Origin of the sequence: Streptomyces sp. NPDC018029, assembly GCF_044327655.1 — a bacterium.
Classification (GTDB): domain Bacteria; phylum Actinomycetota; class Actinomycetes; order Streptomycetales; family Streptomycetaceae; genus Streptomyces.
On record NZ_JBIRFV010000002.1, the window covers coordinates 854,079 to 968,479 of the forward strand.

The following is a 114,401-nucleotide window of genomic DNA, read 5'->3' on the forward strand; positions in this document are numbered from 1 at the left end:
GTGGTGGATCTCCGGCGCCCAGATGTGCGCGCCCATGTCACCGCTCGCGTGCTTGCGCCAGACGACGGCCTCCTCGGCGGTCGCGATGCCGCGCAGGGTGCGGGACCGGCGCAGGATGATGCGGTCGTACTCGGGCGAGGTGGCGGTGAAGTAGTAGCGGCCGTCGGTGTGGCGGTGGATGTGCGGGTCGGCGCGCTGCCGGACGAGGGGGTTGGTGAAGGAGGGGGCCGCGTGGGGGGCGCGGGCCGCGGGGTCCGGCGTCGCGGCGCCGGCCACGGCCGGGGCGGCGGCGAGGGTGCCAGCGGCGAGGGCCGCGCCCTTCAACACGAGTCTGCGGTGCGGGTGCGGGTGCGGGTGCGGGTGCGGGTGCGGGTGCGGGTGCGGGTGCGGGTGTCGGCCGTGGTTCGTGGTGGGTTCGCTGGGGTTCATACGCTGGCGCGCCTTTCCGGAGCGAGGGGACGTCCGTGATGACGCCCGTGGTTACGTCCGTGATTTCGAACAACATCTGTGATGTCGAACGCCGAAACGGTAAAGGCGTGTTCGGAGCAGGTCAACGGGTAGGACGGGACGAGGTCGACATGAGGGAGAAGCGGGGATGACGAGCGGCACGTGGACCAACTGGGCGGGAAACATCACCTTTTCCACCGGCGAGCTGCACCGTCCCCGCTCGCTCGACGAGTTGCGGGACCTGATCGCGGGCAGCCGCCAGGTGCGGGTCCTCGGCACCGGGCACTCGTTCAACAGGATCGCCGACGTCGATCCGGGGTCCGGCGGGGCGCTGGTCTCCCTGGCCGGGCTCGAACCGTCCGTCGACGTCGACACGGCGGCCCGGACGGTCCGCGTCGCGGGCGGCGTGCGCTACGCCGAACTCGCCCGCCACCTCCACGCGCAGGGCCTCGCCCTGCCCAACATGGCCTCCCTGCCGCACATCTCGGTGGCCGGCTCGGTCGCCACCGGCACGCACGGCTCCGGCAACGGCAACCAGCCCCTGTCCTCGGCGGTCCGGGCCGTCGAGCTGATCACGGCGGACGGGTCACGGCTCACGCTGCGCCGGGGCGACGAGGGCTTCGACGGCGCCGTGGTCGCGCTGGGCGCCCTCGGCGTCGTCACCGCCCTCACCCTCGACGTGGAGCCCGCCTTCGAGGTGTGCCAGCACGTGTACGTCGAACTCCCCTTGGCCGGGCTCGACTTCGAAGCGGTGAGCGCGGCGGCGTACAGCGTCAGTCTCTTCACGGACTGGCGCGGACCCCGCTTCACGCAGGTGTGGCTCAAGCGGCGCGCCGACGGGCCGCCGGCCGACTTCCCGTGGGCTCGCCCCGCCACCGCGCCCGCACACCCCGTGCCGGGCATGCCGGCGGTCAACTGCACGCGCCAGCAGGGCATACCAGGCCCGTGGCACGAGCGGCTGCCGCACTTCCGTCCGGCGTTCACCCCGAGCAGCGGCGCCGAACTCCAGTCGGAGTACCTCCTCCCCCGGCGGGACGCGCTCGCCGCCCTGCACGCGCTCGACTCCCTGCGCGCGTCGATCGCCCCCGTCCTCCAGGTCTGCGAGGTCCGCACGGTGGCCGCCGACGCGCAGTGGCTGAGCCCCGCGTACGGCCGCGACACGGTGGCCTTCCACTTCACCTGGGTCCCGGACCCGGCGGCGGTGCTCCCGGTGGTCGCCCTGGTCGAGGACCACCTCGCACCGTTCGACCCACGCCCCCACTGGGGCAAGGTCTTCACCCTGCCACCCACCGAACTCCACGCCCGCTACCCGCGCCACGCCGACTTCACGGCACTCGCGGAGAAGCTGGACCCGACGGGCAAGTTCCACAACGCCTTCGTACGGGACGTTCTTTGGGCGGGCCAGGCGGGCTAGGCGGGCCGGCCGGGCTCGGCGGGTTCGGCGGGTTCGGCGCTCCTGGACGGTGGAGGGCTGCCGGGCGGCGGTACCCGGCGAACGCCCACGAGCCCCAGCACCGGCACGACCGCGAGGACGATCCAAGGCATCGCCCCGCCCCGTTCCAGCAAGGCGCCCACCGGGGCGCCGGCCGCGAGGACCACGGCGCCGGAGGCCGAGGACAGCGCCCCCGTGAAGAAGCCGAGCCTGCGGTCCTCGACCAGATCGGGGAGCCAGGCCCGGGCCGCCGGGACCACCAGCATCTGGCCGAGCGTCAGCAGCACCACGAACGCCAGCGACGGCACGACACCGCCCACCGGAAGGAGCACCCCCGTCGCCGCGAACGACCCGGCGACGAGGACGAGGCCGCAACGCAGTGCCGCCGGAGGCGAGAGCCGCGCCGCGACCCAGCGGGAGAGGGGCAGTTGGCCCGCGACGACCAGGACCGAGGAGAGCGCGAAGAGCCAGCCGAGAGCGGCCTGCGAGCCGAGGGAGCGGTCCAGCTCCGCCGGCAGCGCGAGGTAGAGCTGGTTGTACGCGAGGAGGTAGCCGCTGTAGGCGAGGCACAGGCCGAGGAAGGCGCGGTGGCGCAGCAGCTGCCGTACACCGCCCCGCAGCGACGGGCGCTCCGTGGCCGCGCCGCCCACGCCCACGCCGCCCGCGCGCGTGTCCGGCATCAGCCGGCCGTGCGCGGCGAGGATTACCAGGAACACCGCCGTCCCCGCGAGACAGGCCACCCGGAACCCGCCCGCCAGCAGGGCCGCGCCCAGGACCGGCCCCACCAGGGCGCCCGCCTGGCCGCCCGCCGAGAAGAGGCCGAGGACCCGGGTCCGCTCGACGCCGGTCGTCTCCTCGTGACGCACCGCCTGCCGGGCGATCTCCGTCTCGACGGCCGGTGAGAACAGCGCCGCCGCGAACCCGACGAGCAGCACCGAGCCGATGACGGACCAGGTCGCGTCGGCGAAGCCGAGCCAGCCGAACCCGGCGGCCCGCAGCGCGCACCCGGTGAGCACGACGGGCCGGGGCCCGTACCGGTCGGTGAGCGTGCCGCCGACGACGAACAGCCCCTGCTGGCTGAAGGTGCGCAGCCCCAGCACGAGCCCGACCAGCCAGCCGCCGAGGCCGAGGGCGCCGCCTAGGTGGTCGGCGAGGAAGGGCAGCACGGCGAAGAAGCCGATGTTGAAGGCGCACTGGGTGACGATCAGCAGCCGGGGCAGGGCGGGCAGCGTGCGCCAGAGGTGCGTACGGGTGGCGGGGGCGACGGCAGACATGGCGGGCGTGGGGCTCGTATCGCTCGTATGGGATGGGTGCGCGGAGTCGGAGGGGTGCGGGAAGTCGGATCGGTCCGGGAAGCGGGGCGGGGTCAGTGGCCGGTGAGGAATTGGCGGGTGTACGGGTCCCGGGGTGCGTCGAAGAGTTCGTGCGTGGGTCCCGTCTCCACGATCCGCCCGGCCGACATGACGGCGACGCGGTGGGCGAGGTGGCGGACGAGGGCCAGGTCGTGGCAGATGAAGAGGTAGCCGAGTCCGAGGCGGTCCTGGAGGTCGGTGAGGAGGTTGACGATGCCGGAGCGGACGGAGGGGTCGAGCGCGGAGACCGGCTCGTCGAGGACGAGGAGCCGGGGGCCGAGGGCGAGCGCCCTGGCGATTCCGGCGCGCTGGCACTGGCCGCCGGAGAGCTCGTGCGGCAGCCGGCCCGCGTACGCGGGATCGAGGCCGACCAGCTCCATCAGCTCGGCCGCCCGTCCCGCGACGGGCCTGCCGTGCACGCGCAGCGGCTCGGTGATGGTGGTGCCGATGGGGGTGCGGGGGGACAGGGAGGCGTAGGGGTCCTGGAAGACGGGCTGGAACTGCGGCCGCAGCGCGCGCAGTTCGCGGCCGCGCAGCGTCGTCAGCTCCTGCCCGGCGAACCGGACGCTGCTGCCCCGCTCGGGCCTGCGCAGCGCGAGCACGGCGGTCGCCGTGGACGTCTTCCCGCAGCCGGACGCGCCCGTCAGCGCGAGCGTCTCGCCCGCTTCGATGCGGAACGACACGCGGTCCACGGCGGTGTGCTCGCCGTACCGCACGACGAGATCGGTCACTTCGAGCAGCGGAGTCACGCGGCGGCCTCCTCGGTGAAGAGCCCGGTGAGGGGTGCGGGCAGCTCCTGCGACCGATGACACGCGACGGCGTGCCCGCCCCCACCGTCGACCAGCGCGGGCTCCGCCACCCGGCACCCGTCGACGGCTGCCGGACAGCGGTCCGCGAAGGCGCACCCGGCGGGGAGCGCGAGCGCGGACGGCGGGCTCCCCGCGACCACCGGCAACGGCCCGCGCGCCGCACGCCGTGGCTCCGTCGCTCTCGGCAGCGAGGCGAGGAGGCCCGCCGTGTACGGGGACTTCGGACGGGTGAGCACCTGGGACGTCGGGCCCGACTCCACGGCCTTGCCCGCGTACAGGACCACCGTGTGGTCGGCGTGGGCGGCTGCCAGGGGCAGGTCGTGGGTGATGAGCAGCAGCGCCGGGGACTTGTCGTCACCCTCGCGGGGTGTGGTCGTCAGGGCGTGCAGGATCTCCTCCCGGAGGCGGGGGTCGAGCGCCGTGGTCGGCTCGTCGGCGACGATCAGGTCCGGGGAGTTCACCAGCGCCATCGCGATCACCGCGCGCTGGCGCATGCCGCCGGAGAACTCGTGCGGGAGGCAGCGGGCGCGGCGTGCCGCGTCCGCGATGCCGACGCGGTCCAGCGCCGCGACCGCCCTGCGCCGGGCCTCCGCGCGCGGGACGCGGGCCACCGACCGTACGGCGGCGGCGACTTGGGCGCCGACCGTGTGCACGGGGCTGAGGACGGCCAGCGCGTCCTGCGGGACGTATGCGAGGCGCCGCCCCCAGAGGCGGCCGTAGACGTCCGTCCCCGCCCCTGCGATCTCCTCGCCGTCGAGACGTACGCTGCCGGCCACCCGGGCGCCGCGCGGCACGAGCCCGAGGACCGCTCTGGCGGTCAGCGACTTGCCCGCCCCGGACTCGCCGACCAGAGCGGTGACGCGGCCGGCGTGGACGTCGAAGGACACACCACGCACCGCGGTCACCGCACCGACGCTCACCCGCAGATCCCGCACGGCGAGCAAAGGGTTGCTGATGCTCATGCCTTGACCTCCGCAGGCATCGTGGACTGTGCCGTTCGCGCTGGGCGCGGTGTACGCGGTGTACGCGGTGTACGCGCCGAACTCGCCGTACGCGGCCGTACCGCCGCCAGCGTCACCGCCAGACCCGCCAGCAGCGCGAGCGCGGCGGCCGGTGCGAGGGCCGCGACCGGTGCCCTCTCGACGTACAGCCGTGACTCGTCGAGCAGGAGCCCCCACTCGGGGGACGGCGGCCGCGCGCCGAGGCCGAGGAAGCCGAGGGCCGCCAGGGCGAGCGCGGTGCCGGGCAGGCGCAGGACCGCGTGCCGGGCGACGGGGCCCGCGACGGCGGGCAGCACGTGCCGGGTGAGGATCCACGCGGGGCTCGCCCCGATGGCGCGCTGGGCCGCCAGGTGGGCCCCGGCGCGCGTCTCCTGGACGAGCGCCGCGGCGTGCGCGGCCAGCGGCGGCCAGGAGATGAGCGCGACCGCGAGGGACGCGCCGAAGGTGCTGGGTCCGGTGAGGGCGGCGGCGAGGACGCCGACCACGACGGGCGGCAGCGCGTTGGCGATGTCGGACGCGCCGGCGGCCACGTTCGGCAGGAAGCCGAGGACGAGCGCGACGAGCAGCGAGACCGCGCACACGGCGAGCGCAACGCCGACGGTGCTCGCGGCCCCGTGCCCGAGCCTGGCCAGCACGTCCCGGCCGAGCGCGTCCGTGCCGAGCGGATGTGCCGCGGAGGGCGCGGCGAGCCGCAGCGTGGTGTCGACGGCGTACGGGTCGCGCAGCAGTCCCCACCCGATGACGGCCGCGAGGGCCGCCCCGAGCAGGGCCGGCACCCTCGCCGGTACGTGCCCCGGCGGCGGCGCGGGCAGCGCGAGCGCCGAGCCCTTGAGCGCGGCGCCGAACAGCGCCTTCCGTACGAGGGCCGCGCAGCCGCCCGCCGCCAGGGCGAGCAGGAGCAGTGCGAGGACCGAGCCCTGGAGCAGCGGCAGGTCCTGGGACTTGGCGGCGCCGAGGGCGGTGCGGCCGAGGCCGGGCACCGCGAAGACGGTCTCGACGGCGACCGCGCCGCCGGTCAGCCCGACCGCGACCAGGCCGACCTGCGGCACGAGTGCAGGCAGGGCGCGCCGCAGTGCCGCCCCGGTCAGCCGGACGGGGCTCGTCCCGCTCGCCCGCCACACGTCCGTCCAGCGCTCACGGAACACCGCGGGCAGCGCGTCGGCCACGAGCCGGCCGAGCAGCCCGCCCGCGGGGACGCCCATGGCGAGGGCGGGCAGCACGAGGTGGCGTGGCCCCTGCCAGCCGGAGACGGGGAGGAGCCCGCCCCACACGCCGAGCACGATCAACAGCACGGTGGCGAGCAGGAATTCGGGTACGGCTGCGAGCATCGCCCCGCCGGCCCCTCCCCCGCCGCGCAGGGTGCCGCGCGCGCCGCCCACCAGCGTGGGCAGGCACAGGGCGGTCACGACGAGCAGCGCCACGGCGAGCGAAGCGCCCATGAGGGTGAGCGAGACACCGAGTCCGGAGAGCACGGAGGGGAGCACGTCGGCTCCGGAGACCCAGGAGGTGCCCAGGTCGCCGCGGATCAGGCCGGAGGCCCAGCCGGTGAGCAGGCCGAGGGGCCCGGCGTCCAGGCCGAGGTCGGCGCGGATCGCCGACAGCGCTTCGGCGGTGGGCTCCTGCTCGGCGGAGCGTGCACGAAGCACGGTGAGGGCCGGATCCCGCCCGGAGAGCCAGGGCAACAGCCCGACGACGGCGAGAACCACGGCAAGCGCACAAACCCGCACAACCCCGACCCGCAACCCACCCGACAGCCACATGCCTCGCAACCCACCCGACAGTCGCATGTCTCGCAACCCGCCCAACTGCCGCACGCCCCACACCCCCGCCAACCACACAACCCGCTGTACCCCGCCCACCGACCGCCCGGCTCTCACCCCGACCGCCGGTCCCGCAACCCGCGCCTCGGCCGTCGGCCGCACGCCCCGCACCCCGCCCGCAGACCGCACGGCACACCCCTCACCCGCAGCCCGCGCCTCGGCCGTCGGCCGCAGAGGCCGCACCCCGCCCGACGACCGCACGACCCGCACTCCTGCCGCCCGCACCGGCCACGCCGACCCCACAGCCTCCACCACCCCCACAGCCCCACGCGCCGCCCGGCGCGTCACGAGCCGGGTCCGGCGTGCCGCGTGGCGTATCTCCGGCATCACTTGACGTACGTGTCGAGGGTGATCAGCTCACGCTCGCGTGGGTCCTTCGCGGAGCCCACGACGTTCGTGGCGTCGCCCTGGATGACCCGTTCGTGGAGCATGGGGACGGCCGCGTCGGTGTTGAGGACCGCGGTCTCGGCGTCGAGGACCGCGGCGCGGCGGGCGGCGCCGGACGTGGCCTCCTCCGCCTTGCGGACGGCCCTGTCGACGTTCGGGTCGGCGAGCTGGGAGAGGTTGAAGGAGCCGTCGCCCGCGAAGTCGCTGCGCAGGTACGCGGCCGGGTCGCCGGAGTCGATGACGGTGGCGCGGGAGAGGACGAACGCGTCGAACTTCCCGGCCAGCGCGTCCGCCTCGATGGCGGCGTACTCCCGCACCTCCAGCTTCACCTTGAACCCGGCCTTCTTCAGCTGCTGCTGCAGCGTGGCCGCCACCTCGGGCAGTTCGGCCCGGTCGGTGAAGGTGCCGATGGTGATGGTCTCGCCGGACGGCTTCGCCGGCTCGGCGGCGCGGGTGCGTCCGGCGCGCTCCGCCGCCCAGGGCAGGGCGGGCCCGAGCAAGCCTTCCGCCGTGTCGGCGCGCCCTTCGTAGATGTCGTCGACGAGGGCGTCGGCGTCGATCGCCTCGCGGGCGGCGGCCCGCTGCCCCGCGTACTTGAAGACGCCCTCAGCCGTGTTCAGGTAGAGGGTGTTGGTGCGCGGCATGGGCACCTCGGTGATCTGGTCCTTCTCCAGGAGCGAGGCCTGGGAGACCGGGATCGCCTCGACGATGTCGGCGTCGCCGCTGCGCAGGGCGGCGGCCCGCGCGGCGCCGTCGGGGACGAACGTCACGTCGATCCCGGCGGCCCTGGCGCGTCCGCCCCAGTACTTCTCGTTGCGGTCGAGGGTCGCCGACGAGGTGCCGTCGGCCTTCTTCAGGACGAAGGCGCCGGTGCCCGCCCCGACCGGATCGACCGTCCCGCCCCGGTACGCCTTGGCGGCCAGGACGGACAGCTGCGGCGAGGAGAGCCGCTGCGGGACGAGCGGGTCGGGCTCGCCCGTGGTCACGACGACGGTGTCGCCCTTGGCCTCGGCCGTGAAGTCGACGCCGTCGAGGATGCGCGGCTTGGGGGAGGCGGTGGCCGCCGCGGTGAGGGACCGCTCGACGGCCCGCGCGGTCAGCGGCGTGCCGTCGTGGAACGTCACGCCCTTGCGGAGGGTGAAGGTCCAGGTGCGCTCGTCCGTCCGCTTCCACCTGGTCGCGAGCGCCGGCTCGGCGTCGCCGTCCTTGTCCAGGTTGACCAGGGTCTCCGCGGTGGACCAGCGCGACAGCTTGAAGGCGTCGTCGCTGAGCGGGGAGAGGCCGGAGCGGGGCGGGTTCATCATCGCCACGCGTATCCGCTCGCCGTCCGACGCCTCTCCGGAGCCGGCCGTGCTCGCGGCGAAGCACCCGGTGAGAGCGAGCGCGGAGGACAGGGCCAGGGCGGCGGGAGGCAGCAGCTTGCGAGGGCGCACGGGACTTCTTCCTGGAACGGGACACGTCGACTTTGCGGCTGCTTGACCATAGCAGCATGACAATCGTTTTCAATAACGGGTCGACGTGCCCCGTCGCGGGGGCCGGTCAGCGGGCGACCGGCCACCCCGAGCTCCAGTCGAGCAGGTTGACCCCGAGCTTCGGGGTGCCGTTGTCCTGCCCGTCGTAGTAGTGGTAGACGAGCAGGTCACCGTCCACGTCCTTCAGGACGGACTGGCCACCCGGGCCGATGTAGCGGCCGTGCGACTCCAGGACGGTGGTTCCTCCGTTCTTCGTCAGCGCGACGCCGTTCCTGTCGTAGTACGGGCCGGTCGGCGAGGTCGCGCGGCCGACCTTGATCTTGTACGTCGAGGCGGTGCCCGCGCAGCACGTGTCGTACGACGCGAAGAGGTAGTAGAAGCCGTTCCTCTTGACGACGTACGGCGCCTCGACCGCCTTCGTCCCGGTCGGCCGGGAGGCGAGCGAGTGGCGGGTCGTGTCGCCCGCGTACGGCTTGCCCGTCGCGGGGTCGACGCGGATCATCTTGATCCCCGTCCACCAACTGCCGAAGGACAGCCACCACTTGCCGTCGTCGTCGACGAAGAGGTTCGGGTCGATGGCGTTGTGGTCGCTGTCGGGGCCGGAGGTGACGACCGTTCCGTGGTCGGTCCAGGTGCCCGGCTCGCCCGTGGTGGAGCCCGCGAGTCCGATCGCGGAGGTGTTCGAGCCGAAGCTGGAGACGGAGTAGTACATCAGGTACTTCCCGCCGTGGTACGAGATGTCCGGAGCCCAGGCCTCCGGCACGGACGAGTACCGCGACCACCAGCCCGGCCGGCTGCCGAAGGCGTCCGCGCCGGCGCGGAAGGCGATCCGGTCGGTGGAGGACCGGTGGCCGATGCCGCCCCCGGTGGCGTACAGGAGGTACTTGCCGGACGCGGTGCGGACCATCGTCGGGTCGTGGACGACGGTGCTGCCGGTGACGGTGCCGGGATTGGGGTACGCCGACGCGGTGCCCGGCACGAGGGCGAGCAGCACGGCGGCGGGCAGGACGAGGAGCGCTCTGCGGCTACGGCTTCGGCTACGGCTACGGCTCACACGGTTCTCCTTGCTCTTGAGGGCGTCGCTCTCGAAGGCGTCACTCTTCGCGGCGTCAGAGTTTTCCGGCGCCCGCGCCCTGCGTGACGGACGCGACGACGGACGAGGCGGGCTCGGCGGTGTAGCTGTAGGGCGGGTTCGTGAAGGAGCCCACCTGTGAGATCTCCGTGGCGGCGCCCCCGAGGTCGTTGCCCCGCAGCACCGCGTAGCCGTCGACGTCGCTGCTGCGGCTGGTGGTCACGGCGATCTTGGTGGAGCGGAAGACGTTGTTCTCGACCAGCAGTTGTGCGCCCATGCGGGAGTGGGCCGCCGTGTCGGCGCCCTGGACGTAGTTGTCGTAGAAGTGGCCGGTGCCGAAGCGGAGGCTGGGGATGCGCGAGTAGACGTTGCTGAAGTGGTTGTGGTGGTAGGTCACCTTCAAGTGGCCCTTGTCCTCAGCACCGTTGTTGTCGCTGTGGCCGACGAGGGAGCCCTTGAAGTGGTCCTTGAAGGTGTTCCACGACACGGTGACGTGGTCCGAGCCGTGGTTGATGTCGAGAAGGCCGTCGTAGTGGTCCTTATCGTGCTCGCGGTCCGCCGAGAAGGAGTTGTGGTCGATCCACACCTTCGTCGACTTCTGCACGGTGATGCCGTCGGCGGGCGCCACCGGCTTGCTGATGTTCAGGTTGCGCACGACGACGTTGGTGGCCTCCTTCACGCGCAGGCCGCCCCCGGTGAAGCCCGAGGCCGAACCGGCCCCGAGCACCGTGGTGTTGGAGCCGATGTCGACCTGGCCGCTGAGCGGGATCAGGCCGCTGACCTTGACGACCTTGGCGGTGTTCCCCGCGACGGCGGACTTGAAGGCGGCGAGCGTGGTGACGGTGACGGGGGCGGCGTTGCCGCCGCCTGTCGTGCCCGCGCCGAAGCCGATCGGCGCGTTCTCGGCCTGCGCGGACCGGGCCTCCACGGCTCGCGCGGGCTCCGCCGTCCCCGCGGGTTCCGCCGCTGCGAGGTGCGGCAGCGCGGCGCCGAGCGCGAGCGCGGCGGCGCCGGCTCCGGTGAACAGGATCAGGTGGCGGCGGCGGTGGTGGCCCCTGCGGTGCGTGCTCATACGGACGTCCCTTCAGAGCGGCTCATTGGGGGGTACGCCGGGTAGTCGCCGCCACCCGTCACCGGGTTGCCGGTCGGGCCGGGAAAGCCCGGGTCACCTGAGCCGGATCACGTTCCAGGAGAGCGGCTCCAGCGTGGCGGTCAGCGTGCCGTCCCTCAGCTCCGTGCCCGTGACCTCGTGCGGGGCGACCCGCTCCGGCTCGGCCAGGGTGTTGCGGGCCTCCGGATCGGCGTCCGCAAGCGCGCTGTGTTCGACGACGGACGTCATGTCGAGTCCGCTCAGGGCCACTTCGAGGGGCAGCGGTTCGGACAGGTGGCGGTTGACGGCGAAGACGGTGACGGTGCCGTCGTCGGCGCGCACCGCCGTCGCGTGCAGCAGCGGCACCTCGCCGAACTTCGCCGTCTCGTACGTCGGTGAGTCCACCCGCACGTCGAGGACCCGCCCGCGTCCGTACCGCGACGCCTGCGCGAACGGGAAGAACGTGGTCTGCCGCCACGCGGGGCCGCCCGGCTCCGTCAGGATCGGCGCGATCACGTTCACGAGCTGGGCGAGGCAGGCGACGGCCACCCGGTCAGCGTGCCGGAGCAGCGCGATGAGCAGGGAGCCGAAGACGACGGCGTCCGTGACGGAGTAGTTGTCCTCCAGGAGACGGGGGGCCTCGGGCCAGTCCTGCGTCCCGTCGAGGCGGGCGGCCGCCGCCTCCTCCTGGCTTCTGCTCAGGTACCAGACGTTCCATTCGTCGAAGGAGAGGTTGATCTTCTTCTTCGACTTGAGGCGCGCCCCCACGTGGTCGCAGGTCGCGACGACGTTCTCGATGAAGGACTCCATGTCGACGGCGGAGGCGAGGAACGAGTCGCGGTCGCCGTCGGTCTCTTCGTAGTAGGCGTGCAGGGATATGTGGTCGACGAGTTCGTACGTCTCGGCGAGGACGGTGGCCTCCCACGCGCCGAACGTGTCCATGGCCTGGCTGGACGAGCCGCAGGCGACGAGTTCCAGGGAGGGGTCGATCTGCCGCATCGCGCGGGCGGTCTCGGCGGCGAGCCGCCCGTACTCCTCGGCCGTCTTGTGGCCGGTCTGCCAGGGGCCGTCCATCTCGTTGCCGAGGCACCAGAGCCGGATGCCGAAGGGGTCCTTGTCGCCGTGTGCGACGCGCAGGTCCGACAGGGCGGTCCCGGCGGGGTGGTTGGCGTACTCCTGGAGCTCCAGCGCCTCGGCGACTCCCCTGGTGCCGAGGTTGACCGCCATCATCGGCTCGGCCTGCGGGCCGATCCTCTTGAGGAAGGCGATGTACTCGGAGAGGCCGAAGCGGTTGGACTCCGTGGAGCGCCAGGCCAGGTCGAGGCGGCGGGGCCGCTCATCGACCGGGCCGACGGAGTCCTCCCACTTGTAGCCGGAGACGAAGTTGCCACCGGGGTAGCGGACGGTGGTCACCCCGAGTTCGCGGATCAGGTCGAGGACGTCCCCGCGCAGGCCCGTCTCGTCGGCCGTCGGGTGGCCGGGCTCGTGGATGCCGGTGTAGACGCACCGGCCGAGGTGTTCGACGAAGGAGCCGAAGAGGCGGGGGTCGACATCGCCGACGGCGAAGTCCGGGTGCAGGGTGAAGCGGGCGGAACGGGTCATGACTCCCTCAACCTGATCTGGGATTGCGGCTGTCGAGCAGCCGTCCGTGCGGACGGCTCCGGGCTACTCGGTCCTGATCCGCAGGAACGTCACCGAGTTCGCGGGGAAGGTGTACGAGAACCTGTCGTCCACCCCGTCGAAGGTGGACGTCCGGGGGGCGACGGGCCGGGCGTCCTTGGTGTTCTCGGCGGCCGGGTCCGCGGTCAGGGTGGTCACCCGGGCCTTCGGTGCCACCTTCGCGCCGTCGCCGAGGTCGACCCGCGTGCGGGCCGGTGTGCCCTGGGCGTTGACGACCTTGACGATCAGTTCGCCGGTGGCCTTGTCGCGGGTGACGACCTGGCGGAAGGGCTCGGCGGGCTTGTCGTCGGTGAAGGAGCCCCATTTCTTTCCGTCGAGGTAGAGCGTCACCTGGCGGCCGCGGACCTCGACGCGCAGGTCGTAGCTGCGGCCCGTCTCGACGGTCGTGTCGTCCTGGACCATCGTCTGCTTGGCGCCGTCGGTGGTCTTCTCCACGGCCGACTGGGTGTTGTTCCAGCCGCCGACGTTCCACCAGTAGTGGTTGCCGGTGTCCTTGACGCCGAAGGCGACCATGAAGCCTTCCTTGCCCGCCTTCTTGGTGGCCTTCACGTTCAGGTCGTAGTTCTGCCAGCCCTTGTCGCCGGCCGTGACCAGGGTGTTCTCGGCGGCCTCGTCGGACTGGACGTACGCGCCGTCCCGGACGGCCCAACTGCCCTTCTCCGACGCCTTCTTCCACTGGCTGTCACCGGCCGAGAAGTCGTCGGTCAGCAGGGTCCTGCCGTCGGCGGCCGTGACCTTCACGTCGTCGTACGCGGCGCTCGTCGCCCAGGTGGAGAGGCCGACGGCGCCGGTGATCGGGCCCGAGGTGGCCGGGGTGCCGGAGGCGGTGGAGGGCACGACCTCGTCGCCGACGTTGCGCATGAAGAGCTTCTGCGTCTCGTAGTTGGCCGAGCCCCAGGACTGGTCGTTGTCGAACCAGATCATGTTCGGCTTCCACTGCACGTAGTCCTCATTGGCGAGCAGCGGCGCGTACGAGGCGAGCTTCACGATGTCGGCGTTGCGCTCCAGGCCGGTCATGAACGCGGCTTCGGCGAGGGCGTTGGAGAACTTGTTGCCCTGGGAGGCGTACTCGCCGAGGAAGACCTTCGGGCCCTTGCGGTCGTAGGAGTCGTAGCGGTCGTTGTTCTCCAGGAACCACTGGGGGCTGTTGTAGTAGTGCTCGTCGACCATGTCGACGTTCGCTTCGCGGTTGAGCTTCCAGGCGGTGTCGAATATCGCGCCGCTGTCGTCGGGCCCGGAGTTGGAGACGACGGTGACGTCCGGGTACTCGGCCTCGATGGCCGCGCGGAACTGCTTGAAGCGGGCGAAGTACTCGTGGGGCAGGTTCTCCTCGTTGCCGACCGCCAGGTGCGTGAGGCGGAAGGGCTTGGGGTGGCCCATCCGGGCGCGCTTCTTGCCCCACTCGCTCGTCACGGGCCCGTTGGCGAACTCGATGAGGTCCAGGGTGTCCTGGATGTGCCGCTTCAGGAGCGCGTCGTCGTCGGTGGCCTTGTTCTGGCCGCAGCCGGTGACCAGGGCGGGCACGACGGGCAGCGGCATGGCGCCGGTGTCCTCGGCGAACTGGAAGTACTCGTAGTAGCCGAGTCCGTAACTCTGGTTGTAGCCCCAGAAGTTGCTGTTGGTGGCGCGCTGCTCGACCGGGCCGATGGTGTCCTTCCACTGGTAGGAGCGCTTGCGCTGCCAGCCCGACTTCTCGTCGTACGCCTCGTGGCTCCCGGTGTTGACCAGGCAGCCGCCGGGGAAGCGCAGGAATCCGGGGTGCAGGTCGGCGATCTTCTCGGCGAGGTCCTTGCGCAGGCCGTTCTCGCGGCCCTTGTACGTGTCGCGCGGGAAGAGGGAGATCTCGTCGAGGGCGACGGGCGCGTCCGCGGTGACGGTGAGCCGTCCGGTCGCGGAGGTGCGGGTGGCGGTGAAGGAGACCTCGTACTTGGCCCAGCCGCCGCGCGCGGTGACGCGGCGGGCGGCGGCCAGTTCGCCGGCGGAGTCCCGGAGGCCGATGGTCAGCGGCGCGCGTGCCGCCCCGTCGGCGCGGGCCCAGACCGAGAAGTCGTACCGCTTGCCCTTGGCGACCGCGATGCCGGTGTTGTAGCCGGAGTTCGTGACGGCCGAACCGGCGTCCAGCGCGAGGTAGTTGCGGTTGCGGGCGTTCAGGCGGCCGTCGTCGTTGCGGACGCGGGCGGTGCCCGACGTGTCCCATGAAGTGAGCGGCGTGTAGGCCTTGTTGTCGTCGGTGCTGTACTCGAAGGACCTGTTCTGCACGAGCTCCGCGTAGAGCCCGCCGTCGGCCGCACGGTTGATGTCCTCGTAGAAGACGCCGTACATCGAGTCGTCGATCTTCGCTCCGGTGCGGGCCGTGTCGACGTCGAGCGTGTAGTCGGCCGGCTCGTCCGGTGCGGCGGGACCTGCCGCCGCGCCGGGGCTCGCGGCGAGCGTCCCCGCGAGCAGGGACCCCAACGCCCCGACGGTGAGCCCGAGTTGCCATCTCCTGCGCGCCATGTCCACCTCTGCCGTTCTCGATACTCGTGTTCGGTATCTCGCGTTCGATATCTCGGACGCTGATCAGGATTACGAACGGCAACTTAGGCAGCGGAGCTGAGCACGTCAACGCATCGCGCAGAACGGCCCGCATTTCACGGGGACTTCGTCCGAACCGTTGACGCGCACGATGTTGGACTTTACGGTCCGTTCGAAGTTGCGATCACCATTCGATATACCGAACAAACGCAATCGAGAATCGCAAGAAAGAAGAGAGGCGTCATGTCACCCTCCTTCCCGAGCCGCCGCGGTGTGCTCGGCGGGCTCGGAGCACTCGCCGTCGCGGGCAGCTTCGGGCTGGCCGCCGCGAACCGGAGCGCCTCCGCGCTGACCTCCGGCGCGGACGCGCGGCTGCGCTACTGGAACCTGTTCAGCGGCGGCGACGGCGTGAACATGATCGCGATGCTGGACGCCTTCCGGCGGGCGAACCCGGGCGTCGACGTGCTGGACTCGACGCTGCTCTGGGGCAATCCGTACTACACGAAACTCGCCATGGCCGCCTCCGGGAACCGCGCCCCCGAGCTCGGTGTGCTGCACCTGGGACGGCTCACCGGCTTCGCCCCCGACCGGCTGCTCGACCCCTTCGACGTGGAGCTCCTCGCCCGGTACGGGGTACGGCAGGAGGACTTCAACCCCGCCCTGTGGAAACGGTCCGTCGTCGACGGCAAGCTCTACGCCGTCCCCCTCGACATCCACCCGCAGCTCACCTTCTACCGCAAGGACGTCTGCGAGAAGGCCGGGCTTCTCGGGGACGACGGGAACCTCGTCCCGTTCACCTCCGCCGACGAGTGGTTCGACGGACTCAAGGCCGCCAGGAAGGCGATGAGACCGGGCGTGCAGACCCTCGGCCTGCACGCCTCCAACCAGAACCACACCTGGTGGTTCTTCATGTCGTTCTACGCACAGGCCGGCGGCACCTACTACGCCCCGGGGCTCACCGACGTCACGTTCGACGAGGACAAGGCCGTGGAGGTCCTGGAGTTCCTGCGCCGCCACATCGTCGACGGCTACGCCACCACGGGCGCCCCCGACGCCGAGCACTTCATCAACGGCGGCGCCTTCGTCTGGGAGGGCGGCTGGTCCGTGCCGGTCTACTCGGGGGCGAAACTGAAGTACGGGGCCACCCCGATGCCGGCGCTCTTCGGCAGGCCCGCCACCCAGGCCGAGTCGCACTGCTTCGTGCTGCCCCGCCAGGCCGACCGCGGCGGCCCCGCCAACGACGCCGCGCACCGCCTGGCCGCGTACATCGTGCGGCACGGCGCGGACTGGGCGCGCGGCGGCCACATCCCCGCCCACCTGCCGACCCTGAAGACCGCCGCGTACCGGAAACTGCGCCCGCAGTCCGAGTACGTCTCGGTGATGGACCAGCTGGCCCTCGAACCGGAGGCCTGGTTCGCGGGCTCCACCGGAACGCTCGCGCAACGCGTCGGCCCGGTCGTCGTCTCCTCCAACCTCGGCTCGGCCCGGCCCGCGGCGGCGGCGCGCCGGATGCGCGGCGTCCTGGAGAAGCTCCTGGAGATGAAGAACCCCATGGAAGGCAGAACCGCGGCCGAAGGAGGCTCGGCATGACCACCACCAGCGCCGAGGCCACCGCCCCGGCCACCACCGGGCCACCGGCCGTCCGCCCCGTCGCCGAACGCGGCGGGCGGGCCCGCGCCGGCGGCGGCTTCCAGCACGGCGGCTGGTTCGTGGCGCCGTTCCTGCTGCTCTTCCTGCTCTTCGTGATCGTGCCCGTGCTGCGCGGCGTGTGGCTGAGCCTCACCGACGCCAACATCTCCGGCGACGGCGCCCGCTTCGTGGGCCTCGACAACTACTCCGAGGCTCTCCGGGACCCCCTGGTCTGGGACTCGCTGGGCCACAGCGCCTACTTCACGCTCCTCGTGGTCCCCTGCATCGTGCTCGTCGCCCTCCTCCTCGCGCTGCTCGCACACCACATCGAGCACGCCAAGTGGCTGTGGCGACTCTGCTTCTTCGCGCCCTTCCTGCTGCCCTCGACCGTCGTCGGCAACATGTGGCGCTGGATGTTCAACCCGGACACCGGCCTCCTCGACCACGTCTTCGGCATGGATTCGGCCTGGCTCACCCAGAAGGACACGGCGATGACGGCCGTCGTCGTCGCCACCCTCTGGTGGACCGTCGGCTTCAGCTTCCTGCTCTACCTCGCCGCGCTGCAGAACATCCCGCGGCATCTGTACGAGGCCGCCGCGCTGGACGGCGCGAACGCCTGGCACAAGACCGTGCACATCACCCTGCCCATGCTGCGCTCCATCACGGGCCTGGTCGTGGCACTGCAGATCCTCGCCTCGCTCCAGGTCTTCGACCAGGTCGTGGTGATGTACGAGTTCAGCCCCGGACCGGAGGAATCGACCCGGACCATGGTCCAGTACACCCTCGAACAGGGCTTCACCAGCTACCGCGTGGGCTATGCCTCCGCGATCTCGATCCTGTTCTTCCTGATGATCGCGGTCATCGCGCTGGGCCGCATGTGGCTGCTGCGCAAGCGTGAGGAGGGCGTCCAGTGAGCACCGCCACGAAAGCCGTCACGAGCCCGCGCCGCCGGTGGCGGCCGAGCCAGCTCGTCCTGACCGCCCTCGGCCTGCTGGTCTCCGCGGTGATGACCGCGCCGCTCTTCTGGACCCTGTTCACCTCGTTCAAGTCGGAGGCCGAGGCCGTCGCCGTACCGGTGAGGTGGCTGCCCGAGGAGTGGACCACCCAGGCCTGGCGGAGCATCTTCGAGACCGGCAACATCACGAACTGGTTCGTGAACTCGGTCGTCGTGTCGGTCTGCGTCACCTTCGTCGTCGTGCTGACGGGCGCCCTCGCGGGCTACGGCTTCGCGCGCACCGAGTTCCGCGGCAAGGGCGCGCTGATGGGTCTCGTCATGGCGGGCCTGATGATCTCCCCCGCGGTCCTCGGCGTCCCGCTGTTCACCACGGTCCAGTCCCTGGGGATGGTCGACACGTACTGGGGCATGATCCTGCCGCAGTGCGCGCCCGCCGCGATGGTCTACATCCTCTACAAGTTCTTCCAGGGCATCCCGAAGGAGCTGGAGGAGGCCGCGTTCTGCGACGGCGCGGGGCGGTGGCGGATCTTCTTCACCATCGTGCTCCCGCTGGCCCGCCCCTCGCTCTCGGCGGTCGGCATCTTCACCTTCATCGGCTCCTGGAACAACTTCCTGTGGCCGTACATGGTGACCAACAACCCCGAGCTGATGACCATGCCGAACGGCATCGCGACCGTCATGAACTCCTACGGCATCCAGTGGGCGCAGCTGATGGCGGGCGGCCTGATGGCCGGCCTGCCGCTGATCGTCGTGTTCGTCTTCTTCCAGCGGCAGATCGTGGCGGGGGTGGCGCACACCGGCCTCGCCGGGCAGTAACAGGGAGCGCGCGCGGAAGAGCGCCTCCCTTCGCAGGGAGGCGCTCACCTGGTACTTACTGGTAGCTGATGTCCGAGGCCGTGAACTTGCAGTACGTGCCGTCGGGGCCCGACCCGGTCTTGGTGGGCTCCGCACCGGTGTTGTTGCCGGTGAACCGGTCGCACGTGGAGATCTTCTTGTTGCTGTCTCCATGGATGCGGACGTTGCGCAGCGCGGCCGTGTCGCCGTAGTTGGTGTTGATGCCGACGATCGACTTGCCGGGCGCGGTGACGTCCACGTCGTTGATGATGATCGACCGCTTGTACTGCTTGGAGCAGTTGCCGCAGGAGCGCACCAGCTTGCCGAAGTCGGAGACCTGGAACTTGGTCACGACGAGTTTGCCGGTGCCGTTGAACTGGAGGACCTTGTCGTCGGCCTTCCGCGCGCCACCGCCGTGGACGGTGTACGTCGAGCTCGCCGAGGTCCCCTTGAAGGTGGCGGCGTCCTCGCCGACGTCCTCCCACCACACGTTCTGCAGGGTGCAGCTGCCCTGGCAGTGGATGCCGTCCGCGGCGGGCGAGCCGATGATGACGTTCTTGAGGACCGCGCCGTCCTTCAGCTTGAAGATCGGGTCCTGGCCCTCGTTCTGGCCGTCGCCGCCCAGGTCGCCGGTGCCGTAGTAGCGCTTGAGGCCGCCGTCGCGGGTGCCGGAGACCTCGATGGTCTTGGCCGTGGGGGCCTGGCCCCTGGCCTCCGGCCAGGCCGCGGCCGTGGTGGCCGCGCCCGCGGGCGACAGCATGCTGTTCGTCGCGACCCCGGCCCCGGTGAGGGCGAGTGCGGCGGTGGCCGCGCCGATGGCCCGGCGCTTGGTCAGGCGCCGCTTGCGGCCCTTGCGCAGTTCAGCTCGTGGTGTCATGTGTCCCATTCCTCGTGCGTGGGGGGAGAGCTTCTTCGCTGTGTGGTCTCCGCCGACCGGGAATGGGTTGCCGCCGTGCCGGAAATTTTTTCGACTACAGGCTCCGGGCTCAGGCGAAGTCGCCGCGCCAGACGGTCCGTTCGTCCGCTGTGCCCGCATGGACCGCATATGTGTCGCCGCCCGCGTCCCGCTTGCCCGCCGGGTGGTTGAACTGCCCGGCGAAGACGTGTTCGCCGACGGGCACGGTCTTCCCGGGCTTGAGCGTCCAGCGGTAGACGAGGAAGCCGTCCCGCTCCGCGACCGAGACGGCGAAGTCGTCCTCGGGCAGGGAGCGCCAGTTGCCGGTGTCGGCGACCTCGCCGCTTCCGGCGACGCGCACCTCGACGGTGAGCGCGGTCAGCGGCTTCTCCGCCTTGACGGTGATGTCGCTCTGCGACCAGTACGTGCTGGAGCCGGGGTCGATCGAGCCGTCGGCCCACAGGAGGCGGTCCGCGGGCACGTCCTTCGGCACGTCCGGTGCCTTGGAGGACTTGGGTGGCTTCGGTGCTTTCGGCGACTTCGGGGGCGTCTCCGGTGTGCCGCTGGGGCGGCGGGTCGGGGCATCGGGGGTGCGGTCCCGGTCCGGGCCCGGTGTCGGCGTCGGCGTCGGCGTCGGGGGCGTGGTGCTCGTCGCCACGGACTGCGGGGCCGGTTCGTCGTCCCGCAGGGCGGCGGCCACTCCGTACCCGACGACCGCGCAGACGCCCGCCACGGCGGCGGTCGCGCTCACCACGCGCAGCCAGGACGCGCCGACCGCCCGGCGGGTGGCCTGCGAGCGGCGCTCCGGCCGCTTTCCCTCGGCCATGCCGCGCTCGATGCGGGCCCGCATCCGCTCCCGGTCGGGCCGGTGTGCCTGCGCCGCGCCGCGCAGCTTCCTGCGGACGCCGTCGTCGTCGTGTCCGTCGTCCCTCATGGGCTTCCCCCCGTGTCCGCCGTGACCGCGCGCACCCGTGCGAGGGCGGGGTGCGGGCCGAGGCGTCGTTGCAGCTCAGCCATTCCCTTCGACGTCTGGCTCTTCACCGTACCCACCGAGACCCCGAGGGCCAGTGCGGTGTCCTTCTCCGACAGGTCGAAGGCGTGCCGCAGGACCACGCAGGCCCGCTTGCGGAAGGGCAGCGCGCGCAGCGCGTCCCGCACGTCGACGACGGCCGGTATGTCGGGGTCCGCGACGTCCTCGTCGCGGCCCGACCAGAAGAGCGTGATGCGGCGCCGCTCGCGCACGGCGCTGCGGATGCGGCTGCGCGCCATGTTCGCGACGACGCCCCTGGCGTACGCGGCCGGGTGGTCCGCGGCCCGCACCCGGTCCCAGCGGTGCCAGAGGGCGAGCAGTGCGTCGGCCGCCAGGTCGTCCGCGCCGTCGGCCTCGCCCGTCAGCAGGTGGGCGAGGCGCGCGAGTTCGGCGTAGTGCCGCTCGAAGAAGGCGTGGAACTCGGCGGCCGCGTCGTCCGCGGCCGGCGTCATGGGTGGCCTCTCTTCCGCCTGCGCCGCGCGATCTTCCGTCGTCGCGGTGGAGGCGGGAACTCTAGCCGGTCTCTCCGTCCGTGCGGGCATCGGGCAGGACCACCTCCCCCACTCCCTCCGCCGTCGCGCGTCCGTCGGCCGTCCGCACCCGGAAGGGCCGCCGGGTGCCGGACGCGAGGACGCGGACCCCGGTGCCGTGCCGCGTCGCGCGGAAGATGGCCGCGGGCCGCCCTTCGTGGTCGGGGACGGTGATCTCGGTCCGGGGCGCCGCTCCGGGGGCGACCAGCAGGGTCAGGCCGTCGAGCCAGTCGCCGTCGGGCCGCCGGTCGTCGGCGCCGAGCGGCAGCAGGGCGCCGGGCCGCACGTACAGCGGCAGGCTGTCGAATCCGTGGGTCTCGCGCCGCCAGCCGGGGCCTTGCACGGTCTCGCCGGTCAGGAGGTGCGTCCAGGTGCCTTCCGGGATGTAGAACTCGACGTCGCCCGCCGCGCTGAAGACGGGGGCGACCAGCAGGTCGGGGCCGAGCATGTACTGCCGGTCGAGCGTGCGGCAGGCCGGGTCGTCCGGGAACTCCAGGAGCATCGGGCGCATCACCGGCACGCCGTCGTGGTGGGCCTCGGCGGCCGCGCCGTACAGGTAGGGCATCAGACGGTGCTTGAGGCGGGTGAACTTCCGTGCCACGTCGACGGCTTCCTGGCCGAACGCCCACGGCACGCGGTAGGAGACGTTGCCGTGCAGGCGGCTGTGCGAGGAGAGCAGGCCGAAGGCGAGCCAGCGTTTGAAGACCGCCGGGTCCGGGGTGCCCTCGAAGCCGCCGATGTCGTGGCTCCAGAACCCGAAGCCGCTCAGCGAGAGGGAGAGGCCGCCGCGCAGCGACTCGGCCATGGCGCCGAGCGACGCGAAGCAGTCGCCGCCCCAGTGCACGGGGAACTGCTGGCCGCCCGCGGTCGCGGAGCGCGCGAAGAGGACCGCTTCGCCCGTGCCGCGCTCCTTCTCCAGGAGCTCGAAGACGGTGCTGTTGTAGAGCTGCGCGTAGTAGTTGTGCATGCGGTGCGGGTCCGAGCCGTCGTGCCAGACCACGTCCGTGGGCACGCGCTCGCCGAAGTCGGTCTTGAAGCAGTCGACGCCCTGGTCGAGCAGGGTGCGCAGCTTGGCCGCGTACCAGGCGCGGGCACCGGGGTGGGTGAAGTCGACGAGCGCCATGCCGGGCTGCCACAGGTCCCACTGCCAGATGTCGCCGTTCGGCCGCCGCACGAGGAAGCCCTCGGCCGCGGCCTCGGCGAACAGCGGGGACTTCTGGGCGATGTAGGGGTTGATCCAGATGCTGACCTTGAGTCCGCGTTCGCGGAGTCTGCGCAGCATGCCCTCCGGGTCGGGGAAGACGTCCGGGTCCCACTGGAAGTCGGTCCACTGGTGCTCGCGCATCCAGAAGCAGTCGAAGTGGAAGACGCTGAGCGGGATGTCGCGCTCCGCCATGCCGTCGACGAACCCGGCGACGGTCTCCTCGTCGTAGGGCGTGCAGAAGGAGGTGGTGAGCCAGAGGCCGAAGGACCAGGCGGGCGGCAGCGCGGGCCGGCCGGTGAGCGCGGTGTAGCGGCGCAGGACGTCCTTGGGGGTAGGGCCCGCGATGACGTAGTACTCCAGTGACTGGTCCTCGACGCTGAACTGGAGCTGGCCGACGGACTCGGAGCCGATCTCGTACGAGACCTTGCCGGGGTGGTTGACGAAGACGCCGTAGCCGCGTGAGGAGAGGTGGAAGGGGATGTTCTTGTAGGCCTGCTCGCTGCTGGTGCCGCCGTCGGCCTGCCAGATGTCGACGCTCTGGCCGTTCTTGACGTACGGGGTGAAGCGCTCGCCGAGTCCGTAGATGTACTCGCCGACCCCCAGGGCGAGTTGGGCGATCATGTGGTGGGTGCCGTCGGGGGTGGTGGCGAAGGCGGTGCCGCGCCGCTCGACGGCGGTGAGGGGCTGCCCTTCGCCGTCCAGGAACTCCAGGCCCCAGGGCGCCGCGCTGTCCAGGCGGAGGGTGAGGGGGCCGCTGGTGAGTTCGGTGACGGTGCCGCCCCGGCGGATGTGGGGCACCTCCTCCGAGGCGGCCGCTCCCTCGCTGGCGAAGAGGGTGAAGTCAGGGCCGTGGTGGGCCTTCCCGGCATGGTGGGTCGTCCGGACACCGATCACTCCTTCGGCGGGTGAGAAGCACTCGACCGTGAGCAGCGGCGAGTTGAGCGTGTCGCCCCGCTCGCGCACCGGTTTGACGGCGGCGTACGCGGTGAAGCCGCCGCTGCTCTCCCGCACTTCGCGCACGTCGGTCGCGTACGAGGCGTGCACCCCGTCCCGCATCAGCCAGAAGCCGTCGGTGAACCTCATGCCGTGCCCTCGCCCTCTTCGCCGGCCGTGAAGGTGATCCGCGCGAGCCGGACGGCGCCGCGCAGGCGGACGCGCAGGTCACGCACCCCGGAGGCGGCGAAGACCGCGCCGTGGCGGGCGTAGTCGTACCTCCCGCCCGTCGGCGGGACCGTCACGGTGGTCGCGGTGCTGCCCGCGATGAGGTCGACGGCGCCCTCGCCCGCGGCCTCGACGGAGACGCCGGTCACGCCGGCCTCGAAGTCGCATGCGCAGAAGAGCAGTTCACCGCTGCCGTCGCGCACCGCACGCACCGCGTCACCCGTCGTCCTCGTGCGGTCGACGATCTCGGTTCCGGACTGCGTGTCGTAGCCGGTCGCCGCCAGGCCGTCCCTCCGCGTCGGCCTGACGGCGATCGGAGCGCCGCCGAGACCGATGGGCGCGGTGAGGCGGATGTCGTGGCTGGAGGCCCCGGCGAGCAGGTCGTACGTGCCGGGCGCCAGGGCCCAGCGGTCGTGCCGCACGTCCCAGAACTCCAGTTTGCTTAGCGGCAGTTCGAACTCCAGGCGGCACGATTCCCTGGTGGCGAGGTGCACGCGGCGGTGGGCGACCAGTTGCCTGTCCGGCAGGGTGAGGCCCGCCGCGGCGTTCCGGGGTGGGCGTACGTAGAGCTGCGCCACCTCGTCCGCGGCGGAGGACCCGGTGTTGGTGACGGTGAACGCGGCTCGCAGCACGTCACCCTCGCGTGCGGCCGTGAGGTCTTCGTACGCGAAGGAGGAGTAGCTCAGCCCGTGCCCGAAGGGGTACAGCGGGCGGCGGTCCGCCGCGTGCGGGTCCGCGTACAGGTACGTCTGGCGCGAGCCGATGATGTCGTAGTCGAGCAGGTCCGGCAGGTCGGCGTCGGCGGCGTACCAGGTCTGCGGGAGGCGTCCGGCCGGGGAGACGTCGCCGGCGAGGACGCGGGCGAGCGCGGTGCCTGCGGCCTGTCCGCCGTGCGCGGTCCACAGCAGCGCGGGCAGCTCCGCGTGGGCGTCGGCGACCGCGTAGGGGTAGGAGGAGGTGAGCACCAGCGCGGTGCGCGGGTTGGCGGCGCGGGCCGCGCGCCACAGCCGCTCCTGGTGGGGCGGCAGGGCGAGGGTCGTGCGGTCCTCGGTCTCGCGGCCGTTGATGTGCGGGTCGTTCCCGGCGACGACCACCACGGCGTCCGCGTCGGCGGCGGCCCGGGCCACGGCGTCCTCGCCGCGCTCGAGGACCTCGACGGTGAAGAGTTCCTTCTCCGCGGCAACCTTCACGGCACCGGCGGCGACAGAGACGTATCCACCCGTCCCCGCGTGCTTGATGAGGCAGCCCTTCCCGTGCTCGACAAGACCGAACGTCTCCTGCACGACCCAGCCGCCCGGCCGGTCCGCCGAGGCGCGCACGAAGCCGTCGTCGGCGACCGAGAGGTAGCGCCCGTCCGCCGCCCGCAGGGTCCACGCCCCTTCGCCCCAGTCGACGAGGGCGAACTCGGTGGCGTCGGCCGGGTCTTCGCAGACGGTCAGCGGCGGCAGGTCGGTGCGGCCCGCGAGCAGCGCGGGGTCGAGGGCGCCGACGGCGCCCGGCGCCCGGCCGGCCGGGCCCGAAGGAGCGGGCACCCGCAGCCACCCCGCCGCGCACTTCAGCCGCACCCGGTCCGCGCCCTCGGCGAAGACGACGCGGTCGGCGCCGAAGCGGTCGCGGAGTCCGTCGAGCGGGGTGCTGCGGTGGATCAGGGTGCCGCTGTACCAGTCGGTCTTGCACTCGTCGGCGAGCAGTCCGACGACCGCGATCCGGGTGCCTTCGGCGAGCGGGAGCAGGGCGTCGTCGTTCTTGAGCAGGACGACGGCCTGTTCGGCCGCCTCCAGGGCGAGTTCACGGTGGGCGGGTGCGTCGATGTCGTCCGGGGAGACGGCCCCGTACGGCCCGCCGTCCGGGTCGAACTCGCCGAGCCGCAGCCGCACGGACAGCTGCCTGCGCACGGCGGCGTCGATGTCGGCCTCCGTCAACAGCCCTGCTCGCAAGGCCCGTTGGATACGCCCGACGATGACCGTCGGGTCGGTGCCGTGGTCGGTGAAGCTGTCCACACCCGCGACGAGGGCGGCGGCGACGGCCTCTTCGTGGGAGTCGAAGTACTTCTCGGAGTCGACGAGGTTGCTGGGCGCGCCCGCGTCGGAGCAGACGAGCAGCTCCTCGTCGGTCCAGCGGCGCAACTGCTCGCGCAGGTAGGGCGATACGTGGTTGGGGCGGCCGTTGACCAGGTTGTAGGCGGGCATCACGCCCGCGACCGCGCCCGCCTCGACGGCGGCGCGGAAGGCGCGCAGGTCGTACTCGTGCAGGACGCGCGGGCGCACGGAGGAGTTCGACGTGTCCCGGTGCGTCTCGTTGTTGTGGGCGAGCCAGTGCTTGAGGACGGGGGCGGTGCGCCAGCGCGTGGGGTGGTCGCCGCGCAGGCCGTGCGTGTAGGCGACGGCGAGTGCCGAGGTGAGGTGGGGGTCCTCGGCGTACCCCTCCTCGTTCCTGCCCCACAGCGGGTGGCGCAGGAGGTTGACGGTGGGCGCCCAGAGGTTGAGGCCGACGCGGTCGTCCCGCGCGCGCATGGCCCGCGCCTCGGTGCCGACGGCCTCGCCGACGCGCCGCAGCAGGTCGTCGTGCCAGGTCGCGCCGAGCCCGACGGCCTGCGGGAAGACGGTCGCTGGCCCCATCCAGGCGACGCCGTGCAGGGCTTCCTGCCCGGTGCGGAACGCGGCGATGCCGAGCCGCTCGACCGGGGGCGTGAACTGGTGCAGGAGCGCGACGCGTTCGTCGGTCGTGAGCCGCGCGAGGAGGTCGTCCACCCGCTTGTCCGGCGGCAGGCCGGGGTCGCGGAACGGCGGCGGGTTCTCGGTCACGTAAGGGTCCTCCGGGCGGGCGACGGGCTCCTTCGAAGCGCTTCGATGCTCCGTGCTGGATGGCGTCCATGTCAAGGGAATGACCGGGGCGCCCGGCTCGAAGGGCCCGGCACCCTTGTGACGACTGGGGCTGTCAACTGGTGTGTGCGAGCGACGAATTCGGTACCGAAGCCTTGTCCCTCCCCTCCCCGTCACCTAATCTCGCTCCGAAATCGAAGCGCTTCGACATGGGTTTCGAGTGCGCGCCACGAAGGGTTGACGCAATGACGCCGAACTCCCCCTCCCGCAGGAGCTTCCTCGCCTCCTCCGGGCTCGCCGCGCTCGCCCTGACGGGCGGTGCCCCGCTGCTCGCGGCGTGCGGCGGCAGCGGTTCGAAGAACGAGGGCACCACGACGGGGAAGAAGCTCAAGGACCTGCTGCCCGCGTACGTCGCGTCGGACGTCGCCACGCCGGACATCCCGGCCAAGAACGGCTCGGCCGCGGGTTTCACCAAGGCCCTGCCCGCGGCCGAGCTGAAGGTGTCGGTGCCGGAGCGGCTCGGCAAGGGCGGCCGGTTCACCGTCATGGCCCCCATCTGGGGCAACGTCCCCAAGCAGGGGAACCCCTACTGGACGGCGATGGACAGGGCCGCGGGCGTCCGCGTCACCTGGCAGAACCAGCAGGGCGACACGTACGGCCAGAAGCTGGGAGCGGTCCTCGCCTCCAGCCGCGTGCCGGACGCCGTGGTCGTGCCCGGCTGGGAGCTGACCGGCAAGATACCGAGCGCCATCGCCAACAAGTTCGCCGACCTCGGCCCCTATCTGAGCGGCGACAAGGTCGAGCGGTACCCGAACCTCGCGGCGATCCCGACCGGTGCCTGGCAGCGCTCGGTCTTCGGCGGCAAGCTCCGCGGCCTGCCGATGCCCTCGGCGACCACCCCGAACATCGCCCCGTTCTACCGCACGGACCTCTTCGCGAAGGAGGGGATCAAGGCGCCGACCAGCGCCCAGGAGTTCTACGACCTGTGCAAGCAGCTCAACTCCCCGCGGAGCAGGGTGTGGGCGTGCGGCGACATGACGTGGGCGGCCTGGCACATCTTCGGCGTACTGCCCGAGAAGCCGTACTACTGGAAGCTCGTCGACGGGAAGCTGGTCAACCGCTACGAGACCGACGAGTACCTCGAAGCACTGGAGTGGTCGCGCAAGCTCTACTCGGCGGGCTTCGTGCACCCCGACGCGAAGGCCGAGACCGGCAACGTCGGCGACCTGTGCGCCGCAGGCAAGGTCTGGATGTACTGCCAGGACCTCTCCGACTGGTACGGCAAGGCCGCCGTGCAGCGCGTCGACAACAAGAAGTTCCGGATGGAGGCGTTCGACTACTTCGCCCCCGACGGCGGAGCACCCACCCTCTACCAGCGCCCGCCCGCCGACATCTGGACGTTCATCAGCGAGAAGGCCGACGAGAAGACCGTCCGCGACATCCTCGCCCTCGCCAACTTCACCGCCGCGCCCTACGGAACCAAGGAGCAGCGGCTGCGCATGTACGGCGTCGAGGGCGTCCACCACACGTTCGACGACGGTGTCCTCACCAAGAACGGCAAGGGCAACAACGAGGTCTTCTCGACGTACGAGTATCTGGCGTCGCCCGCGCCCTTCGTCGCCTATCCCGACCTGCCGGACGTCACCGAGGGCATGGTCGGCTGGCAGCAGCGCCAGGGCGCGCACGCGAAGAAGCCGCTCTTCCACGGCATGATGATCATTGAGCCGACCCGGTACACCGAGCTGAACGCCGAGTTCGAGGACCTGGAGAAGGACGTCGTGCGCGGCCGCAAGAAGGTCTCCGACATGCAGCGGGCGGCATCGGACTGGAAGTCGGGCGGCGGCGACAAGCTGCGCGACTGGTACAAGAAGCTGCTCGACGAGTCCGGCGGATCGGCGTCCTGACATGGCGCACGGTACGACCGACGCGCGCGCCGCCACCCCCGCCCCCGCCCCCGGAGAGGCCGCGCCGCCACCCGAGACCTCCAAGGCCCGGCCGGCGAAGGCGCCCCCGGCGCGCGTCCCGCTCCGGCACCGGCTGCGCCGCGACCGCGTCCTGCTCCTGATGGTGCTGCCCGCGCTGCTGCTGCTCCTCGTCTTCAACTACGTCCCGCTGATCGGCAACGTCGTCGCGTTCCAGGACTACGACCCGTACATCGCGGACAACGCGTTCCAGGCGATGTCGCAGAGTCCGTGGATCGGCTTCGAGCACTTCCGGCACATGGTGGACGACCGGCTGTTCTGGCAGGCCGTCAGGAACACCCTCGCCATCTTCGCGATCCAGCTGGCGCTGTTCTTCCCGGTGCCGATCGCGCTCGCGCTGTTCATCAACAGCTTCGTGCGGCCGCGCGTGCGGGCGGTGGCGCAGGCGATCCTGTACCTGCCGCACTTCTTCTCCTGGGTCCTCGTCATCACGGTCTTCCAGCAGATGTTCGGCGGGGCGGGCCTCGTCGCGCAGGTCCTTCGGGACCACGGCCACGACGGCTTCGACCTGATGACCGACCCGGGCCTGTTCAAGTTCCTGCTGACCTTCGAGATGATCTGGAAGGACGCGGGCTGGGGCGTCATCGTCTTCCTCGCCGCGCTCGCCGCCGTCAGCCCCGATCTGTACGAGGCCGCGGCGATGGACGGCGCGAACCGCTGGCGCCGCATGTGGCACATCCAGCTCCCGGCGCTGCGCCCGGTCGTCGCCCTGCTCCTGGTCCTCCAGGTCGGCAACGCGCTCACGGTCGGCTTCGAGCAGATCCTCCTGCAGCGCGCGGCGGTCGGCGCCGCGGCCTCCGAGGTCCTGGACACGTACGTGTGGAACACCGGCCTGGACAACGGCAACTTCGGCTACGGCGCCGCGATCGGCATCGTGAAGGGCGTCTTCGGCCTGCTGCTCGTGCTCGGCGCCAACAAGGCCGCCCACCTCATGGGCGAGCAGGGGGTGTACAAGCGGTGAGCTCTCTCGACGTACTGAACTTCGGCGTCAAGCCGGGCAGCAGGACCGGTCTGCGCCCCGTGTGGGAGGAGCCGCCGACCCGGGCCGGGCTCGCCACCAAGGGCGTGACCCTGGCACTGGTCTGCCTGGCCGTGCTCTTCCCGGTGTGGGTGGTGGTCGTCACCAGCCTCTCCTCGGTGCGGACGATCACCGAGACGGGCGGCCTCGTGGTGATCCCCCGGGGCGTCACGTTCATCCACTACCAGGAGCTGCTCAGCGGCGGTCAGGTGTCACGGGCCGCGCTGGTCAGCGTGGGCGTCACGGTCGTCGGGACGCTGTTCAGCATGGCCGTGTCGGTCCTCTGCGCGTACGGCCTGTCGCGGCCCGGGTCCGTGCTGCACCGCCCGATCCTGCTCGTGATCGTCGCGACCATGTTCTTCGGCGCCGGGCTGATCCCCACCTATCTGGTGGTGCAGGGTCTCGGCCTCACCGACACGTATCTCTCCCTGATCCTGCCGAGCGCCGTGAACGTGTTCAACATCCTCGTACTGCGCGCCTTCTTCATGGGCACGGCGCAGGAGCTGGTCGAGAGCGCCCGCATCGACGGGGCCGGTGACCTGCGCATCCTGTGGCGGATCGTCATGCCCCTCTCGCGCGCGGTGCTCGCGGTGATCACCCTCTTCTACGCGGTGGGCTACTGGAGCGCGTGGTTCAACGCGTCGATCTACCTCAGCGACCCGGACATGATGCCGTTGCAGAACGTCATGCAGCAGCTGGTCCTCAAGCAGCAGAAGCCGACTGGTCTGAGCCAGGCCATCAACACGGGCCACCTGTCGCCGCTCGCCATCCAGATGGCCGTGATGGTGCTCGCGCTGATCCCCGTGGCCGTTCTCTCGCCGTTCGTGCAGCGGCATTTCAAGCAGGGCATGCTCACCGGCGCAGTGAAGGGCTGACCACACCGATGCCTTCCCTCCAGAACGTCACCCGCGGCCGGATCCTCTTCGGCGGCGACTACAACCCCGAGCAGTGGCCCGAGGAGGTCTGGCACGACGACGTCCGGCTGATGAAGGAGGCCGGAGTCACCACCGTCACCCTCGGCGTCTTCTCCTGGGCGAAGCTCGAACCGCGCCCCGGCGCCCGGGAGTTCGGCTGGCTCGACCGACTGATGGACCTCATGCACGAGCACGGCATCGGCGTCGTCCTCGCCACGCCGACCTCCGCTCCCCCGCCCTGGCTCGGCCGGCTGCACCCCGAGACGCTGCCGCGCGACGAGGACGGCAACGTCGAGTGGTGGGGCTCGCGCCAGCACTTCGCGCACTCTAGCGCCGCCTACCGACGCCATGCGGCCGCCATCACCGAGGACCTCGCCGCCCGGTACGCGCATCACCCCGCGCTCACCATGTGGCACATCAACAACGAATACTGCACCTACGACTGGGGCGACGAGACCGCGACCGCCTTCCGCCGCTGGCTCCGGGAGCGGTACGGCACGCTGACCGCGCTCAACACCGCCTGGGGGTCGGCGTTCTGGGGGCAGAGCTACGACGCCTGGGAGGAGATCCTGCCGCCCCGCCGCGCCCACTACATGAAGACCCCGACGCAGGTCCTCGACTTCAAGCGCTTCACCTCCGACGCCCTGCTGGAGTGCTACGCCGCCGAGCGCGACATCGTCCGCGCGCACACCCCGCACCTGCCGGTCACCACCAACTTCATGCCGCTGTGGCAGGGCCAGGACGGCTGGAAGTGGGCGGTGGAGGAGGACGTGGTGTCCGTGGATCTGTACCCCGACCCGAGGGACCCGCTCGGCGGCCAGTACGGGGCGCTGGTCCAGGACCTGACGCGCTCGCAGGCGGGCGGCGGGCCCTGGATGCTGATGGAGCAGGCCGCGGGACCAGTGAACTGGCGCGGCGTGAACCATCCCAAGCCCGCAGGGCTCAACCGGCTCTGGACCTGGCAGGCCGTGGCGCGCGGCGCCGACGCCGTCTGCTACTTCCAGTGGCGGCAGTCCCGGCAGGGCGCGGAGAAGTTCCACTCGGGCATGCTGAGCCACGCGGGCGAGGAGGGCCGCACCTTCCGGGAGGTCTGCCGGATCGGCGCCGAACTGCGCGCGCTCGGACCGGAGGTGGCGGGCACCCGGACGACCGCCGAGGTGGCGGTCCTGCACGACTGGGACGCGTGGTGGGCGGGACAGCAGGACGGCCGCCCCTCTGCCCTGCTCGACCACGCGGAACTCCTCCGCGCCTGGCACCGCGCCCTGTGGGAGGCGAACCTCCCGGCCGACTTCGCCCACCCGGAGCACGACCTGTCGGCGTACCGCCTGGTCGTCGTGCCGCACCTCTACCTCCTCACCGACACCGCGCTCGACGGCCTCGTCACCTACGTCCGCGAGGGAGGCACGCTCGTCTGCGGCTTCTTCACGGGCGTGGCCGACGCGGACGACCGGGTGCGGCCCGGCGGAATGGACGCGCGGCTGCGCGCCCTGCTGGGCGTCCGCACCCTCCACGAGTGGTGGCCGCTGGACGCCGGCGAGAGCGTGGACTGCGGGGAGTTCACCGGCACCCTGTGGTCCGAGGAGCTGACGGCCGACGACGCGGCCGAGACGGTCGCCGCCCACCGGGGCGGCGAGCTCGACGGACTGCCCGCGGTGCTGCGCCACGGCCGCGCCTGGTACGTGTCCACGCTCCCCGCCCCCGATGGCCTGCGCGGCCTGCTGGTCCGCGCCGCCACCGAAGCGGGCGTACGGCCTCCGCTCCCCGGCCTCCCCCACGGAGTCGAGGCCGTACGCCGCGGTGACCTGCTCTTCCTCCTGCACCACGGCCGCGCCGAGGTGACCGTGACCGTGCCGGGCCGCCACCGCGACCTGCTGACCGGCGAACCGGTCGACGGCACGGTCACGCTCGGCCGGCACGGCGTGGCCGTACTGCGCGAGGACGCACGACCCGCGGGCTCGTCCTGAGCCCGCGGAGCCATCCCCCCACCCTGGAGAGAACACCATGGGACGACAGACCCGCCGCACCACCGCGCTCCGTCTGCTCCTCGCGCCCGCCCTGGCCGCGGGCGTGGCCGTCGGGCTCACCTCCGCGCCCGCTCAGGCAGCCGTGTGGAGCAGCTGCGAGCAGTGGGGCAACACGACCCTGAACGGCTACACCCTCTACAACAACATCTGGGGCTCGGGCGCGGGCAGCCAGTGCGTCTCCGCCGACTCCGGCACCAAGTGGAGCGTGCGCGCCGACCACCCGAACACCAGCGGCATCAAGTCCTACCCCAACTCCAAGAAGGTGATCGGCAAGCCGGTCGACTCGCTGTCGTCGCTGAAGAGCTCCTACGACGTCACGGTCCCGTCGGCGGGCCACTACAACTCCTCGTACGACATCTGGGACACCGACTACGACTACGAGATAATGCTGTGGGTCAACCACCACGGCGACGTCGGGCCGCTCGGCACCCCGCAGGGCACCGTCACGCGCGGCGGCCACACCTGGAACGTCTACAAGGGCAGCAACGGCCACAACGAGGTCTTCTCGTTCCTGCGCACCTCCGACTCGTCGGCCGGCACCGTCGACATCCTCCCGATCCTCAGGTGGATCAAGGAAACCAAGGGCTGGATGGGCAACGAGACCATCGGTGACGTGCAGTTCGGCTACGAGATCAGCGGTTCGGCCGGCGGCCTGGACTTCCGGACGAACTCGCTGACCGTCTCGGGCAGCTGATTGTCATGCCCAGGCTAATCATTGCGGTGGCGCTGGCCGCGCTCCTGACGGGCGGTGCGGCCACCACCCCACCCGCCGCCCCGTCCAGTGGTGAAGCCGACGCGCGTGCCGCGAGCCGTGTGGCCGAGCGGCTCGACCGCGGCCTGGTGGCCGTCCCCGCGAGCGGCGGAGTCCTGGTCACCTGGCGGCTGACCGGCGACGACCCCGCGGGCATCTCCTTCCGGCTCTACCGGGGCGGCACCCTGATCGAGGAGACGACGAAGACCAACTTCCTGGACAGCGGCGGCGGCGCCTCGTCCACGTACGAGATCCGAGCCGTCGTCGACGGTACCGAGCGGCCCGGCGAGAAGGCGTCGGTGTGGGCCGCGGGCCGCCACGACATCCCGCTCGACAAGCCCCCGGGCGGCACCACCCGCGACGGCGTCGCCTACACCTACTCCGCCAACGACGCGTCGGCCGCCGACCTGGACGGCGACGGACAGTACGAACTGGTCCTCAAGTGGGCGCCGTCGAACGCCACGGACTCCGCCAACTCCGGTACGTGCACGGGCCCGACGGTCTACGACGCGTACGAGCTGACCGGCAGGCGGCTCTGGCGCGTGAACCTCGGCACGAACGTGCGCAGCGGTTCGCACTACGACTCCTTCCAGGTGTACGACTACGACGGCGACGGCAGGGCCGAGATGGCCGTGCGGACCTCCGACGGCTCGAAGGACTCCGCGGGCACGGTCATCGGCGACGCGAACGCCTCGCACCTGGCCGACAACTGCGGCGTGCTGTCCGGCCCGGAGTTCCTGTCCGTCTTCGACGGGCGGACCGGCAGGGTGCTGGACTCCGTGCCCTTCGAGCCGGCCCGCGGCAGGGTCTCCGACTGGGGCGACACCTGGGGCAACCGGGAGGGCAGACTGCTCTCCGCGACCGCGTACGTCAGCGGCTCCCGGCCCAGCATGATCTTCAGCCGGGGCATCTACGAACGCGTCGCGCTCGCCGCGTACGACTGGAACGGCACCGACCTGACCCGCCGCTGGAAGTTCGACAGCCACAGCTCCACCAACCTCGGCAAGGGCTACGACCAGCAGGGCAACCACAACCTCGCGGTCGCCGACGTGGACGGCGACGGAAAGGACGAGATCATCTACGGCGCGATGGCCGTGGACGACGACGGCAGCGGCCTGTGGACCACGAAGCTCGGCCACGGCGACGCCCTGCACGTCGGCGACCTCGACCCGGCGCGCCCCGGCCTCGAATCCTTCAACGTGCACGAACACAAGGACGCGGCGTACGGCTACGAGATGCACGACGCGCGGACCGGCCGCATCCTGTGGGGCGCCAGGACCGGCACCGACGTGGGCCGCGGCCTCTGCGCCGACCTCACACGCGCGCACGCGGGCGCGGAGTGCTGGTCGAGCGGCGGCGGCCTGTACGCCGCCAACGGCACGAAGATCAGCGACAGTGTGCCGTCCTTCGGCGGCGCAGCCTCGTACAACGCGGCGATCTGGTGGGACGGCGACGCCCACCGTGAACTCCTCGACCACCGCTGGTCGGGCACCGCCGGAACCGGCTACGGCCAGATTCTCAAATACGACGGCGACAGCGAACTCACCCGCATCTGGTCCGACACAGAGGCCCGCTCCAACAACTGGACCAAGGGCAACCCGGTCCTGGCCGCCGACCTGCTCGGCGACTGGCGCGAGGAAATGATCTGGCGCACCGCGGACTCGACGAAGCTACGCCTGTACACCACCCCCCACCCCACCGACCACCGCCTCCAGACCCTGATGCACGACCCGGTGTACCGCCTCGGCGTCGCCTGGCAGAACACCGGATACAACCAGCCGGCGCAGGTGAGTTACTACCTCGGCACGAAGTGAGCGACGGGGCCCGTGCTCGCCCGTACCGTGAGTGCGGGGGCGAGGAGTTCCACGCCGTCCGTGCCGCGGGCCTCCAGTTTGGCGATGGTCCGGTCCACCGCTCTGCGGCCCATCTCCTGTGCGGGGATGGAGACCGAGGTGAGCCGGACGGATGCCCCGACCGCGACCTGGTCGGGGCAGATCGCCACCACCGAGACGTCCTCCGGGACCGCGCGGCCCTGCTGGCGCAGCAGGGCGAGCAGGGGTTCCACGGCCGATTCGTTCTGGACGACGAAGCCCGTGGTGCCGGGGCGTTCGTCGAAGACGCGGGAGAGCGTCGTCGCCATCGCGTCGTAGCCGCCGTCGCTGGGGCGGTGCAGGAGCCGCACGTCCAGCTCGCGGGCGCGGGCGCGGAGTCCGTCGAGGGTGCGCTCGGCGAAGCCGGTGTGGCGTTCGTACACGGCCGGCGCCTCGCCGATGACGGCGATGTCGCGGTGGCCGAGCCCGGCCAGGTGCTCGACGCAGAGCGCGCCCGTCGCCGCGAAGTCGAGGTCCACACAGGTCAGCCCCTCGGGGTCGGCGGGCAGGCCGATGAGGACGGCGGGCCGGTCGCTGGCGCGCAGCAACGGCAGGCGCTCGTCGTCGAGTTCGACGTCCATGAGGATCATGGCGTCGGCGATGCCGCTGCCGGTGACGCGGCGGACGGCGGCCGGGCCCTCGGCGCCGGTGAGGAGCAGGACGTCGTAGCCGTAGGTCCGGGCCGTCGTGGTGACCGCGAGGGCGATCTCCATCATCACCGGCACGTACATGTCGGTGCGCAGCGGCATCATCAGCGCGATGACGTTCGACTTGGCGCTGGCCAGGGCGCGGGCGCCCGCGTTCGGGTGGTAGCCGAGTTGCTCGATGCTGCGCTCCACGCGCTCGCGGGTGCCCCGGGAGATCGAACGCTTGCCGCTGAGCACATAGCTGACCGTGCTGGCCGAGACCCCGGCGTGCTTGGCTACCTCGGCTAGGGTGACCATGGAGCGCTCCTCCCACTGAGCTGCCTGAGCTGCTTGAGCGGCCTGGGCGGTGAACCGCTTCGATGCGGATCGCCCACCGACCCTATGGGGGCGGGCATGACCTGTCCAGAGGCCTGTCGAAGCGCTTCGACAGGGTGGGCCGGAGGGAGTCCGGCCCACCCCTCGGTGGTTCACCTGTGACGGCCGCTCCCTACAGCTTCGGGTGGGCGTTCCTCATGAGCTCCTGGAACTGTGCCGAGAACCAGTGCCCGGAGACCGGCGCGTCGGGCAGCGCACCGGACTTGTTGTAGCCGTTGCGCGCGTTCCCGTCGTACGTGGGGTCACACATCCGGTCGAAGCCCTTGCCCTCGTCGTTCGGGATCTCCTTGCTGGATCCGTCGGACTCGCCCGGCGGCTTCATCCACACGTAGGCGTCGATGCCGGCCGCGGGTGCGGTCCTCGGGCGCTCTCCGAGGCCCGCGCCCGACTGGTTGCACCAGTTGCCGATGTGGATGCGGCGGTCGTAGCGGCCGCCGTTGACGTAGGAGTCCACGTCGGTGGTCGGGCCCGGCTGGATGGGCCGTGCCGCCCCGCCCCAGCCGTTGCGGGAGGTGTCGATCAGCATGCCGATGTCGGACCGGAAGCCGGTGGACACCAGCTGGTTGCGGAAGGCCTGGGCGAAGGAGAGCTCGTCGGTGTAGCGGTTCCAGTCGACCCACTTGGACTCGCGGACCGACCTGCCGTTGACCGAGTCGCCGATCCTGAAGTTCTCCTCCTTCAGCGCGCTGTAGTTGGCGGTGTTGGTGATGAAGCCGTGCACCTTGTCGACCGTGCTGCCCTCGGCGGTGGCCGCCTCGCGGAAGATCTGCGCGGAGGGGGCGAAGTTGTCGTCCCAGCCGATCCAGCCGTGGTGGCCCGCGTCCACGTAGTTGTAGACGTTCGGGACGGCGCCGAGCTTGTTCAGGGCGTAGCCGACGCCCTTCACGTAGTTGCCGTTGGCCTTCATCACGTCGCACTGGGGGGTCGCGGTGGGGCGGCCGCCGGTGTTGGTGACGAGGTTGGGCAGGGAGTCGATCTCGACGGTCGTGACGATGCGGAGGTTCGCGTACTTCGGGTCGGCGAGGATCCGCGCGATCGGGTCGATGTAGGCCGTCTTGTACTTGTCGATCTCGGTGGGGCCGAGCTCGCCGTTGGAGGCGAGTGCGGAGCAGTCCCGGCCCGGCAGGTTGTAGATGACCAGCTGGATGACGCCGGCGCCCTGCCGGAGGGCCGTGTCGAGGTGGGCGCGCAGGCCCATCTTGCCGTCCGCGCCCTCGATCGCGGCGATCCGGTCGAGCCAGACGCCGGTGGGCTGGTTCGAGATCCGGCTGCCGCCCGGCTCGGCGTCGGCCTTCGCCTTCCACTCGGGGTTCACATAGCCCTTGACGCCCGCGTACGGGTTGTCGACGCGTGCGGCTGCGGCGGCCTCGGCGGCGGTGCCGCCGGTGAGCGCGACGGCGGTGCCGCCGGTCACGGCGAGCGTTGTGGCGAGTGCGAGGAGGAGGGTGCGTGATCTGCGGTACGTGCGGTGTGTGCGGCTCATGATGAGTTCGGTGCCTCTCGGGTGTCGGGGGCGGTGCCCCATCGGGTGTCGGGTCAGGGGGCGAGGGCGCGCAAATGGTCGCGCAGCCCGATGCCGAACGGGGTGGGAGTGCCGTCGTAGGAGCTGATCAGGGCCGGACCCGATGAGCAGTCCCAGGCGTTCCAGGTCCAGCCGAGGTACGAGAGCCCGCGGTCGTCGAACCACTTCATGACGCGGTCGATGAACCCGTGGGAGCAGGTGTTCTCGCCGATCTCGCCCGCGACGAGCGGGACGCGGGCGGCGACGGGGGCGAGGGTGCGGTCCCAGCAGCCCTCGTCGGCGCAGGTGTTGAAGTTGTAGACGTGCCAGGCCGCGGCGAGATTGCCGGCCGGGTCGTGGGGCGCGTGCCGCAGCCAGCCGCTCAGGTCGTTGGCGTACGCGATGCCGGCCGCGAGGACGAGGTTCTTGGCGCCCGTGGCGCGGACGGCGTCCAACAGGTCCTGCATTCCCGCGACTTCGTAACCGATGCCGGGGCAGTGGCCGCCGTCGCGCCAGCAGGTCCAGGCCTCGGCGGTGGTGGGGGTCGCGCGGTCGGGGTAGGGCTCGTTGAAGAGGTCGAAGACGACTTCCGGGTCGTTCTTGTACGCGCGGGCGACCGAGGTCCAGAACGCCGGGGTGTACCGGGCGTTCGGCATCGGCTTCTGACAGCTGGCGTGGACGTCGTGGCAGCCGGCCGAGTTGCCGGTGTACTGGCCGTGGGACCAGTGCAGTTCGACGACCGGTGTCATGCCGTGCCGCTGGACGCGCTGGACCAGCTGATCGATGGCAGAACGGTAGTTGGCACCGCCGTACCGGGGGTCGATGTTGTCGGTGCCGAGCCAGCACTCTTCGTTGAGGGGGATGCGGACGGTGTTGGCCTTCCAGTCCGCGATGGCCCGGACGGAGGCGTCGTCGACGGGGCCGTCGAAGACGCCCCAGCCCTGGACGCAGGCGAACTCGCCGCCGGAGCGGTTGACGCCGAGGAGGCGGCGGGTGGCGCCCTGCGCGTCGACGAGCTTGTTGCCCTCGGCGCGCAGGACGGGCGGAGGCGCGGTCGCGGCAGGCTGGGCCGCGGCGGGTTCGGCCGCGCTCGCCGTGGACAGGGCGGACGGCGCGGTGAGGCCACCGGCGGCGAGCAGGGCGCCGGCCAGCGCGACGAGCAGGCGTGACAGACCGGAGAGACGGAACGGGTGTGACAGGCGTGAGGGATGTCGCATGAGCGACTCCTTCGAGGTCAACTCGACGTCGGCACAGCCGATTTCGAGGTCAACTGAACGGAATCGCTCCCACTGTTGAACGCGGAAGCTATCAGTGAGTTGCCGCGGGGGCCAGATGGGTTCGCGCATTCTCCGGAGATTTACTTGTCGAATTCATTCGACAGGCCGGGCGTCGAATGAATTCGACGGCCCAATGCTCGCCCACTCCCTTGACATGTTCTTGTAACACGTTGACTTTGGGAGCGCTCCCACTGGTTCCCCGCTCCCACCTCTTGGAACTCACCCCCCGACGCACCGACAGGAGGGACCAGCGCATGCGCGCCTTCCCCGGATCACCGGAACCCGACGAGTCCAGACCCCCGCTCAGCCGACGCCGCCTGCTCGCGATCGGCGCCGCCGCCGTCGCCGTCCCCGCCACGGCCTCCCTGACGTCCGCAGGTCAGACGGCCCACGCGGGCGAGGCGCGGGCCGCCGCGAACGAGTACGAGCAGCGCTTCCTCGACCTCTACGCGAAGATCACCAACCCGGCGAACGGCTATTTCTCGCCGGAGGGCATTCCCTACCACTCCGTCGAGACACTCATCGTCGAGGCCCCCGACCACGGCCACGAGACGACGTCCGAGGCGTACAGCTATCTGATCTGGCTGCAGGCCATGTACGGCAAGGTCACGGGCGATTGGAGCCGTTTCAACGCGGCGTGGGAAACCATGGAGAAATTCATGATCCCGACCCGCGCGGACCAGCCGACGAACAGTTTCTACAATCCCTCGAAACCGGCCACCTATGCTCCCGAATGGGATCAGCCCTCCCAGTATCCGGCCCGCCTCGATCCGTCGGTCGCCGTCGGCGCCGACCCGCTCGCGGCCGAGCTGAGGAGCGCGTACGGCACCGACGACGTCTACGGCATGCACTGGCTCCAGGACGTCGACAACACGTACGGCCTGGGCGGCTCCGGCACTCCGCCGACGTACATCAACACCTTCCAGCGCGGCTCGCAGGAGTCCGTGTGGGAGACGGTCACGCAGCCCTGCCGCGACGCCTTCACCTACGGCGGCAGGAACGGCTATCTGGACCTCTTCACCGGTGACTCCTCGTACGCGAAGCAGTGGAAGTTCACCAACGCCCCCGACGCCGACGCGCGCGCCGTCCAGGCCGCCTACTGGGCGCACAAGTGGGCCTCCGCGCAGGGCAAGGCCGGCCAGGTGGCGGCGACCGTCGCCAAGGCCGCCAAGATGGGCGACTACCTCCGGTACGCCCTGTTCGACAAGTACTTCAAGAAGGTCGGCGACTGCACGAGCCCGTCCGGCTGCGCCCCGGGCAGCGGCAAGAACAGCTCGCACTACCTGCTGTCCTGGTACTACGCGTGGGGCGGCGCGCTCGACACCTCGGCGGGCTGGGCCTGGCGCATCGGCTGCAGCCACAGCCACGGCGGCTACCAGAACCCCCTGGCCGCCTACGCCCTGAGCTCGTACGCGGCGCTCGCGCCCAGGTCGGCGACCGGCAGGGCGGACTGGCGCCAGAGCCTCACCCGGCAGCTGGAGTTCTACCGCTGGCTGCAGTCCGCCGAGGGCGCCATCGCGGGCGGCGCGACCAACAGCTGGCAGGGCAGGTACGCGCAGCCGCCCGCGGGCACGCCCACCTTCTACGGCATGTACTACGACGAGAAGCCCGTCTACCACGACCCGCCGTCCAACCAGTGGTTCGGCTTCCAGGCCTGGTCGATGGAGCGGGTCGCCGAGTACTACCACCAGACGGGCGCGGCCGACGCCAAGGCCGTCCTCGACAAGTGGGTCACCTGGGCGCTGTCCGAGACGCGGGTCGCCGCCGACGGCACGTACTCGTTCCCCTCCACCCTGCGGTGGAGCGGCGCGCCCGACACCTGGAACCCCGCAAATCCCGGCCGCAACAGCGGGCTCCACGTGTCGGTCGTGGACCGCACCAATGACGTCGGCGTGGCCGGGGCCTATGCGCGCACGCTCGTCTACTACGCCGCCAAGTCCGGGCACGCGGCGGCGAAGAGGACCGCCAAGGCGCTGCTCGACGGCATGTGGACGCACCACCAGGACGCGCGGGGCATCGCGGTGCCGGAGCAGCGGGCCGACTTCAGCCGCTTCAAGGACGCCGTGTACGTGCCGAGCGGCTGGAGCGGCACGATGCCGAACGGCGACCCGATCAACGCGTCGTCGACGTTCCTCTCCATCCGCTCCTTCTACAAGAAGGACCCCGACTGGCCGAAGGTCGAGGCGTATCTGGCGGGCGGCGCGGTGCCCACCTTCACGTACCACCGGTTCTGGGCGCAGGCGGACATCGCGCTTGCGCTCGGGGCGTACGCGGAGCTCCTCGTCTAGCCCTGCCGCTCCGTGTACGGGCCGGCCGGAATCCCCCGCCGGGGGCGCCGGCCGGCCCCTCCCCGTCCTCCTCGTGAAGGGAACCCCCATGTCCCCCGGCCCCCGCGTGTCCCCCGGTGTCCGTGCCCGGCGGGCACGCACGCTCCCCGCCCTCTTCGGCCTGCTGGTCGGCTTCCTCGCCGGCGGCCCCGTGACATCCGCGGACGCGGACGCCTCCGCCGCCACGGCGGCCGCCCCCGCCACCGTGCCGTACGACTGGAAGAACGTGCGCGTCGACGGGGGCGGCTTCGTCCCCGGCATCGTCTTCAACCGCTCCGAGCCCGGCCTCGCCTACGCCCGCACCGACATCGGCGGCGCCTACCGCTGGCAGGAGTCCACCCGGTCCTGGAAGCCGCTGCTCGACTCGGTCGGCTGGGACGACTGGGGGCACACCGGCGTCGCGAGCCTCGCCTCCGACTCCGTCGACCCCGACAAGGTGTACGCGGCCGTCGGCACGTACACGAACGACTGGGACCCCGGCAACGGCGCCGTGCTGCGCTCCACGGACCAGGGCGAGACCTGGCGCAAGGCTGGCCTGCCCTTCAAGCTGGGCGGCAACATGCCGGGACGCGGCATGGGCGAGCGCCTCGCCGTCGACCCGCACGACAACAGGGTGCTGTACCTGGGCGCGCCGAGCGGCAAGGGCCTGTGGCGCTCCACGGACTCGGGCGCCACCTGGCGGCAGGTCACGAGCTTCCCCAACCCGGGCAACTACGCGGAGAACCCGGCCGACACCAGCGGCTACGCCTCCGACAACCAGGGCGTCGTCTGGGTGACCTTCGACGAGTCGACGGGGAAGGGCGGCGGCAGGACGCAGACCATCTACGTCGGGGTCGCCGACAAGCAGAACGCCGTGTACAAGTCCACAGACGGCGGCGGCAGTTGGACGCGGGTCGGCGGGCAGCCGACCGGCTACCTGCCGCACAAGGGTGTCCTCGACGCCGAGAACGGATACCTCTATCTCGCGTACAGCGACAAGGGCGGCCCTTACGACGGAGGGAAGGGCCAGGTGTGGCGGTACGCGACGAAGAGCGGGGAGTGGAAGAACATCAGCCCGGTGGCCGAGGCCGACACGTCCTACGGCTACAGCGGACTGACCGTCGACCGGCAGCGCCCGGGCACGGTCATGGTCACCGGCTACAGCTCTTGGTGGCCGGACACACAGATCTTCCGCACCACGGACAGCGGCGCCAACTGGACGTCGGCGTGGAGCTACTCGTCGTATCCGAACCGCGAGAACCGCTACACGATGGACGTCTCGTCCGTGCCGTGGCTCTCCTGGGGCGCGCACCCCACGCCGCCCGAGCAGACGCCCAAGCTCGGCTGGATGACGGAGGCCCTGGAGATCGACCCGTTCGACTCGGACCGGATGATGTACGGCACCGGGGCCACCGTCTACGGCACGGACGACCTCACCGAATGGGACGACGGCGGCGGCAAGTTCACCATCAGGCCGATGGTGAAGGGCCTGGAGGAGACCGCGGTCAACGACCTCGCCGCTCCCCCGTCCGGCGCGCCGCTGTTCAGCGCGCTCGGCGACATCGGCGGCTTCCGCCACACGGACGTGACCAAGGTGCCGTCCCTGATGTACACCCAGCCGAATCTCTCCACCACGACCAGCCTCGACTACGCCGCGTCGAACCCGAACACGGTGGTGCGGGTCGGCAACGCGGACGCGGCACCGCGCATCGGCTTCTCCACGGACAACGGCGCCAACTGGTTCGCCGGGCAGGAGCCCGCCGGTGTCACGGGCGGCGGCACGGTCGCCACGGCGGCCGACGGCAGCCGCTTCGTGTGGAGCCCGGACGGCGCGGGCGTGCACACGACGGCCGGGTTCGGCTCGTCGTGGACGGCGTCGAAGGGCATCCCGCAGGGAGCCGTCGTCGAGGCGGACCGCTCCGACCCGAAGACGTTCTACGGATTCAAGTCGGGCACCTTCTATGTGAGTTCGGACGGCGGGGCGACCTTCACCGCGAAGGCTTCGGCCGGGCTGCCCGCCGAGGGACCCGTGAAGTTCCAGGCCGTGCCCGGCAAGAAGGGCGACATCTGGCTGGCGGGCGGCAAGGCGGGGGCGACGTACGGCCTGTGGCGCTCCACCGACGGCGGCGCCACGTTCAAGAAGGTCGAGGGGGTCCAGGAGGCCGACACCATCGGCTTCGGCAAGGCGGCACCCGGCGCCTCGTACCAGGCCCTCTACACCAGCGCGAAGATCGGCGGGGTACGCGGCATCTTCCGCTCCACGGACACGGGCACGACCTGGGTGCGGGTCAACGACGACCGCCACCAGTGGGGTTGGACCGGCGCGGCGATCACCGGCGACCCCAAGGTCTTCGGCCGGGTCTACGTGGCGACGAACGGGCGCGGCGTGATCTACGGCGACACGGCGGCGCGACGCTCGCGATAGGTGGCGCGGAGACGGGTGGCCCGCGGATGACGTGGACGGGGCGCCGAGTCCGGCCGACTTCGACTCGGTTACTCTCGGCGCCTCTGACGTTCACTCCGCGATCCGGGGCCGCACCGCGATCGCGTCGGCACCCGGGAGACGCCCCACATGAGTACGCAGCCGCCACCGCCGCCCGGAGGGGGGCGGACCGACGCGTCGGCCGTCCGGATCGGCGCTCTCGTGCCGCTGACCCGGCCCGGCTGGACCGCGGCGGGCCGGCATCTGCTGGCCGGGCTCGAACTGGCCGTCCGCGACGTCAACGACACCGGCGGGATCACCGGCAGGCCACTCGAACTGGTGGTCAGGGACACCGCGGCCGATCCGCGGCGGGCCGAGGCGGCCGTGGCGGAACTGGCCGGCCTGGGCGTCGCCGCACTGGCCGGGGAGTACCACAGCGTCGTCGCCCGCGCCGCCGCCACCGCCGCCGACGCCATAGGCCTGCCGTACCTCTGCTCGTCCGCGGTGCTCGACGCGCTCACCGACCGGCCGACGGAGTGGGTCGCGCGCCTCCCCCCGCCGCAGTCCCGCGGCTGGCAGGTCTACGCGGACTTCCTCCTCGGCGCGGGCCACCGCCGTATCGCCGTGGCGGCCCAGCCGAGCGTCTACTGGGCGGCCGGGACCCGCGTCCTGCGCGACCGCCTCGCGCCGCACGGCGGCTCCGTCGGCGAACTGGACCTGACCACGCTCACCCCCGCCGACGTGTGCGACGCACTCGCCGCCGAGCGGGCGACCGCCCTCCTCCTTCTCCTCGGCCACCCGGAACCGGCGATGTCGGTCGTCCGCGCCGTCCGCCGCGATCCGCGCCTCACCGACCTCACGATCGGCGCTCCGGCCGGGCAGCCGGAGTTCGCCGAATGGGCGACGGCGCTGGGCACCGACGGTGCCGCCGTCCCCTTCCTGCGCTATTTGCCCGAGCGCCTCACACCGCTCGGCGCGCGTGTCGCGGTGGCCCTCCGTGAGCGGCTGGCCGAAGCGCCCTCCTTCGTCGCCTTCGAGGGCTACGACACGGTCGCCGTCCTCGCGGACGTGTTGCGCTCCCACGGCGTGGACCGCGCCCGCACCGCCGCTGCCTGGCCCCGCGTCGCGGTCGAAGGAACCCGCGGGACGATCCGGTTCACCCGCACGCCGGGCAGCCACGTCTGGCAGTGGGACCGCCCGCCGGTCCAGATCGCCGACCGCGACCCGGCCCGACCGGAGCGCTTCCGGGTCCTGCACACCGGTTGAGAGACCCGCGCCAGACCCGGAGCGCTGACGCCCGCTGTGCGGTCACGTACAACGCCTCGGCCTGAGTGCGGAGTTGCGGGTGATCTCCGTACACTGACGCGCATGGCATGCCGCATCAGTGAACTCGTCCTCGACGCCGCCGACCCCGAGCGTCTCGCCGTGTTCTGGAGCGAGGTCCTCGGATACGTCGAACTCGGCCGGGAGGACGACGGAAGCATCGAGATCGGACCGCCCGGCACCGGCTTCGGCGGACCGCAGCCCACCCTCGTCCTCAGCCCCAGCAGCGCCCCGCGAGCCGGGAAGCTGCCGCTGCACATCGACGTCAGCGCCACCGACCGCGACCAGCACGCCGAGTTGGAGCGGCTGCTCGCGCTCGGCGCCAAGCCCGCCGACGTCGGCCAGACCGGTGCCGAGAGCTGGCACGTCCTGACCGACCCGGAGGGCAACGAGTTCTGCCTGCTGCACGCCCGGATCCAGCCCCTCTGACGGGGACAGGGCGTCAGCGGATCCGGCCCGCGCCCGCGTGCCGGCCGACGACGGGCGGCACCTGCCGCGCGTCGTCCACGCCGGTCCGCAGGGTCGGGGTCCAGCCCGCGCCGGACCGCAGGGGTTCTGTCGGGTACTCCGCGTTGTGGGCGGCGATCAGGTCGACGGTCCTGCCGTTGACACGGTTGCCGGTTGCGGTGACCGGTGCCTCCTTCCACTTCTTGAGGACGCGTCCCGCGCCGACCCCGGCGGGCAGCGTGAACGCGTTGGCCTCGGCCACGAGTTGGGACTCCGCTCCGATGCCGAAGCTGTACTGGTAGCCGCTCGCCGGGGCCACGAAGTGGTTGTTGTAGGCGTCGACCTTGCCGAAGCGGACGCGCGGAGCCCGCTCGATGACGTGCCGGAAGAGGTTGTGGTGCAGGGTGACGCGGAGCCTGCCGCGGTCGGTGGCGCCCGCGCTGTCACTGTTGCCGATCATGAGGGTCTTGTCGTGGTCGGCGAAGACGTTCCAGGAGACGGTCACGAGGTCGGCGCCGCGCACGATGTCGAGTTCGCCGTCGTGCCGCTGGTACAGCTCTCCGTAGTAGGACGGCAGCGTGCTGTCGGGGTGGGCGCCGTCGGTGAACGTGTTGTGGTCAAGCCACACGTGTGTCGAGCCGTGCACGACCGCGCTGTCGTACTCGGAGTTCCATGCCCCGGTGGCGCCGTCCGTGGGGTCCCACTGCGGGAAGCAGTCCAGCGGGCTCTCCAGGGTGAGGTTGCGGACGACGACGTTGTCGGCGTCCTTGATCTGGAGGCTGCCGCCGGTGATCCCCGCGTTCCGGCCGACGCCGACGATAGTCGTGTCGGAGGGGATGTACGCCTTGACGGCCGCGGCCTGCCGGGTGGCCGACGCGGCGCGCAGGTCCTCCTGTTCGCCGCTGACCGGCCGGTCCCTGCCCCACACGGCGGGGTCGTAGGCGGCGAGGTACTTCGCGAAGTCGTACCCCTCGGCCTCGAACGCCCCGCAGCCCGCGGCGTCGGCGCGCAGGACGCCCTTGACCTTGATGACTCTGGGGGCGTCGCCGCCCGCGGCCAGCGCCGCGCGGAACTCCTCCCAGGTGGTGACCGTGAAGGTGTGCGCGGCGTCGGCGCCCGCGCCGCCGGTGGTGCCGCCACCGGTGGACGCCCAGCCGTCGTGCGGGGGCAGGACGTGGCGCGCCTGCCCCGGTACGGCCTGAGCCGTGGTGGCGGTGACCTTAGCCTTAGTCGTAGCTGTGGCTGTGGCTGTGGCGCCGAGGACGAGCGCTGTGCAGCCCGCGAGGACCGCGTAGGACATACGCATGGTCAGGCTCCTTGTGGCCAGGTGATCCAGGACTCGGGGATCTCGTCGTCGAGGCGGCGCACGTCGCCGGGGGCGAGCACCCTGCGGTGCAGCAGCTCGGCGGCGACGAGGCGGGCCACGGCGATCGCGCCGGGCGGGTTGAAGTGGGTGTTGTCCTGCTCGGTCGCCGTCCAGTTGAAGTACTTCTTCGTCTCCTCGGCGCCGAGCTTCCGCCACAGCGCCCGCGACAGCTCCTGGATGTCGAGGAGCGCGACGTCCGCCTCCCCGGCGAGGGCGCGCATCGCCGCCGGGTAGTCGCCGTGGGTGGGCAGGGCGTTGCCCGCCGAGTCGAATCTCCGGCGCTCCACCGGGGTGAGGAGCACCGGCCGGGCCCCGCGCGCCCGTGCCCCGTCGACGTACCGCCGCAGGTGGTCCCGGTAGGTCGTCCAGGGCTCGGTGTGGCGGGCCGGGTCGTCCTTCTTCTGGTCGTTGTGCCCGAACTGGACGAGGAGGAAGTCGCCGGGGGTGATCACGTCGAGGATCGCGTCGAGGCGGCCCTCGTCGACGAAGCTCTTCGAACTGCGGCCGTTCATGGCGTGGTTGGCGACCGGCAGCCAGTCGCGCAGGAAGAAGCGCAGGGCCATGCCCCACCCGGTCTCGGGGGCGGCGGACGCGTACTTCTGGGCGGCGGTGGAGTCCCCTGCCACATACAGGGTGCGCACACCCGGACCCGCCGCCGTCACCGGTCCTGCTCCTGCCACTCGGCCTGCGCCTTGTTGAGCTGCTCGGCGAGGCTGTCGAGGAAGTCCTTCGCGGACATCTTGCCGAGCAGCACCTTCTGGAAGTCGGGCTCGTTCTCCGCCTTGCTGATGGTGTTCCAGTCTGGCAGGTGGTACGGCAGTTGCACGATCTTCGTGGAGCCGTCGTTCAGCGCGGCGGCCGCCAGCTTGGTGGGTTCCGCCTTCTTCACCCAACTGTCCTTGGCTGCTTCGGTGTTGGCGGGGATGGCGCCGGCCGACTCGTTCCACTTGCTGTTGGAGGCGTGCGAGGCGGCGAACTCGATGAACTTCCAGGCGGCCTTCTTGTTCTTGCTCGACTTGAAGAGGCCGAGGCCGTCGACCGGGTTGGAGACCTGGACGCGGACGCCCGCGTCGGTCGTCGGGTTGGGCAGGCCGCGGAACTTGTCCTTGCCGAGCGCCTTCACGTGGTCGGCGTAGGAGCCGAGGTTGTGGCTGAGCATGCCGATCTGCCCGTTGTCCCACTGCGCGTTCATCTTGGTGAAGTCGTTGTTGAGGTCGGCGGAGGGCGTGGCCTTCTTGTACAGGGCGGCGTACTTCTTCAACGCGGCGACGTTCTTGGGGTGGTTGACGGTGGTCTCGTCGCCGTCCCAGAAGGAGCCGATGCCCGACTGGCCGTACATCGCGTCGAGCGCCTGCGCGATGGAACCCTCGCCGCCGCGGATGGTGTAGCCGAAGCGGTTGGCCTTCTGGTCGGTGAGTTTCTCCGCCGCCTCGTAGAACTTGGACCAGGTGGTGGGCGCGTCGAGGCCGGCCGCCTCGAACAGGTCGGTGCGGTAGTAGAGGACGCCGTTGCTGGCGGAGGTCGGCACCGTGTACAGCCGGCTGCCGCCGCCGGCCGCGCGCACGCTGTCCACCATGCCCGTGTTCAGCTTGCCGTTCAGCGCGCTGCCGTCGAGGCGCTTGTCCAGCGGCTCCAGGGCGTCCTGTGCGGCGATCCCTGCGAGCATGGCGGCGCCGACGCCGCCGACGTCGGGCAGGCCGCCGCCCTGGATGGCGGTGTCGTACTTGGACTGGACGCTCTCCGCGGGCACCCCGACGTACTTGACGTCGATGTCGGGGTTCGCCTTCTCGAAGTCCTTGATGATCTCCTTCCAGATGTCGTGCCGGACGGCCGTGTTGTTGTCCCAGAAGGTGATCTCGCCCTTGCCGGACCCCTCACCGCCGCTGTCCCCCGCCGCGCCGCTCCCGTCGTCGCCGCAGGCGGTGGCGGTCAGGGCGAGGACGGCGGTCAGGGCGAGGGCGGTCGTGCTCGTTCTCGTGTTCATCTTCGGCTCTCTTCTTCAGTGGGTGATCCGGAAGTGCGTGAACAGGGCCGTGCCGGCGGGCCCCGTGCCGTCGGGCGCCGCCGCGAACAGTCCGAGCAGGGCGCCGACCCAGTTCCAGGGGGTGGCGGCGAATACGGGCCCCGAGGGGCGGAAGCCGTCGCCGGTGTCGGCGTGGAAGCGGCAGCGGGCGCCCTCGGTGACCTCGACGCGGAGCCGGGCCGTGCCGTCCGGCGCCGCTCGCGGGCGCTCGGCGTCGCGCTCCGGGCCGCCCCGCTCGGCGAACCGGTGCACGAGCCGGACCGTGCCGTCGGTGTCCCGCTCCAGGCCGATCCAGGAGTACGCGTCGCCGAGCACCGCGAAGCCGGCCCGCGCGCCCGGCGCCCGTGCGGTGAGGCTCAGCCGGGTCTCCGCGACGCACGGCGCGAGCGGGAGGCGCTGCGTGAGCACGTGCGGCAGGGTGCGCGGGTCGTCCACTTGCGGGGTGCGCACACACGCCAGTTGCAGCCCGTCCCCGGAGTGCGAAGTCGCCCATCCGTCACGGGGGTTGGCGGTCCACTGCCACTGCCGTCCGTGCCGTCCGCCGGGGAAGTCGTCGTCGGTGGCGGGCGCGGACCGGGGCTGTTCCGGGAGCCGGGGCTTTCTGTGTACGTCGACGGGCACGCCGTCGGCGCCGAGCACCGGCCAGCCTTCGGCGTCCCAGCGCATCGGCTGAAGGTGGACGACGCGGCCGTACGCGCCGCGCTGCTGGAAGTGCAGGAACCAGTCCTCGCCGCGCGCGGTGCGCACCCAGCCGCCCTGGTGGGGCCCGTTGACGTCGGTGCCGCCCTGCTGGAGGACGGTCCGTTCCTCGTAGGGGCCGTGGAAGCGGCGGGCGCGGAAGGCGCCCTGCCAGCCGGTCGCGACTCCGCCGGCCGGGGCGAAAATCCAGAACCACCCGTCGCGCCGGTAGATCTTGGGCCCTTCGAGGGTGAACCAGCCGGGGATCCGGTCGCCGTCGATCAACACTCGGCCCTCGTCGAGGAGTTCGCGTCCGTCGGCGCTCATGAGGTGCCCCGTGATGCGGTTCTTCACGCCGGACCGCGACTTGGCCCAGGCGTGCACGAGGTAGGCGGCGCCGGTCTCCTCGTCCCACAGGGGGCAGGCGTCGATGAGGCCCTTGCCGGGTTTGAGGAGGTGCGGGCGGGTCCAGGGGCCGCGGATCTCGGGGGCGCTGACCTGGAAGACACCGTGGTCGGGGTCGCCCCAGAAGATCCAGAACCGTCCGCCGTGGTGCCGCAGGGCCGGCGCCCAGATCCCGCAGTCGTGCCGGGGCACGGCGAAGGCCTCCGCGGGTTCCAGGCGCTCGACGGCGTGCCCGATCAGCGTCCAGTTGACCAGGTCGCGCGAGTGCAGCAGCGGCAGTCCGGGGACCCGGCCGAAGCTGGACGCGGTGAGGTAGAAGTCGTCGCCGACCCGCAGCACGTCGGGGTCGGACCAGTCCGCGGCGAGCACGGGGTTGCGGTAGGTGCCGTCGCCGAGGTCACCGGTGAGCGGGCCCGGTCCTGGCGCGCTCACGCCGTCACCGCCTTGCGCACCAGCGCCGCCGCCTCGTCGCGCTCCAGGGTGCCGTCGGCGACGACGGTCACCACGCGGCGTACGACGGTGTCGCCCGGCGCGACCGGGAGCCGGGCGTCGGCGGCGAGGGAGGAGCCGACGCCGGGGTACTCGGCGGCGCGCACGAACCACGGGTCGTGGCGGGTCGTCGCGGTGGCTCCGGCGAACACCAGGGTCCAGCCGTCGCCGGAGAGGGCGAGCCAGTCCGCGCGGGCGGCGTGGCCCGACGCCTCGCCGTCGGTGTCCGCGGTGAACACGCGCGGAGGCGCGGGCTCCTTCGGGGCGCGCCAGAAGAAGCCGCCGTATCCGGCGCCGGGGCGGCCGTTGGTGGCGGGGCTGCCGAGGGACAGCTCCTCGCCGGTGGCGTTGGTGAGGGAGAACGTGAAGTCCAGCGCCCAGGCCGTGGCGGTCAGTTCGACGGCGGCGACGGTGCGGCGCTCGCTCAGCAGCACCTCTCCCCCGGCCGTCCAGGTCAGGTCCTCCACGAAGCCGTCGGGGTCCTGGAGCTTGAATCCCTGGTGGCGCTGCACCCCGTGGTTGTCGAGGTCGACGGGGCCCCGGTCCCGTACGAAGGTGCGGCCGCCCCAGAAGTTACGGCCCGCCACGTCGGGGACGGCCACGCCGACGCCGAGGTGGTGCGGGTGGTCGGCGGGGCGTAGTTCGCTGACCGGGGTGCCCGCGAGGGTGGTGACGGGGTGCAGGTAGGGGCGCGGGGACAGGTGCGGGTCCAGCTCGGGCCGGTAGGCGTAGCGGCCGACGGGCCGTCCCGCGCAGCGCAGGACGAGGGCGTGGTTCATGACGTACTCACCTCGTTGTGAATGTCGTCGGAGCGGGCCGGGCCCAGTCGGTGCCGAGCTCGGAGTAGAGGCAGAGGGTGTCGGCGGCGACCGTGACGAGGCCGTCGATGCCGTGGACGATGCGGCGGTCCGCGCGCTCGCCCGGGGCCGTGCTCCAGACCGTCGCGGGCAGTTCGACCGGGTCGGGGGCGGTCCTGACGGCCTCGACGACGCGCATGAAGGCGCCCGTCGCGGCGGGCGGGACGAGGAGCCGGGCGCGGCCGGTGAGGTGTTCGACCAGGTTCTCCAGGAGGTCGGTCCTGTCGTACAGGGTGGCGTGCGCCGGGACCGGTCCCGTGCCCTCGCGGCGCACCTCCACGCGGTCCTGCCGGTACCAGAAGGTGATGCGCCCCCGGGTGCCGTGCACGACGACGTACGGTTCCTCGCTTGTCTCCGCGCAGAGCGTCGCCGCCACGGTGATCCGGCCCCCGTCGGCGGTGTGGACGCGTACGCACGAGGTGTCGTCGGACTCGATGGCGTGGGCCCGGAACAGTTCGGTCTCCACCGAGGTGACGTCCTCCGCGGCGCCGGCGTCCGCCAGGGCGAGGGCGGTGGCGACGGCGTGCGCGAGGGGGTTCGTCAGGACGCCGTCGACGACGTCCACCCCGTCGAGGCGGCGGCGCCCCGCCCACGGCGCGCGGCGGAAGTACGCCTCGTCCCGCACCCAGGCCCCCGCCCCGCCGACCCCGATGACCTCACCGACCGCCCCTTCGGCGATCAGCCGGCGGATCGCGGGGATCGCGTGGGAACCGAGCGACTGGAAGCCGATCTGAACCGTGGTGTCCGCAGCGGCCGCGCCGTCGGCCATCCGCCGGAACTCCTCGTAGGAGGGGGCGGGCGGCTTCTCCAGGAGCAGGTGGACGCCGCGGGCCGCGGCGGCGAGGGCCAGGGTGGTGTGGGTGGGGATGGGGGTGCAGACGACGGCGACGGCGGCGCCGGTGGAGTCGAGCAGCCCGGCGAAGTCCTCGGACTGCTCCACCGCTCCGAACCCGGCGAGTTCCGCCCCGTCGAGCGGCCGCAGCTCGCAGACGCCGACGAGGCGTACGAGACCGGCGTGCTGGAGGCGGCGGATGTTCTCCAGATGCCAGGCGCCGTGGCCGCGCGCCCCGGCCAGGACGACGGGCAGCGGAAGCCGAAGGTCCCTCATCCCTTAACCGCCCCGGCGCTGAACCCGGTGACCAGCCACTTCTGGATGAAGGCGAAGACGATGACCACGGGCACGGCGGCGACGACGCCGCCCGCGGCGAGCGCGCCCAGGTCGACGCTGTCGGCGCCCATGAGGGTGGCGAGGCCGACCGGGATCGTCTGCTTGCCCTGGTCGCTGAGGAACATCAGGGCGAACAGGAAGTGGTTCCAGCTGTGCACGAAGGCGAAGGACCCGACGGCGATGAGGCCGGGCCGCAGCATCGGCAGGACGATGGCGCAGAAGGCACGGAAGCGCCCGCAGCCGTCGACCCAGGCGGCCTCTTCCAGGGAGTACGGCACGTTCTTGATGAAGCCGCTGATCAGGATCATGGAGAGCGGGAGCTGGAAGACGGTCTCCGCGATGATCACGCTGCCGAGCGAGTTGATCATCTGGAGCTCGGCGAAGATCTGGAAGAGCGGCACGAGCATCAGGGCGCCGGGGATGAACTGCGAGCACAGCAGCGCCAGCATGAAGCCGCGCTTGATCCGGAAGTCGAAGCGGGCCAGGGCGTAGCCGCCGGCGAGGGCGACGAGCGTGGTCATCGCCATGGAGGCCACGCCGACGAGCAGGCTGTTCTGGAAGAAGGTGGCGAAGCTGCGCTCGGTCCACACCTTGTCGAAGTGCTCGAAGGTGACGGGCCACGGCACGAGGGAGGTGGAGCCGCTGGGCCGCAGGGCGAAGAGGAGGATCCAGTAGAAGGGGATGAGGGTGAAGAGGAGGTAGAGGCCGAGGGGCAGGTAGATCTGCCAGCGGGGCGCCTCGTCCCAGGCGCGCTTCCTGCCCCGCCGGGTGTCCTCGGCCGCGGTGGTGGTGGCGGTGATGGCTGCGGTCACTTGTCCTGCCCCCCGAACTTGCTGAGCCGCAGATAGAGCAGCGAGCAGAAGAGAAGAATCACGAAGGCGATGGCGGTCAGCGCGGAGGCGTAGCCGAAGTCGTGGGAGTCCACGGCGATGGACGCGATGCGCAGCGGGAGGGTCGTGGTCTCGCCCGCGGGGCCGCCGCCGGTGAGGGTGTAGAGCAGGTCGACGTTGTTGAACTCCCAGACCGCGCGGAGCAGCGTGGACAGGATGATCGCGTCCTTCAGGTGCGGCAGCGTGATGTGGAAGAACTGCCGGACGCGGCTCGCGCCGTCCACCTCGGCCGCCTCGTACAGGTCCTTCGAGACGGACTGGAGGTCGGCGAGGATGAGGATCGCGAAGAAGGGGACGCCGCGCCAGAGTTCGGCGACGACGACGGCGGGGAAGACGGTGCCGGTGTCGGAGAGCCAGGAGGTGCCGTAGGAACCGATGCCGGCGTCCGCGAGGTAACGGGTGATCCCGGTCTGGGAGTTGAAGATCAGCAGCCAGATCGTGGAGGTGAGCACGCCGGAGACGGCCCACGGTGAGAAGACGAGGGCGCGGGCCATGGCACGGCCGACGAAGGTCTGGTTGACGAGCAGGGCGAGCGCGAGCCCGAGAAGCAGTTGCAGGACGACCTCGACGGCCACCCACTGGAAGCTGAAGCCGAGGGTGCGCCAGAAGTCCGGGTCGTCGGTGAACGCCGTCACGAAGTTCTCGAAGCCCGCGTAGCCGTTGCGCCACGGCTTGGTGGGGTTGTGGTGGCGCAGGCTGTAGTAGAAGACGCTGATCACCGGATAGGCGATGAAGCCGAGCATCAGCAGGGCGGCGGGGGCGATCAGCAGGTAGGGCAGGCGGCGCGGGGTCGTCCCGGTCCTGCGCCGCTTCTTCTGCGGGGGTGGCGGCGCCCCGGCGGTGCTGGGCGGTGGCTTCGCCACGGCTGCGGCGTGGGCCATGACACTTCTCCGATCGTGGAGGTACGAGTGAAGCGCTTCGCGTACGTCGTTCGAGATGTCGAACAGAAAAAGGGGGGGCGGTCAGCCCGCGTACGGGTCCGGCACCGCGCCCGGCCTGGCCAGGAACGCGAAGTCGCATCCGGTGTCGGCCTGGGTGATCTGCTCGTTGTAGAGCGCGCCGTAGCCGCGCTCGTAGCGCTCGGGCGGCGCGGTCCACTCGGCCCGCCGCTGCGCCATCTCCGCATCTGACACCTCTAGTTGCAGGCTGCGCGCCTCGACATCAAGGGTGATGAGGTCGCCTGTGCGCACCAGGGCGAGCGGTCCGCCGACGTGCGACTCGGGCGCGATGTGCAGGACGCACGTGCCGTACGAGGTGCCGCTCATCCGCGCGTCGGAGATCCGCACCATGTCGCGTACGCCCTGCTTCAGCAGGTGGTCCGGGATGGGCAGCATGCCGTACTCGGGCATGCCGGGGCCGCCCTTGGGGCCGGCGCCGCGCAGGACGAGCACGTGGTCGGGGGTGATGCCGAGCGCCGGGTCGTGGATGGTGCGCTGCATCGTGCGGTAGTCGTCGAACACGACGGCCGGGCCGGTGTGCCGCAGCAGCCGCGGGTCGGCGGCGATGTGCTTGATGACGGCGCCGTCCGGGCAGAGGTTGCCGCGCAGGACGGCGACGCCGCCTTCCCGGGCGACGGGGTTGTCGCGCGGGCGGATCACGTCGTCGTTGTGGACGCGGGCGCCCGCGAGCTGCTCGCGCAGGGTGTCGTGCGCGACGGTGGGGCGGTCCAGGTGCAGCAGGTCCGTGATCCGGGAGAGGAAACCGGGCAGCCCGCCCGCGAAATGGAAGTCCTCCATCAGGTACTTCTCGCCGCCCGGCCTGACGTTGGCGAGGACCGGCACGGTGCGGGCGATCCGGTCGAAGTCGTCGAGAGTGAGCCGCACCCCGGCGCGGCCGGCGAGGGCGATGAGGTGGATGACGGCGTTGGTGGAGCCGCCGAGCCCGAGGACGGTGGTGACGGCGTCCGCGAAGGCGTCCGGGGTCAGGATGTGCGACAGCCGCAGGTCGCGGCGGACGAGTTCGACGATCCGCAGCCCCGAGGCGGCCGCCATCCTGTCGTGCCCGGAGTCGACGGCGGGGATGGACGAGGCGCCGGGCACGGTCACCCCGAGCGCCTCGGCCGCGGCGGTGAGCGTCGATGCGGTGCCCATGGTCATGCAGTGCCCCGGGGAACGGGCGAGCCCGCTCTCCAGTTCGGTCAGCTCGCAGTCGCCGACGAGTCCGGCGCGGTGGTCGTCCCAGTACTTCCACATGTCCGTGCCGGAGCCGAGGGTCTCGCCCCGCCAGTGCCCCGGCAGCATGGGCCCCGCGGGCACGAAGACGGCCGGCAGATCGGCGCTCGCGGCGCCCATGAGCAGCGCGGGCGTCGTCTTGTCGCAGCCGCCGAGCAGCACGGCGCCGTCGACCGGATAGGAGCGGAGCAGCTCCTCGGTCTCCATGGCGAGGAGGTTCCGGTAGAGCATGGGGGTCGGCTTCTGGAAGGTCTCGCTGAGCGTGGCGACCGGGAACTCCAGGGGGAAGCCGCCCGCCTGCCACACGCCCCGCTTGACGGCCTGGGCGCGGTCGCGCAGGTGGGAGTGGCAGGGGTTGATGTCGGACCAGGTGTTGAGCACCGCGATGACGGGCTTGCCCAGGTGTTCCTCGGGGAGATATCCGAGCTGCCGGGTGCGCGCCCGGTGGCTGAAGGACCGCAGCCCGGCGGAGACGCTGTCGCCGTACCACTGGCTGCTGCGCAGCTCCCGGGGCGGCTGCCCGCCCGTGCCGGTCATATGGACCACCCCGCGACGATGGCGGCGACCTCGGCCCGCTCCGCCTCCGGCAGGAGGCTGCTCGGGGCGCGCACGTCCCGGCGGCAGAGACCCAGCCCGGCGAGGGCCTCCTTGACGACGGTGACGTTGTTCGCGGAGCCGTGGGCGGCGCGCAGCTCCTCGAAGCGGCGGATCCGGGCCCAGACCGCCATGGCTGCCGGGTAGTCACCGGATCGAAGCGCTTCGATCATGTGCAGCGAAAGGCTCGGGGCGACGTTCACGAGCCCGGAGGTGAACCCGGTGGCGCCCGCCGAGAAGTACGAGGGGGCGTACGGCTCCGCGAGTCCGGCGACCCACACGAACCGTTCGAGCCCGGCGTCGCGCGCGAACCCGGCGAAGCGGACCGCGTCCGGCACGGCGTACTTGACGCCGATCACGTTGGGGCAGGCGTCGGCGAGTTCCGCGAGGCGGGAGCCGGGCAGGGCGGCGTCGCGCAGATAGGGGACGACGCCGAGCCCTGGCACTGCTTCGGCGATCGCCCGGTGATAGTCGACCCAGCCGCCGTCGGAGACGTAGGGGTGCACGGGCTGATGCACCATCACCATGTGGGCGCCGGCCGCCTCGGCGTGCCGGGCGGCAGCCACCGCGGTGGGCACGTCGTGGCCGACCCCGACGAGGATCGCGGCCCGCCCCGCCGCTTCTTCGACGGTCGACTCGACGACGGCGCGGCGCTCGTCGGGAGTGAGGGCGTAGAACTCGCCCGTGTTGCCGTTCGGCGTGAGGGTCCGCACCCCGGCGTCGAGCTGCCGGCGCAGCAGCTTGCGGTGGGCGCCGTGGTCGATCGTGCCGTCCTCGGCGAAGGGCGTCACCGGGATCGCCACGACGTCGGCGAGCGCGGCACGCCGGTCCGCGAAGGTCCGCGGCGTCACGTGGGTCACTGGAGGTCCCCTTCCGAGGGAAAGGCGCGCTGCACGAACGACGCGATGTGGCGGTGCAGCGCCTCGGCGGCGCCGTCGGCGTCCCCGGCGAGGGCGAGCCGCAGGATCTCCTGGTGCTCAGTGGCCTCGCGGGCCCACGAGGGGTCGGCCGCCCAGGCGACGGCCGAGACGAGGGCGGCCTGGTCCCGCACCTCGTCGAGGAGGCGGCCGAGGAGCGGGTTGCCGCAGGCGGAGTACAGCGTGCGGTGGAACTCCCGGTTGGCCAGGGAGCGTTCGGCCGCGTCCTCGGCGACGTCGGCCCGCGCCAGGGCCTCGCGGGCGGAGTCGAGCGCCGCACCGCGCCGGACGGTGCGGCGCAGCGCCTCGGGTTCCAGGAGCAGCCGCACGTCGTACACCTCGCGCGCCATGGCCGCGTCCACGGTGCGTACGGCGGCGCCCTTGTACTGGCTCATCGCGACGAGCCCGGTGCCCGCCAGCGTCTTGAGGGCCTCGCGGACGGGCGTCTTGGAGACCCCGAACTCACCGGCGAGCTCCGTCTCGACCAGGGGCTGGCCCGGTCTCAACTCGCCGGTGAGGATGCGGTGTTTGATCGCTTCGAGCACGAACTGCGTGCGCGAGGGGATCGGGGTCGGCACGGACGTCATGGGCACCCTCAGATCTCACGTATCGCGTATCACGTCTCATATATGACGTACGAAGTACGACGCGTAGAAGCTAAGAGGGGGCGGGGTCTTCGTCAACGCTTCTGACAAAAGAAGCACGGACGACCTTCCCTGCGGCGTCAGCGGTGCCAACCAGCGTGCTGCCGGGAGTAGTTGGCGGTCGTAGCCGAACAGCGCCTGGTTCTCCCAGGCGTTGCCGGAGGACGGGTCGGCGGGGTCCCAGCCGCTGCCGTCGACCGCCGTCCGGCTGCGCGAGGCAGGCGTCCCCCTCGTGGCCTGCGGAAAGCCGCTCGGGCAGGCCTCCAAGGTGGCGTACGTACCGAGCGCCTCGCCGAACACCGCGAGGTCCTCGCGGAGGCGGGCATCGAGGCCGACGACCGGCTGGGCGTCCACGGCGACTACAGCCGCGCCGGCGGCGAGCGGGGAGCGACCGAACTCCTGGCCCGTGCCCCGGACATCCCGGCCCTGGGACCGGATCAGCACGGAGATGGTCCGCGTCCTGCTCGCCCAGATCGCGGGCGATGACCCGGCGGCGGTGATCCTGCCGACGGAGCTGGTGCGACGGGGCTCCGCTTAGCCCCGGCCCCGACCCCGGGGCTTGCGGCGGACCGGACGCCGCCGGCCGCCCCGCGCATACATCGCCGCCGAATGGGTATCTGACTCTCCCCCGAGGGGTGTCAGGCGCGCAGCGAAGCGCTCGCCCGCGACGGGGAACGTGCGGATGGGACGGGGGACCCAATGTCCGAGCTGCTTGCTGCCGCTGATCAGATCGTGCCCTATGTGGCCTCGGCCGGAGTCGCCGTGATCACGGCCGCTCAGGCCGACTTCGCACAGAACGTGCTCGACCGGGGGAAGAGGCTGGTGCGCGCCCTGTTGCAGCGCGAAGAAGGTGACGTGCCGCCCGGGAATCTGGAGCAGGCCGCGGCGCTGCGGAGCCTCTCCCGGCCGGCCCTGGAAGAGCTCGCCGACGCGATCGACGCCTGGCTCTCCGCAGGGGACCTGAGCGCGGGCTCCCTTCGTCGGCACGTCGCGGCGGTGGCGACGGCACGAGTGGGTGAGCACAACTCGGGGACGGGCCATGGGAGGTACGCCATGGGCATCGGCAAGCTCGAGGGCGACCTGACCATCAACCACGGCTCGCCCGACGGCCCATGAGCCCCGGGCCGGGCAAGGCGGCACCGCGGCAGGCGGAGGACACGGCGCCCAGGCGGTCGAACACCGCGCGGGCAGAGGGCCGTAACTGGGCCGTGGCCGTGGGCCAGGTCGTCGGCGACCTGATCGTCCATCTCGTGATCGGCGGCGAGGGCCAGTGGAAGAACTTCTGGAACTCCCTGCCCTTCTGCCTCTTCGTGGCGGCCGCCGCCACCGCGTGGCTGCGCGCCCCGGAGGGCCCGATCGGCCAGTTCGTGCCGGTCATCGTCCTGTTGGGCCTGTCGTTCATCGCCTCCTTCATGCGCCTCCTCGGACTCGATGTCCGCTGGCCCAAGCGCGACCGGGCACAGAAGCCGCCCGCGACCGCCCTGGCGTTGCGCGCCTGTGTCTTCGCGGTCTTCCTGGTCTGCGCCGTGGCCGGAGCGGTGCGGGCCGATCTCCTGCGCCGCGACGGCGAAGTGGACGTCACCGGGCAGGTGGAGATCCGGCCGACCGCCGAGAACTCCCAGCGCACGCTGAACCTGTCCGGCGTACCCCATCGAAGCAACCTTCGCCTGACCCTGCGGGCCGAGGACGCCCGGCCCGGTGATCAGAGCTGCACCCCGGAGACCCGGTTCACCCTCGTGCTGGTGGGCGGGGACACGCACCGGTTCGAACAGGTCCGGTCCATGGAGCCCGTGGACATTCCGCTGGGCGGTTCACGCACGGACATCATGCTGAACATCACCGTCCACACGCCCAAAGGATGCAGCATGAACGTTTCGGCGGCCGAGGCCGTACTCCATGAATGAGGGGACATCATGAGTCCGCGAGAGTCGAAGGCGTGGAAGGCGCTGGTGGTGTCCGCCGCGGCGATGGTGGGTCTGGCGACGGTGAGCTGTTCCTCCGATGACGCGCCCCGCTCTTTCATGGGCAAGACCAGGCTCACGGTCGCCATGCACAACGACCTTCCGGGCGTCTCCTTCCTGGACGGCTACACCTGGTCGGGTTACGACCATCTCTTCGCGCAGAAGTTCAAGAACGAGTTCGGCGTCAAAGTGGCCCCCGCGGATGTCGCGACCAAAGACCGCGTCACTTCCCTCACCAGCGACAATGCCGACCTGGTCATCGCGGCGTTCTCGATCACCCCCGAGCGGATGAAGCAGATAGATTTCGCGGGCCCTTATCTGACCAACTACCAGGGATTCCTGGTGGGCAAGAAGGGGGCGGCCATCCGCTCGATGAACGACCTGCGCGGCAAGCGGGTCTGCGCTTGGTCCGGCACCACCAATATCGGCCCCCTTCAGGGCCTCGGATTCGAGGTCGTCGAGATGCCGAGCGCCAAGGCCTGCCTCAAGGCCCTCGTCAGCGGTGGAGTCGACGCCTTCTCCACCGACCAGCTGATCCTGTACGGCTTCGCGCACCAGCACGCCAAGGACCGTCTGAAGGTGATTCCCGACCTCACCGTGGGAGCCCCGCAGTATTACGGCGTCGGCATGCCCAAGGGACACCGTTCGGACTGCCGCCGCCTGCGCGATTTCATCAAGAAGTACGTCGAGAGCAACGACTGGATCCAGGACATCCAGGTCTCCCTGCCGGAGGTCCCCAAGACCGATCCGAACTGGGCCAGCCGACTCAAGCCCAGCATGGATTCCATCGAGGCCCGCTCATGCAGGGACAAGGCAAGCCCGTGACATGAGTCCCCGCCTCGGCAACCGCCTGGTCGGCCGGCCGGCTAGCCGGGCAGCTTGTCGCCGATGAGGGCGAGGTTCTGGATGGCGGCGAGGCCGAACAGGGCCGTCTCGTTGGTGCTGACACGCGGGTGCTCGTGGCCCGGCTCCAGTGCGGCGGGGCCCTCGATCCTCGTCCGTTCCCACTTCATGGCGCGGGTGTAGCCGTCGCTGTCGTGGAACTTCTTCCAGGCGCGCGCGGCCAGCTCGTCGTCCCGCAGCTGCGCCGCCGCGTACGCGTCCTGGCGGGAGTGGCCCTGGAACAGCAGCAGGCTGCCGAAGTCCTTGCCGTACCGCTCCTTCTGTTCGGCCTTGGTCGCGTTGAAGTAGCGGCAGTAGTCGAGCCAGACCGCCTTGAAGCCGGGCAGGTCGACGAGGTCGATCAGCTCGGCGCACATCTCGACGAGGCCGAACATCGCGGAGAGGTGCGAGACGTTCACCGCGGGCTCGGCCGCGACGGCGAACTCGCCCGTGTCCAGGTCGTAGAGGCCGCTGCCCTGCACGAAGCCGTTGGGCTGCGCGGCGATGGTCCGCATCGTGGAGCGCAGCCGCGCCTCCGCCTTCCTCGCCTTCGGGCCCCGGCGCTCCCACTCCGTGAGCCACGCGCCCGCGAGGCCGCTCCAGTCGGTGCCGAAGCCGATGGACAGGGCGTGCCGGTCCGGCTCGTACGGTTCGGTGCGGATCTTGCGGAGCGGGTCGAGGGCGAGGAACGTCTCGTCGGAGTCGACGAGGGCGTGCATCAGGTCGCCGACGCGTTCGTCGGCGGTGAGGAAGTAGTAGGGGCGGCGGTAGACGGCGGTCGAGATGCGCTGCTGCTTGGCGCTGTCCGCGAAGTGCTGCACGCCGTGCCGGGTGCCGAGCCCGGCCCACTCGCCGAGGTGGTAGGCGTCGACCTCGCCGGTGTGCCGGGTCATGGCCTCGGCGAAGCGGAAGATGTCCGCGCGGCCCGAGCGCAGGTAGGCGTACCAGAGCCAGAGGTCGGGCGAGAGCTCGGAGTTGTCCCAGGCGTATCCCCCGACGTCGTACCGCCACTGGTGCCGGTCCTCGTCGTAGGTGTGCATGATGTCGCCGTAGTCCCAGAAGCCGTACCAGCGGCGCTGCTCGGCCTGGCCCTTGTAGTACGTGAAGAGGAAGTCGAGGTGGTCCTCGATCTCGGCCTTCGCGGGCGTGGAGCGGTCGACGGGTGCGAAGAGCCCGCCGAAGACCTTGGCCCTGCTCAGGTGCTCGGGGGCGGCGACGAGCTGGGGCGGGGTGCGGACGGCGGCGGACTGGGCGACGAGCGCGGCGGCGGACGGGGTCGCGGCGTTGGCCCAGAACATCAGTTCGCTGGTGCGGGCGATGCCGTAGGGCGTGCCGAAGCCGGGTTCGTGATCCTCGTAGGTGATGTTGAGGCCTTCGAGCTGTTCCGGGTAGGTGTCCTGGCCGAGGCCGTCGTGGTAGAAGCGCAGGTCCATCGGGGGTGCTTCGGGGGACCAGAGCCAGAGGGTGACCTCTGCGGCGTCGCTCGCGGCTCCCCGGATGTCGAGCTGGGCGGGGTGCTTCTCCCAGAAGTCCCGCAGCCCGAAGGAGAGTCCGCCGCTCACCCCGCCGACGTACCCGAAGCCGCCCGCCCGTCCGCCGCCGCCCGCGGCGATCCAGCCCCGGCCCTTTTCGGTGCGCTTGCGGAGCGTGAACCCGTCGGCGGAGAGCTGCGCGAGCGTGTAGTCGCCCCAGGTCGGAATGTATTGGAGTCTGCTGGTGACCCGCTGGTCCCAGGTGGCCGGGTCCGGCAGCTTCTCGCCCTTGACCTGCGCGGCGCGCACGGCGGCGCCCGGGTCGCGGCGCAGCCCGGTGATGCCCTTCACGGCCTCGGTGAGGAACCCCTTCCCCTCACCCGCGATCCGGATGTGCCGGTCGTACGCCGCGTCGCGCATCGGCACGGTGAAACGCACACCGAGCCCGCGGACGAAGTCCTTCTCCTGGTCCCCGTCGTAGGTGATGGTGTGCACCATGCGGAAGGATTCGGCGCCCGCGTAGAAGTAGAGGCGGACGCTGAAGGGCAGCCAACTGCGCCTGCCCCTGCGGTGCTTGCCGTCGACGCGGACGACCGCGCGCACCGGCCCGTCCTGCTCGACCCGCACGTCGGCGATCTCGCCGTCGAACCGCTCCCACTTCGCGCTGCCGGAGTCCCCGTCGTCGACATCGCCCTGCCGCAGCAGGACGAGACGCCCGTCGGTGGCGATCTCCCTGCCCCCGCGCGTCACCGACCGCACGAGCCGCTCGCCGCCCTTGCCGATCACCGCCGTGATGACGCCGGTGTCCACGGTGACCTCGCGGCCGGTCCGGGCGACGGTGAGCTTCTTCTCGTACGTCGCCGGGGTCCCGGCCGCGAGCGTGAACCGTTCGGCGTCGGCGCCCCAGAAGCCCACCGCGTGCGCCGTCCACTTCAGCGATCCGTCGGGCCAGTACGCGGTGGGCCAGCTCTGCACCGGTACGCCGGTGCCGTCGCCCGCGACGAGGGCGAACGTGGTGCCGGCGTCGTGCACACCCTTGGGCCAGGGCACCCCGAAGGTGGATCCGGGCGCGGCACCGAGCCCGCCGTCCTCCAGCCAGCGGATGTCGGCGGGGGCGTCGGCCGCCGGCGCCCCGGGCGCGTCGGCGCGGGCTTCACCACGCCCGAGCGCCCAGCTGAACTGCGCGGCCACGCCGGCCGTGGCGGCGGCCTTGAGCAGAGATCTACGGGTTACGGGCGGCATACGATCCCTCGACTTCCGTACCGGTACCAATGCGCTGACAGGACATGGGCGCCCCTCCAGGGGCGCGGGACTCCGACATGTGCGGCTCCGCCGCGGGGCGCGACCAGCCACACGCGGCCAGCAGCCAGGAACAACTCAGCCGCGCCGCTCCACTGCCACCCCCGCAGCCGCGAGGACCCCCACCGCCGGAGCGGCGAGCGGCGCCACGAACCACCCGGACACCGCCACCACGGCGAGCCCGCAGACCAGCGCCAGCGACCCGGCGGGGTCACGGACCGTACGGCGCACCGCACCGGCCAGCAGCTCCCGCCAGGAGGCCCCGGGCCGCCAGGCCACGGCACCCCGCACCCCCGCGACGACCAGAAGCACCATGGTCAGGACGCCCACCACCCCGACGGCCGCCCCGCCGGGCAGCGTCCCTGACCGCACCACCACGAGGTCCGCCCAGAGCAGGGCGAGCGCGGCCCACCCGGTGAGCCCCACCAGCCACCCGCGCCGGGCTGCGGCCCGCCAGTCGGTCACGAACTCCCGCCACCCGCCCCCCTCGTGGGCGAGGTGCCGCCGCAGGTGGGCGGCGCCCGCGGCCAGGGCGGCGGGCACCGTCACCAGCGGCAGCGCGGCGACCGCGATCCACACCCCGGTGAGCAGGCACTCGGCGAATACCCCGAACCGTCTGCCGCGTGCGCCGGTCACTTCAGCCCCGACGTGGCCATGCCGTCGATCAGATACCGCTGGAAGGCCAGGAAGAAGGCGAGCACCGGCAGCAGCGCCACCAGCGACATCGCGATCATGCCGCCGTAGTTGGCGAGGCCCTCCTGGTCGACGAACATCTTCAGGCCGAGTGAGACCGTGTACTTGGAGGGGTCGTTGAGGTAGATCAGTGGGCCCATGAAGTCGTTCCACGCGTTGATGAACGTGAAGATCGCGCTGGTGATCAGCGCGGGCCGGCACAGCGGCAGCACGATCGACCAGTAGATCCGCAGATGGCCGCAGCCGTCGAGCCGCGCCGCCTCGTCGAGCTCGCGCGGCAGGCTCCGCATGAACTGCACCATCAGGAAGACGAAGAAGGCGTCGACGGCGAGGTACTTGCCGAGCAGCAGCGGCGTGTAGGTGTTGATCAGGCCGAGCTTCTGGAACAGCACGTACTGCGGGATGAGGAGCACGTGGTACGGCAGGAGCAGCGTGCCGATCATCAGCGCGAAGAGCAGGTTGCGGCCCGCGAACCTGATCCGGGCGAAGGCGTAGGCCGCGAGCGAGCAGGAGACCAGCACGCCCACCACCGAACCCCCGGCCAGAAAGAGGGAGTTGGTGAAGAAGGTGGTGATGGAGATGTCGGCGAGGCCGTCGGCGAGGCCGGTGTAGTTGGAGACGACCGGGTCCGTCGGGAGCAGGTCCAGACTGCCGACGATCTTGTCATTGGGCTTGAAGGAGCCGCCGATCAGCCACACCACGGGGTAGAGGACCACGGCGAGCACGGCGAGCGCCCCGATGTGCCAGGCGAGGGAACCGGCACGGCCCTCACGGACTCCGGCCGTCACACGCGACGTACTCATCGGGCGCCCTCCTCATAGTGCACCCAGCGCTTCTGGGACCAGAACAGGACCGCCGTCACCAGGCCGACGGCGAGCAGCAGCATCCAGGCCATGGCCGAGGCGAAGCCCATCCGGCTGTTCTCGAAGCCCTGGACGTAGAGGTAGCAGGTGTAGACGAGCGAACCGTCCGCCGGGCCACAGGCGTTGCCGCCCGCGCCGCCGCCGACGATGTACGCGGAGGCGAAGATCTGGAAGGAGTGGATGGTCTCCAGGAGGACGTTGAAGAAGAGCACCGGGGAAATCATCGGCAGGGTGATGTTCCAGAACCGGCGCCAGCTGCCCGCGCCGTCCATCGCCGCCGCCTCGTACAGTTCGCGCGGCACCTGTTTGAGGCCGGCCAGGAAGATGACCATCGGCGCGCCGAACTGCCAGACGGTGAGCGCCACCAGGCTGTAGATGATCCAGTCGGGGTCGCCGGTCCAGCCGCCGACGTCCACGCCGAACAGGGCACGCTGGGTGCGGTCGACGATCGCGTCGTCCGAGAAGATCGCCTTCCAGACGACGGCGACCGAGACGCTCGCGCCGATCAGCGAGGGGGCGTAGAACGCGGCCCGGTAGAAGCCCTGGCCGCGCCGCTTCTGGCTGAGGAGCAGCGCCACACCGAGTGCGGCGGCCAGCTTCAGCGGGGTGCCGATGACGACGTACCAGAGCGTCACCTCGACCGACGTGCGCCAGCGCGGGTCGCCGAACATCTCGGTGAAGTTGTCCAGGCCGACCCATGTGGGCGCGTCGAAGAGGTTGTAGTCGGTGAACGCGAAGTAGAGCGAGGCGACCATCGGGCCCGCCGTGAGCAGCAGGAATCCAGCGATCCAGGGCGACATGAAGAGGTAGCCCGCGAGATTCTCGCCGCGCCGGCCGCGTCGTCCGCGTCGGCCATGCCGGGGCGCCCCACCGAGCCGGCCGCCGGAGCCGGAGCCGCTCTGGGAGGCCGCCCCCTTCGCCCCGGACCGCGGTGCCGCCGCGGCGTCCACAGGGGTCATGGCGGCGCTCATCGGGAACCGAGGGCCGTCTTGCACTCGGTGAAGTACTGCTCCACCGCTTCGCCGACCGACCGCTTCCCGAGGGCGAGTTCCTCGGCGATGCGCAGGAAGCCCGCCTCGCAGACGTCGGCGCCCGCCGGATGCGGGGTGATGGTCTCCAGGACACCGGCGTCGACGAGGCTCTCCTCGTACGCGGCGATCTCCTTGTTCACCGACGCGATCGTCCTGTCGCTCTCCTGCGCCGGCTTGTACGCCTCGTACTGCGCTGTCGTCGTCGGCACCCCGCGGTCGTACCCCATGATCCTGGCGACCTCCGGGTCGTGCACCATGAAGTCGATGAACCGCGCGACCTCCTTGGGGTGCCTGGTGCGCCTTGCGCCGCTGAGCATCAGGGAACCGAGGTACTGGCCGGTCTTCTTGCCGTCGGTCGTCGGGATGGGGGCGAGGCCGTAGCTGCTCTTGCCCTCGGCGGAGTAGCGGACGGTGAAGTTGTCCCAGGTGAACTCGGCGGCCGCGAGCTCGGCCGCGACCGCCGACTTGGGCTTGACCTGGGCGACCTTCTTCGGGTCGGCGTAGATGCCGGACTTGACGCCCTCGTACCCCTTCGCCCACCACTCCTTCAGGTCGGCCTCGGTGAAGCCCAGGCCGTCCTCGGTGAAGAAGGCCTTGCCGTGCTGGCGGAGGTAGAGGTCGTAGAGGTACATGACGCCGTAGAGCCCGCTGTCACCCGGCCGCCCGCCCCTGTCGCGGATCTTCTTCATCGCGGTGTGGAAGTCGTCCCAGGTCCAGCCCATCTCGGGGGTGACGCCCGCCTTCGCGAAGAGCGGCTTGTCGATCACCAGGGCCATGGAGTTGCTGCCGACGGGCACACCGAGCAGCTTGCCGTCCACCTCGCCGAACTTCTCCAGGCCGGCGCGGAAGCCGTCGAGCCGCAGATTGCCCGCCTCGGCCTGTGCGTTCAGGTCGAGCAGCACATTGCGCTCGTCGTACTTGCGCAGGAAACCGATCGCGTTCTGGAAGACGTCGGGCGGATTGCCGCCCGCCGCCTGGGTGTTGAACTTCTTCCAGAAGTCGAGGTAGGGCTGGAAGTCCGTCTTGATCTTGATTTTCGGGTGCTTCTTCTCGAAGAGCGCGATCGTCTTGTTGATCCGCCGGGCCCGGTCGTCCGACCCCCACCACGCGTACCGGAGCGTGACCGTGCCGTTCCCGGACCCGTCACCGGAACCGCAGCCCGCCGCCGTCAGGCCGACGGCGGCCAGTGAGCCGCCCGCGAACTTGAGCAGGCCGCGTCGGTCAAGTTCCCCATGTACAGGCACAGTTAGCCCCTCGAGACGGGAGTTGAATCGTTTTAGGCAAGCGCTTTCCGGGCCAACGTAGGGAGAGGGCGTTCGTACGTCAACGGTTCGGACAGGAAATTCGTCGAAGCGCTTCGCCGGGGCGTTGGCCCGTCGCGCCGGGCCGGACCCCACGGGGTGCGCACCCGGCCCGCGGGGCGACGCGCCCAGGTCGTCGCACCCGACCAACGCGATGCCGCCGCACGGAGACGCCGGCGGCGGGCCGGGGCTCCGATGCCGAGCAGGCGAGTACCTGCGTCCCGCCCGGCGCGCGGAGAGCACACGAAGACGCGCGGAGCGCGCCGGCCCAGCCCCCTAGCCCCCTGCGCCGCGATACGTGCGCCGCACCGGCGACGAGGACGAGAGCGCGATACCCGGCGCTCGGCAGTGACGGGTACCGCGGTCCTTCACCGCGCGGTCGACGGCGATGTACGGAATGCTGCGCCGCCGGACGCACGCGGCGTCGCAGACTCCGGCTCCGCAGGCCTCATCAGGTGGGATCGCAGCTGCCGTTCGGCGAAGAGGCCCAGGTGGGCGGCCTCCTCCCCCGCGCCCTGCGCGCCGCCGCAGCGCGCCACGCCGAGCCCCGCTTCACGGGCCGCGCGTTCGGCGGCCGCGACCAGGTCCGCGAAGGGCGGCTTGCGCGTGTCCAAGAGGGACAGCCGGATGATCCTGCTGCGGGCTGCCCGCAACTGGCGCGCGGGCGCGGTGTGGAGGCGGCCGAGGGAGCGCATCGCGGCCCGGACGCGCCTGCGGCGAGACGCCCGCCAAGTGCGGCACGCCCAGGGTGCCCACCCCGTGCGCTACACCCCAGAGCGCTACCCCTCCCTCATCCGCCCGCCCTCACCCGTCGGCCGACGGTCCGTGAGCCGTGGCGGGCACGAGGTGAATCGATTCATCCCACCACCTGTGAGCGGGCCCTCCCGCTATCCGCTCGACGCTCCGTCGGTCGCATGACTGGGGAGCTCTCCCGTGTCGACCACGTGCCGGGCGACGGCGGTGAGGAGGAGGCGGTGGTGTCGGGCGTGGCGGCGCATGAGGTTGAAGGCCTCGTCGGGTGAGATGGCGCGACGGGCGGCGAGGTAGCCCTTGGCCTGCTCGATGATGATGCGGCTGTGCAGAGCGGTGTGGAGCTGTCCGTTGAGGTTGTCGGCCTGCTGCAGGGTGCGGGCGTGGAGCAGACCGATGGTGGCCGCGTCGGCGAACGCCTGGGCCATGGCGAGGTCGTCGGTCGGCAGCGGGCTGTCGGTGGCACGCAGGAGGAGCAGGCTGCCGAGGGTGTCCCGGCGCAGCCGCAGGGGGACCGCGCTGGCGTACGTGTAGCCGGACTCGCGGGCCAGCGCGGTGAAGTCGTGCCAGGCGGCGGGGGCGCTGGACAGGCTCCCGGGAGCGACGGTGTCCGACGTTTGGTAGGCGTCCAGGGCCGGGCCCTCGCGCATGGCCAGCTCCAGCAGCCCCGCCAGGGCGGGGCTGGGGTCGCACGGGGCGGGGCTGTACAACTGAGGCCCTGGGTAGGCCAGCAGGACCGCGACGTCGGTGACGGCGAAGATGTCACAGCAGCGGACGGTCAGTTGCTGCAGAAAGTCGATGACGTCGAAGTCGGCGACGAAGGTATCGGCGAGTTCGACGAAGGTTTCGGCGATCTTTCGTTCTCGGCTCATGCCTTGGCTCCTCGGTATACGGGCGCCTTTCGGCGGCCCGCACCGGACGGCGGGTTCACGACGGCAGCTCCCGCAGGATCTCGCGGGCCGCCTCGGTCAGGGGCCGGCCGGAGGCGTAGGCCCGGGCACGCAGCCGGATCAGCGCCTCCTCCAGCGGCACACCGAGCCGGTAGCTGAGCACGCCGGTGGCCTGGTGCACCTCCGCCCAGTGCAGGTCGACGGCGCCCGCCCGCCCCGGCCCGTTCCTGGGGGCCTCGGCACCCGGCTCCCAGGCCAGCAGCCGGCCGGTCAGCGCGTCGGCCACCCGCAGCCCGTCCGCCGCCTCCCGCACGGTCAGCGGCCCCGGCGTGCGGCGGTATCCGGTCAGCGTGCCGAACAAGGCCGCCCCTGTTCTGACGGGCCATACGAACACGGCACGCACGCCCAGGGCCTGGGCCTCGGCGGCGAACTGCGGCCACCGCCCCGCCGCGTCGGCGTCCGCGCCCAAGTCGGCGACCTGGCACGGCCCTTGACTCAAGTCCCCTGTTATCCCCGGCCCCTGCCCGAGGGTGAACTGCGCGTCCAACAGCCGCGCGCTGGTGTCGTCGCTGAACCACACCAGTTCCGCCCCCCACCGCAAGGAGACCGCGATCCCCTCCAACCCCAGCGCATGCGCGCACCGCACCGCCCACATGCGGTGCTCCCCGGCTTCGGCGGCCCGCTCCAGACCGACAATCAGCTCCTGCACAGACACCTGGTGCCCCATCACTGAGCCTTCCACGCCGAAAGGCGAACCGGCTCTGGAAGACGGCCACGTTCCGTAGTCGGAATCTACTCCTCTCCACCCGCCGGGAGGTGCCTTCGCGCATAACGGTCCCGCACGGAGCGTGATTACCCCCGAGTGGGTACCGTGCGGCAACGGAAATCGAACGGGGAGGCACTGTGGCGCTGGTGGGCGCGGCAGCGGGAGGAGCGGTGGGATCCCGGGGTCGCGGGAGACCCGCCCCGGGCGGGCCCCGGCCCCAGGGGCCTGTCCGGCCGCCTAGCCGTTGCGGGCGGCCGTCGCGGGTTCCGCGCTGCGGTGGTCCTGCAGGTGGTAGACGTTGAACGCCTTGCGGATGACGGGCTGGGCGACGTTGCGCACCGGTACGCCGCCGTTGGTCATGCCGTGCTCGGTGCCCGCGTGCGCGTGGCCGTGGACGGCCAGGTCGGCGCCCGCCTCGTCGACCGCCTCCGCCAGCAGATAGCTGCCGAGGAAGGGGAAGATCTCCAGGGGTTCGCCCGCGAGGGTGTCCGGCACGGGTGCGAAGTGCGTGAGCGCCACCCGTGTGCCGCAGCCCTGCTCGGCCAGCTCCTCCAGCGAGGTCCGCAGGCCGTCGGCGCAGCGCCGGGTGTACCGGATGAACTCCTTCATCAGGGGTTCGCCGAACTCGCTGCCGCTGCGGCCGACGAATCCGCCGCCGAACCCCTTGGTGCCTGCGACGCCCACCCGCGCCCCGTCGACCTCGACGACCGTGCCCTCTCCTTCGAGCACCCGTACGCCCGCGTCGCGCAGGATGGCGGTGACCTTCTCCGGCTGCTCGTCGTGGTGGTCGTGGTTGCCGAGCACGGCGACGACGGGCACCGGCAGTCCGCTGACCTCCTGGGCGACGATCCGCGCCTCCTCCGGAGTGCCGTGGCGGGTGAGGTCCCCGGCCAGGAGCAGCAGGTCCGCGCAGTTGTGCAGCGTCTCGAAGGCGGGCCTGAGCACTCCCTGGCTGTCCAGGCCCATGTGGATGTCCCCGACGGCGGCGATGCGGATCATGACACTTCCTCCGGGTGGTCCGGTGCTGCAGACTCGGCCACCACGACGTCGAAGTGGACGGTCTGGCCTGCCAGTTCCTCGTTGACGGTACGCAGCAGCTCTTCGCGGCAGTGTGTCGTGGGCACGGTCCCGACGACCGCGACGGAGGAGCCGCGGGACTCGACGCGGATGCCCAGTTCGCCGAGTTCCTCCGCGGCGAGCCGTTCCTTCAGGTGGGCGATGCGGTACTCGACGTGGGCGTGGTCGTTCATCGGTCTGCTCCTCGCGGTGCGATGACTTCCAGGCGTTCCAGCAGGAAGAGGAAGGCGGCCGGCATCGGCACGTCCCCGTACTCGTCGCGGAGCGCCTCCCAGTCGACCTTCTCCCGCAGCTGCCGTGCGATCGGCAGGACGGCGCCGAAGTCGCAGTGGTGCTCGGAGAAGGCGGCGAGCAGGGCCCGCACCAGGTCGGTCGGCGAGAGGACCGGCATGTGCACCGAGTCCATCGGCAGTTGCACGGCGCGGTCGAGGAGCTCCGTGGTGACCGGCTGGGCGGCCAGTTCGAAGATGAGGTCGATGTCCTGGCCCAGGCACTTGGCCTTGAGCAGCCAGTCCTCGGGCGGCGCGTACACGGTGAGGCCCGCCTCCTCCAGTGAGGCCGCGACCGCTTCGGCGTCCTCCGGCCTGATGCAGAAGTCGGCGTCGTGCTGGAGGTTGCCGGTCCCGCCGTGCGCGTACACGGCGACGCTGCCGGCGAGGGCGAAGTCGTGGTCGCGCCTCTTGAGGATGGCGGCGACCTGCTTGGCCGCCTCCAGGATCGCCTGGTGGAGGTCGGGCGGCAGCTCCTCCGCGGGCGCCTCGTGCGTGGATCCCCCGGCCGGTGGTCCCGCCGGGCACGGCGCGGTGGCCCGGCGCCGCGCGTCGGGCGTGGTGTCTTCTGCGTTCGACGTCACCTTCTGCTCCGTTTCCGGAGACGGGCCTCCGCACCGTTCGTGCGGTCCCGTCGTCTCCGACGATCCCTTTCCCAGGCAGCACCGGTACCCGGGCCGCCGGGTTCGACACGGGCCCGGGGGCATGTGGTGCGGGGCGCCGCGGTCACGGCGGGCCCGCGGGTCCGCCTCAGGGGCGCCGCCACTCGTCGCTGCGGAGGTGCGATCCCGCCTGCGGGCCCATGCGCACCATGCCGCCGTCGGCGACCCAGGACGCGCCCGTCACGTACGAGGCGTCGGGCCCGGCGAGGAAGGCGATGACGGCGGCGATCTCCCGGGCGTCACCGGGCCTGCCGAGCGGAATGCCCGGGCGGTGTTCGCTGTGCACGTCGGTGTCCTCCTGCCCGGTCATGGGCGTGGCGATCTCGCCGGGCGCGACGGCGTTGACGGTGATGCCGTGCTCCGCGAGCTCCAGGGCCATGACCTGGGTCAGCAGTCCGAGGCCGCCCTTGGCGGCGCAGTAGGGGGCCGCGCCGACCCGGGGCTGGTGCTCGTGCACCGACGTCACGTTGACGATGCGGCCGCCGTCGCCCTGCCGGATCATGCGGCGCGCGGCGTGCTGGCCGCACAGGAAGGGGCCGATCAGGTCGACGTCGACGACGCGCCTGACATCGGCGTGTTCGAGGTCGAGGAAGGGGGTGGCGGTGCCCGTCCCGGCGTTGTTGACGAGGACGTCGATGCGGCCGAGGCGCTCGGCGAGGTCGTCGACGACCTGCGCGGCATCGGGCAGCCGGGTCAGGTCCATCCGGGCGACGGCCGCGCGCCGGCCGTGCCGGCCCACTTCCTCGGCCGTCCGCTCGGCGCCCTCCTCGTCGGAGTGCCAGGTGATCCCGACATCCATTCCGGCCGCCGCGAGCCGGACGGCCGTGGCCCGGCCGATGCCGGAGTCCGCGCCCGTGACGACGGCCACTCCGGTGCCGGAGGCGGTGGGGACGGTCATGGGTCCTCCTGTTCGTCGAACGGATCACTCGTCGGATCACTCATCGCCCTCTGTCCAGCTTCGGGCAGCCACGCGCTTCGCGCGCATCGCGCGCTCGTACGCCGCCCCTGCGCCGCTCGTACGCTGGGAGGCCGGAGGTGGTCCCGATGGTCCGGTCGAAGAAGTACGCGGTGGCGGCCTCGGGCCAGTGGGTCGACGAGGAGGACGGCCGGCAGCGGCTGCCCGCCGGTGAGGCCCACGCGTGGCAGCCGGGCAGGAACGAGACCGTCTGCGGGCTCTCCCTGAGCCGCTCCCGCCTCACCCGTTTCCCGCACGTGCCGTGGACGGACGCCATTCCGGAGTCCGGCGGCTCGGCGGACCGCGTGCAGCGGCTGTGCCACCGGTGCGCCTCCGTGGCGGGACGCTCGGGGGCCGGCGCCCGGCCGCCGTGGCGCCGGATCAATCCCCGACCGTGACCCGGGAGCCGATGGCGCCCCGGGAGCTGGTGACGCCCCGGGAGCTGGCGGCGGCTCCTCGTCCGGCCAGGGCCTAGGAGGCCGGTGGCAGGTCCTCGTCCGGGACGATGTGGACCGCCGCCTCCTCCGCGCCCGCAGCGCCGCCGTCGATGCCCTCGTCCCTGGCGACCACCTGTTTGGTGGTGTCCGGGTGGGCTCCCTCGTCCGGGGCCACCAGGCGGCCCGCGCGGTCCCGTCCGGCCTCCGGGTCCATCGGCTCGCCCTCGCCGTCCGGCAGGTCGCCGATGGTGTCACCGACGGGCTGCTCCGGGTCGGGCACCTCGGTGTCGGGCACCTCCTGCCGCAGCCGCTCGTCGAGCGTCTCGCCCTCGTGCTGCTCCGCCGCCGTGGTGCCGGTCTTGGTGACGCCCAGCGGCTTCTCCGGCGGCGAGTAGCCCTCGTCGAGCATGTCGTCGTACGTACGCTCGTCCACCGCGTCCTGGAGGTCCAGCGGCGCCGCGTCCTCCTGCTCCTCGTTGTCGCCGGTGGGCTGGTAGGCGTCGTCCGCCATGTTCTGGTCGCTCATGACTACCTCGCGCTTCGGGGTCTCGGGGGTTGTCGCGCTCGCCCTCTCATGGTCGCGCTCAGCCTCCAGGGTTGCCCGCGAACACTGCCCCAAACGATCTGACCCTGCTCCCTGCCCGGCCCTACTCGGTGTGCATGATCTGGATCAGGTTGCCGCAGGTGTCGTCCAGGACCGCGACGGTGACCTTGTCCATCCGCACCGGCTCCTGGGTGAAGCGGACCCCGAGTCCGCGCAGCCGTTCGAACTCCGCCGTGACGTCGTCCACGGCGAAGGCCGCCGCCGGAATGCCGTCCGCGACCAGCGCGTCCTTGTACGGCTTCACTGCGGGGTGCCCGTCGGGCTCGAGGAGCAGCTCCGTCCCTTCGGGGTCCTCCGGCGAGACCACAGTCAGCCACCAGTCGTCGCCGATCGCGACCTTGGACTTCTCCACGAAGCCGAGGACGTCGGTGTAGAAGGCCAGGGCCTTGAGCTGGTCGTCGACGAATACGCTGGTCAGGTTGATTCTCACGGGGTGCTCTCCGGTGCGTCGGGGCTGAGCCGTCGTGCCGGCGCCTTTAAAGCATCCTCTTCCATGACCGGACCATGGGCAAGGAACGACTTGCCTATCAAATGTCCGCCCTGCACCCCTGCCGCGTACCTGTCACCCGCCTCACGTACCTGTCACCCGCCCGTCGCGTCAGGCGGCCGCGAGCACCAGCCACCGCGACGGCAGCTCGATGCGCGTGCCGTCCGCGGCGAACTCCGTCGTCGTCAGGGGCAGCTCGCCCGCGGCGACGATCGCGAGCCCGGCCGACGCGACGTACGCGTCCACCGCCGCGTCGACGACCTCCGCGGGCGCGATCCCGTGGGCGAAGACCGGCGCCAGCTTCGGCGGCGGCCCCGCGGGGCTCCGCGCGAGCCCCATCAGCACGGGGCGCGCCGCCTCCGAGAGCTCGACGACGAAGGCGCGCCCGCGCTCGCCGAGCAGGGTGGCGATGCCGTCGAGCAGCGGCTGCCGGTCCGCGGGCTCGCACTGGTGCAGGACGCCCCGCATGTACACGTTCATGTCGCCGACCTCGGCGTGCAGCTGCTCCGTCTCGCTCCTCTCGCCCGCGTCGAGCTGCCGGAAGTCGACCTGCCCGGCCGCGTCGGCGCGCCGGGCGTGGTCGAGGGCGGCCGCCGACAGGTCGACGCCGAGGACGCGCGGGAAGCGGTCGGCGAGGAAGCGCGTCTGGGTGCCGTTGCCGCAGCCGATGTCGACGACGGGCAGGCCCGCGGCGGCCATGTGCGGTTCGAAGAGCGCGAGGTGGAGGCCCGCGGTGAGGGCGGGCTCGGCGTCCCAGAAGACTGCGCCCGGTTCGCCGGGCGCCTCCCGCCAGAACCCCTCCCACGCCTCTCTGTACCGGCTCGTGACGCTCATGTCCGTACTCCCCGGGGTGCGACGAGAGCCGCCGAAGCCGACGACGAGATCGGTCTATCGCGCCCGGGGGCGCACGGACAACCACCCGCGCACTCCTTCACCGCTTAATCGGTGCGTTGTCGCGGGGCGCACGCCCGCGAGGCACGGCGCTTCCCGCGTACGAGAGTGACCGGGCGGCCGACTAGCGGCGCGGGAGCGGCAGTTCGCACCAGACCGTCTTGCCCGCGCGCGTGCGGCTCGTGCCCCACTCCGCCGCCAGTGAGCTGACGACGCGCAGGCCGCGCCCGAACTCGTCGCCAGGGCCCGCGCTGAGCAGCGTCGGCAGTGTCTGGTCGTCGTCCTCGACCTCGCACACCAGCGCCCCCGAGCGGACGAGCCGCAGGTCGATCCTGCTGCTGCGGGAGTGGCGCACGACATTGGTGACGAGCTCGCTGACGAGCAACTCGGCCGTGTCGGACAGGGGTTGGAGGGACCAGGCCCGCAGCTGGGCGCGGACCATCTCGCGGGCCCTGCCCACCTCGGCGGGGTCGACGGCGAGCCGCCAGTGCGCGACGTTCTCCATCGGGATGCCGTTCAGCCGGGCCATCAGGAGCGCCACGTCGTCCTTGCGGCCGCCGCGCGGGTTGAGGGCTCGGATGATCGTGTCGCAGGCGTCGTCCATGGAGGCGGCGGGGTGCGCGGCCGATTCGGTGAGCGTGGCGAGTCCGACGCCGATGTCCTCGCCGCGGATCTCGACGAGGCCGTCGGTGCACATCAGCAGCCGGTCGCCGGGCGCCACGCGCACCAGGACCGATTCGAAGGGCACACCGCCGACGCCGATGGGCGCTCCGGTGGGCAGGTCGAGGAGTTCGCTGCGGCCGTCCGCGGCGCGGACCAGGACGGGCGGGATGTGGCCGGCGTTGGCGAGGTGCAGCTCGCCCGCGATCGGGTCGTAGACCGCGTACAGGCACGTCGCGAGATAGTGCTCGCCGAGGCGCTGCGCGAGGTCGTCGAGGTTGCGCAGAAGCTGCTCGGGCGGCAGGTCCAGGGCGGCCATGGTCTGCACGGCCGTGCGCAACTGGCCCATCATCGCGGCGGAGTTGAGGCCGTGGCCCATCACGTCGCCGACGACGAACGCGGTCCTGGAGCCGGGCAGCTTGACGGAGTCGAACCAGTCGCCGCCGACCCGGCCGAGGAGGGTGCCGGGCAGATAGCGGGTGGCGATGTCGCAGCCGGGCATCCGGGGCTGGATGTGCGGCAGCATGCTGTCCTGGAGGGTGTCGGCGACACTCTCCTGGTACGTGTACATGCGGGCGTTGTCGAGCACGAGGCCCGCGCGGGCGGCCAGTTCGGCGCCGGTGACGCGGTCCATGTCGTTGAAGACGGGCCGCTCCTGGTGGCGGAGCAGGATCATGAAGCCGAGCACCACATTGCGCGCCTTGAGCGGTACGACGAGCATCGAGCGGTGGTTGATCAGCGGGCGGATGTCGCGCTTCTCGAACTGGGAGGCGATGGCGTTGCCCATCTCCTCGGTGATGCGGGGCACGAGCACCGGGTCGCCGGAGGTCATGCACTGGAAGAACGGCGTGTGCGCGGGGAACGGCATGGACTCGCCGACCGGCACCACGTCGTCCCAGCGGCCCGGCTCGTCGGTGTGCTCGACCGCGACCCGGTGCCACATCGTGGTCTCGTCCGGCGCGCCTTCGGGGAAGCCCTCGCCCGCGACGACCTGCTCGCGGAGGTAGGTGCCCGCCACGTCCGTGAAGCGCGGCACGACGGCCCTGCTGACCTCGATGATCGTCCGCGACAGGTCGAGGGATGAGCCGATCCGCCCGCTGACCTCGTTGAGGAATTCGAGGCGTTCGCGGACCGCGGCGTACTCGAGGTCCTCGCCCTCGTCGTCCACCGCCTCCGGGGCCACCGGCACTCCGCGGGCGGCGGCCCGCGCGGCGCGCTCCCTGCGCTCCTTGCGCTCGATCCGGCGGGCGACGCCCCAGTCCGGGGTGACGGGCACCCGGTCGTGCCTGCTGAACTCCAGGACGGGATAGCCCAGTTCGAGGACTTGGGCGACGATGCGGGCGCTTTCCTCCACGCTCATGCTGGGCAGGATCTCGGGGAGCCGGGCGGCGAGCTCGTCCGCGCCGGGGAAGTCGGTGTGCAGCGCGAAGCCCGGCGCGATCCGCTCGACCTGCTCGTCCCTCTCGTCGCGCTCGTCCCTCTCGCTCCGTCCGCCCCGCTCGCCGTCCGGCCCGTCGGCCGCGGTCAGCCGCGCGGCGTCGGCGGCGAGCACGAGGAGCCGCTCGGGGCCGGGGCCCACCAGGGGGTACGCCCACCACAGCACGTCGACCCGGGCGCGGGCGCCGCCCGCCCCGCTCGCCGAGCCGGTGAGACGGGCGCGCCCGGCGGCCGGGTAGGAGATGCGTCCGTCGAGGGAGGTCTCCAGGTCGGGGCCGAGTCCGTCGAAGGCTCCGTAGGACCCGCGGTCCTCCGGGATCGCGCCGTGCACCGGGAGCAGATCGCCCACGGGACGGCCGACGGCCTCCTCCTTGCCGTACCCGAAGAGGCGGCGCGCGCCGACGCTCCAGTGCGAGACGAGGCCGGCGCCGTCGACGACGACCACGGCCAGCGGAATGCGGCCGGACGCGGCACTCTGCGCCGGTGGCTCGCCCGGAGTGCCTCGTTCCATGGCTCATGCTCCTTCCCGCGGCAGCGCAAGATTCTGCGCCGCCACCAACCACCGTACGGCCGACGGAGGTTGCCGTGCGGGGCAATACGGGAATTGGCCGGGCGGGCCGGGCCACCGGCGCACGCCCCCTTCGCCGGGCGCCGTCCGGCCCGCCCGGCCGGGGTCATGGCACGAGCTCTCAGTCCTCGTGACCGAGCTGCAGGTCCCGCTCGGTGCGGCCGCCGCCCGCGACCTGGAGGACCGTGGCGACCGGCGGGTAACCCGCCGCGATCACGGTGTACTCGCCCGACGACAGGTCGACGAAGCGGAAGGAGCCGTCCGGTCCCGTGGTCAGGGTGTCGACGACGTTCCCCGCCGCGTCGAGCAGCGTCACGCGCGCGTCCTCGACGGGCCGCCCGCCGCCGGCCCGCACGGTGCCCCGCAGCACGGCCCCGCCCGCGAGTTCCACGTCCTGCCGGGTCTCGCGCGAGGCCTGCACGGAGACGGGCAGCGCTGCGGGACGGAACGCGGGCGCGCTGGCCGCGAGGGTGTATTCGCCCGCCACCAGCTCCGTGATGACATAGCCGCCCTCGCGACCGCTGCGCGTGGTGGCGACGACCTCTCCGCGGACGTCGGTGAGGGTGACGGCCGCGTCCCTGACGGGCGTTCCGTCGGCGGTCACCACGGCCCCGGCGAGCCGGCCCGCCCCGCCGAGGACGACATCGAGCTCGACGGGCCGCTCCCCCACGGTGACGGTCACGGCCTGCGGCTGGTGCCCGCCGGCGGCCGCGATCAGCACGAACGAACCCGAGCCCGGGGTGGCGAGCGCGTACCGCCCGTCCTCGCCGCTCGCGCCGCGACCGATCTGCTGTCCCGCGACATCGATGAGGGTGAGGGCGGCGCGGGGCACGACGGTGCCGTCGGGGTGCTGCACGGTGCCGCAGACCGGGACTCCGGCGGCGTACGTCGTCGTACGGGCCCGGGGCACGGCCATCGGCTCGGCGGCGGGTGCGTTGTGGGAGGCGGTGCTGGACAACAGGGGGGTCTCCTTGAGGAAGAAGGCGAGCAGCATGCCGAGGACGAGCACCGGCACCAGGTAGAGGAAGATCCGCGGCATCGCGTCGGCGTAGGCCTGGATGTAGCCCTCGCGGAGCGGCGCGGGCAGCGCGTGGACGAGCTGCGGGGTGATGGACTCGGCGTCGGGCACGGCCTCGTCCGAACCGGCGGGGAGCCGGTCCCGGAGCGCGTCGGCGAGCCGGTCGGCGAAGAGCGTGCCGAAGACGGCGGCTCCCACGCTGCCGCCGATCTGCCGGAAGTAGTTGTTGGCGCTGGTGGCGGTGCCCAGGTCGGCGGGGCGGACCGCGTTCTGCACGGCGAGGACGAGCACCGGCATGACCAGGCCGATGCCCGCGCCGAGCACGGCCATCCAGGCGCTGTACTCCAGCCGCGAGGTGTCCGCTTCGAGCCGCGAGAGCAGCCACATGCCCACTACGGAGAGGACGCCTCCGACGACCGGGTACACCTTGTAGCGCCCGGTGTGGCTGATGAGCTGGCCGGAGACGATCGACGCGCCGACGATGCCGCCCATCATCGGCAGCATCAGGAGGCCGGACTCGGTGGCGCTCGCGCCGTCGACCATCTGCAGGAAGGTCGGCAGGTAACTGGCCGCTCCGAAGAGGGCGATTCCGACGACCATGCCCACAAGACCGGTGATGTTGAAGACCGGATCGCGGAACAGGCGCAACGGAATGATCGGTTCTGCCGCGAACTTCTCGGCGACGAGGAAGAGCACGCTCGCCACGACGGCTCCGGCGCCGAGCCCGAGGATCATCCGGTCGCCCCACGCGTACTCGGTCCCGCCCCAACTGGTCAGCAGCACGAGGCAGGTGGACGCGGCGGCGAGCAGGAGCGCGCCGAGCACGTCGAGCCGGGCCCTGCCGGTGGGCTTGGGCAGCTTCAGGACGAGCGAGACGACCAGGAGGGTGACGAGGCCGAAGGGCACGTTGAAGTAGAAGCACCAGCGCCAGGAGGCGTGGTCGGTGAAGAAGCCGCCGAGCAGCGGGCCCGCGACCGAGGCGAGGCCGAACGCGGCGCCGATCAGGCCCATGTAGCGGCCGCGCTGCCGGGGCGGCACGATGTCCGCGATGATCGCCTGTACGCCGATCATCAGGCCGCCCGCGCCGACGCCCTGGAGCGCGCGGAAGGCGATCAGCTGGTCCATCGTCCGCGACCAGCCGGCGAGCGCCGAGCCGATGACGAAGATCACGATCGCGAACTGGAAGACGCCCTTGCGTCCGAAGAGGTCACCGAGCTTGCCGTAGATCGGCAGGCCGACCGTGGAGGTGAGCAGGTAGGCGGTGATCGCCCAGGACATCCTGTCGAGGCCGTGCAGCTCTCCGACGATCTTCGGGAGCGCGGTGGCGACGATCATCTGCTCCAGCGCGGCGAGCAGCAGCGCGAGCATGAGCCCGACGAAGACCATGCGGACGCGGGCGGGGCTGAGCCCGTGCGCGGCCGGACCGGGGGCCACGGGTGGCGCCTGCGCCTGCCCCGGGTCCTGATCGCCGGGCGTCGAGGGGCCGTTGGCCCCTTCGTCGCGGTGCTGCCCGTTCCGCTCGTCCCGCTCGGCGACCTTCACCAGCGTCGTCCCGCCCACGTCCTGCTCCCCTCGTCGCGCCTGCGACGCATTTCTCGCATTACGCGACAACTGCGAGCAAGCGCGACGAGTCGCCCTCGCGTGGGGCCCGGCGGACGTAAGCGCCGGTCGGAGCCCTACGGCGTACAACGGGGCCGAGCGGAAAACCACTCGAAACGGTGAGCGTAACGACAACCCTGATGGGCTACACGGGAGTTGACTACTTCTCGACCTCGGTGGCGAGGTTGGCGAGCACGGCGTCGTAGATCCGGCCGAGGCCCTTGGGGGCGAAGGTCTTCTCGAAGAAGCCGCCGATGCCGCCCGCGCCGTTCCACACCGTGGAGACGACCACGCGGGACTTGCCCTCGCCCGCCGGGGTCACCGTCCAGGTCGTGACCATCGAGGAGTTGCGGTCCTTCTCGACCAGTTCGCCGTCGGTCGGCTCGCTGACCTCCAGGAGGCAGTCGCGGATCCGCTTGCTGGTGGCCTGCAGCTTCCAGTGGACGAGGGTGCCCTCGCCGTCGCCGCCCTCGCGCACCTCGTACTCGCTGAAGTGCTCCGAAAGGAGCTTCTGCCGCGTGCCGCTGTAGTCGGCCAGCGCGTCGAAGACGTCGTCCGGCTTTGCCGTGATGATCCGCTCCGTGACCGCCTCGACCTGCGCCATTGCACTTCCTCCAGCACTTGTTTCTCGGGGGACTTCGCGGAAAGCCAACCACCCTGGCCACCGGCCCCCCAAATCGGGGCCCCCGTGGAGGGCGCGCTCAGCCCGGCAGGAGCCGGAGCGAGAGCCACAGCGCGAGGGTCGAAAGGGCCAGGGCGGCCGGGGTGGTGAGCAGCCCGAGGCGGGTGAACCGGCCGAGGCTGACGTCGTGTTCGTGCTGGTGGGCGATGCGGCGCCAGAGGAGGGTGGCGAGGGATCCGGCGTAGGTGAGGTTGGGTCCGACGTTCACGCCGATGAGCACGGCGAGGACGGCGCCGGGCCCGGCCGGCGCGGCGAGCGGGACCAGGGCGAGGACGGCCGGCAGGTTGTTGATCAGGTTGGCGAGCAGCGCGGCGACGGCGGCGGTGCCGAGCAGCGCGGGCAGCGAGGTGCCGTCGGGGACGACCCGGCCGAGGGCGTCGCCGAGTCCGTTGTCGACGACGGCTCTGACGACGACGCCGAGGGCCAGGACGAAGGCCAGGAACGGCAGCTGGACCGAGCGCAGGATCGCCACCGGTGTCGTACGACGGCGTGCGAGGGCCCGCACGCCGAGGACGGCCGCCCCGGCCGCCGCCGACCAGGCGGGGTCGACGCCGGCGCCGGAGGCCACGGCGAACCCGGCGAGCGTGGCCGCGACGGTCACCAGGGCGAACCGCGGCATCCGGGGCGGCTCCGTGACGTCGGTGCCGTCGACGGGGGCGTCGAGGTCTGCGGCGAAGAACCGCCGGAAGACGGCGTACTCGACCGCGATGGCGACCAGCCAGGGCAACGTCATGAGCAGGGCGAACCGCGTGAAGCTCAGGCCCGTCGCGGTGAAGGCGAGGAGGTTCGTCAGGTTCGAGACGGGCAGCAGGAGGGACGCCGTGTTGGACAGGTGGGCGCTGGCGTAGACGTGCGGCGCGGGGCGGGCGCCCATGCGGGCCGCGGTGGCGAAGACCACCGGGGTCAGCAGGACCACGGTGGCGTCCAGGCTCAGGGTCGCGGTGATCACGGAGGCGAGCCCGAAGACGGCGGCGAGCAGCGTGCGGGGCCGGCCGGCGGCCCGGCGCGCCATCCAGGTGCCGCAGGCGTGGAAGAGCCCTTCGTCGGCGCAGAGCTTGGCGAGCACGAGGACGCCCGCGAGGAAGCCGATCACGGGGCCGAGCCGCGCGGCCTCGTCCCGCACGTCGTCGAGCGGGATCGCCCCGGCCGCGACGACGACGCCGGCGGCGGGCACGGCGAAGGCGGCTTCGGGCCAGCGGAAGGGACGGACGACGGCGCAGACAAGGACCACGGCCAGGGCGGCGACGGACAGGGACTCGACGAGCATGTCTTCGATCATGCATCGCCCGCGGTCCTCTTCGGTCGCCGCCCCGGCGGGGTCGGGTTCCTACCGCTTGCCGCCGGCCGGCTCGGGCGCGGTGGCGCTGAAGCGGGCCACCGTCCCGTCGTCGCTCCAGCGGCGCAACCCGGCCTTCTCCAGGACGCGGACGGAGGCCGGGTTGGACAGGTCGACGTCGGCGTGGACCGTGGTGACCTCCGGCAGGGCCAGGGCGGCCGTCACAAGGGCGCGGGCGGCCTCGGGGGCGTAACCGCGCCCGCGCCGGGAGGGCACCACGCCGTACCCGAGCTCGACGGAGCCCTCGGCGGGCGGCCAGAGCAGGCTGATGGAGCCGACGACGGCACCGCTCGTGCGTTCGACGATCAGCCGGTGGCCGTACGCGCCAGGCGCGCCGGACGGGCCGGTCTGCTCGGCGACGAAGCCCGCGATGACGCGGTCGCCGTCGGCGGGGAAGTCCGCCGTCCAGTGGGCGAGCCGCTCGTCGCGGACGACGGCGGCGATCTCGTCGGCGGACCAGTCCCGCAGGACGAGGCGCTCGGTGATCAGGTCGGTACCGGCGAGGGAGAGAACAGGAAGAGAAGACACGCGACACTCCAGGTCGTTCGGACAAGGGCATGCTGATGAGGCGTCCGGCGGGCCATATTCATCAACCTCCCTCGTCGCGCTGTGATCGCGTGTGTCGCGCGTGGCGCGCGTGTCATGACCCTACCAAGCACGTCTCCGGAGACATCGGCAGCAGAGACCGGCCGAAGAGACCGCGATGTTCCGCTCGCAGATGTTCCGCTCGCACGATCAAGGGAACAAGTGTTCTATTGTGTGGCCAGTGCTACCGAGGAGGCGTCATGCGCTGGGAGAACCTTTCCGACGGGCCGCGCCGGGGCACCGCGGATGCCGCGCTGTTCGGCGCGGACGCGGTGACCACGCGGACCTTCGACACCCCTGAATTCGCCGGAATCACCTTCCACGAGATCCGGGCCCGGTCGATCGTGAACCGGGTGCCGGGTGCGTCCCGCATGCCGTTCGAATGGACGGTCAATCCTTATCGGGGGTGCACGCACGCGTGCGTCTACTGTTTCGCGCGCAAGACGCACAGCTACCTCGACCTGGACACCGGCCTCGGGTTCGACAGCCAGATCGTCGTCAAGGTCAACGCCGCCGAGCTGCTGCGGCGCCAGCTCGCCTCGCCGCGCTGGCACGGCGACCACATCGCCATGGGCACGAACGTGGACTGCTACCAGCGCGCGGAGGGCCGCTACCGCCTGATGCCGGGGATCATCGAGGCGCTGCGCGACCGCGGCAACCCCTTCTCGATCCTCACGAAGGGCACCCTGATCCTGCGCGACCTCGATCTGCTGCGGCAGGCCGCCGCGGTGACGGAGGTCGGGATCTCCGTGTCCGTGGGCTTCACCGACCAAGAGCTGTGGCGCACCGTCGAGCCGGGCACGCCCGCTCCGGAGCGGCGCCTCGACGTCGTCCGCACGCTGACCGGGCACGGCATCGGCTGCGGGGTCCTGATGGCGCCCGTCATCCCCTTCCTGGGGGACCACCCCGACCAGCTGCGTGCCACCGTGCGGGCCATCGCCGCGTCGGGCGCGACGTCCGTGACGCCCCTGGTGCTGCATCTGCGGCCGGGGGCGCGCGAATGGTTCATGGCGTGGCTCGGGCGGCACCACCCGCATCTGGTGCGGCGGTACGAGCGGTTGTACGCGGAGGGCGCCTACGCCCCGAAGTGGTACCAGCGCCGCATCACCCGTCACGTGCACGAGCTGGCCGAGGAGTTCGGCATCGGCCCCACGCGCGCGGGCACCCCGCGGCGCATCCGGCTCCCCGAGGGACCCGAGCCCGAGCCCGCGGCGGGGCCCACTCAGCTCACCCTGCTGTGAGCCCCGTGCCCCTTTCGGGTTGCTTCTCGGCAGGGCGGCTCCGGCCGCGAGGGCTTTCCGGGAAGATGCGCCGAGGGTCACGGCCTGCGGGGCCCTGAGTCGCCGCCCCGGGAGGCCGGATGAAGAAGCGTGCCGTCGTACTCGGTTCAGTCGCCGCCTCGGTGGCGGTGGCCGGAATGGTCATCGCGGTCCCGCCCGCGTCGGGCGCCCCGACCGGCCCCGGCACCCCGTACGCCGCCCAGCACCGGCAGCACGTCCGCCAGCACGCCCCTCTCGCGTGGAAGCCGTGTGACATCAAGGAGCACCCGACGCTCCAGTGCGCGTCGTTGCAGGTCCCGCTCGACCACCGACGGCCGGACGGCCGGCAGATCACCCTCGCCCTGTCCCGCGTCCCGCACACCGCGAAGACCTCCCAGGGGCCCCTCCTGGTGAACCCCGGCGGTCCTGGCGGCAGCGGACTGACCATGGCGGCGTTCGTCGCCGAGGCGCTGCCCGACGAGGTGGCCGCCCAGTACGACGTCATCGGCTTCGACCCGCGCGGCGTCGGCCGGAGCAGGCCCGCGCTGAACTGCCGCCCCGGGCACTTCGCCCCCGTGCGGCCCGCCGCCGTCCCGGCCACGCCCGGACTGGAGCGGGCCAATCTCCGGCGGGCGGAGGCGTTCGCGCGGGCGTGCGCTTCGAAGTACGCGGACATCCTGCCCTTCATCGACTCGGTGAGCACGGTCCAGGACATGGACGCCATCCGCGCGGCCCTCGGCGCGGAGCACATCAACTTCTTCGGTTACTCGTACGGCAGCTATCTGGGCGCGCTCTACGGAAAGCTCCATCCGCACCGGGTGCGCCGCATGGCGCTCGACTCCCTCGTCGACCCGACGGGCGTCTGGTACGGCAACAACCTCCGCCAGGACCTCGCCTTCGACGCCCGCCACAAGGCGCTCATGGCCTGGATCGCCCGGCACGACGCGACGTACGGCCTCGGCAAGGCCCCCGAGAAGGTCGAGGCCGCGTGGCACGCGATGCGGGACGCGGTCGCCGTGCGGCCCGCGGGCAAGAAGGTGGGCGCCGCCGAGCTGGAGGACACCTTCATCCCCGGCGGCTACTTCAACGGCTACTGGCCCCGCCTCGCGACGGCGTTCGCGGCGTACGTGAACGACGCGGACGCCGCACCGCTCGTCGCGGCGTACGAGAGCATCGGCGCGGTCGACGCCGCGGGCGACAACAGCTACAGCGTCTACGCGGCCGTGCAGTGCCGGGACGCGCCGTGGCCGCGCGACTGGCGGACGTGGCGCGCCGACAACGCGCGGGTGCACGCGAAGGCGCCGTTCTCCACCTGGAACAACGCCTGGTACAACGCGCCGTGCGCGTTCTGGCCGACGCCTCACCTGACCCCGCCGGACGTCGCCGGCTCCGCGCTGCCGCCCGTGCTGCTGTTCCAGGCGACCGACGACCCCGCCACCCCGTACGACGGCGCCGTCAGCCTGCACCGCGAGCTGCGCGGTTCCCGCCTGGTGGTCGAGCGGGGCGGCGGCAACCACGGCGTCACCCTGCGCGGAAACCCCTGCCTCGACCGGCACTTGGCCGCCTACCTGACGAGCGGGGAGGTGCCGACCGGCGGCGGCGAGGCCGACGCGGTGTGCGCGGCGCCGCCCGAGCCGAAGCCGCGGAGCACCACCGCGCGCAGGGCGTTGTCACACCCGTGGTCCACGATGGGGTCATGAGCCGACTGACCCACATCAGCGCCCCCGAGGGCGTCGCCCCCGCCACCGCGTACACCCACGTCGTCATGGGATCCGGCCGCTTCGTGGCGATATCCGGCCAGTTGCCCCTGGACGAGGACGGCAAGCCGGTCGGCGAGGGCGACGCGGCGGCGCAGGCCCGGCAGGTCTTCGAGAACCTGCGGCGCTGCCTCGCGGCGGCGGGCGCGACCTTCGACGACGTCGTGAAGCTGACGTATTTCGTGACGGACATGGCGCACATGCCCGCCGTGCGCTCCGCGCGGGACGCGTTCCTCGACCCCGAGCGCCTCCCCGCGTCCTCGGCGATGCAGGTGGTGTCGCTGGTCCGTCCCGAGTTCCTGATGGAGATAGAGGCGTTCGCGGTGGTGCCGGAGTAGGTGGCGGCCGTGCCGATACGAGACGCGGACATGCGGATACGAGACGTGGCCGTGCGGATACGGGAGATGAGCGAGGCCGACTGCGCCGCCGTCGCCGAACTCCGCGTCCGCGGCTGGCAGAAGGCGTACGCCGGACTGATGCCCCAGCCGCACCTGGACGCGCTCAGCATCGAGGAGAGCGCGGCGCAGCTCCGCGAGCGGCTGCCGGCGCGGGGCGAGGCGGGCTCGGTGGACCTGGTCGCCGTGCGCGCCGGGCGGATCGTCGGCTGGGCCTGCTTCGGCCCGGCCCGCGACGACGATCTCCCGCCGGGCGAGAGCGAGTTGTACGCGCTGTACGCGCACCCCGAGCAGTACTCCACGGGTGTGGGCCGCGCGCTGCTCCTGGAGTGCCTCGCTCGCTGTACCGCGGCCGGTCACGGCCGGATGCGCCTCTGGGTCCTGGAGGCCAACACCCGCGCCCGCCGTTTCTACGAACGCGCCGGGTTCACACCGGACGGCGCCCGCGACCCCCAGGAGATGGACGGCATGCCCGTGCCGGAGATCCGCTGCAGCCGCCCTCTTCCCTGACAGCCCGTCTTCGAGGCCGCACACCGGCTCCCTGCGTCCTCACTCCGGCAGCCGCGCGAGTGCCGCCGAGGCCGCCGCCGCGAGGCGGGGGTGGGCGCGGGCGGCCATCAGGACCGGTCTGGCCCGCGCGTCGCCGAGCGCCCCGAGCCCTTCCACGCACGCGAGGGCGATCTTGCCGTACGGATCGTGCGGCGCGAGTCTGCGCTGCAGCGTGGTGATCAGCGCGGGCGCCGACTCCGGGGCGCGCAGCTCCGTGAGGAGGCGCACCGGGTACAGGGCGTACGCGACGCGGAGTTCGTTGGTCGCGAGGGCGGCCGCCGCGCGTGCCGTGCGCGGGTCGCCGAGGCGGGCCAGGGCGTGGGCCGCGGCGGCGCACCGCGGCGGGTCCCGGTGGTTGAGGAGGAGGACGAGCGACTCGAAGGCCCTGCGGTCCCCGGCGACGCCGAGCCTGACCGCCACCAACTCCCTGGCCCACAGGGGCTGCCCCGGGGCGACGAGTGCCTCGGCGAGTTCGTCGAGGTCGTCCGTGGCGACCAGCCTCTCGTACTCCTTCGAACCACCCGCCTCGGCCCGTAAGCGTTCCGTCACTGTCCGCAACTCCTCATCCATGGTCGCGAGCCTAAGCCTTACCCAGCGGTCGCGATGTAGATCACAGACATCGGAGAACATCGCGGGCTGGCGCGCTCGTTACTCGCCGGTTAGTCTCATGTGAGCGGGGCACACTCCTCGTAGCAGTTCCTTTCCTCGCCGTGGCCTGGTGACGCAGCCAAGGCGAGTGCAAGTCGGTTCGGTACTTCACGTACCTCAGTACGACGCGGCTCCGGGACAGAGCCGGTCGGCTTCTCTCACCGGGCGTGCCCTTCGCGCGCCGCCCGGACACACCAGGCACCACTCCCCGCTCGCCGTGCGCTCGCCGCACCCGCGCGCCCCTCAGTCGTCACTCTCTTCCTGGAGTCCACGCATGGACGCTCCCTTGAACACCGTCGCCGTCATCGGTCTCGGCACGATGGGCACCGGCATCACCGAGGTCCTGGCCCGGGCGGGCCGCGAGGTCATCGGCATCGACATCAGCCAGGCGGCGGCCACCCGGGCCGTCGAGTCGCTGGAGGCCTCGACCGCGCGTGCCGTGCACCGGGGACGCCTCACCGAGGAGGAGCGCCGCGGCGTCCTCACCCGCTTCCGCACCTTCACCGACCTGCGGGCCGCCGCCGACGCCGACCTGGTCATCGAGGTCGTCCCGGAGTCGTACGAGATCAAGCAGCAGGTCTTCCGCGAGCTGGACGCCGTCGTGCGCCCCGAGACGATCGTCGCCACCGGCACGAACGCGCTGTCCGTGACCCGTCTCGCCGCCGAATCGGCGCGTCCCGAGCGGGTGTTGGGCCTCCACTTCTTCAACCCGGCGCCCGCGATGAAGCTCGTCGAGGTCGTCTCGTCCGTGCTGACCTCGCCCGCCGCCGTCACCGCGGTCACCGATCTTGCGCACGCCCTCGGCAAGGAGCCCGTCGCGGTCGGCGACCGGCCCGGGTTCGTCGCCGACGGGCTGCTCTTCGGCTACCTCAACCAGGCCGCCGCGATGTACGAGGCGAAGTACGCGTCCCGCGAGGACATCGACGCCGCGATGCGGCTCGGCTGCGGCCTGCCGATGGGGCCGCTCGCGCTGCTCGACCTGATCGGCGTGGACACCGCCCGCACGGTCCTCGACGCCATGTACGCCGAGTCGCAGGACCGGCTGCACGCCCCCGCGCCGATCCTGAAGCAGCTCAGCGAGGCGGGGCTGACCGGGCGCAAGGCGGGCCGCGGCTTCTACACGTACGCCGAGCCCGGCAGCGACGAGGTGGTGGACGACGCGCTGACCCCGGCGGCGGGCGAGGAGATCGCGCGGGGACGCACGGTCCGCTCGGTCGGTGTCGCAGGCTCGGGGACGATGGCTTCCGGTATCGCGGAGGTCTTCGCCAAGGCCGGCTTCGACGTGGTGCTCGCCGCGCGCACGGACGAGAAGGCCGAGACCGCCAAGGCCCGGATCGGCAAGTCCCTCGCGCGCTCCGTCGACAAGGGCAGGATGACGGCCGAGGCCGCCGCGCAGGCGCTGAAGCGGATCACACCCGCCGGGTCGTACGAGGCGTTCGCCGACGTCGATCTGGCCCTGGAGGCCGTCGCCGAGGACCTGGACATCAAGCGGCAGCTCTTCGCGACGCTCGACAAGGTGTGCAAGCCGGGCGCGATCCTGGCCACCACGACGTCGTCCCTGCCGGTCGTCGCCTGCGCCCGTGCCACGTCGCGGCCGCGCGACGTGATCGGCATGCACTTCTTCAACCCGGCGCCGGCGATGAAGCTGGTCGAGGTGGTCCGCACGGTGGTGACCGCGGACGACGTGCACGCCACGGTCCGCGAGGTCTGCACGAAGATCCGCAAGCACCCGGTGGACTGCGGCGACCGCGCCGGTTTCATCGTGAACGCGCTGCTGTTCCCGTACCTCAACAACGCGATCAAGATGGTCGAGCAGCACTACGCCTCGCTGGACGACATCGACGCGGCGATGAAGCTCGGCGGCGGCTACCCCATGGGCCCCTTCGAGCTCCTGGACGTCGTCGGCCTGGACGTCTCGCTGGCCATCGAGAAGGTCCTGCACCGTGAGTTCCGCGACCCGGGCCTGGCCCCGGCGCCGCTGCTCGAACACCTGGTGGCCGCGGGCTGCCTCGGCCGCAAGACGGGCCGTGGCTTCCGCGAACATGCCCGGCGCTGAGCCGGCGGAGGGTCGTCCGGGCGAACGGACGGACTGGGGCGGGCTGCTCGAACCCTCGGGCAGCCCTCTCCCCCAGAAGCACAGCCCCGTCCCTCAGGAGCACCGCGGCGCGCATATGCAGTACGTTCGTGGCATGTCCAAGGCCGCCAAGTCCTCACGCAACACCAGCCCCGACGCCCCCGAGAGCGCCGCGGGCAACCGTGCCGCAGCCCAGCGGCTCAAGATGCGCAGGGAGCTGGCGGCCGCGGCCATGGAGCTCTTCGCGTCCAAGGGGTACGAGGCGACGACGGTCGACGAGATCGCCGCCGCCGCGGGCGTCGCCCGCCGGACCTTCTTCCGGCACTTCCGCTCCAAGGAAGAGGCGATCTTCCCGGACCACGACGACACCCTGATCCGCGCGGAGGCCGTGCTCAACGCGGCACCGCCGCACGAGCACCCGCTGGACACGGTGTGCCGGGGCATCAAGGAAGTCATGAAGATGTACGCGGCGTCGCCCGCGGTCTCCGTGGAGCGCTACCGCCTCACCCGTGAGGTCCCCACGCTCCGGGAGCGCGAGATCGCCTCGGTGGCCCGTTACGAACGGCTTTTCACGCGCTATCTCCTCGGCCACTTCGACGAGCACGCGCACCACGACGGCAACGACGACCCGCTGCTCGCCGAGGTCGCCGCCTCCGCGGTGGTCACCGCCCACAACCACGTCCTCCGGCGCTGGCTGCGGGCCGGCGGTCAGGGCGACGTGGAGACCCAGCTGGACCACGCCTTCGCGATCGTCCGCCGCACCTTCGGCACGGGGATCGGCGCGGGCCGCGACACCCTGCCCGCCGCGGGCCCGGCGACGGTGTCCGCACAGGGTGAGGTCCTCGTCACGGTGGCCCGCACGGACGCGCCGTTGGACGAGGTCATGCGCACCATCGAGAAGGCGCTGCGCGAGCGCTCATAGGCACCATTTGAGCTATTTCGTCCTTGTCTTTTGAGGGGGCGCTACCGGTCGGTAGCGCCCCCTCAGCCATGCCGCCACCCCCTCTGACCTGCACTGATCGATCATCGGTCAAAAACTTCTGGCACCCAGTGTCTTGCCGACTGGCACGCGGTGCCATACGTTGATGTTGTCCGGGCGGCCGGCGTGCAGAGATCATCCGTACGTCGGCTGTCCCCTCAGGCCTCGGTCTGTGCGCCCGGACGCCTGCGTCACAGGCACCTCCCACGCCCCACCAGGGCGTCGCCGAGCAGCACCCTTCGCCGAACCGACGGCACACCTCCACCGCAACTTCAGCACCCGACGCAACCCTCAAGAGCGTTCCCCTCAGACGCTTCTTCGCCGGAGGCAAAACCGTGAAGGAAATCCTGGACGCGATTCAGGCCCAGACCGCGACCGCGAGCGGCACCGCCGCGGTCACGTCCGCCGACTTCGCCGCTCTCCCCCTGCCCGACTCGTACCGCGCGATCACCGTGCACAAGGACGAGACGGAGATGTTCGCGGGCCTCGAGTCCCGTGACAAGGATCCCCGCAAGTCGCTCCACCTGGACGACGTGCCGATCCCCGAACTCGGCCCCGGTGAGGCCCTGGTGGCCGTCATGGCCTCCTCGGTCAACTACAACTCCGTGTGGACCTCGATCTTCGAGCCCGTCTCCACCTTCAGCTTCCTGGAGCGGTACGGCCGGCTCAGCGACCTGAGCAAGCGCCACGACCTGCCGTACCACATCATCGGCTCCGACCTGGCGGGCGTCGTGCTGCGCACCGGCCCCGGCGTGAACGCCTGGAACCCGGGCGACGAGGTCGTCGCGCACTGCCTCAGCGTCGAGCTGGAGTCCTCCGACGGCCACAACGACACGATGCTCGACCCCGAGCAGCGCATCTGGGGCTTCGAGACCAACTTCGGCGGCCTCGCCGAGATCGCGCTCGTCAAGTCCAACCAGCTCATGCCGAAGCCGGACCACCTGAGCTGGGAGGAGGCCGCCTCGCCCGGCCTGGTGAACTCCACCGCGTACCGCCAGCTGGTGTCCCGCAACGGCGCCGGCATGAAGCAGGGCGACAACGTCCTGATCTGGGGCGCGAGCGGCGGACTCGGGTCGTACGCCACGCAGTTCGCGCTCGCCGGCGGCGCCAACCCCATCTGTGTCGTCTCCAGCCCCCAGAAGGCGGAGATCTGCCGCGCGATGGGCGCCGACGCGATCATCGACCGCAACGCCGAGGGCTACAAGTTCTGGAAGGACGAGCAGACCCAGGACCCCAAGGAGTGGAAGCGCTTCGGCAAGCGCATCCGCGAGCTCACCGGCGGCGAGGACATCGACATCGTCTTCGAGCACCCCGGCCGCGAGACCTTCGGCGCCTCGGTCTACGTCACGCGCAAGGGCGGCACCATCACCACCTGCGCCTCGACCTCGGGCTATATGCACGAGTACGACAACCGCTACCTGTGGATGTCCCTGAAGCGCATCATCGGCTCGCACTTCGCCAACTACCGCGAGGCGTGGGAGGCCAACCGCCTGATCGCCAAGGGCAAGATCCACCCGACGCTCTCCAAGACGTACCGCCTGGAGGACACCGGCCAGGCCGCCTACGACGTCCACCGCAACCTCCACCAGGGCAAGGTCGGCGTCCTCGCCCTCGCGCCCGAGGAGGGCCTGGGCGTGCGCGACCCGGAGAAGCGGGCCCAGCACATCGACGCGATCAACCGTTTCCGCAACGTCTGAACGCACTGATCTGAACGCACTGAGGAGCAGCGGAACATGACAGAGCGTCAGAAGGACCGGCCGTGGCTGATGCGGACCTACGCCGGTCACTCCACGGCGGAGGCGTCCAACGAGTTGTACCGCCGCAACCTCGCCAAGGGGCAGACGGGCCTCTCGGTCGCCTTCGACCTGCCCACGCAGACCGGCTACGACCCCGACCACATCCTCGCCCGCGGCGAGGTCGGCCGGGTCGGCGTGCCGGTCTCGCACCTCGGCGACATGCGACGGCTGTTCCAGGACATCCCCCTGGAGCAGATGAACACCTCGATGACGATCAACGCCACCGCCATGTGGCTCCTGGCGCTCTACCAGGTGGTCGCCGAGGAGCAGGGTGCCGACATCACCAAGCTCCAGGGGACGACGCAGAACGACATCGTCAAGGAGTACCTCTCGCGCGGGACGCACGTCTTCCCGCCGGGTCCCTCCCTGCGGCTGACCACCGACATGATCACGTACACGGTGGCGCACATCCCCAAGTGGAACCCGATCAACATCTGTAGCTACCACCTCCAGGAGGCGGGGGCCACACCGGTCCAGGAGATCGCGTACGCGATGTCCACCGCCATCGCGGTTCTCGATGCCGTACGCGACTCGGGGCAGGTCCCCGAGGAGAAGTTCGGGGACGTCGTGGCCCGCATCTCCTTCTTCGTGAACGCGGGTGTCCGCTTCATCGAGGAGATGTGCAAGATGCGGGCGTTCGGGCGGATCTGGGATCAGGTCACGCGCGAGCGGTACGGCATCGAGAACCCGAAACACCGCCGGTTCCGCTACGGCGTGCAGGTCAACTCCCTGGGCCTGACCGAGGCCCAGCCGGAGAACAACGTCCAGCGCATCGTCCTGGAGATGCTGGCCGTGACGCTCTCGAAGGACGCACGCGCGCGTGCCGTGCAGCTGCCCGCCTGGAACGAGGCGCTCGGGCTCCCCCGGCCCTGGGACCAGCAGTGGTCGCTGCGCATCCAGCAGGTCCTCGCGCACGAGAGCGACCTCCTGGAGTACGAGGACATCTTCGACGGCTCGCACGTCGTCGAGGCGAAGGTGGCCTCGCTCGTCGACGAGTCCCTCGCCGAGATGGACCGCATCGAGAAGATGGGCGGCGCGATGGCCGCCGTCGAGTCCGGCTACCTGAAGTCGCAGCTCGTCTCCTCGCACGCGGAGCGCAGGGCCCGCATCGAGTCGGGCCAGGAGAAGATCGTCGGCGTGAATTCGTACGAGTCCACGGAGCCGAGCCCCCTCACCTCGGACCTGGACGCGGCGATCATGACGGTCGACCCGGCGGTCGAGGCGCGTGTCGTGAACGCACTCAAGCACTGGCGCGACACCCGCTACCAGCCGCCGTTCAACCACCCGCGCCCCTGCAAGGCCCTGCAGCGGCTCAAGGAGGTGGCCGCCGGGACGGGCAACCTCATGGAGGCCACCCTGGAGTGCGCACGCGCCGGTGTGACGACCGGGGAGTGGGCGGGGGCCCTGCGGGAGGTCTTCGGGGAGTTCCGGGCCCCCACGGGCGTCTCCAGCGCTCCTGTGGCGGTCACCGCGGAAGAGGGCACGCCGCTCGCCCTCGTCCGCGAGAAGGTCGCACGGACGGCCGAGGACCTCGGTGGCGGCCGGCTCCGCTTCCTGGTCGGCAAGCCGGGCCTCGACGGGCACTCCAACGGCGCCGAGCAGATCGCGGTGCGCGCGCGGGACGCCGGCTTCGAAGTGGTCTACCAGGGCATCCGCCTCACCCCCGAGCAGATCGTCGACGCGGCGCTCGCCGAGGACGTGCACGCGGTCGGCCTCTCGATCCTCTCCGGCTCCCACGCGGAGCTCGTGCCGGACGTGCTCGTCCGGCTCCGCGAGGCCGGCGCCACCGACATCCCCGTCATCGCCGGCGGCATCATCCCCAACAGCGACGCCGAGGACCTGAAGGCGGCGGGTGTGGCCGCCGTCTTCACCCCCAAGGACTTCGGCATCACCGAGATCATCGGCCGTATCGTCGACGAGATCCGGAAAGCGAACCACCTCGACCCTCTGGAGGTCCCCGCATGACCGCCCCCATCAACCGCCTTCGTCCGCGGCGCTCCTGCCTCGCGGTGCCGGGCTCGAACCCGCGCTTCCTGGAGAAGGCCCAGGGCCTCCCCGCCGACCAGGTCTTCCTCGACCTGGAGGACGCCTGCGCGCCGCTCGCCAAGCCGGAGGCCCGGCACACCATCGTGAAGTTCCTCAACGAGGGCGACTGGACGGGCAAGACGCGGGTCGTGCGCGTCAACGACTGGACGACCGAGTGGACGTACCGCGACGTCGTCACGGTCGTCGAGGGCGCGGGCCAGAACCTCGACTGCATCATGCTGCCGAAGGTCCAGACGGCCGACCAGATCGTCGCGCTCGACCTGCTCCTCACCCAGATCGAGAAGACCATGGGCTTCGAGGTCGGCAAGATCGGCATCGAGGCGCAGATCGAGAACGCGCGCGGCCTGAACAACGTCAACGCGATCGCCGAGGCCTCCCCGCGCGTCGAGACGATCATCTTCGGCCCGGCCGACTTCATGGCGTCGATCAACATGAAGTCCCTGGTCGTCGGCGAGCAGCCGCCCGGCTACCCGGCGGACGCCTACCACTTCATCCTGATGAAGATCCTGATGGCCGCCCGCGCCAACAACCTCCAGGCGATCGATGGCCCCTACCTCCAGATCAAGAACGTGGACGGCTACCGCGAGGTCGCGAACCGCGCCGCCGCGCTCGGCTTCGACGGCAAGTGGGTCCTGCACCCCGGCCAGGTGGAGGCCGCCAACGAGGTCTTCTCGCCCTCCCAGGAGGACTTCGACCACGCCGAGCTGATCCTGGACGCGTACGAGTACTACACGTCCGAGGCGGGCGGCAAGAAGGGCTCGGCGATGCTCGGCGACGAGATGATCGACGAGGCCAGCCGGAAGATGGCGCTGGTCATCTCCGGGAAGGGGCGTGCGGCCGGGATGCGGCGCACGTCCAAGTTCGAGGCCCCGGAGGCGTAGGACATCATGCAGTTCGGCCGCACCTACGAAGAGTTCGAAGTCGGCGCCGTGTACAAGCACTGGCCCGGAAAGACGGTCACCGAGTACGACGACCACCTCTTCTGTCTGCTCACCATGAACCACCACCCCCTCCACATGGACGCGAACTATGCGGAGAAGACGACGGACTTCGGGAAGAACGTCGTCGTGGGCAACTACATCTACTCGCTGCTCCTCGGCATGTCCGTGCCGGACGTCTCCGGCAAGGCGATCGCCAACCTGGAGGTCGAGTCGCTCAAGCACGTGGCGCCGACCTTCCACGGCGACACGATCTACGGCGAGACGACCGTCCTCGACAAGACGCCATCGAAGTCCAAGTCGGACCGCGGGATCGTCTACGTGGAGACCAAGGGCTACAAGCAGGACGGCACGCTCGTCTGCGTGTTCCGCCGCAAGGTGATGGTGCCCACCGAGACGTACACCAAGGAGCGCGGCGGCGAGCAGCCCGGCCGCCCGGAGCTCAAGTCCCAGGAGAAGTGAACCCATGAGCCGACTCGCGCAGACCGCCGGTCTCACCGACATCCAGCGGGAGATCCTGTCCACCGTCCGGGACTTCGTCGACAAAGAGATCATTCCTGTCGCGACCGAACTGGAGCACCGCGACGAGTACCCGCAGCAGATCGTCGACGGCCTCAAGGAGTTGGGGCTCTTCGGCCTCATGATCCCGGAGGAGTACGGCGGCCTGGGCGAGTCGCTGCTCACGTACGCGCTGTGCGTCGAGGAGATCGCGCGCGGCTGGATGTCGGTCTCCGGCATCATCAACACCCACTTCATCGTCGCCTACATGCTCAAGCAGCACGGCACGCAGGAGCAGAAGGAGACCTTCCTGCCGCGCATGGCGGCCGGCGAGGTGCGGGGCGCGTTCTCCATGTCGGAGCCGGGGCTCGGCTCCGATGTGTCGGCCATCACGTCGAAGGGCGTGAAGGAGGGCGACGAGTACGTTCTCAACGGCCAGAAGATGTGGCTGACCAACGGCGGCACGTCCACTCTGGTGGCCGTCCTGTGCCGGAGTGACGAAGGACACCCCGAGGGGACGGCACCCCACAAGTCCATGACGACGTTCCTCGTGGAGAAGGAGCCCGGTTTCGGCGAGGTCCGCCCCGGCCTCACCATCCCGGGCAAGATCGACAAAATGGGCTATAAGGGTGTCGACACCACCGAACTCATCATGGATGGCCTGCGAATTCCGGCCAATCGCGTGCTCGGCGGGGTCACCGGCCGAGGGTTTTACCAAATGATGGACGGTGTCGAGGTCGGCCGCGTCAATGTCGCGGCGCGTGGCTGTGGCGTCGCTCAGCGTGCGTTCGAGCTCGGCGTCTCGTATGCCCAGCAACGTCACACTTTCGGCAAGGCCATCGCCCAGCACCAGGCGATTCAGTTCAAGCTGGCCGAGATGGCTACCAAGGTCGAGGCCGCCCATGCGATGATGGTGAATGCAGCACGCAAAAAGGACTCAGGGGAGCGAAACGACCTCGAAGCAGGGATGGCGAAGTACCTCGCCTCCGAGTACTGCAAGGAAGTCGTGGAGGACGCGTTCCGGATTCACGGCGGCTACGGCTTCTCGAAGGAGTACGAGATCGAGCGTCTCTACCGGGAGGCTCCCATGCTGCTGATCGGTGAAGGTACCGCCGAGATCCAGAAAATGATCATTGGCCGACGGCTACTCGAAGAGTATCGATTCCAGGGCTAGATGCCCGGTTTGGGCCACTTTCGCCGAGAAGAAGATCACACCCTGTCAACACTCTTCGGCCGCTGACTCGGCTTCCTGGCTTGCCCAGTTGTGGCTCGCAACCGATAACATCCGGAAAAAGCCGCCGTCCCCCGTTCACTGCGCGGCATCATCCGCTACGAAGGTCATCCATGCCCCACAGCCAAACCTCTGCACCACGCGACGGCATTCTTCAGGGACGCCTTGCTCGCGGAGCATCGCCGTGGCTCCTGCCGACCGTCGCCACCGCCGCACTCAGCCTCGCCCGCGCGCGCCGCTCCAAGAGCGCCGCGGCCGTGGCCGTACCCGCCACCGCTCTCGCGGCGGGCATGCTGTGGTTCTTCCGCGACCCCGAGCGCGAGATCGCTCAGGGCCGGGTCATCTCCCCCGCCGACGGCGTGGTGCAGAGCATCATGCCGTGGAAGGACGGGCGTACCCGCGTCGCCATCTTCATGAGCCCCCTGAACGTCCACGTCAACCGCGCGCCGCTGGCTGGCACGGTGACGTCCGTGGAGCACATCCCCGGCGGGTTCGTCCCGGCGTTCAACAAGGAGAGCGAGAACAACGAGCGCGTTGTCTGGCACTTCGACACCGAGCTCGGCGACATCGAGATGATCCAGATCGCGGGCGCGGTCGCCCGGCGCATCGTGCCGTACGTGCCGCAGGGGTCGAAGGTGGAGCAGGGCGAGCGGATCGGCCTGATCCGCTTCGGCTCGCGCGTCGACATCTACCTCCCCGAGGGTGTCGAGGTGGACGTCGAGGTCGGTCAGAAGACCGTGGCTGGGGTGACTCGCATTGACCGTGGTTGATCCCGAGACACAAGCGGGCTGGGTGCCCGAGGCGGTGCAGGACGAGGCCGACGAGGAGATGCCTCTCTCACTGCGCCTGTCGATAGCGGACACCCTCACCCTCGGCAACGCCACGTGCGGCTTCATGGCGGTGTACTTCACCACCACGGGCATCCTCATCCCGTACGTGCAGGGCAGCACCGAGAGCGGCATGGCGCGGCACTCCGCCGCGACCGCCGTGATCCTGATGCTCTGCGCGGCCGTCTTCGACCTGTTCGACGGGCTCGTGGCCCGGAAGCTGCGGTCCTCGCCGATGGGCGCGGAGCTGGACAACCTGTCGGACCTGATCAGCTTCGGTCTGGCGCCGGCGTACTTCGTCCTCGTCTACGGCATGGTCGCCGACGACGCCCACCAGCGGGTGGCGGCGGTCGGCGCGATCGTCGTGCTGTTGGCGGTGGTGCTGCGGCTTGCGCGGTTCTCGTGCGTGACCGTGAAGGACGGCACCTTCCAGGGCATGCCGTCCCCCTTCGGGGCGCTCACGGTCGTCTCGATCGTGCTCCTGGAGCTGCCCTTCGTGGCGACGCTCCTCGCGATCATCGGCACGGCCTGGCTCATGGTCAGCCGCGTCGAGTACCCGAAGCCGCGGGGCCCCCTCGCGGTGGCCATGCTCTCGTGGATCGTCGCGGCCATGGGGCTCCTCGCGGCCTGGGCGTTCGACGCGCCGGGCGGCCAGCTGCTCCTGCAGACCGGGTGTGCTCTGCAGCTCGTCCTCGGAGCGGTGATTCCCCTCTTCGCCACGGCTCGGAGGGTGAACAACTTCCGGGGCAACCGCAGGGAAGCGCGGGCGGCGCAGTTGCCGTAGCTTTTCGTACGTAGCAAAGGGGGCCTGAACCGTATGGTTCAGGCCCCCTTTGCTTGCCGTTGATCGCCCTTCGGGCTCGTCCTCAATCGCCGGACGGGCTGAAATCCTGCGCCGCGTCCGCCGCTGCCGGTTGGCGGACCACCTTCATGCCGCCCGTCGCCTTCTTGTCCGGCTGGAGGATGACGCTCTCCTTGGAGGAGGGTGCCTTCGGGTCGGTGAAGTTCTGGGTGACGCCGAAGCCGGAGTCGAAGTCGTCCAGCGTGAGGAGGGCCTTGTCCACGCCCTCGCGCGTGAGGTCCTTGTCCTCGCACGCCTTCTTCAGGGCCTGGCCGAAGACGGACGCGGCCGTCCAGCCCGCCACGACGCCGTTGTCCAGGGAGTCCTTGGGGTGGGCCTTCTTGTAGTCGGCGACGAGCTTCTTCGCCGCCGTCGTGTCCGCGCCGATGGGCAGGGTGGGCGAGGCCACGTAGTAGTTCTTCATGAGGGCCGGGCCGGACTGCGTGGCGAGCAGCTGCGGGGCGAACGCCGAGTTGTTGCCGATGACGGGGACGTCGAAGCGGCCCGCCGCCGCGACGCCGACCAGGGACGCGGCCTGGCGGGGGCCCGCGCTGATGACGACGGCCTTGACGCCGGCCTTCTTCAGGGCGGAGACCTGGGCGGTCATGTCGTTGTCCGTGGGCTTGATCTTCTGTTCGACGACGGTGAGGCCCGCCTCCTCCGCCATGTGCTTCGAACCCTTGAGGGCGCTCTCTCCGTAGTCGCCCTCGAAGTAGACGTGGCCGAGCTTGTCGCCCTTCTTGAGGCCCTTCTCCTTCATCAGGAAGTCGATCGCGTTGATCGTCTCCAGGTCGTACGTGGAGCCGATCACGCGCACGTAGGGGCTGCCCAGCAGGTTCGCCGACCAGGCCTGCGGCAGGACGAGGGCCTTGTCGCCGTCGATGCGCTGCTTGACTGCGGCGACGAACGGGGAGCCGATGAACTGCGCGAAGCCGAGGACCTTCGGCTCCAGCTCGGTGTAGGCGGCGACGGCCTTCTGCGGGTCGTAGCCGTGGTCGCGGACGGTCAGCTTCAGCTTGCGGCCGCAGATGCCGCCGTCCGCGTTGGTCTGGTCGACGTAGAGCTGCTGGGCCTGGGTGACGCTCTTGCCGAGGGTGGCGTAGACGCCGGTCATGTCGGTGAGCACGCCGAGCTCGATGGTCTCGCTCGTCACGCCGTCGCCGGACTTCACCCCTCCCGCGCCCTCGTCGCCCTTGTCGTCGTCCTTCGCCTTGGAACTGCACGCGGTGAGCGCGAGCAGCGCGGCGACGGCTGTGGCGGCCGCCGTGGCCCTCGTCAGCGCGATTCTCGGTGTTCTCATGCTTCCTCCCCTGGAGTGCCTGGTCTTGGCTTGCTGCGCCGGGCGGCGATCCTCGCCAGGCCGCCGGGCAGGAAGAGCACCACCGCCACGACGGCGGCGCCGTACAGATACCGGGACGCCTCACCCGGTGAGATCCCGCCGGTGCCGGGCGCCGAGACGAGGGGCAGCGCGTCGCTGTACCGGGTGAGCAACTGCGGCAGCAGCGAGACGAGTGCGGCGCCCGCGACCGCTCCGGCGACCGAGCCGAGGCCGCCGATGACGATCATCGCGAGGTACTCCAGGGAGAGCGTCATGCCGAAGTAGTCCGGCACGGTGCGCTGGAAGACCAGGGCGAGCAGGACCCCGGCGAGGCCCGCGTACATCGACGACAGGACGAAGACGCCGGCGCGGTAGCGGGCCACCGGGACGCCGATCACGCCCGCGGCGACCCGGTGGTCGCGGATCGCGTTCATGGCGCGCCCCGGGCGTCCGCGCAGCACGCCGCGGGCGAAGAGGCCGCAGCCGAGGAGCAGGACGAGTCCGACGTACCAGAGCTTCTCGGCGGCGCCGAACGGCACGGCCGCGATCACGACCTCGCTCTCGTCGAACGTGATGCCGAAGAGGTTCAGGGGTGGTACGTCACGTCCGTTGGAGCCGCCCGTCAGGTCGTGGGCGTTGAAGAGCACGTGCTGCCCGATGAAGATCAGCGCGAGGGTCGCGATGCCGAGGTAGGCGCCGCTCAGGCGGCCCGCGATGGGGCTGAAGAGGCCGCCCGCGAGCCCGGCGACGGCCACCGCGAGGGTCGCGGCGAGCCAGGTGGGCAGGCCGAGCCCCGTCAGGCCTTCGCCGCCGTCGCCTGCGAGGACGCAGTAGCCGTACGCCCCGATGGCGAGGAAGAAGGCGTGGCCCATGGAGAGCTGGCCCGTCGCGCCGGTGAGGAGGTTGAGGCCGATCGCGCCGATCGCGGCGGCCATCGCGAAGAGGCCCGCCTGGAGCCAGAAGCGGTCCAGGTAGAACGGCACGGCGAGCAGGAGGACCGCGGCGACGGCCCACACGTAGGCGCGGGGGCGGCCGAGCCGCGTACGGGCCGCGGTGGGGGCGGGGCGGGCCGGGCGGGTGGCGGGGGCCTCGGAGACCTCAGACACGGGAGAGCTCCTTCGTGCCGAACAGCCCGGCGGGTCGCAGCAGCAGGATGACGGTCATGACGAGGTAGGGCGCCAGGTCGCCGAGCCCGCGGCCGAGGAAGCTGAGCTCGCTCTGGTAGCCGGTGGCGAGGGACTCCGTGACGCCCACGACGAGGCCGCCGACCAGGGCGCCCGTCGTGGAGTCGAGGCCGCCGAGGATCGCGGCGGGGAACGCCTTCAGCGCCGCGAGGGACGTGGCGCGTTCGAGTCCGGGCGTCGGGAAGACGGTGAGGAACAGCGCGGCCACGGCGGCGAGCGCGCCCGCCACCGCCCACGCGCCGAGCGACACCCTGCCGAGCCGTACGCCCATCAGCGCGGCGGTCTCCGGGCTCTCGGCGGCGGCCCGCATCGCCACGCCCCACGAGGTGTAGCGGAAGGCGAGGAGGAAGACGGTGATGAGCAGCGCCGCCGCGACGAACGCCGCGATGCGGGTGTGCGCGAGGGAGACCTGGCCGACGGTCAGCACGTCGTCGCCCCACGGGTCGCCGAGCGGCAGGACGTCGGTGCCGAGGCGGCGGGTCAGTTCGGTGGTGAGCAGGATGTCGACGCCGATGGTGACGATGGCGAGGACGCTGTGGTCGGAGCCGCGGTAGCGGCGCATGACGAGGAACTCGACGGCCGCCCCGACCACCGCGGCGCCCGCGATGCCGACGAGCAGCGCCGCCCAGAAGCCGAGGTCGTCGTGGAGCGAGGCGGTGACGTAGCCGCCCGCGAGGAGCAGCGAGGCATGGGCGAAGTTGACCACCTCGGTGGCGCGGAAGATGACGACGAAGCCGAGGGCGATGAGGGCGTAGACGGAGCCCATCGAGACCCCGTTGAGGAGGAGTTCGGTGAAGGTGGTCACGGTCGCTCCTCCCCTTCACCGGTCCGGCCGCCCTCGCCCAGATAGGCGCGTACGACCGCCGGATCGTTCTGTACGTCGCCGGGAGCGCCGTCGGCGATCCGGCGCCCGAAGTCGAGTACGGTCACCGCGTCCGCGAGCCGCATCACCACCCCCATGTCGTGTTCCACCAGGACGATCGAGATGCCGAGGCTGTCGCGGACGCCCGCGATGACGGCCGCGGTGCGGCGCCGTTCGTCGGCGGTCATGCCGGCGACGGGCTCGTCGAGGAGCAGCAGGCGCGGCTCCATGCACAGGGCGCGGGCCAGCTCGGCGAGTTTCTGCTGTCCGTAGGGCAGGGCGCCCGCGGGCAAGTCGAGTTGGTGTTCCAGGCCGACGAACGCGGCGATCTCGCGCACGCGTTCGCGGTGCCTGCGCTCCTCGCGGGCGGCCGATGGCAGCCGGAGCCCGGCGGCCACGAAGCCGGTGCGGGTCAGGCGGTGGCGGCCGAGGAGCAGGCTGTCGGCGACGGTGGCGCGCGGCGGCAGGGCGAGGTTCTGGAAGATCCGGGCGACGCCGAGCCCGGCGATCTGGTGCGGCCGCATGCCGGTGAGCTCGTGCTCTCCGAAGCGGACGCTGCCGCCGCTCGCGCGGTAGACGCCGGACAGGACGTTGAAGCAGGTCGACTTGCCCGCGCCGTTCGGTCCGATGACGGCGTGCACGGTGCCGGGGCGGACGGTGAAGCTGACGGCGTCGAGGGCGGTGAGCCCGGCGAAGCGGACCGTCAGGTCCCGTACTTCCAGGGGCGGTACGGTCGTCCCGGTCACCGTGCGTCCTCCCAGCGCGGCAGCGTCGGCAGTGCGCCGAGACCGCGGGTGGCGTCGGCCGCCGCGTCCTCGTCGACCACGCCGAGATAGCGGCGGCGCACCTCGTCGGAGGCGGCGAGCTCGTCCGCGGGTCCCGCGAGGGCGACCTCGCCGACGTCGAGGACGTACGCCATGGAGGCGAGCCGCAGCGCGAGGGCGGCGTTCTGCTCGACGAGGAGCACCGAGATGCCCTGTGCGTTGATCTCCTGGACGGTGTCGGCGATGCGGGCGGCCATCAGCGGTGCGAGGCCGAGGGACGGTTCGTCCAGGAGGAGCAGGCGCGGGGACGCCATCAGCGCCCTGCCCACGGCGAGCATCTGCTGCTCGCCGCCGGAGAGGAGACCGGCGCGCTGGGCGCCGCGCTCGGCGAGGACGGGGAAGAGGTCGTGGACGCGCCGCAGGGCGGCCGCCTTGGCGGCGCGCGAACCGGTGGAGCCGAGCGCCCCGGCCCGCAGGTTGTCGGTGACGGACATCCTGGCGAACACCTGGCGCCCCTCGGGCACGTGGGAGATCCCGGCGGCCACCACCCGGTCCGGCGCGAGGCCGTCGACGCGCCGCCCGTCGAAGTGGATGTCGCCCGAGGTCAGCGTCCCGCCCTGGAAGGAGAGGGTGCGCGAGATCGCGCGCAACAGCGTCGACTTGCCCGCGCCGTTGCCGCCGAGCACGGCGACGACGGCGCCGTCGGGCAGGTCGAGCGAGACGCGGCGCAGGGCCCGCACGGGCCCGTAGCCCACCGACACGTCCCGCACGACGAGCCCCCCGCCGCGGGCGCCGGGCCCGGCCTTCCCGGCGCCCTTCACATCGGATCCAGCCATATCGCCCTCTCGTCCCGCCCGGCCGTCCGCCGTCGCGTGGCGCTCACCCCAGCACCGCGGGAGCGGCCCGTCCACGGGCAGCGGGCGAAACGCTGCGGGGGACCAGTGGCGGCGTCCCCCGGTTGTGCACGCGCACAACACCGCGTGTCAGGGGCCTGCCGGAGTGGCCCGACGAGTGGCATCCTCCGGACGACGACGTCTTGGAGCGCGGCGACGGGGGAACGATGACCGGACCCACAAAGAGCGGACGCAGGCCTCGGACCGGACACGACTGGAAACTCCTCAAGGAGGCGTGCACGGCTCTCCTGCCGCGCCTGCCCGAGCTGGTCGACGAACATCTGCGGCAGCTCGGCGAGCACTCGCCGGTGTACGGGCGCGTGCTGCCGTACGACGTGCAGTGGCGGGAGGCCGAGGAGGCGATGCGGATCGGCATCGAGGCGATCTCCGCCCCGCGGGCCTCGCCGCGCCGCGACCTGGAGTACGCGGAGGAGGCCGGGCGGCGCCGGGCCCAGCAGGGCCTGCCGCTCGACCTGGTGGTGCACTCGTACCGCAACGCGGGCTATCTGGTGTGGGACTCGCTCCTGGAGGGGACGGCGGGCAAGGACCCGGAGAAGCTGGCGGTCCTGATGCGCTCGGCGACGATGGTGTGGTCGGCGGTGGACGCGCAGGCCGCGGTGGCGTCCGACGCGTACCGTGCGACGGAGCTGGAGTTGCGGCGGCGCACGGACGAGCAGTTGCAGGCGCTGCTCGACGCGCTCCTGGAGGGCCGTTCGGCGCCGGGGCTCGCGGCGCGTGCGGCGGCCGGGCTCGACCTGCCCGAGCACGGCCCGTACGCGGTGGTGGTGCTCCGCGTGGACCGGCGCGACGGCCGTGAGGCGTTCCACCGGCAGATCCAGCGGACGGGGTTCCGCTTCATCTGGCGGATGCGGACGGACTGCGAGGTCGGCGTGGTGGCGCTCGGCGCGGCGGCCGGTGACGGCGAGGAGAGCGGTCTGGACGGGCTCGCCCGGCTCCTCGACGGACGCTGTCCGGGGCCCGGCGGGATCAGCCCCGTGGTCGGCGGGCTCGCGGAGCTTGGCCACGCCCGGCGGCTCGCGGAACTCGCGCTGCGCACCTGCCCGCCCGGCGCGACGGACATCGTGCGCCTGGACCGGCGGATGCCGACGGCCCTGGTGGTGAGCCAGCCCGAGCTGGCGGGGCGCCTGGTGAAGGACGTGCTCGGCGAGGTCCTCGCCCTCGAACCGGCGGACCGTGCGGTGCTGTTGGAGACGCTGGACGCGTGGCTGGCCTGCGAGGGCTCGGCCGGCCGGGCGGCCGGCCGTCTCTACTGCCACCGCAACACGGTGTTCAACCGCCTCCGCCGCCTGGAACAACTGACCACCCGCTCCCTGGCCCGCCCCCGCGACCTGGTGGAGGTGGCACTGGCGATAGAGGCCCACCGCCTGTCCCCGGGCGGGACGGGCGCCCCTTGAGGGGGGCGCGGGGAGCTGCGCCCCTCAAGGGGCGCGGGCCTGGGGGCGCGGGCCTAGCGCGGCCCAGGGGGCGCGTGCCTAGCGGCGCAGGCCCAGGGGGCGCAGGCCTAGCGGCGCGGGTCAGGGGGCGCGGGCCTAGCGGCGCAGGCCCAGGGGGCGCGGGTCAGGGGCGCAGGCCAAGGAGCCCGGGCCTAGGGGCGCAGGCCCAGGGGGCGCGGGTCAGGGGCGCAGGCCACGGGGGCGGGGCTAGGGGTGCAGGCCGCGGGGGCGGGCTCAGGGGCGCGGGGAACTGCGCGAGCAACCCCCACGACCCGCACCCGGCAAAGCCCCCGGACCACGCAGGACGAGCGCCCCTCAAGGGGCGCGGGGAACTGCGCGAGCAACCCCACACCACCCGCACCCCGACAAAGACCCCGAACCAGGCAGACGCCCCCGGAACCCGCCCAGGCCTACACCAAGTAATCCCGGCCCAACCGCTCCGCAAGCGTCTCCAGGATCGGCCCCGCTTCGGCAATGCACCGCGCCACATCCGGCTCGACGTCGGTCAGGGCGTACGCACGGCGGATCCCCGCCTTGCCGAGCACCTCCGGGGCGAGCGCGAGGCGGCCGCAGACCGCGACGACCTCGACCCCGGCGGCCCGCGCGGCGGCGGCCACCCCGGCGGGGGCCTTGCCGTGCAGGGTCTGCTCGTCGAGGGAGCCCTCGCCGGTGATGACGAGCGTGGCCCGCTCCAGCGCGGGCGCGAAGCCGAGCACGTCGAGCATGACCTCGATGCCGGGCCGGAAGCCCGCCCCGAGCCCGACCAGCGCGCCGTACCCGATGCCGCCCGCGGCGCCGGCCCCCGGCGACTGCGCGTACTCGGCGGCCTTGGGGCCGATGGACTTCTCCAGAACCGTGGCGAAGTGGGCGAGCGCGGCGTCCAGCGCGGCGACGTCCTCCGGGCAGGCACCCTTCTGCGGCCCGTACACCGCGGGCGCGCCCTTCGGCCCGGTCAGCGGGTTGTCCACATCGCTGGCGAGCACGATCTCGACATCCTCGAGCCGCGGGTCGAGGCCCGTCAGATCCGCGGTGGCCAGGTCCTTCAGCGGACCGCCGCCCGGCGCGACGGGCTCACCCTCCGCGTCCAGGAAACGCGCGCCGAGCGCGGCCAGCATGCCCGCGCCGCCGTCGGTCGTGGCGCTGCCGCCGACGCCGAAGACGATGGTGCGGGCCCCTGCGTCGAGCGCGGCGCGGATCAGCTCCCCGGAGCCGTACGTGGTGGCCGTGAGCGGCGCGAAGACGCCGTCGGGGAGCAGCTGGAGGCCCGAGGCCTCGGCCATCTCCACCACGGCGGTGCCGTCCTTCAGGGCGTACGCCGCCGTCACCGCGTTGCCGAGCGGTCCCGTGACGCGCACCTCGCGGCGCTCGAAACCGCCCGCGACGGCCGCGGCGACCGTGCCGTCGCCGCCGTCGGCGACGGGCAGCGCCTCGACCTCCGTGCCGGGGGCGACGCGGCGGAGCCCGGCCGTCACCCGCTCGGCGACCTGCACGGCCGTGAGCGAACCCTTGAACTTGTCCGCGGCGATGAGGACACGCTGCCCGTGTCCCGTCGTTCCTGCAGCGTCCGCCACCTTGCATTCCCCTTGCTTTCCGGGCCTTGCTCGCGTCAAGGCAGTCGCGCCGCTGCGACCATAACCGCAGACAGGGCCCGCTGCCCATGGCCGCCCGGGACGCGAGACGACGCACCCCGGGGAAAAATCACCTGATTTCGCCCCATAGCGGTGCGTCACGAGCAGGGAAATGATCGATCAGCCCGGGCCCACGCTGGCTACCCTTTCCCGATGACCACTCATGACGCGCAGGACTACGCCACGTACATCGCAGGACTCCCCCGCGTCCTCGTGGGAGCCGCCGCGCTCTTCCGGGACGCGGAGGGCCGGGTCCTGCTCGTCGAGCCCAACTACCGCGAGGGCTGGGCGCTGCCCGGCGGGACCGTCGAGTCGGACGACGGGGAGACGCCGCGACAGGGGGCACGCCGGGAGACCCTCGAGGAGATAGGGCTCGATGTGGAGCCGGGGCCGCTGCTCGTGGTCGACTGGGTGCCGCCGGGCCCCCTGCGGCCGCGGCCGCCGCTGATCGCCTACCTGTACGACGGTGGCGTGCTCGGCACCGAGCAGCTGAAGTCGATCCGCCTGCAGGAGGAGGAGCTGCTCTCCTGGCGGCTGGTGGCCCCCGAGGACCTCGCGGCGCACCTGCCCGACGAGCTCGGGCGCCGGGTCGCCGTCGCGCTCGACGTGCTGGCGCGGGGCGAGGGCCCGGCGGAGCTGGAGGACGGGCACCGGGTCGGCCGCTGACCCGGCACCCGCGCACGCGCGCGCGGTGGGCCATCGGCACCGTCAGAACAGCGCGTCCTCGGGGACCCTCGCCGAGCCGCCCTCGAAGGCCAGCAGCCGCTGCTTGCGGTCGAGCCCGCCGCCGTACCCCGTCAGGCTGCCGTTGGCGCCGATGACGCGGTGGCAGGGCACGATGACGCCGATCGGGTTCTTCCCGTTGGCGAGGCCGACCGCGCGTGAGGCGTTGGGCTTGCCGAGGGCTTCGGCGAGTTCGCCGTACGTACGGGTCTCGCCGTAGGGGATCCGCTGGAGCTCGCGCCAGACCGTGCGCTGGAACGGCGTGCCGTCGAGCCGCAGCGGCACGTCGAACTCCGTCAGCTCCCCCGCGAAGTAGGCCTCCAGCTGGCTGATCGCCGCACCGAACGGTGCCGGGTCCCGGTCGCCGAAGGTCTCCTCGGGCGGGCGGTGGCGCTGCTCGGTCATGTAGAGGCCGCTGAGCACGCCGTCGGTGGCGACGAGGGTGAGCGGCCCGTAGGGGCTGTCGATGAGTGTGTGCAGACGTTCCATGCGCTCCGTGCGTTCCCTTCGTTCCATGCGTGAAGTCCCTTACGCGGGGATCGAGTTGATCGGGTGGTCGTCGGTGGCCCACAGGTACTGGACCGCGTACGCCCGCCAGGGCCGCCAGGCGGCGGCGCGTGCGGTGAGCGCGGCAGGAGTGTGCGGCAGGCCGAGCTCCTTCGCCGCACGGCGGATGCCGAGGTCGGAGGGGAGGAACGCGTCGGGGTCGCCGAGCGCCCGCATCGCGATGACCTCGACCGTCCAGGGGCCGAAGCCGGGGAGCTCGGTGAGCCGGGCGCGGGCCTCGTCCCAGTCGCTCGCCACGCCGAGGCCGATTCTGCCGTCGGCGAGGTGGCGTACCAGCGTCGTCAGGGTGGAGCGGCGGCTGCGGGGCAGGGCGAGGGTGTCGGGGTCCAGTGCGGCGAGGTCGTCCGGGGTGGGGAAGAGGTGGGTGAGGCCGCCCTCGGGATCCTCGACAGGACGGCCGTGCGCGGTGACCAGGCGGGCGGCGTGGGTGCGGGCGGCGGCCGTGGAGACCTGCTGGCCTAGGACGGCGCGCACGGCGAACTCGGCCTCGTCGACGGTGCGCGGCACGCGCCGCCCCGGCGCCTTGTCGACGAGCGGCGCGAGCAGCGGGTCGGTCCGCAGCCGGCCGTCGACGGCGGCCGGGTCGGCGTCCAGGTCGAGCATGCGGCGGCAGCGGCTGATGGCGATGGTCAGGTCGCGCGGGTCGGTGAGGCTCAGCCGGCAGCCGATGTGCTCGGGGTGCGGGGTGAGGGCGACGACGCCGTGTCCGTAGGGGAGGTTCAGGGTCCTGCGGTACGCCCCGTTCCGCCACTCCTCGACGCCGGGCACGGCGGTGGCGACGAGGTGCCCGAAGAGGTTGTCGGGGTTGAGGGGCGCGCGGAACGGCAGCCGCAGCGAGAGGACCCCGCCCGGCGTCCCGGCCGGTGCGGCGCCGGTCCGCTTGGGCGCGCGGGCGCGGAGCTCGCCGGGGGCGAGGGCGAAGACCTCGCGGACCGTGTCGTTGAAGGTGCGGATGGAGGAGAAGCCGGCGGCGAAGGCGATCTCCGCCATGGGCAGTTCGGTGGTCTCGATGAGCAGCCGGGCGGTCTGCGCGCGCTGGGCGCGGGCGAGCGCGAGCGGTCCGGCGCCGAGTTCGGCGAGCAGCTGCCGTTCGACCTGCCGGGTGCTGTAGCCGAGGCGGGCCGCGAGGCCGGGGACGCCGTCGCGGTCGACGACTCCGTCACCGATGAGGCGCATGGCGCGGGCCACGAGGTCGGCCCGCTGGTTCCACTCCGGAGAGCCGGGGCTGCTGTCCGGGCGGCACCGCTTGCAGGCCCGGAAGCCGGCCTGCTGGCAGGCGGCGGCGCTCGGGTAGAACGTCATGTTCTCGGCCTTGGGCGGTACGACGGGGCAGCTGGGGCGGCAGTAGATCCGGGTGGTGACGACAGCCGTGAAGAACCAGCCGTCGAAGCGGGCGTCCTTCGACTGAACGGCGCGTACACAGCGCTCTGTGTCGGTGTGCATGCCGTCAAGGATCGCGGGTCCCGGCCCGTGTGGCTGGCGAGAATCCGACATCGACCTCGCACTGCCAGGGGCGTCTCCGCTCGCCGCCTACCCCCGCTCTGCCTCCGCGAGCGCCGCCGCGAACGCGTCGTGGGCGGCCCGGTCGAAGAGCACGAACCGCACCTCGTCGAAGAGCGCGGTGTCGGCGGCCTCCCGGACCGTCCGGACCGCGGTGCGGGCCGCGTCGTCGAGCGGCCAGCGGTAGACGCCGGTGGAGATGGCGGGGAAGGCGACCGTACGCGCGCCGAGCTCGGCGGCGATGCGCAGGGACTCGCGGTGGCAGGAGGCGAGCAGCTCGGAGCGGTCCTCGGTGGCGGACCAGACCGGGCCGACGGTGTGGATGACATGGTCGGCGTCGAGCCGTCCCGCGGTGGTGGCGACGGCGTGGCCGGTGGGCAGTCCCTTGCCGAGGTGGGCGGCGCGCAGGCGTCGGCAGTCGGCGAGGATGTCGGGGCCGCCGCGCCGGTGGATGGCGCCGTCGACGCCTCCGCCGCCGAGCAGCGAGGAGTTGGCGGCGTTCACGATGGCGTCGGCGCGCTGCTGGGTGATGTCCCCCTGGACGAGGGTGATCCGGACGGTCACTGCTGTCTCCTGAGCGTCTTCCACACGGCCTTCGCGGCGTTGTGCCCGGACATGCCGTGCACGCCGGGGCCCGGCGGTGTCGCGGACGAGCAGAGGAAGACGGCCGGATGGCGGGTGGTGTACGGGAAGAGGGAGAGCTTGGGCCGCAGCAGCAGTTGCAGTCCGCTCGCGGCGCCGCAGGCGATGTCGCCGCCGACGTAATTGGGGTTGTGCGCGGCGAGTTCGCGTGGGCCTGCGGTGGCGCGGGCGAGGACGCGGTCGCGGAAGCCGGGGGCGAAGCGCTCCAGCTGGCGCTCGATCGCGTCGGTGAGGTCGCCGTCCCAGCCGTTCGGGACGTGGCCGTACGTCCAGAAGACGTGTTTGCCCTCCGGGGCCCGGGAGGGGTCGACGACGCTGGGCTGCACGGTGATCAGGAAGGGGGTCTCCGGCGCCCGCCGCGTGCGCGAGGCGGCGTGCAGGGCGGCGCCGATGTCCTTGCTGCCCGGGCCGATCTGCACCGTTCCGGCGGTCCGCGGCTCCTCGGCGGTCCAGGGGACGGGCCCGTCGAGCGCGTAGTCGATCTTGAAGACGCTCGCTCCGTACCGGTAGCCCTCATAGGCCCGGCCGAGCCCGGCGATCCTCGCGAGCGCGGTCGGCGAGGTGTCGAAGACGTAGGCACGGGCGGGCGGCAGGTCGTCGAGCCGCTTGACCTCGAAGTCCGTGTGGACGGAGCCGCCGAGGTCCTTCAGATACGCGGTGAGGGCGTCGGAGATGGACTGCGAGCCGCCACGGGCGACGGGCCAGCCGCGGGCGTGCGCGGCGAGCGCGAAGACCAGGCCCACGCCGCCGGTGACGATGCCGTCGAGCGGCGCGATGACGTGCGCGACGAGGCCCGCGAACAGGGCGCGCGCCCGGTCGTCGCGGAAGCGGCGCATCAGCCATGTCGACGGCGGCAGCCCGGCGAGGCCGAACCGGGCGAGGGTCACCGGGTCCCGCGGCAGCGAGCTCATCGGCAGGGACATGAAGTCCCGCAGCAGCACGTCCCAGTGGGGCAGGAAGGGCTCCACCAGCCTTCGGTACGCCCCCGCGTCGCGCGGCCCGAAGGAGGCGGCGGTCTCGGCGACGGAACGGGACAGGACGGCGGCCGTGCCGTCCGGGAAGGGGTGCGCCATGGGCAGCGGGGGCTGGAGCCACTCGAGGCCGTACCGGTCGAGGGGCATGGCGCGGAACGCCGGGGAGTTGACGCCCAGTGGATGTGCGGCGGAACAGGGGTCGTGGCGGAAGCCGGGCAGCGTCAGCTCCTGCGTCCGCGCACCGCCTCCCACCGTGCTCTTCGCCTCGAAGACGGCGACGGAGAAGCCGCGGCGGGCCAGCTCGACGGCAGCGGTCAGCCCGTTCGGTCCCGCTCCCACGATGACGGCGTCAAGCATCGACGGCACCTTCGGACTCCTTCGTCAGCCGATGGCCTGTGCCGCCCAGGATAGGACGGGGCACCCGCCCCACTTCCCGGGCCCCTGCCAGGTCAGGCGGCGCCCGCGAGGAGGCCGGCGACCCGGCGGGCCGTGGCGGCGTCACGGGCCGCGGTGAAGGGCAGGGCATTGCCCCCGCCGATACGGAACGGCTCCCCCGTCAGCGTCAGGTCGGTGCCGCCCGCCTCGGACACGAGCAGCAGTCCCGCGGCGTGGTCCCAGTCCAGCTCCCACGAGAACGCGATGGCGTCCAGCTCCCCCTTGGCTATGGCGAGATACTCCAGCCCGGCCGAGCCGCACGGCCGCGGCCGCACGCCGTCGACCCCCAGCCCCAGCAGGGCCCGCTTCTGCTCCTCCGTGGTGTAGTCCGGGTGGGAGGTGGCGACCTGCACGTCCGCTCCCGCCTCCGGCGAGCCGGCCGTCAGCCGCTGCCCGTTCAGCCAGGCGCCCCGGCCGCGGACCGCCACGGCGAACTGGTCGAGCATGGGCGCGTACGTCCAGGAGGCATACACCTCACCGCGCACCGCGAGGGCGACGAGCATGCAGAAACCCGGGTCGCCGTTGACGAACTGGCGCGTCCCGTCGACCGGGTCGACGATCCATACGGGCGCGTCTCCGCGTATCGCCTCGTACGTCGACGGGTCGGCGTGGACCGCTTCCTCACCCACGACGACCGACCCCGGAAGGAGGGCGGCGAGGTCGACGGTCAGCTGCTCCTCCGCGCGGCGGTCGGCGACCGTCACCATGTCGTGCGGGCCGCTCTTCTCCACGACGTCACCCGCGGCGAGCTGCCGGAAACGAGGGGTGACCTCCGCTGCGGCGGCCTTGCGGAGCGCCTCTTCCACGTCGCGCACCCCGTGCGCCAAGAACTCTTCGATCATGCCCCCATGAGAGCACGCCCCACTGACATCCCGTACGCCTCCGGCAAACGCGCCCTTAACCCCGCGTGAACCCCTGGCGCCTCACCCCGACAGCCCATGGGATCATGCGTTCGACCGATCAGGGGGCACGCGAGATGGGGAGTGCGGCGTGAGCGGAGCCGGGGGGCAGGACGGGTCGTCCGTGTCCGACGAGGAGTGGGAGCGGTTCCTCCGGGAATCGGAGGCGGGCGGGGCCGGGGCTCCGGTGGAGCCGTCGGCACGCGCCCGTGAGGTGGAGCGCCGGCTGCGCTCCGAGCGGCCGGAGGGCTGGCGCACCTACTCACCGCCCCGGCCCCGGCGCAGAACGGGCCGGTACGTGACGGGACTCCTGGTGGCCGTGGCCCTGCTGGTCGCGGCACTCTTCCCCCGGCAGATCCTCGGCTGGTTCGACGGCGACGACGCCGGCCATGACAGGACGACGTCGGCCGCCGACACGGACCTGCCCACCCGGACCGCCCCCTTCCGGGGCTCGCCCGCCGCCCGCTGGGCCGACGGGGCGGCCGGCATCAGGATGCCGACGGCCAAGGCGACCGGCTGGATGGACGCCGCCGAGGTGGAACGAGCGCTTCAGCGGAGCCGGGATTTCATGGTCGACGCGGGGCTCGACCCCCGCGTACTCCGCGGCGAGCGGCCCAAGAAGGCGCTCGCGGTGGTGAACCCGCACCAGAAGGACGTCCAGAAGTACCTCCGCACCGCCCTGACAGCGAAGGCACCCACGTCCAAGAACAACCCTCTCCTCCTGTTCAGCCGTTTCCGGCCCGAGGAGACCCGCCTGGTCGGTGATGTCGTGAAGACCCGCGGCGGGCTCACGTACCGGGAAGGGAAGCGGGGTGCGGTCGAGGTGACGGCGGACGTCACCTTCGTGTACCCGGTCACGCCGGCGGGCGACGACGCGGAGGTCCTCCGTACGATCGTGCGGCGCGAGGTGGTGATGAGCTGGGACGACCCGGCCGAGGTCATCACCGAACCGGGCACCATGTCCCTCGTCTCGTACACGCTCGACATGACCAACGGCGGCTGCTCCGCCCCGACCGGCTACTTCGAGCCGCCCTTCGACAAGGCCGACGGACGAGCGGCCGACGAGTCCCGCCGGATCGACCCGTACGACCGCAGCAAGCCGATCGAATCGACACCCGCGGACAACGACTGCGCGACCGCCACCCGCTCCTAGAACCGCCCCTGGAACCCCGGCTAGCGCCCCACCGCGTACCCCTGCATCCCCCGCGCGTTGGCCGCCCCGTACAACACCCCGCTCCCCGCGTCCCGCGCCACCGCGCACAGCCGCCCCTCCGACCAAGAACCGCCCACCGTCACGTCATGCCCCCTCCGCCGCAGTTCCTCCACCACTTCCGGAGCCGTGCGTGATTCGACCGTGAGGCTGCCGGGCCGCATGCCCCGCGGATGGAAGGACCCGGGGAACGACTCCGTGTGCCAGTTGGGCGCGTCGATCGCGCCCTGGAGGTCGAGTCCGCCCCGCACGGCGTCCCGCAGCACCACCCCCAGGAAGAAGTGCACCTGCCACTGGTCCTGCTGATCGCCTCCCGGCGTGCCGAAGGCGAGGACCGGCACTCCCTCCTTCAGCGCCAGCGACGGCGAGAGAGTCGTCCGAGGGCGCCTCCCCGGTGTGAGGGAGTTGGGCAGCCCCTCCTCCAGCCACGCCATCTGCAACCGCGTCCCCAGCGGGAAGCCCAGCTCGGGCACGACGGGGTTGGACTGGAGCCATCCACCGCTGGGCGTGGCGGACAGCATGTTTCCCCAGCGGTCGACGATGTCGACATGGCAGGTGTCGCCGCGCGTGCCCCCGTCGCCGGCCACCGTCGGCTCCCCCGCCCCGGCGGCCGCGGTACCGCCCCATCTCTCGAGGTCCGCCACCTCTCCCGATGCCACCGCGTACGCGTGCGCGGAGAGCCGCGGCTCGCGCCCGCCCGGCGCTCCGGGCCGCAACCGGTACGACGCCTTGTCCTCGATGAGCCGCCGCCGCACCGCGTTGTACTCGGCGGAAAGCAACTCCCACACCGGCACGCCCTCTTCCCCGGCGTCGCCATACCAGGCCTCCCGGTCCGCCATGGCCAACTTGCAGCCTTCGACGAGGAGATGGACGTACTCGGCGGAGCCGTACGCCGGAAGCTCGTCGACGGTCCGGGGCAGCAGCGCGAACTGCTGCAGGAACGCGGGGCCTTGGCTCCAGCCGCCGGCCTTGCACAGGGTCCAGCCGTTCCAGTCGTAGGTGACGGGCTCCTCGTAGGAGGCGCTCCACGCCCGCAGGTCCTCCGCCGAGAGCGTGCCCACGTGCCGCTCACCACTCGTGTCCATGGTGGGTCGCCCGGCCTGCCGCACGAGCGCCTCGGCGATGAACCCACCGCGCCA

The 114,401-nt window shown here is 71.7% G+C and carries 95 protein-coding genes and 2 pseudogenes (2 of these 97 cut by a window edge); 35 read left to right on the top strand and 62 right to left on the bottom strand.

The features are described 5' to 3' along the window. Positions 1-327, bottom strand: a pseudogene (locus ACH4D5_RS07980) (family 43 glycosylhydrolase) (it extends 719 nt beyond the left edge of the window). Positions 328-595: 268 nt separating this feature from the next. Between ACH4D5_RS07980 and ACH4D5_RS07985 the strand changes: the two are divergent. Further along, entirely contained in the window at positions 596-1,861 is a 1,266-nt protein-coding gene (locus tag ACH4D5_RS07985; protein WP_398299734.1) for an FAD-binding protein, read from the top strand. On the opposite strand, the gene ACH4D5_RS07990 is transcribed toward ACH4D5_RS07985, so the two are convergent. The 9 genes from ACH4D5_RS07990 to ACH4D5_RS08030 form a co-directional block, all read right to left on the bottom strand. Then, entirely contained in the window at positions 1,858-3,153 is a 1,296-nt protein-coding gene (locus tag ACH4D5_RS07990; RefSeq protein ID WP_398299736.1) for an MFS transporter, read from the bottom strand. The two genes, ACH4D5_RS07985 and ACH4D5_RS07990, sit on opposite strands and share 4 nt — an antisense overlap. Positions 3,154-3,245: 92 nt before the next feature. Further along, entirely contained in the window at positions 3,246-3,980 is a 735-nt protein-coding gene (locus tag ACH4D5_RS07995; protein WP_398299738.1) for an ATP-binding cassette domain-containing protein, read from the bottom strand. Beyond that, the gene (locus tag ACH4D5_RS08000) at positions 3,977-5,002 is read right to left on the bottom strand and encodes an ABC transporter ATP-binding protein (RefSeq protein ID WP_398299740.1); all 1,026 of its coding nucleotides are present in this window, start codon (positions 5,000-5,002) and stop codon (positions 3,977-3,979) included. The genes ACH4D5_RS07995 and ACH4D5_RS08000 overlap by 4 nt, the downstream gene beginning before the upstream one ends. Beyond that, positions 4,999-6,801, bottom strand: coding sequence for an ABC transporter permease subunit (locus ACH4D5_RS08005; protein ID WP_398299741.1), 1,803 nt, complete (start codon positions 6,799-6,801; stop codon positions 4,999-5,001). The genes ACH4D5_RS08000 and ACH4D5_RS08005 overlap by 4 nt, the downstream gene beginning before the upstream one ends. A gap of 386 nt (positions 6,802-7,187) precedes the next feature. Continuing rightward, positions 7,188-8,681, bottom strand: a complete 1,494-nt coding sequence (locus tag ACH4D5_RS08010) for an ABC transporter substrate-binding protein (RefSeq protein ID WP_398299743.1) — start codon at positions 8,679-8,681, stop codon at positions 7,188-7,190. A 106-nt stretch (positions 8,682-8,787) separates the two neighbouring features. Then, entirely contained in the window at positions 8,788-9,774 is a 987-nt protein-coding gene (locus tag ACH4D5_RS08015) for an arabinan endo-1,5-alpha-L-arabinosidase (protein ID WP_398299745.1), read from the bottom strand. Positions 9,775-9,829: 55 nt separating this feature from the next. Next, the gene (locus ACH4D5_RS08020; RefSeq protein ID WP_398299747.1) at positions 9,830-10,864 is read right to left on the bottom strand and encodes a polysaccharide lyase family 1 protein; all 1,035 of its coding nucleotides are present in this window, start codon (positions 10,862-10,864) and stop codon (positions 9,830-9,832) included. A gap of 93 nt (positions 10,865-10,957) precedes the next feature. Further along, positions 10,958-12,484: an alpha-N-arabinofuranosidase gene (locus tag ACH4D5_RS08025; RefSeq protein ID WP_398299749.1), complete on the bottom strand. Its 1,527-nt coding sequence runs from the start codon at positions 12,482-12,484 to the stop codon at positions 10,958-10,960. A 63-nt stretch (positions 12,485-12,547) separates the two neighbouring features. Next, the gene (locus tag ACH4D5_RS08030) at positions 12,548-15,058 is read right to left on the bottom strand and encodes an alpha-L-arabinofuranosidase C-terminal domain-containing protein (RefSeq protein ID WP_398299751.1); all 2,511 of its coding nucleotides are present in this window, start codon (positions 15,056-15,058) and stop codon (positions 12,548-12,550) included. Positions 15,059-15,319: 261 nt separating this feature from the next. Between ACH4D5_RS08030 and ACH4D5_RS08035 the strand changes: the two genes are divergently transcribed. Genes ACH4D5_RS08035 through ACH4D5_RS08045 form a run of 3 tightly spaced genes read left to right on the top strand, consistent with a single transcriptional unit; the run spans position 15,320 to position 18,476 of the window. Then, positions 15,320-16,666 (top strand): extracellular solute-binding protein, encoded by a 1,347-nt coding sequence (locus ACH4D5_RS08035; RefSeq protein WP_398299753.1) that lies wholly within the window; start codon positions 15,320-15,322, stop codon positions 16,664-16,666. Further along, entirely contained in the window at positions 16,663-17,619 is a 957-nt protein-coding gene (locus ACH4D5_RS08040; RefSeq protein WP_398299755.1) for a carbohydrate ABC transporter permease, read from the top strand. The genes ACH4D5_RS08035 and ACH4D5_RS08040 overlap by 4 nt, the downstream gene beginning before the upstream one ends. Continuing rightward, positions 17,616-18,476, top strand: a complete 861-nt coding sequence (locus ACH4D5_RS08045) for a carbohydrate ABC transporter permease (protein WP_398299756.1) — start codon at positions 17,616-17,618, stop codon at positions 18,474-18,476. Before ACH4D5_RS08040 ends, ACH4D5_RS08045 begins: the two co-directional genes overlap by 4 nt. A 55-nt stretch (positions 18,477-18,531) precedes the next feature. Here the strand turns inward: ACH4D5_RS08045 and ACH4D5_RS08050 are convergent, their stop codons facing one another. The 5 genes from ACH4D5_RS08050 to ACH4D5_RS08070 all read right to left on the bottom strand — a co-directional run bounded on the left by ACH4D5_RS08050 (position 18,532) and on the right by ACH4D5_RS08070 (position 26,118). Further along, on the bottom strand, positions 18,532-19,371 hold the full coding sequence (locus ACH4D5_RS08050) for a pectate lyase (protein WP_398299758.1): 840 nt from the start codon (positions 19,369-19,371) through the stop codon (positions 18,532-18,534). A 109-nt stretch (positions 19,372-19,480) separates the two neighbouring features. Further along, positions 19,481-20,323 (bottom strand): hypothetical protein, encoded by an 843-nt coding sequence (locus ACH4D5_RS08055; protein WP_398299760.1) that lies wholly within the window; start codon positions 20,321-20,323, stop codon positions 19,481-19,483. Then, the gene (locus ACH4D5_RS08060; RefSeq protein ID WP_398299761.1) at positions 20,320-20,871 is read right to left on the bottom strand and encodes a SigE family RNA polymerase sigma factor; all 552 of its coding nucleotides are present in this window, start codon (positions 20,869-20,871) and stop codon (positions 20,320-20,322) included. The genes ACH4D5_RS08055 and ACH4D5_RS08060 overlap by 4 nt, the downstream gene beginning before the upstream one ends. Before the next feature lie 61 nt (positions 20,872-20,932). After that, positions 20,933-23,236, bottom strand: coding sequence for an alpha-xylosidase (gene yicI / locus ACH4D5_RS08065; RefSeq protein WP_398299763.1), 2,304 nt, complete (start codon positions 23,234-23,236; stop codon positions 20,933-20,935). Then, complete coding sequence (locus tag ACH4D5_RS08070) at positions 23,233-26,118, bottom strand: glycoside hydrolase family 3 C-terminal domain-containing protein (RefSeq protein ID WP_398299765.1); 2,886 nt, start codon at positions 26,116-26,118, stop codon at positions 23,233-23,235. Before ACH4D5_RS08070 ends, yicI begins: the two co-directional genes overlap by 4 nt. Positions 26,119-26,381: 263 nt before the next feature. On the opposite strand from ACH4D5_RS08070, the gene ACH4D5_RS08075 reads away from it, so the two are divergent. From ACH4D5_RS08075 to ACH4D5_RS08100, 6 genes are read left to right on the top strand one after another with little or no spacing between them, the layout of a single operon-like run. Beyond that, positions 26,382-28,040 (top strand): extracellular solute-binding protein, encoded by a 1,659-nt coding sequence (locus tag ACH4D5_RS08075; RefSeq protein ID WP_398299767.1) that lies wholly within the window; start codon positions 26,382-26,384, stop codon positions 28,038-28,040. A gap of 1 nt (position 28,041) precedes the next feature. Next, positions 28,042-29,079 carry an ABC transporter permease gene (locus ACH4D5_RS08080; RefSeq protein WP_398299769.1) on the top strand — a complete coding sequence of 346 codons (1,038 nt, stop codon included), beginning with the start codon at positions 28,042-28,044 and terminating at the stop codon, positions 29,077-29,079. Next, entirely contained in the window at positions 29,076-30,011 is a 936-nt protein-coding gene (locus tag ACH4D5_RS08085; RefSeq protein ID WP_398299771.1) for a carbohydrate ABC transporter permease, read from the top strand. Before ACH4D5_RS08080 ends, ACH4D5_RS08085 begins: the two co-directional genes overlap by 4 nt. 8 nt (positions 30,012-30,019) lie before the next feature. Beyond that, positions 30,020-32,014 carry a beta-galactosidase gene (locus ACH4D5_RS08090; RefSeq protein ID WP_398299773.1) on the top strand — a complete coding sequence of 665 codons (1,995 nt, stop codon included), beginning with the start codon at positions 30,020-30,022 and terminating at the stop codon, positions 32,012-32,014. A 37-nt stretch (positions 32,015-32,051) separates the two neighbouring features. Beyond that, a complete protein-coding gene (locus ACH4D5_RS08095; RefSeq protein WP_398299775.1) occupies positions 32,052-32,768 on the top strand; it encodes a hypothetical protein in 717 nt (238 codons plus the stop codon). A 5-nt stretch (positions 32,769-32,773) separates the two neighbouring features. Further along, positions 32,774-34,639: a rhamnogalacturonan lyase gene (locus ACH4D5_RS08100; protein WP_398299777.1), complete on the top strand. Its 1,866-nt coding sequence runs from the start codon at positions 32,774-32,776 to the stop codon at positions 34,637-34,639. Here the strand turns inward: ACH4D5_RS08100 and ACH4D5_RS08105 are convergent. From ACH4D5_RS08105 to ACH4D5_RS08115, 3 genes are all read right to left on the bottom strand, one after another. After that, entirely contained in the window at positions 34,621-35,640 is a 1,020-nt protein-coding gene (locus tag ACH4D5_RS08105) for a LacI family DNA-binding transcriptional regulator (RefSeq protein WP_398299778.1), read from the bottom strand. The two genes, ACH4D5_RS08100 and ACH4D5_RS08105, sit on opposite strands and share 19 nt — an antisense overlap. A gap of 190 nt (positions 35,641-35,830) precedes the next feature. Next, on the bottom strand, positions 35,831-37,201 hold the full coding sequence (locus tag ACH4D5_RS08110) for a glycoside hydrolase family 6 protein (protein WP_398299780.1): 1,371 nt from the start codon (positions 37,199-37,201) through the stop codon (positions 35,831-35,833). Between the two features lie 53 nt (positions 37,202-37,254). After that, on the bottom strand, positions 37,255-38,436 hold the full coding sequence (locus tag ACH4D5_RS08115; RefSeq protein ID WP_398299782.1) for a glycoside hydrolase family 5 protein: 1,182 nt from the start codon (positions 38,434-38,436) through the stop codon (positions 37,255-37,257). A gap of 314 nt (positions 38,437-38,750) precedes the next feature. Between ACH4D5_RS08115 and ACH4D5_RS08120 the strand changes: the two genes are divergently transcribed. The 4 genes from ACH4D5_RS08120 to ACH4D5_RS08135 all read left to right on the top strand — a co-directional run bounded on the left by ACH4D5_RS08120 (position 38,751) and on the right by ACH4D5_RS08135 (position 44,976). Then, positions 38,751-40,784 (top strand): glycoside hydrolase family 48 protein, encoded by a 2,034-nt coding sequence (locus ACH4D5_RS08120; RefSeq protein WP_398299784.1) that lies wholly within the window; start codon positions 38,751-38,753, stop codon positions 40,782-40,784. 88 nt (positions 40,785-40,872) lie between these two features. Then, positions 40,873-43,227, top strand: a complete 2,355-nt coding sequence (locus ACH4D5_RS08125; protein ID WP_398299786.1) for a WD40/YVTN/BNR-like repeat-containing protein — start codon at positions 40,873-40,875, stop codon at positions 43,225-43,227. 147 nt (positions 43,228-43,374) lie between these two features. Beyond that, positions 43,375-44,490: an ABC transporter substrate-binding protein gene (locus tag ACH4D5_RS08130; protein WP_398299788.1), complete on the top strand. Its 1,116-nt coding sequence runs from the start codon at positions 43,375-43,377 to the stop codon at positions 44,488-44,490. A 102-nt stretch (positions 44,491-44,592) separates the two neighbouring features. Then, positions 44,593-44,976, top strand: a complete 384-nt coding sequence (locus ACH4D5_RS08135; RefSeq protein ID WP_398299790.1) for a VOC family protein — start codon at positions 44,593-44,595, stop codon at positions 44,974-44,976. Positions 44,977-44,989: 13 nt separating this feature from the next. Here ACH4D5_RS08135 and ACH4D5_RS08140 read toward each other — a convergent pair whose 3' ends face one another. The 11 genes from ACH4D5_RS08140 to ACH4D5_RS08190 form a co-directional block, all read right to left on the bottom strand. Next, positions 44,990-46,300, bottom strand: a complete 1,311-nt coding sequence (locus ACH4D5_RS08140) for a polysaccharide lyase family 1 protein (RefSeq protein ID WP_398299792.1) — start codon at positions 46,298-46,300, stop codon at positions 44,990-44,992. 2 nt (positions 46,301-46,302) lie between these two features. Next, on the bottom strand, positions 46,303-47,022 hold the full coding sequence (locus ACH4D5_RS08145; RefSeq protein WP_398299794.1) for a rhamnogalacturonan acetylesterase: 720 nt from the start codon (positions 47,020-47,022) through the stop codon (positions 46,303-46,305). Further along, positions 47,019-48,344 (bottom strand): ABC transporter substrate-binding protein, encoded by a 1,326-nt coding sequence (locus ACH4D5_RS08150; protein WP_398299796.1) that lies wholly within the window; start codon positions 48,342-48,344, stop codon positions 47,019-47,021. The genes ACH4D5_RS08145 and ACH4D5_RS08150 overlap by 4 nt, the downstream gene beginning before the upstream one ends. A 15-nt stretch (positions 48,345-48,359) precedes the next feature. After that, positions 48,360-49,898: a family 43 glycosylhydrolase gene (locus tag ACH4D5_RS08155; protein WP_398299797.1), complete on the bottom strand. Its 1,539-nt coding sequence runs from the start codon at positions 49,896-49,898 to the stop codon at positions 48,360-48,362. Further along, the gene (locus ACH4D5_RS08160) at positions 49,895-50,734 is read right to left on the bottom strand and encodes a PmoA family protein (RefSeq protein ID WP_398299799.1); all 840 of its coding nucleotides are present in this window, start codon (positions 50,732-50,734) and stop codon (positions 49,895-49,897) included. The genes ACH4D5_RS08155 and ACH4D5_RS08160 overlap by 4 nt, the downstream gene beginning before the upstream one ends. A 7-nt stretch (positions 50,735-50,741) precedes the next feature. After that, positions 50,742-51,920: a Gfo/Idh/MocA family protein gene (locus tag ACH4D5_RS08165; protein ID WP_398299801.1), complete on the bottom strand. Its 1,179-nt coding sequence runs from the start codon at positions 51,918-51,920 to the stop codon at positions 50,742-50,744. Next, positions 51,917-52,792: a carbohydrate ABC transporter permease gene (locus ACH4D5_RS08170; RefSeq protein ID WP_398299803.1), complete on the bottom strand. Its 876-nt coding sequence runs from the start codon at positions 52,790-52,792 to the stop codon at positions 51,917-51,919. Before ACH4D5_RS08170 ends, ACH4D5_RS08165 begins: the two co-directional genes overlap by 4 nt. Further along, positions 52,789-53,751, bottom strand: a complete 963-nt coding sequence (locus ACH4D5_RS08175) for a carbohydrate ABC transporter permease (RefSeq protein ID WP_398299805.1) — start codon at positions 53,749-53,751, stop codon at positions 52,789-52,791. Before ACH4D5_RS08175 ends, ACH4D5_RS08170 begins: the two co-directional genes overlap by 4 nt. Positions 53,752-53,832: 81 nt before the next feature. After that, on the bottom strand, positions 53,833-55,578 hold the full coding sequence (gene araD, locus ACH4D5_RS08180) for an L-arabinonate dehydratase (RefSeq protein WP_398299807.1): 1,746 nt from the start codon (positions 55,576-55,578) through the stop codon (positions 53,833-53,835). Further along, positions 55,575-56,486 carry a dihydrodipicolinate synthase family protein gene (locus ACH4D5_RS08185; RefSeq protein ID WP_398300011.1) on the bottom strand — a complete coding sequence of 304 codons (912 nt, stop codon included), beginning with the start codon at positions 56,484-56,486 and terminating at the stop codon, positions 55,575-55,577. The genes araD and ACH4D5_RS08185 overlap by 4 nt, the downstream gene beginning before the upstream one ends. 5 nt (positions 56,487-56,491) lie before the next feature. Then, entirely contained in the window at positions 56,492-57,139 is a 648-nt protein-coding gene (locus ACH4D5_RS08190) for a GntR family transcriptional regulator (RefSeq protein WP_398299809.1), read from the bottom strand. 256 nt (positions 57,140-57,395) lie between these two features. On the opposite strand from ACH4D5_RS08190, the pseudogene ACH4D5_RS08195 reads away from it, so the two are divergent. From ACH4D5_RS08195 to ACH4D5_RS08210, 4 genes and pseudogenes are all read left to right on the top strand, one after another. Continuing rightward, positions 57,396-57,734 (top strand): annotated as a pseudogene (locus tag ACH4D5_RS08195) (LacI family transcriptional regulator); the annotation flags it as partial. 161 nt (positions 57,735-57,895) lie between these two features. Continuing rightward, a complete protein-coding gene (locus ACH4D5_RS08200; RefSeq protein ID WP_398299810.1) occupies positions 57,896-58,312 on the top strand; it encodes a hypothetical protein in 417 nt (138 codons plus the stop codon). Then, entirely contained in the window at positions 58,309-59,100 is a 792-nt protein-coding gene (locus ACH4D5_RS08205; protein WP_398299812.1) for a hypothetical protein, read from the top strand. The genes ACH4D5_RS08200 and ACH4D5_RS08205 overlap by 4 nt, the downstream gene beginning before the upstream one ends. 9 nt (positions 59,101-59,109) lie before the next feature. Beyond that, entirely contained in the window at positions 59,110-59,982 is an 873-nt protein-coding gene (locus ACH4D5_RS08210) for a transporter substrate-binding domain-containing protein (protein WP_398299814.1), read from the top strand. 41 nt (positions 59,983-60,023) lie between these two features. Here ACH4D5_RS08210 and ACH4D5_RS08215 read toward each other — a convergent pair whose 3' ends face one another. From ACH4D5_RS08215 to ACH4D5_RS08270, 12 genes are all read right to left on the bottom strand, one after another. Continuing rightward, positions 60,024-62,753, bottom strand: a complete 2,730-nt coding sequence (locus ACH4D5_RS08215; protein WP_398299816.1) for a Tat pathway signal sequence domain protein — start codon at positions 62,751-62,753, stop codon at positions 60,024-60,026. 135 nt (positions 62,754-62,888) lie between these two features. Further along, the gene (locus ACH4D5_RS08220) at positions 62,889-63,446 is read right to left on the bottom strand and encodes a hypothetical protein (protein ID WP_398299818.1); all 558 of its coding nucleotides are present in this window, start codon (positions 63,444-63,446) and stop codon (positions 62,889-62,891) included. Then, on the bottom strand, positions 63,443-64,306 hold the full coding sequence (locus tag ACH4D5_RS08225; protein WP_398299820.1) for a carbohydrate ABC transporter permease: 864 nt from the start codon (positions 64,304-64,306) through the stop codon (positions 63,443-63,445). Before ACH4D5_RS08225 ends, ACH4D5_RS08220 begins: the two co-directional genes overlap by 4 nt. Further along, positions 64,303-65,325, bottom strand: coding sequence for a carbohydrate ABC transporter permease (locus ACH4D5_RS08230; protein ID WP_398299822.1), 1,023 nt, complete (start codon positions 65,323-65,325; stop codon positions 64,303-64,305). Before ACH4D5_RS08230 ends, ACH4D5_RS08225 begins: the two co-directional genes overlap by 4 nt. Positions 65,326-65,333: 8 nt before the next feature. Further along, positions 65,334-66,641 (bottom strand): ABC transporter substrate-binding protein, encoded by a 1,308-nt coding sequence (locus ACH4D5_RS08235; protein ID WP_398299824.1) that lies wholly within the window; start codon positions 66,639-66,641, stop codon positions 65,334-65,336. A 425-nt stretch (positions 66,642-67,066) separates the two neighbouring features. Further along, positions 67,067-67,393, bottom strand: coding sequence for a hypothetical protein (locus ACH4D5_RS08240; RefSeq protein WP_398299826.1), 327 nt, complete (start codon positions 67,391-67,393; stop codon positions 67,067-67,069). Between the two features lie 192 nt (positions 67,394-67,585). Next, positions 67,586-68,320 (bottom strand): ANTAR domain-containing response regulator, encoded by a 735-nt coding sequence (locus ACH4D5_RS08245; protein WP_398299828.1) that lies wholly within the window; start codon positions 68,318-68,320, stop codon positions 67,586-67,588. 55 nt (positions 68,321-68,375) lie between these two features. After that, positions 68,376-69,047 (bottom strand): ANTAR domain-containing protein, encoded by a 672-nt coding sequence (locus ACH4D5_RS08250; RefSeq protein ID WP_398299830.1) that lies wholly within the window; start codon positions 69,045-69,047, stop codon positions 68,376-68,378. Between the two features lie 294 nt (positions 69,048-69,341). After that, positions 69,342-70,103 (bottom strand): metallophosphoesterase, encoded by a 762-nt coding sequence (locus tag ACH4D5_RS08255; RefSeq protein ID WP_398299832.1) that lies wholly within the window; start codon positions 70,101-70,103, stop codon positions 69,342-69,344. Beyond that, positions 70,100-70,354 carry a hypothetical protein gene (locus tag ACH4D5_RS08260; protein ID WP_398299834.1) on the bottom strand — a complete coding sequence of 85 codons (255 nt, stop codon included), beginning with the start codon at positions 70,352-70,354 and terminating at the stop codon, positions 70,100-70,102. Before ACH4D5_RS08260 ends, ACH4D5_RS08255 begins: the two co-directional genes overlap by 4 nt. Then, a complete protein-coding gene (locus tag ACH4D5_RS08265; protein WP_398299835.1) occupies positions 70,351-71,034 on the bottom strand; it encodes a nucleotidyltransferase family protein in 684 nt (227 codons plus the stop codon). The genes ACH4D5_RS08260 and ACH4D5_RS08265 overlap by 4 nt, the downstream gene beginning before the upstream one ends. A 166-nt stretch (positions 71,035-71,200) precedes the next feature. Next, complete coding sequence (locus ACH4D5_RS08270; RefSeq protein WP_398299837.1) at positions 71,201-72,010, bottom strand: SDR family oxidoreductase; 810 nt, start codon at positions 72,008-72,010, stop codon at positions 71,201-71,203. A 146-nt stretch (positions 72,011-72,156) separates the two neighbouring features. On the opposite strand from ACH4D5_RS08270, the gene ACH4D5_RS08275 reads away from it, so the two are divergent. Next, positions 72,157-72,465 (top strand): hypothetical protein, encoded by a 309-nt coding sequence (locus ACH4D5_RS08275; RefSeq protein ID WP_398299839.1) that lies wholly within the window; start codon positions 72,157-72,159, stop codon positions 72,463-72,465. 73 nt (positions 72,466-72,538) lie between these two features. Here ACH4D5_RS08275 and ACH4D5_RS08280 read toward each other — a convergent pair whose 3' ends face one another. The 8 genes from ACH4D5_RS08280 to ACH4D5_RS08315 form a co-directional block, all read right to left on the bottom strand. After that, positions 72,539-73,030 carry a DUF5709 domain-containing protein gene (locus ACH4D5_RS08280; RefSeq protein ID WP_398299841.1) on the bottom strand — a complete coding sequence of 164 codons (492 nt, stop codon included), beginning with the start codon at positions 73,028-73,030 and terminating at the stop codon, positions 72,539-72,541. 121 nt (positions 73,031-73,151) lie between these two features. After that, positions 73,152-73,538, bottom strand: a complete 387-nt coding sequence (locus tag ACH4D5_RS08285; protein ID WP_398299842.1) for a VOC family protein — start codon at positions 73,536-73,538, stop codon at positions 73,152-73,154. Between the two features lie 168 nt (positions 73,539-73,706). After that, complete coding sequence (locus tag ACH4D5_RS08290) at positions 73,707-74,429, bottom strand: class I SAM-dependent methyltransferase (protein WP_398299844.1); 723 nt, start codon at positions 74,427-74,429, stop codon at positions 73,707-73,709. A 181-nt stretch (positions 74,430-74,610) separates the two neighbouring features. Next, positions 74,611-77,094, bottom strand: coding sequence for a SpoIIE family protein phosphatase (locus ACH4D5_RS08295; protein WP_398299846.1), 2,484 nt, complete (start codon positions 77,092-77,094; stop codon positions 74,611-74,613). Positions 77,095-77,272: 178 nt separating this feature from the next. Next, the gene (locus ACH4D5_RS08300) at positions 77,273-79,729 is read right to left on the bottom strand and encodes an MFS transporter (protein ID WP_398299848.1); all 2,457 of its coding nucleotides are present in this window, start codon (positions 79,727-79,729) and stop codon (positions 77,273-77,275) included. 199 nt (positions 79,730-79,928) lie between these two features. Beyond that, positions 79,929-80,372 (bottom strand): SRPBCC family protein, encoded by a 444-nt coding sequence (locus tag ACH4D5_RS08305; RefSeq protein WP_398299850.1) that lies wholly within the window; start codon positions 80,370-80,372, stop codon positions 79,929-79,931. Positions 80,373-80,469: 97 nt separating this feature from the next. Beyond that, the gene (locus tag ACH4D5_RS08310; protein WP_398299852.1) at positions 80,470-81,729 is read right to left on the bottom strand and encodes an SLC13 family permease; all 1,260 of its coding nucleotides are present in this window, start codon (positions 81,727-81,729) and stop codon (positions 80,470-80,472) included. A gap of 48 nt (positions 81,730-81,777) precedes the next feature. Beyond that, the gene (locus ACH4D5_RS08315) at positions 81,778-82,314 is read right to left on the bottom strand and encodes a GNAT family N-acetyltransferase (RefSeq protein ID WP_398299854.1); all 537 of its coding nucleotides are present in this window, start codon (positions 82,312-82,314) and stop codon (positions 81,778-81,780) included. Between the two features lie 257 nt (positions 82,315-82,571). Here ACH4D5_RS08315 and ACH4D5_RS08320 point away from each other — a divergent pair, with 257 nt between their 5' ends. The 4 genes from ACH4D5_RS08320 (at position 82,572) to ACH4D5_RS08335 (ending at position 86,292) form a co-directional block, all read left to right on the top strand. Continuing rightward, complete coding sequence (locus tag ACH4D5_RS08320; RefSeq protein ID WP_398299856.1) at positions 82,572-83,612, top strand: Rv2578c family radical SAM protein; 1,041 nt, start codon at positions 82,572-82,574, stop codon at positions 83,610-83,612. A gap of 119 nt (positions 83,613-83,731) precedes the next feature. Continuing rightward, positions 83,732-85,330 (top strand): alpha/beta hydrolase, encoded by a 1,599-nt coding sequence (locus ACH4D5_RS08325; protein WP_398299858.1) that lies wholly within the window; start codon positions 83,732-83,734, stop codon positions 85,328-85,330. After that, positions 85,327-85,725 (top strand): RidA family protein, encoded by a 399-nt coding sequence (locus ACH4D5_RS08330; RefSeq protein ID WP_398299860.1) that lies wholly within the window; start codon positions 85,327-85,329, stop codon positions 85,723-85,725. Before ACH4D5_RS08325 ends, ACH4D5_RS08330 begins: the two co-directional genes overlap by 4 nt. A gap of 30 nt (positions 85,726-85,755) precedes the next feature. After that, positions 85,756-86,292 carry a GNAT family N-acetyltransferase gene (locus ACH4D5_RS08335; RefSeq protein WP_398300013.1) on the top strand — a complete coding sequence of 179 codons (537 nt, stop codon included), beginning with the start codon at positions 85,756-85,758 and terminating at the stop codon, positions 86,290-86,292. 39 nt (positions 86,293-86,331) lie between these two features. Here ACH4D5_RS08335 and ACH4D5_RS08340 read toward each other — a convergent pair whose 3' ends face one another. Continuing rightward, on the bottom strand, positions 86,332-86,901 hold the full coding sequence (locus tag ACH4D5_RS08340; protein WP_398299862.1) for an adenylosuccinate lyase: 570 nt from the start codon (positions 86,899-86,901) through the stop codon (positions 86,332-86,334). Between the two features lie 352 nt (positions 86,902-87,253). Here ACH4D5_RS08340 and ACH4D5_RS08345 point away from each other — a divergent pair, with 352 nt between their 5' ends. The 9 genes from ACH4D5_RS08345 to pssA all read left to right on the top strand — a co-directional run bounded on the left by ACH4D5_RS08345 (position 87,254) and on the right by pssA (position 98,152). Beyond that, entirely contained in the window at positions 87,254-89,035 is a 1,782-nt protein-coding gene (locus ACH4D5_RS08345; RefSeq protein WP_398299863.1) for a 3-hydroxyacyl-CoA dehydrogenase family protein, read from the top strand. 115 nt (positions 89,036-89,150) lie between these two features. Beyond that, a complete protein-coding gene (locus ACH4D5_RS08350) occupies positions 89,151-89,975 on the top strand; it encodes a TetR family transcriptional regulator (protein ID WP_398299865.1) in 825 nt (274 codons plus the stop codon). A gap of 392 nt (positions 89,976-90,367) precedes the next feature. Further along, a complete protein-coding gene (gene ccrA / locus ACH4D5_RS08355; protein WP_398299867.1) occupies positions 90,368-91,729 on the top strand; it encodes a crotonyl-CoA carboxylase/reductase in 1,362 nt (453 codons plus the stop codon). A 36-nt stretch (positions 91,730-91,765) separates the two neighbouring features. Continuing rightward, complete coding sequence (locus ACH4D5_RS08360; protein WP_398299869.1) at positions 91,766-93,793, top strand: methylmalonyl-CoA mutase family protein; 2,028 nt, start codon at positions 91,766-91,768, stop codon at positions 93,791-93,793. Further along, positions 93,790-94,755, top strand: coding sequence for an HpcH/HpaI aldolase/citrate lyase family protein (locus ACH4D5_RS08365; RefSeq protein ID WP_398299871.1), 966 nt, complete (start codon positions 93,790-93,792; stop codon positions 94,753-94,755). Before ACH4D5_RS08360 ends, ACH4D5_RS08365 begins: the two co-directional genes overlap by 4 nt. 6 nt (positions 94,756-94,761) lie before the next feature. Further along, complete coding sequence (locus tag ACH4D5_RS08370; RefSeq protein ID WP_398299873.1) at positions 94,762-95,274, top strand: MaoC family dehydratase; 513 nt, start codon at positions 94,762-94,764, stop codon at positions 95,272-95,274. A gap of 4 nt (positions 95,275-95,278) precedes the next feature. Next, positions 95,279-96,484: an acyl-CoA dehydrogenase family protein gene (locus ACH4D5_RS08375; RefSeq protein ID WP_398299875.1), complete on the top strand. Its 1,206-nt coding sequence runs from the start codon at positions 95,279-95,281 to the stop codon at positions 96,482-96,484. A 170-nt stretch (positions 96,485-96,654) separates the two neighbouring features. Beyond that, positions 96,655-97,311: a phosphatidylserine decarboxylase gene (locus ACH4D5_RS08380; RefSeq protein WP_362997563.1), complete on the top strand. Its 657-nt coding sequence runs from the start codon at positions 96,655-96,657 to the stop codon at positions 97,309-97,311. Beyond that, entirely contained in the window at positions 97,298-98,152 is an 855-nt protein-coding gene (gene pssA, locus ACH4D5_RS08385) for a CDP-diacylglycerol--serine O-phosphatidyltransferase (protein ID WP_362997565.1), read from the top strand. The genes ACH4D5_RS08380 and pssA overlap by 14 nt, the downstream gene beginning before the upstream one ends. An 82-nt stretch (positions 98,153-98,234) precedes the next feature. Here pssA and ACH4D5_RS08390 read toward each other — a convergent pair whose 3' ends face one another. The 5 genes from ACH4D5_RS08390 to ACH4D5_RS08410 are packed head-to-tail and all read right to left on the bottom strand — an operon-like array spanning position 98,235 to position 103,173. Then, on the bottom strand, positions 98,235-99,509 hold the full coding sequence (locus ACH4D5_RS08390) for an ABC transporter substrate-binding protein (protein WP_398299877.1): 1,275 nt from the start codon (positions 99,507-99,509) through the stop codon (positions 98,235-98,237). Further along, entirely contained in the window at positions 99,506-100,633 is a 1,128-nt protein-coding gene (locus tag ACH4D5_RS08395) for a branched-chain amino acid ABC transporter permease (protein ID WP_398299879.1), read from the bottom strand. The genes ACH4D5_RS08390 and ACH4D5_RS08395 overlap by 4 nt, the downstream gene beginning before the upstream one ends. Next, a complete protein-coding gene (locus tag ACH4D5_RS08400; RefSeq protein WP_398299881.1) occupies positions 100,626-101,516 on the bottom strand; it encodes a branched-chain amino acid ABC transporter permease in 891 nt (296 codons plus the stop codon). The genes ACH4D5_RS08395 and ACH4D5_RS08400 overlap by 8 nt, the downstream gene beginning before the upstream one ends. Next, a complete protein-coding gene (locus tag ACH4D5_RS08405) occupies positions 101,513-102,319 on the bottom strand; it encodes an ABC transporter ATP-binding protein (RefSeq protein WP_398299883.1) in 807 nt (268 codons plus the stop codon). The genes ACH4D5_RS08400 and ACH4D5_RS08405 overlap by 4 nt, the downstream gene beginning before the upstream one ends. Continuing rightward, on the bottom strand, positions 102,316-103,173 hold the full coding sequence (locus ACH4D5_RS08410; RefSeq protein ID WP_398299885.1) for an ABC transporter ATP-binding protein: 858 nt from the start codon (positions 103,171-103,173) through the stop codon (positions 102,316-102,318). Before ACH4D5_RS08410 ends, ACH4D5_RS08405 begins: the two co-directional genes overlap by 4 nt. 224 nt (positions 103,174-103,397) lie before the next feature. Between ACH4D5_RS08410 and ACH4D5_RS08415 the strand changes: the two genes are divergently transcribed. Next, a complete protein-coding gene (locus tag ACH4D5_RS08415) occupies positions 103,398-104,645 on the top strand; it encodes a PucR family transcriptional regulator (protein WP_398299887.1) in 1,248 nt (415 codons plus the stop codon). A 449-nt stretch (positions 104,646-105,094) separates the two neighbouring features. On the opposite strand, the gene ACH4D5_RS08420 is transcribed toward ACH4D5_RS08415, so the two are convergent. Continuing rightward, positions 105,095-106,255 carry a glycerate kinase gene (locus ACH4D5_RS08420; protein ID WP_398299889.1) on the bottom strand — a complete coding sequence of 387 codons (1,161 nt, stop codon included), beginning with the start codon at positions 106,253-106,255 and terminating at the stop codon, positions 105,095-105,097. A 210-nt stretch (positions 106,256-106,465) separates the two neighbouring features. Between ACH4D5_RS08420 and ACH4D5_RS08425 the strand changes: the two genes are divergently transcribed. Further along, positions 106,466-106,978, top strand: a complete 513-nt coding sequence (locus ACH4D5_RS08425; RefSeq protein WP_398299891.1) for an NUDIX domain-containing protein — start codon at positions 106,466-106,468, stop codon at positions 106,976-106,978. A gap of 42 nt (positions 106,979-107,020) precedes the next feature. Here the strand turns inward: ACH4D5_RS08425 and ACH4D5_RS08430 are convergent, their stop codons facing one another. The 5 genes from ACH4D5_RS08430 to ACH4D5_RS08450 form a co-directional block, all read right to left on the bottom strand. After that, positions 107,021-107,524 carry a methylated-DNA--[protein]-cysteine S-methyltransferase gene (locus ACH4D5_RS08430; protein ID WP_398300015.1) on the bottom strand — a complete coding sequence of 168 codons (504 nt, stop codon included), beginning with the start codon at positions 107,522-107,524 and terminating at the stop codon, positions 107,021-107,023. 39 nt (positions 107,525-107,563) lie between these two features. Beyond that, positions 107,564-109,045 (bottom strand): AlkA N-terminal domain-containing protein, encoded by a 1,482-nt coding sequence (locus ACH4D5_RS08435; protein WP_398299892.1) that lies wholly within the window; start codon positions 109,043-109,045, stop codon positions 107,564-107,566. A gap of 87 nt (positions 109,046-109,132) precedes the next feature. After that, on the bottom strand, positions 109,133-109,666 hold the full coding sequence (locus tag ACH4D5_RS08440; RefSeq protein ID WP_398299894.1) for an O-acetyl-ADP-ribose deacetylase: 534 nt from the start codon (positions 109,664-109,666) through the stop codon (positions 109,133-109,135). After that, a complete protein-coding gene (locus tag ACH4D5_RS08445) occupies positions 109,663-111,075 on the bottom strand; it encodes a phytoene desaturase family protein (protein ID WP_398300017.1) in 1,413 nt (470 codons plus the stop codon). Before ACH4D5_RS08445 ends, ACH4D5_RS08440 begins: the two co-directional genes overlap by 4 nt. 92 nt (positions 111,076-111,167) lie before the next feature. Further along, a complete protein-coding gene (locus tag ACH4D5_RS08450) occupies positions 111,168-111,995 on the bottom strand; it encodes an inositol monophosphatase family protein (protein WP_398299896.1) in 828 nt (275 codons plus the stop codon). Positions 111,996-112,143: 148 nt separating this feature from the next. On the opposite strand from ACH4D5_RS08450, the gene ACH4D5_RS08455 reads away from it, so the two are divergent. After that, a complete protein-coding gene (locus ACH4D5_RS08455) occupies positions 112,144-113,205 on the top strand; it encodes a hypothetical protein (RefSeq protein WP_398299898.1) in 1,062 nt (353 codons plus the stop codon). A gap of 20 nt (positions 113,206-113,225) precedes the next feature. Here the strand turns inward: ACH4D5_RS08455 and ACH4D5_RS08460 are convergent, their stop codons facing one another. After that, positions 113,226-114,401: the 3' portion of a gamma-glutamyltransferase family protein gene (locus ACH4D5_RS08460; RefSeq protein WP_398299900.1), read on the bottom strand. It continues 660 nt past the right edge of the window; only the last 1,176 of its 1,836 coding nucleotides appear in the window; the start codon falls outside the window, past its right edge — the gene reads right to left on this strand; its stop codon occupies positions 113,226-113,228.

Excerpts from the sequence above, each read along its gene's own strand:
- ACH4D5_RS07985 (WP_398299734.1), top strand. The coding sequence starts at position 596 with ATGACGAGCGGCACGTGGACCAACTGGGCGGGAAACATCACCTTTTCC.
- ACH4D5_RS07990 (WP_398299736.1), bottom strand. The coding sequence starts at position 3,153 with ATGTCTGCCGTCGCCCCCGCCACCCGTACGCACCTCTGGCGCACGCTG.
- ACH4D5_RS08000 (WP_398299740.1), bottom strand. The coding sequence starts at position 5,002 with ATGAGCATCAGCAACCCTTTGCTCGCCGTGCGGGATCTGCGGGTGAGC.
- ACH4D5_RS08005 (WP_398299741.1), bottom strand. The coding sequence starts at position 6,801 with ATGTGGCTGTCGGGTGGGTTGCGGGTCGGGGTTGTGCGGGTTTGTGCG.
- ACH4D5_RS08020 (WP_398299747.1), bottom strand. The coding sequence starts at position 10,864 with ATGAGCACGCACCGCAGGGGCCACCACCGCCGCCGCCACCTGATCCTG.
- ACH4D5_RS08025 (WP_398299749.1), bottom strand. The coding sequence starts at position 12,484 with ATGACCCGTTCCGCCCGCTTCACCCTGCACCCGGACTTCGCCGTCGGC.
- ACH4D5_RS08030 (WP_398299751.1), bottom strand. The coding sequence starts at position 15,058 with ATGGCGCGCAGGAGATGGCAACTCGGGCTCACCGTCGGGGCGTTGGGG.
- ACH4D5_RS08035 (WP_398299753.1), top strand. The coding sequence starts at position 15,320 with ATGTCACCCTCCTTCCCGAGCCGCCGCGGTGTGCTCGGCGGGCTCGGA.
- ACH4D5_RS08040 (WP_398299755.1), top strand. The coding sequence starts at position 16,663 with ATGACCACCACCAGCGCCGAGGCCACCGCCCCGGCCACCACCGGGCCA.
- ACH4D5_RS08050 (WP_398299758.1), bottom strand. The coding sequence starts at position 19,371 with ATGACACCACGAGCTGAACTGCGCAAGGGCCGCAAGCGGCGCCTGACC.
- ACH4D5_RS08055 (WP_398299760.1), bottom strand. The coding sequence starts at position 20,323 with ATGAGGGACGACGGACACGACGACGACGGCGTCCGCAGGAAGCTGCGC.
- ACH4D5_RS08060 (WP_398299761.1), bottom strand. The coding sequence starts at position 20,871 with ATGACGCCGGCCGCGGACGACGCGGCCGCCGAGTTCCACGCCTTCTTC.
- yicI (WP_398299763.1), bottom strand. The coding sequence starts at position 23,236 with ATGAGGTTCACCGACGGCTTCTGGCTGATGCGGGACGGGGTGCACGCC.
- ACH4D5_RS08075 (WP_398299767.1), top strand. The coding sequence starts at position 26,382 with ATGACGCCGAACTCCCCCTCCCGCAGGAGCTTCCTCGCCTCCTCCGGG.
- ACH4D5_RS08080 (WP_398299769.1), top strand. The coding sequence starts at position 28,042 with ATGGCGCACGGTACGACCGACGCGCGCGCCGCCACCCCCGCCCCCGCC.
- ACH4D5_RS08090 (WP_398299773.1), top strand. The coding sequence starts at position 30,020 with ATGCCTTCCCTCCAGAACGTCACCCGCGGCCGGATCCTCTTCGGCGGC.
- ACH4D5_RS08095 (WP_398299775.1), top strand. The coding sequence starts at position 32,052 with ATGGGACGACAGACCCGCCGCACCACCGCGCTCCGTCTGCTCCTCGCG.
- ACH4D5_RS08100 (WP_398299777.1), top strand. The coding sequence starts at position 32,774 with ATGCCCAGGCTAATCATTGCGGTGGCGCTGGCCGCGCTCCTGACGGGC.
- ACH4D5_RS08105 (WP_398299778.1), bottom strand. The coding sequence starts at position 35,640 with ATGGTCACCCTAGCCGAGGTAGCCAAGCACGCCGGGGTCTCGGCCAGC.
- ACH4D5_RS08110 (WP_398299780.1), bottom strand. The coding sequence starts at position 37,201 with ATGAGCCGCACACACCGCACGTACCGCAGATCACGCACCCTCCTCCTC.
- ACH4D5_RS08115 (WP_398299782.1), bottom strand. The coding sequence starts at position 38,436 with ATGCGACATCCCTCACGCCTGTCACACCCGTTCCGTCTCTCCGGTCTG.
- ACH4D5_RS08120 (WP_398299784.1), top strand. The coding sequence starts at position 38,751 with ATGCGCGCCTTCCCCGGATCACCGGAACCCGACGAGTCCAGACCCCCG.
- ACH4D5_RS08125 (WP_398299786.1), top strand. The coding sequence starts at position 40,873 with ATGTCCCCCGGCCCCCGCGTGTCCCCCGGTGTCCGTGCCCGGCGGGCA.
- ACH4D5_RS08130 (WP_398299788.1), top strand. The coding sequence starts at position 43,375 with ATGAGTACGCAGCCGCCACCGCCGCCCGGAGGGGGGCGGACCGACGCG.
- ACH4D5_RS08135 (WP_398299790.1), top strand. The coding sequence starts at position 44,593 with ATGGCATGCCGCATCAGTGAACTCGTCCTCGACGCCGCCGACCCCGAG.
- ACH4D5_RS08140 (WP_398299792.1), bottom strand. The coding sequence starts at position 46,300 with ATGCGTATGTCCTACGCGGTCCTCGCGGGCTGCACAGCGCTCGTCCTC.
- ACH4D5_RS08150 (WP_398299796.1), bottom strand. The coding sequence starts at position 48,344 with ATGAACACGAGAACGAGCACGACCGCCCTCGCCCTGACCGCCGTCCTC.
- ACH4D5_RS08160 (WP_398299799.1), bottom strand. The coding sequence starts at position 50,734 with ATGAACCACGCCCTCGTCCTGCGCTGCGCGGGACGGCCCGTCGGCCGC.
- ACH4D5_RS08165 (WP_398299801.1), bottom strand. The coding sequence starts at position 51,920 with ATGAGGGACCTTCGGCTTCCGCTGCCCGTCGTCCTGGCCGGGGCGCGC.
- ACH4D5_RS08175 (WP_398299805.1), bottom strand. The coding sequence starts at position 53,751 with ATGGCCCACGCCGCAGCCGTGGCGAAGCCACCGCCCAGCACCGCCGGG.
- araD (WP_398299807.1), bottom strand. The coding sequence starts at position 55,578 with ATGACCGGCACGGGCGGGCAGCCGCCCCGGGAGCTGCGCAGCAGCCAG.
- ACH4D5_RS08190 (WP_398299809.1), bottom strand. The coding sequence starts at position 57,139 with ATGACGTCCGTGCCGACCCCGATCCCCTCGCGCACGCAGTTCGTGCTC.
- ACH4D5_RS08200 (WP_398299810.1), top strand. The coding sequence starts at position 57,896 with ATGTCCGAGCTGCTTGCTGCCGCTGATCAGATCGTGCCCTATGTGGCC.
- ACH4D5_RS08205 (WP_398299812.1), top strand. The coding sequence starts at position 58,309 with ATGAGCCCCGGGCCGGGCAAGGCGGCACCGCGGCAGGCGGAGGACACG.
- ACH4D5_RS08210 (WP_398299814.1), top strand. The coding sequence starts at position 59,110 with ATGAGTCCGCGAGAGTCGAAGGCGTGGAAGGCGCTGGTGGTGTCCGCC.
- ACH4D5_RS08215 (WP_398299816.1), bottom strand. The coding sequence starts at position 62,753 with ATGCCGCCCGTAACCCGTAGATCTCTGCTCAAGGCCGCCGCCACGGCC.
- ACH4D5_RS08225 (WP_398299820.1), bottom strand. The coding sequence starts at position 64,306 with ATGAGTACGTCGCGTGTGACGGCCGGAGTCCGTGAGGGCCGTGCCGGT.
- ACH4D5_RS08230 (WP_398299822.1), bottom strand. The coding sequence starts at position 65,325 with ATGACCCCTGTGGACGCCGCGGCGGCACCGCGGTCCGGGGCGAAGGGG.
- ACH4D5_RS08240 (WP_398299826.1), bottom strand. The coding sequence starts at position 67,393 with ATGCGCTCCCTCGGCCGCCTCCACACCGCGCCCGCGCGCCAGTTGCGG.
- ACH4D5_RS08245 (WP_398299828.1), bottom strand. The coding sequence starts at position 68,320 with ATGAGCCGAGAACGAAAGATCGCCGAAACCTTCGTCGAACTCGCCGAT.
- ACH4D5_RS08255 (WP_398299832.1), bottom strand. The coding sequence starts at position 70,103 with ATGATCCGCATCGCCGCCGTCGGGGACATCCACATGGGCCTGGACAGC.
- ACH4D5_RS08260 (WP_398299834.1), bottom strand. The coding sequence starts at position 70,354 with ATGAACGACCACGCCCACGTCGAGTACCGCATCGCCCACCTGAAGGAA.
- ACH4D5_RS08270 (WP_398299837.1), bottom strand. The coding sequence starts at position 72,010 with ATGACCGTCCCCACCGCCTCCGGCACCGGAGTGGCCGTCGTCACGGGC.
- ACH4D5_RS08275 (WP_398299839.1), top strand. The coding sequence starts at position 72,157 with ATGGTCCGGTCGAAGAAGTACGCGGTGGCGGCCTCGGGCCAGTGGGTC.
- ACH4D5_RS08280 (WP_398299841.1), bottom strand. The coding sequence starts at position 73,030 with ATGAGCGACCAGAACATGGCGGACGACGCCTACCAGCCCACCGGCGAC.
- ACH4D5_RS08290 (WP_398299844.1), bottom strand. The coding sequence starts at position 74,429 with ATGAGCGTCACGAGCCGGTACAGAGAGGCGTGGGAGGGGTTCTGGCGG.
- ACH4D5_RS08295 (WP_398299846.1), bottom strand. The coding sequence starts at position 77,094 with ATGGAACGAGGCACTCCGGGCGAGCCACCGGCGCAGAGTGCCGCGTCC.
- ACH4D5_RS08305 (WP_398299850.1), bottom strand. The coding sequence starts at position 80,372 with ATGGCGCAGGTCGAGGCGGTCACGGAGCGGATCATCACGGCAAAGCCG.
- ACH4D5_RS08310 (WP_398299852.1), bottom strand. The coding sequence starts at position 81,729 with ATGATCGAAGACATGCTCGTCGAGTCCCTGTCCGTCGCCGCCCTGGCC.
- ACH4D5_RS08320 (WP_398299856.1), top strand. The coding sequence starts at position 82,572 with ATGCGCTGGGAGAACCTTTCCGACGGGCCGCGCCGGGGCACCGCGGAT.
- ACH4D5_RS08325 (WP_398299858.1), top strand. The coding sequence starts at position 83,732 with ATGAAGAAGCGTGCCGTCGTACTCGGTTCAGTCGCCGCCTCGGTGGCG.
- ACH4D5_RS08330 (WP_398299860.1), top strand. The coding sequence starts at position 85,327 with ATGAGCCGACTGACCCACATCAGCGCCCCCGAGGGCGTCGCCCCCGCC.
- ACH4D5_RS08335 (WP_398300013.1), top strand. The coding sequence starts at position 85,756 with ATGCGGATACGAGACGTGGCCGTGCGGATACGGGAGATGAGCGAGGCC.
- ACH4D5_RS08340 (WP_398299862.1), bottom strand. The coding sequence starts at position 86,901 with ATGGATGAGGAGTTGCGGACAGTGACGGAACGCTTACGGGCCGAGGCG.
- ACH4D5_RS08345 (WP_398299863.1), top strand. The coding sequence starts at position 87,254 with ATGGACGCTCCCTTGAACACCGTCGCCGTCATCGGTCTCGGCACGATG.
- ACH4D5_RS08350 (WP_398299865.1), top strand. The coding sequence starts at position 89,151 with ATGCAGTACGTTCGTGGCATGTCCAAGGCCGCCAAGTCCTCACGCAAC.
- ACH4D5_RS08360 (WP_398299869.1), top strand. The coding sequence starts at position 91,766 with ATGACAGAGCGTCAGAAGGACCGGCCGTGGCTGATGCGGACCTACGCC.
- ACH4D5_RS08365 (WP_398299871.1), top strand. The coding sequence starts at position 93,790 with ATGACCGCCCCCATCAACCGCCTTCGTCCGCGGCGCTCCTGCCTCGCG.
- ACH4D5_RS08370 (WP_398299873.1), top strand. The coding sequence starts at position 94,762 with ATGCAGTTCGGCCGCACCTACGAAGAGTTCGAAGTCGGCGCCGTGTAC.
- ACH4D5_RS08375 (WP_398299875.1), top strand. The coding sequence starts at position 95,279 with ATGAGCCGACTCGCGCAGACCGCCGGTCTCACCGACATCCAGCGGGAG.
- ACH4D5_RS08380 (WP_362997563.1), top strand. The coding sequence starts at position 96,655 with ATGCCCCACAGCCAAACCTCTGCACCACGCGACGGCATTCTTCAGGGA.
- ACH4D5_RS08390 (WP_398299877.1), bottom strand. The coding sequence starts at position 99,509 with ATGAGAACACCGAGAATCGCGCTGACGAGGGCCACGGCGGCCGCCACA.
- ACH4D5_RS08410 (WP_398299885.1), bottom strand. The coding sequence starts at position 103,173 with ATGGCTGGATCCGATGTGAAGGGCGCCGGGAAGGCCGGGCCCGGCGCC.
- ACH4D5_RS08415 (WP_398299887.1), top strand. The coding sequence starts at position 103,398 with ATGACCGGACCCACAAAGAGCGGACGCAGGCCTCGGACCGGACACGAC.
- ACH4D5_RS08425 (WP_398299891.1), top strand. The coding sequence starts at position 106,466 with ATGACCACTCATGACGCGCAGGACTACGCCACGTACATCGCAGGACTC.
- ACH4D5_RS08430 (WP_398300015.1), bottom strand. The coding sequence starts at position 107,524 with ATGGAACGTCTGCACACACTCATCGACAGCCCCTACGGGCCGCTCACC.
- ACH4D5_RS08435 (WP_398299892.1), bottom strand. The coding sequence starts at position 109,045 with ATGCACACCGACACAGAGCGCTGTGTACGCGCCGTTCAGTCGAAGGAC.
- ACH4D5_RS08445 (WP_398300017.1), bottom strand. The coding sequence starts at position 111,075 with ATGCTTGACGCCGTCATCGTGGGAGCGGGACCGAACGGGCTGACCGCT.
- ACH4D5_RS08450 (WP_398299896.1), bottom strand. The coding sequence starts at position 111,995 with ATGATCGAAGAGTTCTTGGCGCACGGGGTGCGCGACGTGGAAGAGGCG.